Source organism: Gordonia sp. DT219 (assembly GCF_049847065.1).
In the GTDB taxonomy this organism is placed as follows: Bacteria; Actinomycetota; Actinomycetes; order Mycobacteriales; family Mycobacteriaceae; genus Gordonia.
Genome location: NZ_JBNCNR010000001.1, coordinates 517,654 through 632,996 on the forward strand (window position 1 = coordinate 517,654; position 115,343 = coordinate 632,996).

The 115,343-nt window shown below is 67.7% G+C and carries 101 protein-coding genes, 1 tRNA gene and 1 pseudogene (2 of these 103 only partly in view); 70 read left to right on the forward strand and 33 right to left on the reverse strand.

Annotated features, from left to right (window positions below):
• Together ACPXB3_RS02515 and ACPXB3_RS02520 are read right to left on the reverse strand one after the other, a co-directional pair.
• Positions 1-962, reverse strand: the 5' portion of a protein-coding gene (locus ACPXB3_RS02515) for a lycopene cyclase family protein (RefSeq protein ID WP_425726228.1). The gene continues 148 nt to the left of window position 1, outside the view; the window shows 962 of its 1,110 coding nt (coding positions 1-962); it begins with the start codon at positions 960-962; its stop codon lies beyond the left edge, outside the window.
• Complete coding sequence (locus ACPXB3_RS02520) at positions 959-1,747, reverse strand: SDR family oxidoreductase (RefSeq protein ID WP_425726230.1); 789 nt, start codon at positions 1,745-1,747, stop codon at positions 959-961. Before ACPXB3_RS02520 ends, ACPXB3_RS02515 begins: the two co-directional genes overlap by 4 nt.
• 81 nt (positions 1,748-1,828) lie before the next feature.
• Here ACPXB3_RS02520 and ACPXB3_RS02525 point away from each other — a divergent pair, with 81 nt between their 5' ends.
• The gene (locus ACPXB3_RS02525; protein ID WP_425702773.1) at positions 1,829-3,457 is read left to right on the forward strand and encodes an ABC-F family ATP-binding cassette domain-containing protein; all 1,629 of its coding nucleotides are present in this window, start codon (positions 1,829-1,831) and stop codon (positions 3,455-3,457) included.
• Between the two features lie 10 nt (positions 3,458-3,467).
• On the opposite strand, the gene ACPXB3_RS02530 is transcribed toward ACPXB3_RS02525, so the two are convergent.
• Both ACPXB3_RS02530 and ACPXB3_RS02535 read right to left on the reverse strand, forming a co-directional pair.
• Positions 3,468-4,097 carry a class F sortase gene (locus ACPXB3_RS02530; protein WP_425702771.1) on the reverse strand — a complete coding sequence of 210 codons (630 nt, stop codon included), beginning with the start codon at positions 4,095-4,097 and terminating at the stop codon, positions 3,468-3,470.
• Complete coding sequence (locus ACPXB3_RS02535; RefSeq protein ID WP_425702769.1) at positions 4,094-4,393, reverse strand: hypothetical protein; 300 nt, start codon at positions 4,391-4,393, stop codon at positions 4,094-4,096. The genes ACPXB3_RS02530 and ACPXB3_RS02535 overlap by 4 nt, the downstream gene beginning before the upstream one ends.
• Positions 4,394-4,400: 7 nt before the next feature.
• Between ACPXB3_RS02535 and ACPXB3_RS02540 the strand changes: the two genes are divergently transcribed.
• On the forward strand, positions 4,401-4,742 hold the full coding sequence (locus ACPXB3_RS02540) for a hypothetical protein (RefSeq protein WP_425726232.1): 342 nt from the start codon (positions 4,401-4,403) through the stop codon (positions 4,740-4,742).
• A 204-nt stretch (positions 4,743-4,946) separates the two neighbouring features.
• Here ACPXB3_RS02540 and ACPXB3_RS02545 read toward each other — a convergent pair whose 3' ends face one another.
• The 4 genes from ACPXB3_RS02545 to ACPXB3_RS02560 form a co-directional block, all read right to left on the reverse strand.
• Complete coding sequence (locus ACPXB3_RS02545; RefSeq protein ID WP_425726234.1) at positions 4,947-5,846, reverse strand: MSCRAMM family protein; 900 nt, start codon at positions 5,844-5,846, stop codon at positions 4,947-4,949.
• A 153-nt stretch (positions 5,847-5,999) separates the two neighbouring features.
• On the reverse strand, positions 6,000-7,547 hold the full coding sequence (locus ACPXB3_RS02550) for an acyl-CoA synthetase (protein WP_425702764.1): 1,548 nt from the start codon (positions 7,545-7,547) through the stop codon (positions 6,000-6,002).
• Positions 7,548-7,643: 96 nt separating this feature from the next.
• Complete coding sequence (locus ACPXB3_RS02555; RefSeq protein ID WP_425702762.1) at positions 7,644-8,210, reverse strand: TetR/AcrR family transcriptional regulator; 567 nt, start codon at positions 8,208-8,210, stop codon at positions 7,644-7,646.
• Positions 8,211-8,241: 31 nt separating this feature from the next.
• Positions 8,242-11,052 (reverse strand): aconitate hydratase, encoded by a 2,811-nt coding sequence (locus ACPXB3_RS02560; protein ID WP_425702760.1) that lies wholly within the window; start codon positions 11,050-11,052, stop codon positions 8,242-8,244.
• Between the two features lie 388 nt (positions 11,053-11,440).
• On the opposite strand from ACPXB3_RS02560, the gene ACPXB3_RS02565 reads away from it, so the two are divergent.
• The 8 genes from ACPXB3_RS02565 (at position 11,441) to ACPXB3_RS02600 (ending at position 20,106) form a co-directional block, all read left to right on the forward strand.
• Positions 11,441-12,106, forward strand: a complete 666-nt coding sequence (locus tag ACPXB3_RS02565) for a DUF6676 family protein (RefSeq protein ID WP_425702759.1) — start codon at positions 11,441-11,443, stop codon at positions 12,104-12,106.
• Between the two features lie 375 nt (positions 12,107-12,481).
• Entirely contained in the window at positions 12,482-14,011 is a 1,530-nt protein-coding gene (locus ACPXB3_RS02570; RefSeq protein WP_425702757.1) for an NlpC/P60 family protein, read from the forward strand.
• 150 nt (positions 14,012-14,161) lie between these two features.
• Positions 14,162-15,364, forward strand: a complete 1,203-nt coding sequence (locus ACPXB3_RS02575; RefSeq protein ID WP_425726236.1) for an AAA family ATPase — start codon at positions 14,162-14,164, stop codon at positions 15,362-15,364.
• Entirely contained in the window at positions 15,351-16,289 is a 939-nt protein-coding gene (locus ACPXB3_RS02580; RefSeq protein ID WP_425702754.1) for a DUF58 domain-containing protein, read from the forward strand. The genes ACPXB3_RS02575 and ACPXB3_RS02580 overlap by 14 nt, the downstream gene beginning before the upstream one ends.
• Before the next feature lie 4 nt (positions 16,290-16,293).
• On the forward strand, positions 16,294-17,271 hold the full coding sequence (locus ACPXB3_RS02585; protein WP_425702752.1) for a VWA domain-containing protein: 978 nt from the start codon (positions 16,294-16,296) through the stop codon (positions 17,269-17,271).
• 103 nt (positions 17,272-17,374) lie between these two features.
• Complete coding sequence (gene fabG1, locus ACPXB3_RS02590) at positions 17,375-18,118, forward strand: 3-oxoacyl-ACP reductase FabG1 (protein ID WP_425702751.1); 744 nt, start codon at positions 17,375-17,377, stop codon at positions 18,116-18,118.
• A gap of 64 nt (positions 18,119-18,182) precedes the next feature.
• Complete coding sequence (gene inhA / locus ACPXB3_RS02595; RefSeq protein ID WP_425702749.1) at positions 18,183-19,016, forward strand: NADH-dependent enoyl-ACP reductase InhA; 834 nt, start codon at positions 18,183-18,185, stop codon at positions 19,014-19,016.
• 4 nt (positions 19,017-19,020) lie between these two features.
• A complete protein-coding gene (locus ACPXB3_RS02600) occupies positions 19,021-20,106 on the forward strand; it encodes a ferrochelatase (protein ID WP_425726238.1) in 1,086 nt (361 codons plus the stop codon).
• 6 nt (positions 20,107-20,112) lie between these two features.
• On the opposite strand, the gene ACPXB3_RS02605 is transcribed toward ACPXB3_RS02600, so the two are convergent.
• Positions 20,113-20,904, reverse strand: coding sequence for a hypothetical protein (locus tag ACPXB3_RS02605; protein ID WP_425726240.1), 792 nt, complete (start codon positions 20,902-20,904; stop codon positions 20,113-20,115).
• A gap of 77 nt (positions 20,905-20,981) precedes the next feature.
• On the opposite strand from ACPXB3_RS02605, the gene ACPXB3_RS02610 reads away from it, so the two are divergent.
• The 3 genes from ACPXB3_RS02610 (at position 20,982) to ACPXB3_RS02620 (ending at position 23,622) form a co-directional block, all read left to right on the forward strand.
• Entirely contained in the window at positions 20,982-21,821 is an 840-nt protein-coding gene (locus tag ACPXB3_RS02610) for a DUF3097 domain-containing protein (RefSeq protein ID WP_425702744.1), read from the forward strand.
• 98 nt (positions 21,822-21,919) lie between these two features.
• Positions 21,920-22,348: an NfeD family protein gene (locus tag ACPXB3_RS02615; protein ID WP_425702743.1), complete on the forward strand. Its 429-nt coding sequence runs from the start codon at positions 21,920-21,922 to the stop codon at positions 22,346-22,348.
• Entirely contained in the window at positions 22,336-23,622 is a 1,287-nt protein-coding gene (locus tag ACPXB3_RS02620) for an SPFH domain-containing protein (RefSeq protein WP_425702741.1), read from the forward strand. Before ACPXB3_RS02615 ends, ACPXB3_RS02620 begins: the two co-directional genes overlap by 13 nt.
• Here the strand turns inward: ACPXB3_RS02620 and ACPXB3_RS02625 are convergent.
• Positions 23,610-24,368 carry a TVP38/TMEM64 family protein gene (locus ACPXB3_RS02625; protein ID WP_425702740.1) on the reverse strand — a complete coding sequence of 253 codons (759 nt, stop codon included), beginning with the start codon at positions 24,366-24,368 and terminating at the stop codon, positions 23,610-23,612. The two genes, ACPXB3_RS02620 and ACPXB3_RS02625, sit on opposite strands and share 13 nt — an antisense overlap.
• 192 nt (positions 24,369-24,560) lie before the next feature.
• Between ACPXB3_RS02625 and ACPXB3_RS02630 the strand changes: the two genes are divergently transcribed.
• Genes ACPXB3_RS02630 through meaB form a run of 3 tightly spaced genes read left to right on the forward strand, consistent with a single transcriptional unit; the run spans position 24,561 to position 29,811 of the window.
• Positions 24,561-26,528, forward strand: coding sequence for a methylmalonyl-CoA mutase family protein (locus ACPXB3_RS02630; protein WP_425726242.1), 1,968 nt, complete (start codon positions 24,561-24,563; stop codon positions 26,526-26,528).
• Entirely contained in the window at positions 26,525-28,798 is a 2,274-nt protein-coding gene (gene scpA, locus ACPXB3_RS02635; RefSeq protein WP_425726244.1) for a methylmalonyl-CoA mutase, read from the forward strand. The genes ACPXB3_RS02630 and scpA overlap by 4 nt, the downstream gene beginning before the upstream one ends.
• On the forward strand, positions 28,795-29,811 hold the full coding sequence (meaB, locus tag ACPXB3_RS02640) for a methylmalonyl Co-A mutase-associated GTPase MeaB (protein ID WP_425702735.1): 1,017 nt from the start codon (positions 28,795-28,797) through the stop codon (positions 29,809-29,811). The genes scpA and meaB overlap by 4 nt, the downstream gene beginning before the upstream one ends.
• A 59-nt stretch (positions 29,812-29,870) precedes the next feature.
• Here meaB and ACPXB3_RS02645 read toward each other — a convergent pair whose 3' ends face one another.
• Together ACPXB3_RS02645 and ACPXB3_RS02650 are read right to left on the reverse strand one after the other, a co-directional pair.
• Entirely contained in the window at positions 29,871-30,830 is a 960-nt protein-coding gene (locus ACPXB3_RS02645; RefSeq protein ID WP_425702733.1) for an LLM class F420-dependent oxidoreductase, read from the reverse strand.
• Positions 30,831-30,839: 9 nt separating this feature from the next.
• Positions 30,840-31,883 (reverse strand): nucleoside hydrolase, encoded by a 1,044-nt coding sequence (locus ACPXB3_RS02650; RefSeq protein ID WP_425702731.1) that lies wholly within the window; start codon positions 31,881-31,883, stop codon positions 30,840-30,842.
• Between the two features lie 96 nt (positions 31,884-31,979).
• Between ACPXB3_RS02650 and ACPXB3_RS02655 the strand changes: the two genes are divergently transcribed.
• Positions 31,980-32,975 (forward strand): mechanosensitive ion channel family protein, encoded by a 996-nt coding sequence (locus ACPXB3_RS02655; protein ID WP_425702730.1) that lies wholly within the window; start codon positions 31,980-31,982, stop codon positions 32,973-32,975.
• 109 nt (positions 32,976-33,084) lie between these two features.
• On the opposite strand, the pseudogene ACPXB3_RS02660 reads toward ACPXB3_RS02655, so the two are convergent.
• The 3 genes and pseudogenes from ACPXB3_RS02660 to ACPXB3_RS02670 form a co-directional block, all read right to left on the reverse strand.
• Positions 33,085-33,228 (reverse strand): annotated as a pseudogene (locus tag ACPXB3_RS02660) (3-hydroxyacyl-CoA dehydrogenase NAD-binding domain-containing protein); the annotation flags it as partial.
• Positions 33,229-33,395: 167 nt separating this feature from the next.
• A complete protein-coding gene (locus ACPXB3_RS02665; RefSeq protein WP_425702728.1) occupies positions 33,396-34,292 on the reverse strand; it encodes a hypothetical protein in 897 nt (298 codons plus the stop codon).
• Between the two features lie 384 nt (positions 34,293-34,676).
• Positions 34,677-34,765 (reverse strand) — tRNA-Leu (locus ACPXB3_RS02670).
• Between the two features lie 95 nt (positions 34,766-34,860).
• On the opposite strand from ACPXB3_RS02670, the gene ACPXB3_RS02675 reads away from it, so the two are divergent.
• Together ACPXB3_RS02675 and ACPXB3_RS02680 are read left to right on the forward strand one after the other, a co-directional pair.
• Positions 34,861-36,207, forward strand: a complete 1,347-nt coding sequence (locus ACPXB3_RS02675) for a M20/M25/M40 family metallo-hydrolase (RefSeq protein ID WP_425726246.1) — start codon at positions 34,861-34,863, stop codon at positions 36,205-36,207.
• A gap of 94 nt (positions 36,208-36,301) precedes the next feature.
• Positions 36,302-36,847 (forward strand): YbhB/YbcL family Raf kinase inhibitor-like protein, encoded by a 546-nt coding sequence (locus ACPXB3_RS02680; protein ID WP_425702725.1) that lies wholly within the window; start codon positions 36,302-36,304, stop codon positions 36,845-36,847.
• Positions 36,848-36,893: 46 nt separating this feature from the next.
• Here ACPXB3_RS02680 and ACPXB3_RS02685 read toward each other — a convergent pair whose 3' ends face one another.
• The 3 genes from ACPXB3_RS02685 to ACPXB3_RS02695 are packed head-to-tail and all read right to left on the reverse strand — an operon-like array spanning position 36,894 to position 39,465.
• Positions 36,894-37,997 carry a quinone-dependent dihydroorotate dehydrogenase gene (locus ACPXB3_RS02685; RefSeq protein ID WP_425702723.1) on the reverse strand — a complete coding sequence of 368 codons (1,104 nt, stop codon included), beginning with the start codon at positions 37,995-37,997 and terminating at the stop codon, positions 36,894-36,896.
• Positions 37,991-38,338 carry a DUF5703 family protein gene (locus ACPXB3_RS02690; protein WP_425702722.1) on the reverse strand — a complete coding sequence of 116 codons (348 nt, stop codon included), beginning with the start codon at positions 38,336-38,338 and terminating at the stop codon, positions 37,991-37,993. The genes ACPXB3_RS02685 and ACPXB3_RS02690 overlap by 7 nt, the downstream gene beginning before the upstream one ends.
• Complete coding sequence (locus tag ACPXB3_RS02695; RefSeq protein ID WP_425726247.1) at positions 38,335-39,465, reverse strand: hypothetical protein; 1,131 nt, start codon at positions 39,463-39,465, stop codon at positions 38,335-38,337. The genes ACPXB3_RS02690 and ACPXB3_RS02695 overlap by 4 nt, the downstream gene beginning before the upstream one ends.
• Before the next feature lie 102 nt (positions 39,466-39,567).
• Here ACPXB3_RS02695 and ACPXB3_RS02700 point away from each other — a divergent pair, with 102 nt between their 5' ends.
• The 6 genes from ACPXB3_RS02700 to ACPXB3_RS02725 all read left to right on the forward strand — a co-directional run bounded on the left by ACPXB3_RS02700 (position 39,568) and on the right by ACPXB3_RS02725 (position 44,653).
• Complete coding sequence (locus ACPXB3_RS02700; protein ID WP_425702720.1) at positions 39,568-40,410, forward strand: undecaprenyl-diphosphate phosphatase; 843 nt, start codon at positions 39,568-39,570, stop codon at positions 40,408-40,410.
• A 95-nt stretch (positions 40,411-40,505) separates the two neighbouring features.
• Complete coding sequence (locus tag ACPXB3_RS02705) at positions 40,506-41,288, forward strand: MSMEG_4193 family putative phosphomutase (RefSeq protein WP_425726249.1); 783 nt, start codon at positions 40,506-40,508, stop codon at positions 41,286-41,288.
• Positions 41,289-41,315: 27 nt separating this feature from the next.
• Positions 41,316-42,038: a DUF3090 domain-containing protein gene (locus tag ACPXB3_RS02710; RefSeq protein ID WP_425702716.1), complete on the forward strand. Its 723-nt coding sequence runs from the start codon at positions 41,316-41,318 to the stop codon at positions 42,036-42,038.
• A 31-nt stretch (positions 42,039-42,069) separates the two neighbouring features.
• Positions 42,070-42,936: an SCO1664 family protein gene (locus ACPXB3_RS02715; protein ID WP_425702938.1), complete on the forward strand. Its 867-nt coding sequence runs from the start codon at positions 42,070-42,072 to the stop codon at positions 42,934-42,936.
• A 92-nt stretch (positions 42,937-43,028) separates the two neighbouring features.
• Complete coding sequence (gene mshC / locus ACPXB3_RS02720) at positions 43,029-44,273, forward strand: cysteine--1-D-myo-inosityl 2-amino-2-deoxy-alpha-D-glucopyranoside ligase (protein WP_425726251.1); 1,245 nt, start codon at positions 43,029-43,031, stop codon at positions 44,271-44,273.
• Positions 44,274-44,344: 71 nt separating this feature from the next.
• Entirely contained in the window at positions 44,345-44,653 is a 309-nt protein-coding gene (locus ACPXB3_RS02725) for a hypothetical protein (protein WP_425702712.1), read from the forward strand.
• 3 nt (positions 44,654-44,656) lie between these two features.
• Here ACPXB3_RS02725 and ACPXB3_RS02730 read toward each other — a convergent pair whose 3' ends face one another.
• Positions 44,657-45,538: a PAC2 family protein gene (locus ACPXB3_RS02730; RefSeq protein WP_425702711.1), complete on the reverse strand. Its 882-nt coding sequence runs from the start codon at positions 45,536-45,538 to the stop codon at positions 44,657-44,659.
• A gap of 51 nt (positions 45,539-45,589) precedes the next feature.
• Here ACPXB3_RS02730 and metH point away from each other — a divergent pair, with 51 nt between their 5' ends.
• The 4 genes from metH (at position 45,590) to hisG (ending at position 51,129) form a co-directional block, all read left to right on the forward strand.
• Positions 45,590-49,174 carry a methionine synthase gene (gene metH / locus ACPXB3_RS02735; protein ID WP_425726253.1) on the forward strand — a complete coding sequence of 1,195 codons (3,585 nt, stop codon included), beginning with the start codon at positions 45,590-45,592 and terminating at the stop codon, positions 49,172-49,174.
• A gap of 83 nt (positions 49,175-49,257) precedes the next feature.
• Entirely contained in the window at positions 49,258-49,941 is a 684-nt protein-coding gene (locus ACPXB3_RS02740) for an HAD family hydrolase (RefSeq protein WP_425702709.1), read from the forward strand.
• A 6-nt stretch (positions 49,942-49,947) separates the two neighbouring features.
• A complete protein-coding gene (locus ACPXB3_RS02745; protein WP_425726255.1) occupies positions 49,948-50,211 on the forward strand; it encodes a phosphoribosyl-ATP diphosphatase in 264 nt (87 codons plus the stop codon).
• A gap of 69 nt (positions 50,212-50,280) precedes the next feature.
• On the forward strand, positions 50,281-51,129 hold the full coding sequence (gene hisG / locus ACPXB3_RS02750) for an ATP phosphoribosyltransferase (protein ID WP_425726256.1): 849 nt from the start codon (positions 50,281-50,283) through the stop codon (positions 51,127-51,129).
• Between the two features lie 33 nt (positions 51,130-51,162).
• On the opposite strand, the gene ACPXB3_RS02755 is transcribed toward hisG, so the two are convergent.
• Positions 51,163-52,014, reverse strand: a complete 852-nt coding sequence (locus ACPXB3_RS02755; RefSeq protein WP_425702703.1) for a thioesterase family protein — start codon at positions 52,012-52,014, stop codon at positions 51,163-51,165.
• Positions 52,015-52,272: 258 nt separating this feature from the next.
• Here ACPXB3_RS02755 and ACPXB3_RS02760 point away from each other — a divergent pair, with 258 nt between their 5' ends.
• On the forward strand, positions 52,273-53,763 hold the full coding sequence (locus tag ACPXB3_RS02760; RefSeq protein ID WP_425726257.1) for a PE-PPE domain-containing protein: 1,491 nt from the start codon (positions 52,273-52,275) through the stop codon (positions 53,761-53,763).
• 27 nt (positions 53,764-53,790) lie between these two features.
• Here the strand turns inward: ACPXB3_RS02760 and ACPXB3_RS02765 are convergent, their stop codons facing one another.
• Positions 53,791-54,690 (reverse strand): RecB family exonuclease, encoded by a 900-nt coding sequence (locus tag ACPXB3_RS02765; RefSeq protein WP_425726259.1) that lies wholly within the window; start codon positions 54,688-54,690, stop codon positions 53,791-53,793.
• A gap of 145 nt (positions 54,691-54,835) precedes the next feature.
• Here ACPXB3_RS02765 and ACPXB3_RS02770 point away from each other — a divergent pair, with 145 nt between their 5' ends.
• From ACPXB3_RS02770 to ACPXB3_RS02780, 3 genes are all read left to right on the forward strand, one after another.
• Complete coding sequence (locus ACPXB3_RS02770; RefSeq protein WP_425702699.1) at positions 54,836-55,681, forward strand: tRNA (adenine-N1)-methyltransferase; 846 nt, start codon at positions 54,836-54,838, stop codon at positions 55,679-55,681.
• A 161-nt stretch (positions 55,682-55,842) separates the two neighbouring features.
• A complete protein-coding gene (arc, locus tag ACPXB3_RS02775) occupies positions 55,843-57,657 on the forward strand; it encodes a proteasome ATPase (RefSeq protein ID WP_425726260.1) in 1,815 nt (604 codons plus the stop codon).
• A 151-nt stretch (positions 57,658-57,808) separates the two neighbouring features.
• Positions 57,809-60,424, forward strand: coding sequence for an FHA domain-containing protein (locus tag ACPXB3_RS02780; RefSeq protein ID WP_425726420.1), 2,616 nt, complete (start codon positions 57,809-57,811; stop codon positions 60,422-60,424).
• A 12-nt stretch (positions 60,425-60,436) separates the two neighbouring features.
• On the opposite strand, the gene ACPXB3_RS02785 is transcribed toward ACPXB3_RS02780, so the two are convergent.
• On the reverse strand, positions 60,437-61,075 hold the full coding sequence (locus ACPXB3_RS02785) for a TetR/AcrR family transcriptional regulator (protein WP_425726261.1): 639 nt from the start codon (positions 61,073-61,075) through the stop codon (positions 60,437-60,439).
• 121 nt (positions 61,076-61,196) lie between these two features.
• Here ACPXB3_RS02785 and ACPXB3_RS02790 point away from each other — a divergent pair, with 121 nt between their 5' ends.
• The 3 genes from ACPXB3_RS02790 to ACPXB3_RS02800 all read left to right on the forward strand — a co-directional run bounded on the left by ACPXB3_RS02790 (position 61,197) and on the right by ACPXB3_RS02800 (position 64,340).
• The gene (locus tag ACPXB3_RS02790) at positions 61,197-62,222 is read left to right on the forward strand and encodes a PhnD/SsuA/transferrin family substrate-binding protein (protein WP_425726262.1); all 1,026 of its coding nucleotides are present in this window, start codon (positions 61,197-61,199) and stop codon (positions 62,220-62,222) included.
• Positions 62,219-63,220: a 4,5-dihydroxyphthalate decarboxylase gene (locus ACPXB3_RS02795; RefSeq protein WP_425726264.1), complete on the forward strand. Its 1,002-nt coding sequence runs from the start codon at positions 62,219-62,221 to the stop codon at positions 63,218-63,220. Before ACPXB3_RS02790 ends, ACPXB3_RS02795 begins: the two co-directional genes overlap by 4 nt.
• Before the next feature lie 118 nt (positions 63,221-63,338).
• Positions 63,339-64,340, forward strand: a complete 1,002-nt coding sequence (locus tag ACPXB3_RS02800; protein ID WP_425726265.1) for an amidohydrolase family protein — start codon at positions 63,339-63,341, stop codon at positions 64,338-64,340.
• 43 nt (positions 64,341-64,383) lie between these two features.
• Here ACPXB3_RS02800 and glgP read toward each other — a convergent pair whose 3' ends face one another.
• A complete protein-coding gene (glgP, locus tag ACPXB3_RS02805; protein WP_425726267.1) occupies positions 64,384-66,942 on the reverse strand; it encodes an alpha-glucan family phosphorylase in 2,559 nt (852 codons plus the stop codon).
• A gap of 156 nt (positions 66,943-67,098) precedes the next feature.
• On the opposite strand from glgP, the gene dop reads away from it, so the two are divergent.
• The 11 genes from dop to ACPXB3_RS02860 all read left to right on the forward strand — a co-directional run bounded on the left by dop (position 67,099) and on the right by ACPXB3_RS02860 (position 79,908).
• A complete protein-coding gene (gene dop / locus ACPXB3_RS02810; RefSeq protein ID WP_425702687.1) occupies positions 67,099-68,598 on the forward strand; it encodes a depupylase/deamidase Dop in 1,500 nt (499 codons plus the stop codon).
• A 197-nt stretch (positions 68,599-68,795) separates the two neighbouring features.
• Entirely contained in the window at positions 68,796-68,987 is a 192-nt protein-coding gene (locus ACPXB3_RS02815; protein WP_425702686.1) for a ubiquitin-like protein Pup, read from the forward strand.
• The gene (gene prcB, locus ACPXB3_RS02820) at positions 68,984-69,862 is read left to right on the forward strand and encodes a proteasome subunit beta (RefSeq protein ID WP_425726268.1); all 879 of its coding nucleotides are present in this window, start codon (positions 68,984-68,986) and stop codon (positions 69,860-69,862) included. Before ACPXB3_RS02815 ends, prcB begins: the two co-directional genes overlap by 4 nt.
• Positions 69,859-70,683 carry a proteasome subunit alpha gene (gene prcA, locus ACPXB3_RS02825; protein WP_425726270.1) on the forward strand — a complete coding sequence of 275 codons (825 nt, stop codon included), beginning with the start codon at positions 69,859-69,861 and terminating at the stop codon, positions 70,681-70,683. The genes prcB and prcA overlap by 4 nt, the downstream gene beginning before the upstream one ends.
• Positions 70,684-70,769: 86 nt before the next feature.
• Entirely contained in the window at positions 70,770-72,128 is a 1,359-nt protein-coding gene (gene pafA, locus ACPXB3_RS02830; protein WP_425702681.1) for a Pup--protein ligase, read from the forward strand.
• A gap of 16 nt (positions 72,129-72,144) precedes the next feature.
• Complete coding sequence (locus tag ACPXB3_RS02835; RefSeq protein WP_425726272.1) at positions 72,145-73,176, forward strand: helix-turn-helix transcriptional regulator; 1,032 nt, start codon at positions 72,145-72,147, stop codon at positions 73,174-73,176.
• Positions 73,176-74,180 carry a helix-turn-helix transcriptional regulator gene (locus tag ACPXB3_RS02840; protein WP_425702677.1) on the forward strand — a complete coding sequence of 335 codons (1,005 nt, stop codon included), beginning with the start codon at positions 73,176-73,178 and terminating at the stop codon, positions 74,178-74,180. Before ACPXB3_RS02835 ends, ACPXB3_RS02840 begins: the two co-directional genes overlap by 1 nt.
• A gap of 20 nt (positions 74,181-74,200) precedes the next feature.
• A complete protein-coding gene (tatA, locus tag ACPXB3_RS02845; protein WP_425702675.1) occupies positions 74,201-74,461 on the forward strand; it encodes a Sec-independent protein translocase subunit TatA in 261 nt (86 codons plus the stop codon).
• Between the two features lie 11 nt (positions 74,462-74,472).
• The gene (tatC, locus tag ACPXB3_RS02850; RefSeq protein ID WP_425702674.1) at positions 74,473-75,459 is read left to right on the forward strand and encodes a twin-arginine translocase subunit TatC; all 987 of its coding nucleotides are present in this window, start codon (positions 74,473-74,475) and stop codon (positions 75,457-75,459) included.
• 69 nt (positions 75,460-75,528) lie between these two features.
• Complete coding sequence (locus ACPXB3_RS02855; RefSeq protein ID WP_425726274.1) at positions 75,529-78,411, forward strand: DEAD/DEAH box helicase; 2,883 nt, start codon at positions 75,529-75,531, stop codon at positions 78,409-78,411.
• Positions 78,412-78,660: 249 nt separating this feature from the next.
• Positions 78,661-79,908 (forward strand): DUF4333 domain-containing protein, encoded by a 1,248-nt coding sequence (locus ACPXB3_RS02860; RefSeq protein WP_425726276.1) that lies wholly within the window; start codon positions 78,661-78,663, stop codon positions 79,906-79,908.
• Positions 79,909-79,911: 3 nt separating this feature from the next.
• Here ACPXB3_RS02860 and ACPXB3_RS02865 read toward each other — a convergent pair whose 3' ends face one another.
• Positions 79,912-80,877, reverse strand: coding sequence for a 5'-3' exonuclease (locus tag ACPXB3_RS02865; RefSeq protein ID WP_425702932.1), 966 nt, complete (start codon positions 80,875-80,877; stop codon positions 79,912-79,914).
• A 158-nt stretch (positions 80,878-81,035) separates the two neighbouring features.
• On the opposite strand from ACPXB3_RS02865, the gene ACPXB3_RS02870 reads away from it, so the two are divergent.
• On the forward strand, positions 81,036-82,154 hold the full coding sequence (locus ACPXB3_RS02870) for a M24 family metallopeptidase (RefSeq protein ID WP_425726278.1): 1,119 nt from the start codon (positions 81,036-81,038) through the stop codon (positions 82,152-82,154).
• A 21-nt stretch (positions 82,155-82,175) separates the two neighbouring features.
• On the opposite strand, the gene ACPXB3_RS02875 is transcribed toward ACPXB3_RS02870, so the two are convergent.
• On the reverse strand, positions 82,176-82,577 hold the full coding sequence (locus ACPXB3_RS02875) for a PPOX class F420-dependent oxidoreductase (protein ID WP_425702667.1): 402 nt from the start codon (positions 82,575-82,577) through the stop codon (positions 82,176-82,178).
• A gap of 102 nt (positions 82,578-82,679) precedes the next feature.
• On the opposite strand from ACPXB3_RS02875, the gene ACPXB3_RS02880 reads away from it, so the two are divergent.
• From ACPXB3_RS02880 to ACPXB3_RS02895, 4 genes are read left to right on the forward strand one after another with little or no spacing between them, the layout of a single operon-like run.
• A complete protein-coding gene (locus ACPXB3_RS02880) occupies positions 82,680-83,468 on the forward strand; it encodes an SDR family NAD(P)-dependent oxidoreductase (protein ID WP_425702931.1) in 789 nt (262 codons plus the stop codon).
• Complete coding sequence (gene cbiE / locus ACPXB3_RS02885; RefSeq protein ID WP_425726280.1) at positions 83,465-84,736, forward strand: precorrin-6y C5,15-methyltransferase (decarboxylating) subunit CbiE; 1,272 nt, start codon at positions 83,465-83,467, stop codon at positions 84,734-84,736. The genes ACPXB3_RS02880 and cbiE overlap by 4 nt, the downstream gene beginning before the upstream one ends.
• Positions 84,733-85,545 carry a cobalt-precorrin-4/precorrin-4 C(11)-methyltransferase gene (locus ACPXB3_RS02890; RefSeq protein ID WP_425726282.1) on the forward strand — a complete coding sequence of 271 codons (813 nt, stop codon included), beginning with the start codon at positions 84,733-84,735 and terminating at the stop codon, positions 85,543-85,545. Before cbiE ends, ACPXB3_RS02890 begins: the two co-directional genes overlap by 4 nt.
• Positions 85,542-86,306, forward strand: coding sequence for a cobalt-precorrin-6A reductase (locus tag ACPXB3_RS02895; RefSeq protein ID WP_425702664.1), 765 nt, complete (start codon positions 85,542-85,544; stop codon positions 86,304-86,306). The genes ACPXB3_RS02890 and ACPXB3_RS02895 overlap by 4 nt, the downstream gene beginning before the upstream one ends.
• Positions 86,307-86,328: 22 nt before the next feature.
• On the opposite strand, the gene cobJ is transcribed toward ACPXB3_RS02895, so the two are convergent.
• The 3 genes from cobJ to ACPXB3_RS02910 all read right to left on the reverse strand — a co-directional run bounded on the left by cobJ (position 86,329) and on the right by ACPXB3_RS02910 (position 89,794).
• Positions 86,329-87,861, reverse strand: coding sequence for a precorrin-3B C(17)-methyltransferase (cobJ, locus tag ACPXB3_RS02900; protein ID WP_425726284.1), 1,533 nt, complete (start codon positions 87,859-87,861; stop codon positions 86,329-86,331).
• A 10-nt stretch (positions 87,862-87,871) separates the two neighbouring features.
• On the reverse strand, positions 87,872-88,495 hold the full coding sequence (locus ACPXB3_RS02905) for a precorrin-8X methylmutase (protein ID WP_425726286.1): 624 nt from the start codon (positions 88,493-88,495) through the stop codon (positions 87,872-87,874).
• 99 nt (positions 88,496-88,594) lie between these two features.
• Complete coding sequence (locus ACPXB3_RS02910; RefSeq protein ID WP_425726288.1) at positions 88,595-89,794, reverse strand: precorrin-3B synthase; 1,200 nt, start codon at positions 89,792-89,794, stop codon at positions 88,595-88,597.
• Positions 89,795-90,032: 238 nt separating this feature from the next.
• Here ACPXB3_RS02910 and cobN point away from each other — a divergent pair, with 238 nt between their 5' ends.
• The 5 genes from cobN (at position 90,033) to ACPXB3_RS02935 (ending at position 98,612) form a co-directional block, all read left to right on the forward strand.
• Positions 90,033-93,659, forward strand: a complete 3,627-nt coding sequence (gene cobN / locus ACPXB3_RS02915) for a cobaltochelatase subunit CobN (protein WP_425726290.1) — start codon at positions 90,033-90,035, stop codon at positions 93,657-93,659.
• A 144-nt stretch (positions 93,660-93,803) separates the two neighbouring features.
• On the forward strand, positions 93,804-94,337 hold the full coding sequence (locus ACPXB3_RS02920; RefSeq protein WP_425702656.1) for an FxsA family protein: 534 nt from the start codon (positions 93,804-93,806) through the stop codon (positions 94,335-94,337).
• A 69-nt stretch (positions 94,338-94,406) separates the two neighbouring features.
• A complete protein-coding gene (locus tag ACPXB3_RS02925) occupies positions 94,407-96,032 on the forward strand; it encodes an amidohydrolase (protein WP_425726292.1) in 1,626 nt (541 codons plus the stop codon).
• Positions 96,033-96,244: 212 nt separating this feature from the next.
• Entirely contained in the window at positions 96,245-97,825 is a 1,581-nt protein-coding gene (gene lnt, locus ACPXB3_RS02930) for an apolipoprotein N-acyltransferase (protein ID WP_425702929.1), read from the forward strand.
• Positions 97,812-98,612: a polyprenol monophosphomannose synthase gene (locus ACPXB3_RS02935; protein WP_425702652.1), complete on the forward strand. Its 801-nt coding sequence runs from the start codon at positions 97,812-97,814 to the stop codon at positions 98,610-98,612. The genes lnt and ACPXB3_RS02935 overlap by 14 nt, the downstream gene beginning before the upstream one ends.
• Positions 98,613-98,744: 132 nt before the next feature.
• Here ACPXB3_RS02935 and ACPXB3_RS02940 read toward each other — a convergent pair whose 3' ends face one another.
• The gene (locus ACPXB3_RS02940; protein ID WP_005173696.1) at positions 98,745-99,089 is read right to left on the reverse strand and encodes an RNA polymerase-binding protein RbpA; all 345 of its coding nucleotides are present in this window, start codon (positions 99,087-99,089) and stop codon (positions 98,745-98,747) included.
• Positions 99,090-99,208: 119 nt separating this feature from the next.
• On the opposite strand from ACPXB3_RS02940, the gene ACPXB3_RS02945 reads away from it, so the two are divergent.
• From ACPXB3_RS02945 to ACPXB3_RS02965, 5 genes are all read left to right on the forward strand, one after another.
• Entirely contained in the window at positions 99,209-99,577 is a 369-nt protein-coding gene (locus tag ACPXB3_RS02945) for a hypothetical protein (RefSeq protein ID WP_425726294.1), read from the forward strand.
• Positions 99,574-100,440, forward strand: a complete 867-nt coding sequence (locus tag ACPXB3_RS02950; protein WP_425702649.1) for an adenylate/guanylate cyclase domain-containing protein — start codon at positions 99,574-99,576, stop codon at positions 100,438-100,440. The genes ACPXB3_RS02945 and ACPXB3_RS02950 overlap by 4 nt, the downstream gene beginning before the upstream one ends.
• A gap of 207 nt (positions 100,441-100,647) precedes the next feature.
• Positions 100,648-100,869: a DUF3263 domain-containing protein gene (locus tag ACPXB3_RS02955; protein ID WP_425702927.1), complete on the forward strand. Its 222-nt coding sequence runs from the start codon at positions 100,648-100,650 to the stop codon at positions 100,867-100,869.
• Between the two features lie 406 nt (positions 100,870-101,275).
• Positions 101,276-102,085 carry a VOC family protein gene (locus ACPXB3_RS02960; protein ID WP_425726296.1) on the forward strand — a complete coding sequence of 270 codons (810 nt, stop codon included), beginning with the start codon at positions 101,276-101,278 and terminating at the stop codon, positions 102,083-102,085.
• Complete coding sequence (locus tag ACPXB3_RS02965) at positions 102,082-102,444, forward strand: hypothetical protein (RefSeq protein WP_425702646.1); 363 nt, start codon at positions 102,082-102,084, stop codon at positions 102,442-102,444. The genes ACPXB3_RS02960 and ACPXB3_RS02965 overlap by 4 nt, the downstream gene beginning before the upstream one ends.
• Here ACPXB3_RS02965 and ACPXB3_RS02970 read toward each other — a convergent pair.
• Positions 102,418-103,665: an esterase/lipase family protein gene (locus ACPXB3_RS02970; RefSeq protein ID WP_425702645.1), complete on the reverse strand. Its 1,248-nt coding sequence runs from the start codon at positions 103,663-103,665 to the stop codon at positions 102,418-102,420. The genes ACPXB3_RS02965 and ACPXB3_RS02970 overlap by 27 nt on opposite strands.
• 108 nt (positions 103,666-103,773) lie before the next feature.
• Here ACPXB3_RS02970 and ACPXB3_RS02975 point away from each other — a divergent pair, with 108 nt between their 5' ends.
• The 5 genes from ACPXB3_RS02975 (at position 103,774) to ACPXB3_RS02995 (ending at position 108,087) form a co-directional block, all read left to right on the forward strand.
• On the forward strand, positions 103,774-104,100 hold the full coding sequence (locus ACPXB3_RS02975; RefSeq protein ID WP_425702926.1) for a hypothetical protein: 327 nt from the start codon (positions 103,774-103,776) through the stop codon (positions 104,098-104,100).
• Between the two features lie 198 nt (positions 104,101-104,298).
• A complete protein-coding gene (locus ACPXB3_RS02980; RefSeq protein ID WP_425726298.1) occupies positions 104,299-104,775 on the forward strand; it encodes a MaoC/PaaZ C-terminal domain-containing protein in 477 nt (158 codons plus the stop codon).
• Positions 104,772-105,215 (forward strand): helix-turn-helix transcriptional regulator, encoded by a 444-nt coding sequence (locus ACPXB3_RS02985; RefSeq protein ID WP_425702643.1) that lies wholly within the window; start codon positions 104,772-104,774, stop codon positions 105,213-105,215. Before ACPXB3_RS02980 ends, ACPXB3_RS02985 begins: the two co-directional genes overlap by 4 nt.
• 10 nt (positions 105,216-105,225) lie before the next feature.
• On the forward strand, positions 105,226-105,639 hold the full coding sequence (locus ACPXB3_RS02990; RefSeq protein ID WP_425702642.1) for a VOC family protein: 414 nt from the start codon (positions 105,226-105,228) through the stop codon (positions 105,637-105,639).
• Positions 105,640-105,690: 51 nt separating this feature from the next.
• Positions 105,691-108,087, forward strand: a complete 2,397-nt coding sequence (locus ACPXB3_RS02995; RefSeq protein WP_425726300.1) for an ATP-binding cassette domain-containing protein — start codon at positions 105,691-105,693, stop codon at positions 108,085-108,087.
• On the opposite strand, the gene ACPXB3_RS03000 is transcribed toward ACPXB3_RS02995, so the two are convergent.
• From ACPXB3_RS03000 to ACPXB3_RS03010, 3 genes are all read right to left on the reverse strand, one after another.
• Complete coding sequence (locus ACPXB3_RS03000; protein ID WP_425702639.1) at positions 108,084-108,602, reverse strand: FKBP-type peptidyl-prolyl cis-trans isomerase; 519 nt, start codon at positions 108,600-108,602, stop codon at positions 108,084-108,086. The two genes, ACPXB3_RS02995 and ACPXB3_RS03000, sit on opposite strands and share 4 nt — an antisense overlap.
• A gap of 65 nt (positions 108,603-108,667) precedes the next feature.
• The gene (locus tag ACPXB3_RS03005) at positions 108,668-109,708 is read right to left on the reverse strand and encodes an LLM class F420-dependent oxidoreductase (RefSeq protein WP_425702638.1); all 1,041 of its coding nucleotides are present in this window, start codon (positions 109,706-109,708) and stop codon (positions 108,668-108,670) included.
• A gap of 156 nt (positions 109,709-109,864) precedes the next feature.
• Entirely contained in the window at positions 109,865-110,857 is a 993-nt protein-coding gene (locus ACPXB3_RS03010) for an isopenicillin N synthase family dioxygenase (RefSeq protein WP_425702636.1), read from the reverse strand.
• A 206-nt stretch (positions 110,858-111,063) separates the two neighbouring features.
• Between ACPXB3_RS03010 and ACPXB3_RS03015 the strand changes: the two genes are divergently transcribed.
• The 3 genes in view from ACPXB3_RS03015 to ACPXB3_RS03025 are tightly spaced (each overlapping or abutting the next) and all read left to right on the forward strand, a layout consistent with a single transcriptional unit that may run on beyond the window.
• Positions 111,064-112,554, forward strand: coding sequence for a DUF3375 domain-containing protein (locus tag ACPXB3_RS03015; RefSeq protein ID WP_425702634.1), 1,491 nt, complete (start codon positions 111,064-111,066; stop codon positions 112,552-112,554).
• Positions 112,551-113,387 carry a DUF4194 domain-containing protein gene (locus tag ACPXB3_RS03020; RefSeq protein ID WP_425702633.1) on the forward strand — a complete coding sequence of 279 codons (837 nt, stop codon included), beginning with the start codon at positions 112,551-112,553 and terminating at the stop codon, positions 113,385-113,387. The genes ACPXB3_RS03015 and ACPXB3_RS03020 overlap by 4 nt, the downstream gene beginning before the upstream one ends.
• A protein-coding gene (locus ACPXB3_RS03025) for an ATP-binding protein (RefSeq protein WP_425702631.1) crosses the window boundary here: on the forward strand, positions 113,384-115,343 show its 5' portion. The gene runs 1,385 nt beyond the window's last position; the window shows 1,960 of its 3,345 coding nt (coding positions 1-1,960); it begins with the start codon at positions 113,384-113,386; its stop codon lies off the right edge, out of view. Before ACPXB3_RS03020 ends, ACPXB3_RS03025 begins: the two co-directional genes overlap by 4 nt.

Genomic DNA, 115,343 nt, shown 5'->3' on the forward strand with positions numbered 1-115,343 from the left:
AAGAAGTCGGCGATCTCGGCGGTATCCATCTCGAGTAGCGCCCGCAGTCCGACCGACCGCAGCCGGGCGATCGCGCGCGCCGGACGCGGCCACAGCGCCGCAGCCGGCTGCCGCCCGGAGCTGACTGCGGCGGCCACGTCGTCGGCGGCCGCCAACGACGCGGCCACGCTGTAGCCGGTGGCCGGGTGCATCAGCCCGGCACGCGCGCCGTAGAGCAGCGGCCGGTGCCGCCACGGCCGGGCGTCGATGCCGGTGAGCCCGAATGACACCCGTTCGCTCGCGAGCACGTCGTCGGGATCGATGGCGGCACAGGCAAGTCGACGTGTCAGGCGATCACGCAGCGCGGACGGGGACAATGCCGGTGCGCCGGCCAGGCAGGTCTCCTCGAGCAACACCCGCTCGGCATCGAGCGGCACGGCATAGAGGAAAGATGGCGACCCGGTGAGTTCCGGTGCGGCCGGCCGCCAATCCATCAGTATCGCGTCGGCGCCATCGAGGATCGGCGCGGCGACCGGTCGCGGCACGACGATGCCCCAGGCGGTCTGACGAGGGCCGTGTCCGGCGGTCCCGCGTGCATCGATCACGGTGCCGGCACGGAGCACTGTTCCATCGTCGACCCGAATTGCGTTGTCGCCGAGGACAACCGCCCGCCCGGCGACGATCTCGACCTGCGGATCGGTGAGCGCCTGCCGGAGGGCGGCCGTGTCGAGCACCGCGTAGCTGCGCGGGATGTCGCGCGGATGGGGGCAGCAGATTCGTACAGCGTCCAGCTGTTGGGCGACCACGTCGGATGGTACCCACGCAGGCAGTTCGTCGGTCCAGCATGCGTAGGTGGCCCGCCACATGCGTTGAGGATGCGAATCAACAAGTGTCACTGCCACATTGCGTTGTGCGAGTCGATGAGTCAGCGCGCGCCCCGCCGGCCCGGCACCCACCACGATGGCCGAAGGGGCCGGTGTCACATCGAGCCGGTGGCCAACAGGCCGCCGTCGACCCGCAGGGTCTCGCCGGTGATCCAGGAGGACTCGTCGCCGACCAGGAAGGCGGCCGCCCGCGCGATGTCCTCCGGTTCACCGAGTCGGCCGAGCGGATAGCCGGCCAACGCCTTGGCCTCGTTGTCGCCGGCGATGAGGGCCGCGGCGAATCGGGTACGCACGATCGCCGGCGCGATGGCGTTCACCCGGATGCCGACGGGGCCGAGCTCCCAGGCCAGTTCCTCGGTGAGCCGGATCAGGGCGGCCTTGGACGCCCCGTAGGCGGCGATGGCCCCCGTGGAGCGCAGGCCGGCCACCGACGCGATGTTGACCACCGCGCCGCCGGTCTCGGCCATGCCCGCGCGATACGCCTCCTGTACGAAGCCCAGGGCGGCGACCACATTGGTGTCGAAGGTCTTGCGAACCGCCCCGAGGTCGGCATCCATCAGCGGTCCCGCGGCCGGCGCGATGCCGGTGTTGTTCACCAGGATGTGTACGCCGCCCTGCGCGGCGGCGGCCGCGACCGCAGCCGCCCGATGCTCGACGTCGCCGGTGTTGCCGGGTGCCGCAGTGACATGGGCACCGGGGACGGCGGCGCGGATCGACTCGGCCGCGCCGTCCAGTGGTTCGGGTTTGCGTCCGGTGATGACGACGGCTGCGCCGCGTCGGGCGAGTTCGGTGGCGATCTCGAGTCCGATACCGCGGCTGGAGCCGGTGACGAGGGCCGAGCGGCCACGGAGATCGGGGACGGGAAACGCGGTGGTGTCGGTCACAGCGCCAGCCTAGCGGACCCTCGACCTGCGCCCTTTTGCGCGATGCGGCCATATCGCCGGTGGCGATTAGACTGGATCGTCGTGATCACCGCGACCGACCTGGAAGTTCGAGCGGGTGCCCGGACCCTGTTGTCGGCACCCGGCCCTGCACTGCGCATCCAAGCCGGTGACCGCATCGGATTGGTCGGCCGGAACGGCGCCGGGAAGACGACCACCTTGCGCATCCTCGCCGGCGAAACCGAGCCGTATGCGGGAACGGTGGTCCGCAGCGGGGAGATCGGCTACCTGCCGCAAGACCCCAAGGAGGGCGACCTCGAGGTGTTGGCGCGTGATCGGGTGCTCTCGGCACGCGGCCTCGACGCGATCATGCGGCAGATGGAAAAGCAGCAGGCACTGATGGCCGAGGCGGCCGACGACCGGGTGCGCGACAAGGCCGTCGCCAAGTACGGGCAACTCGAGGAGCGTTTCTCCGCCCTCGGCGGTTACGTCGCCGAGTCCGACGCGGCCCGGATCTGTAACAGTCTCGGCCTGCCCGACCGCGTACTGGCCCAGCCGCTGCGGACCCTGTCCGGCGGGCAGCGGCGTCGGATCGAATTGGCACGCATCCTGTTCGCCGCTTCCGACGGATCCGGGAAATCCGATACGACCCTGCTGCTCGACGAGCCGACCAACCACCTCGACGCCGACTCGATCACCTGGTTGCGCAGTTTCCTGCAGAACCACGAGGGCGGCCTGGTGGTGATCAGCCACGACGTCGATCTGCTCGCCGATGTGGTCAACCGGGTGTGGTTCCTCGATGCCGTGCGCGGCGAGGCCGACGTCTACAACATGGGGTGGAAGCGCTACCTCGACGCTCGCGCCACCGACGAGCAGCGGCGCAAACGTGAGCGCGCCAACGCGGAGAAGAAGGCGTCGGCGCTGCGCGTGCAGGCGGCCAAGCTCGGTGCGAAGGCGACCAAGGCCACCGCGGCACAGAACATGCTCAAGCGCGCCGACCGCATGCTCGACTCCCTCGAAGACGAGCGGGTCGCCGATCGCACCGCGAAGATCCGCTTCCCCGAGCCGGCGGCGTGCGGCAAGACCCCGCTGATGGCGTCGGGACTGACCAAAACCTACGGGTCCCTGGAGATCTTCACCGGCGTGGACCTCGCCGTCGACAAGGGCAGCCGGGTCGTGGTGCTCGGCCTCAACGGTGCGGGCAAGACCACGCTGCTCAAGCTGCTCGCCGGCGTCGAGGCACCCGACCTCGGTTCGATCGAACCCGGCTACGGCCTCAAGATCGGATACTTCGCCCAGGAACATGACACTCTCGACGACGCTGCCACGGTGTGGGAGAACATCCGCCACGCCGCCCCGGACGCGGGTGAACAGGACCTGCGCAGCCTGCTCGGTGCCTTCATGTTCACCGGGCCGCAGCTCGACCAACCCACCGGGACGCTGTCCGGTGGTGAGAAGACCCGGCTCTCGCTGGCCGGTCTGGTCTCCTCGGCGGCGAATGTGTTGCTTCTCGACGAGCCGACCAACAACCTCGACCCCATCTCACGCGAGCAGGTCCTCGATGCATTGCGCAGTTACACCGGGGCCGTGGTGTTGGTGACCCACGACCCCGGCGCCGCTGCTGCACTCGACCCGCAACGCGTGATCCTGCTGCCCGACGGCACCGAGGATCACTGGAGCGATGAGTATCAGGAGCTCATCGAACTCGCTTGAGTCGCAAGGGTTACCCCCGTGACGCCCAGGCGATGATGTTGTCGGCATAGCCGAGGGGAGGGCCGATGAACGGTCCTCCACAGGTGACCAGTGCCAGCGTCTCCGGGCCGTCGAGTCGATTGAGTTCGGTTGCGGGGAAGCCATTGTGCTTGTCGGCAGTCTGCACCCGGGTCACCCGATAGGCGACCTGCTCGCGGTTGGCGGTGGTGACCTGCACCTCGGCACCCGGTGCGAGATCGGCGAACCGCGCGGCAAAACCCTTGCCCTGTCCGGCCTCGTCGATGTGCCCGGTGATCACCACCGTGCCCTTACCCGACCCCGGCAGAGCCGAATCGACCCACCAGCCGAGGCGTGTGACGTCCTGCGGCGGGAGCAGTGCGCCCGCGGTGTCGGTGGCCACCGCATCAACCTGTGCGGTGCCGCCGCCGGTGGCCACCGAGACCGGGGCGCCGGGATCATCGGTGTGTGCCTTGACAGGCACGGGCAGGTCCTGCTGTGCCGCAGACGGATTGGCGGATTTGACTGATCCGGTACTGCCGCAGCCGCCGACGAGCAACCCGATCAGCAACACGGTGAGAGTCACGGCAACGGCCACGGCGGCGTGCCGGACGCTGCGATGCGCGCTCGGGGTGGTCGTCATGGTTGGTTCACCGGTCCGGACGGAATCGACGACAGTGGGGTGCGCCCGCCCGGATCACGGGCCACAGGACCGGCCCCGTTGCCCGCGGTTACGCGTTCGAGGATGAACTGCAGGTGATTGCCGTTGTCGGTGAGGTCGACCGTATCGTCCTCGCCGGAGACGAGTCGGTAGCCGGCCGGAACACCGACCACATGCGCCCGGTACATCCCCGCGGGTACGGACAGGTGCGCCGGGGTCGTGGCGTCGATCCCGGCGCCCGACCCGGTCTCGGTGAGGTGGACTCGGACGCCGCCCACCGGATCGATGCCACCGGCCTTGGGGACGAACGAGACGAGATACAGCGAGCGCGTTGCCGGTGTCGTCGTGGTTGTCGAGGCCGGCGTGGTTGCCGGTGTCGTGGTGGTTGTCGTGGTGGTTGTCGTGGTGGTTGTCGAGGCCGGTGTCGAAGGCGTGCTCGGTGTGGTTTGCGGGGTCGTCGTGGCCGGATCCGTCGGAGTGGTCGCGGTCGGCTGGCTGGTGACGGCGGTCGTGGTGGCCTGGTCGCCGGCCGGTGAATCGTCGGCGACTGCGACACCCACACCGGAGGCCATGGCGGTGGTGACGGCGATTGCAAAGCCAAGCCGCAGGGCTGTCGTCCGTAGGTGAAAGCGCTTGTGGTGCATGATCTTCTCGTGGTCTCCCCGACCCGAGTCCGATGTGTGTGTCCCCGTCACTGGGTGATCCGCACCGTGCGTCGGGTCGTTACCAGTTCACCGAAACCGTTATCGCGGGGTTACCGATACGGACACTGTCGGCTTCGTTGACATTCCTGGCTCCTGTTGTGCCGCAGGGGAGCTGACAGCGCGGCCGTCACCGCTGGTTCACCGGTCCGGAGGGAATCGACGACAGCGGGGTACGTCCGCCCGGATCACGTTGGCTGACATGCCCTGCCGGGGTGTTGTATACGACCTGGGTGGCAGTCTGTCCGGCGGTCACCTGGAACGTGTAGGTGTATCCGTCGTTGACATAGCCTGCGGGGGCGGCGTACTCGTGTGCGGTGTAGCAGCCGGGGTGGACCTTGCGGGTCAGCGCACCGGTCACCCCGGTGACCTCGATGCCGAGTGGTTCGCCGCCGCACGTGGCGAGGACGAAACGGGCATTTCCCAGGCTGTGTCCATCGATCCGGTCACGTTTGATGATCTGTAGGAACCCGTCGCCATCGTTGCCCCCGGTGCGCTTGAAGACGAACACGTGGCCCACCGTCTGCCCCACGGCGAGGTGCACGGTGATCCCGCCGGAGCCGATCAGCCGATAGCCGGCCGGAACGGTGGTGACGGTGACGTGGTAGTCGCCGGGATAGTCGTTCAGCGAGGCGGGCAGCGGAATCGGTTGCCCGCTCGACGGTCCGGCGAAGTCGACGACGACACCGGGCAGTGGAGCGCCAGACGTGTCGGTGGCGGACAGATTGATGGTGCCCTCGCCTTCGGGTGGGGCGGGCGTCGTCGTGGTGGGCGTCGTCGTGGTGGGCGTCGTCGTGGTGGTCGATGCCGGCGTCGAAGGCGTGCTCTGCGTGGTCTGCGGAGTGGTGGTGTCAGGAGACGTCGTCGTCTCCGTCGACGTGGTCGTGGGTGGCTCGTCGGTGGTCGTGGTCGTCGAATCGCTCGTGGGTGGCTCGTCGGCCAGAGCGATGCCGCCCCCGGAGGTCAGGGCCGCGCTGACGGCGACGGCACAGGCAAGCCGCAGGGCGGTCGTCCGCGGGCGAAAATTCATGTGATGCATGGGGTTCTCGTGGTCTCCCCGACCCGAGTCCGATGTGTCCCCCGACAATGACTAATCCGCATCGGGCGGTCGGATCGTTAGCAAACCACAGAAACTGTTATCGCCGCGTTACCGGGTCGTCCCCGAAATCAAGGACCTGCAGAATCATACCGGCGACGGCCAATACGCCTTGCGCAGAACGCCCTTCACAAGCTTTCCGGTGGGTGTGCGGGGCAGGTCGTCGACGAAGTCCACGGAACGGGGCACCTTGTATGCGGCGATCTTCGATCGCGCAGAATCCAGCAGTTCGGCGGCAAGCTCCGCCGAGGGCGTGTGTCCGGGCGCGAGTTGGACGCACGCCTTGGCGACCTCACCGAGGTCCGGGTCGGGCACCCCGATGACGCCGACATCGAAGACCGCCGGATGGGTGACCAGAACGTTCTCCGCCTCTTGCGGGTAGATGTTGACCCCGCCGGAGATGATCATGAACGCCTTGCGATCGGTGAGGTAGAGATACCCGTCGTCGTCGACGTATCCGACGTCGCCCGTGGTCGACCAGTTGTCGTGGCCCGGGTGGCGCGCGGCAGCGGTTTTGGCAGGATCGTTGTGGTATTCGAAGGCCGCCCCGTCCCGTTCGAAGTACACCGATCCGACGTCCCCGGTGGGTGATTCGACGCCGTCCTCGTCGCAGATGTGGACGATACCCAGTAGTGGCCGGCCGACCGAGCCGGGATGAGCGAGAGCTTCCTGCGGGCCGATGAATGTCGCTCCCGCAGCCTCGGTGGAGGCGTAGTACTCGTGAATGACCGGACCCCACCACTCGATCATGGCCCGCTTGACGTCCACCGGGCAGGGGGCTGCTGCGTGGATGGCGACTTTCATGCTGGAGACGTCGTAACGCGCACGCACCGCATCGGGCAGTTTGAGCATGCGGATGAACATCGTCGGCACCCACTGGCTGTGGGTGACGTGGTAGGTCTCGATCAGTCGTAGGGCCTCCTCCGGCTCGAAGTGATCCATCATCACCACGGTTCCGCCGACGGAGTGGGTGGTTCCGCAATAGCGCAGTGGCGCAGCGTGATACAGCGGGGCAGGGGAGAGGTACACCGAGTTCTCGTCGAATCCGTACATGGGCCCGAAGACCGCGGTGTAGGCGTCGGGGATGGCGTCGACCTGCCCTTGCGGCAACGGGGTCCGGATCCCCTTGGGGCGCCCGGTGGTACCCGACGAGTACAGCATGTCGGTGCCGCGCGGCTGGTCGGTGCGCGGCCGCGCCGAAGCCTGCGCGAGCACCTTCTCATAGGCGTCGAAGCCGGGAATGTCTCCGCCCCAGGCGATTCGGCGGCCCGGCGCCGCAAGTGCGGGCAGCGAGGCGGCGTGGGCGAGAGCGTGCGCCACCGATGCCCCGGCGAGCACGACCTGGGCGTCGGAGTCGGCGAGGATGTAGTCGGTCTCCTCGGCGGTCAGGTGGTGGTTGATGACGGTGATGTACATGCCACTGCGCAGCGCGGCCCAGTAGGCCTCGAAGATGCGGAGGTCGTTCTCGGAGACGACGGCGATGCAGTGGCCCGGCCGCAGGCCGAGCGAATGGAGATGATCGGCCAGCCGGGTGGAGTTCTCGTCGAGTTGCCGGTAGGTCAGCTGTTCCCCGGTCGCCGGCCGGAGGACGGCGGGCTTGTCGGGGGTACGAGCGGCGAAAACTCCTGGGAACACGCTGTCTCCTCACAGCCGATGACACTGGGAACCCAGGCTATAGCGAGCGTTCGCTCGGCACGGTGGAATCGGCAAAGGCCGACTTCGATGTGGGGATCAGCGCGAGACGCGCACCGACTCCTCCACGAGGTCGAGGACATCGTGCAGGTCGTCGGTCGGCTGCCCGGTCGCCAGCCGCGTGATGAGGCCGTCGAGGACGAGGTCGAGATACTTCACGAGCACCTCGGGCGCCACGTCGTCGCGCAGCCGGCCCGATGCGCGGCCGCGCTCCAGCCGGGCCAGGGTCGCCTTCTCGACATCGGCCGAATGTGACATCCAGGCATCGCGAAAGCTCTTGTCCGTACGCAGTTTTCGAGCGATCTCCAGTCGGGTGCCGAGCCAGTTGAAGTCCTGCGGACGTGCCAGGACGTCGCGCATGACCTGGACGAGGCCCTGCTCGGCGGCCACGTCGGCCATCCGTTCGGCATCCTCCTGCGCGAGCGCCAGGAACAACGCTTCCTTGTCCCGGAAGTGGTGGAAGATCGCACCACGGGACAGACCGGTCGATTCCTCGATCCGTTTGACGGTGGCCCCGTCATATCCGTACTCCGCGAAACAATGCCGCGCGCCGTCGAGAATCTCCCGGCGGCGCGCGGCAAGGCGGTCATCACTGACCTTGGGCACGTAATTGCTCCTCGTTGTCGAGCGGTGCGCCTCAGCTGTTGATCATGTTCCGCAGCACGTACTGCAGAATGCCTCCGTTGCGGTAGTAATCGGCTTCACCGGGGGTATCGATGCGCACCTTCGCGTCGAACTCGACGGTGGAGCCGTCCTCCTTGGTCGCCGTCACATGGACCGTCTCCGGCGTGCCGCCGGAGTTGAGTGCCTCGATGCCGGTGATGTCGAAGACCTCGGTGCCGTCGAGGCCCAGCGTCTTGTGTGACTCGCCCTCGGGGAACTGCAGCGGGATCACGCCCATACCGATCAGGTTCGACCGGTGGATGCGCTCAAAGCTCTCGGTGATGACGGCCTTCACGCCCAGCAGGCTGGTGCCCTTGGCGGCCCAGTCACGCGAGCTGCCGGTGCCGTACTCCTTGCCGCCGAGAACGACCAACGGGGTGTTCTGCGCGGCGTAGTTCTGCGCGGCGTCGTAGATGAACGACTGCGGGGCGCCGTCCTGGGTGAAGTCGCGGGTGTAGCCACCGGTGACGTCGACGAGCTGGTTGGCCAGCCGGATGTTGCCGAACGTCGAGCGGATCATCACCTCGTGGTTGCCGCGGCGGGCGCCCAGCGAGTTGTAATCCTTGCGGGCCACGCCATGTGCGTCGAGGTACTGCGCCGCCGGGGTGCCCGGCTTGATGGTCGACGCGGGGGAGATGTGGTCGGTGGTGACCGAATCGCCCAGCTTGGCCAGCACGCGCGCGCCCACGATGTCGGCAACCGGCTCCGGCTCGGGGGTCATGCCCTCGAAGTACGGAGGTTTGCGGACGTAGGTCGACTCGTCATCCCACTCGAAGGTCTTGCCGTCCGGGGTGGGCAGACTCTGCCAACGCTCATCGCCCTTGAACACATCGGCGTAGTCCTGGGCATACTGCTCGGGCGAGATCGACGAGGCGATCGTCTGCTGGATCTCCTCGTTCGACGGCCAGATGTCCTTCAGGAAGACGTCGTTGCCCTCGGTGTCCTGCCCCAGCGGGTCGGACTCGAAGTCGAAGTCCATCGTGCCGGCGAGTGCGTAGGCGATGACCAGCGGCGGCGAGGCCAGGTAGTTCATCTTCACGTCGGGGTTGATGCGCCCTTCGAAGTTGCGGTTGCCCGAGAGCACCGCGGTCGCGGCGAGGTCGTTGTCGTTGATCGCCTTGGAGATGTCCTCGGGCAGCGGTCCCGAGTTGCCGATGCAGGTGGTGCAGCCGTAGCCGACCAGGAAGAAGCCCAGCTTCTCCAGGTAGGGCCACAGGCCCGCCTTCTCGTAGTAGCCGGTGACGACCTGCGATCCCGGCGCCATCGAGGTCTTGACCCACGGCTTGGACGTCAGGCCCTTGTCGACGGCCTTCTTCGCGAGCAGACCCGCACCGAGCATGACCGACGGGTTAGAGGTGTTGGTGCAGCTGGTGATCGAGGCGATGGTGACGATGCCGTGGTCGAGGATCATCGTGCCGCGCTCGGCCGACTCCACCGTGACCGGCTTCGACGGGCGGCCCTCGGCGTTCTTCGACGCATTGTGGGCGGGCTCGTCGGAGAACGAGAGTTTCGCGGCGCCGGGCGAGGTAGAGGGGGCGTCGGAGGCCGGGAAGCTCTCCTCGTTGGCCTCGTCGACACCGTTGAGTGCCGGGGTGTTGCCCTCTTCGACGTAGTTGTGGATGTCCTTGCGGAAGGCGTTCTTGGCGTCCCACAGTTCGATCCGGTCCTGCGGGCGCTTCGGGCCGGCGATGGACGGGACCACGGTGGACAGGTCGAGCTCCAGGTACTCGGAGTACTGGGCCTCGGGGGCATCCTTGTCCAGCCACATGCCCTGTTCCTTGGCGTACGCCTCGACCAGGTCGAGTGTCTCGGCGCTACGCCCGGTGAGCTTGAGGTAGTTGATGGTCTCCGCGTCGATCGGGAAGATCGCGCAGGTCGAACCGAATTCCGGGCTCATGTTGCCGATGGTGGCGCGGTTGGCCAGCGGTACCTCGGCGACACCGTTGCCGTAGAACTCGACGAACTTGCCGACCACGCCGTGCTTGCGCAGGAGTTCGGTGATGGTGAGCACCACGTCGGTCGCGGTGACGCCGGGCTTGGCCGAGCCGGTCAGCTTGAAGCCGACGACGCGCGGGATGAGCATCGACACGGGCTGGCCCAGCATGGCCGCCTCGGCCTCGATACCGCCGACGCCCCAGCCGAGCACGCCCAGACCGTTCTCCATGGTGGTGTGCGAGTCGGTGCCGATGCAGGTGTCGGGATAGGCGACGCCGTCGCGCACCATGACCGAGCGGGCGAGATGCTCGATGTTGACCTGGTGGACGATACCGGTGCCCGGCGGCACGACGCGGAAGTCGTCGAAGGCGCCCTGGCCCCAACGCAGGAACTTGTAGCGCTCCTCGTTGCGCTGATATTCGATCTCGACGTTGCGCTCGAATGCCTGGGCGTTGCCGAAGGCCTCGATGATGACCGAGTGGTCGATGACCATCTCGGCCGGCGCGAGCGGATTGACCTTGTCGGGGTCGCCGCCGAGCTCCTTGACGGCGTCGCGCATGGTGGTCAGGTCGACGATGCATGGCACACCGGTGAAGTCCTGCATGATCACGCGGGCCGGGGTGAACTGGATCTCGATGCTCGGCTGGGCCGAGGGATCCCAGTTGGCGAGCGCGCTGATGTGTTCTTTGGTGATATTCGCGCCGTCTTCGGTCCGCAGCAGGTTCTCCGCGAGCACCTTGAGCGCATAGGGAAGTTTTTCGGTGCCCTCGACCGCGCCGAGGCGGTAGATCTCGTAGGAGTTGTCGCCCACCTCCAGGGTGCCGCGTGCGCCATACGAATTGATACTCACGTGTAATCCACTCTCCTCTGGCCGGCGGGCTGCGCCGGCATGCTGTGCGGCCGGGGCGACGATCCCCGGACCATCGTGCTCGTCGATGAAACACCGGCTCGTCGACTCTGACCATCACCCGACGGGCTGCGCCGGGATCGTGCTCTACATATTCCCTCCGACGACCATGCGGTCGCCGGAGCACCCGGTCAGTCTAACAGTACGGGCGTACTGCTAACAAGAACGACACGCGCGGTCTGGCCTGCGTGCCCCCGGATGCTCACCGCACGCGCATTCTGTCGTACCGTTCTGACCGGGACCGGCGGACACTCTTCGGTCCGGCGGACATTTGCTGATCGTAAACGTGGGCATCGAGCACGGCGCCCACCTGTCCCGAGGGAGCGGAACAATGAATCCTGGTCCGGTCACCGACGGCACAAACGACGGTGCAAGCGTCTGGGCCGCGCCCGCCACGGCGGCGCCGGCGACCGCAACCGAGGGGGTCACGGCCACCACCGCCCCCGGTGGCGTCGACCTCACCGCGATCGCTGCCGACCTGCGCGACGACCACGTCTACAGCCAGGATCCCGCGCAGGTGCCGGCACTCAAGCAGGTGGTCGCCCACGCGCAGGCGCAGGGCCATGACATCAACATCGTGGTGCTCTCGCAGCAGTTGCCGAAGTTCACGATGTACCGGGACGTGGCCACCGAACTCCAACAGCAGGTGCATGGGACCGTCCTGGTGTTCGGTCCGAACTCCGTCGGCAGCGCTTCGCCGGAGTTCAGCCGTGCCACGCTCGAGGACGCGACCGACAATCTCACGCTGTCCAATCCGCCACAGGCGGCCCAGCAGATGGTCGACGCCATCGCCAGACCCGGACTGGACTGGACGCTGATCACGATCGTGCTGATCGCGGTGGTCGCCATCGGTGCGGTGCTCGGGCGTGTGCGCGCCGTACGACGCCGATCGTCGAGCGCCCCGCCTGTGGTCGAACCGGAGTCGGCACCATCGCCGGACCGCGGTGACGACACGCCTGCCGAGGACGACTCGGCGCCGTCGCGCCCCCACTCCTGAGGCCGTCCATCCGCTGGTACGCGCGGCTCGTCGGCGGCTTTTCGCCTTCGCTTCCGGCCGATGCCGGTGTCGCCTGAAGAGCCGACACCGAAGTTACGGCCACTGTTGCCAATTCGATACCAACCCACCCCTGTTGGTCTTTTGGCAGTTCACAGCATCGCCGCAGGTAATCACGTCTTTGTAATTCGTTCCAGATGTTTTCGCCTGTGGCAAATGTGACGTACGGTTCCCATGTCACCTGTGGTGTAGATGTCGATTAACGCGCCGCAAGTGATGCGTGTTGCATCGTCGGCGTCTGTGCGTCGGACGGGGGTTGCAAGCGCTGTTCGTGCCACGGATGAGCACATCTGGTGACAGACGGCGAGGGAGTACTCAGTGAGGCGAGGGACCACAGGTGTGGGCCGAAAGGCGACGCGACGTTGGGCGTCTCTGGCGACGTCACTCGTCGCCGTGACCGCAGGCGTCGTCGCCATGATGGGATCTGCGGCCGCGGCGCCGACCACCTCGAGCGCACCGCGATCCCCGGTGTCGGCCCTGATCAATCAGATCGCCACGGTGAATCAGAACCTGAGTGACCTCGACGCCGCGGTGGCCGCCCGGCAAGAGGCTGCCAACCATGCGGTCGCCGACTACCAGAACGCGCTCGCCGCCAAACGTATCGCCGCCGTCGCCGCCGACGGTGCCGCCCAGTCACTGACCCGCGCGACCCGTGCCACCCAGGACGCGCAGCGTTCCTTCGACAAGTTCGTCCGCTCGGTCTACCGCACGGGTGGCAACGAGGGCACGCTCACCGAGTATTTGTCGTCGTCGAATCCCCAGGCCGTCCTCGACCGGGTGTCGGTGATCAATCAGCTCGGGCGCGACCAGCAGCAGACCATCCGGCGCCTGCAGGTGGCCCGAAATCAGCAGGCGAATCAGGTGGCGGCGCTGCAGGCCACCAAACGTCAGACCGCCTACGCGGCCCAAAGCGCACAGACCCGTCGCGACGGCGCGGTGTCGGCGGTGTCGGAGGCGCGCAGCGCGATGGTCGATCAGCGACGCAAACGCGTCGCCCTGGTCCAGCAGCGCGACTCGGTGCAAACCCGGCTCGACGCGTTGCGCGGCACGGTGCGGCCGCGGCAGGTCGCCGATCCGGCACCGGCGGATCTGCTCACCGGTTTGTTCCGGAACGTGCCCGGTCAGCCGGCGCCCGGGCCCGCCACGATCAGTCCGACGCAGGCCGCGGGCGACAACGACACGATGCAGGTGGCGGCCGAGGCCGCGGCGCGGCTGGCCCTCGACGTCACCCAGAAGATGTTGTCGGGCCTCGTCGGCCAGCAGCAGGTGCCGCATTCGGAACTGCTCGACGAACTCGGTTTGGGTGGCGCAGGCCTGGGCAGCGACGGCCCGGACACCCTCGGTTCCCGGTTGGGGTCGGGCAGCCTCGGCAGCCTCTTCGGCAGTTCCGGCGGCGGCGGGGGCGTGGCCCGGTCCGGTCTGCGCGGACCGCAGGCGGTCGAGGTCGTCGTCAACCGGGCGCTGTCGCAGCTGAATGTTCCGTACGCCTGGGGCGGTGGGGATGCGAACGGTCCGACGCAGGGCATCCGCGACGGCGGCGTCGCCGACAGCTATGGCGACTACAACAAGATCGGTTTCGACTGCTCGGGCCTGATGGTCTACGCCTTCGCCGGCGTGGGTATCTCGTTGCCGCACTACACGGGTTACCAGTACACGTCAGGACCACAATTTCCACTCAGCGAGATGCAGCGCGGCGACATGATCTTCTACGGGGCCAACGCCAGCGAGCACGTCGCGATGTACCTCGGCGACGGCAAGATGGTCGAGGCGCCGGAGTCCGGCTCGGTGGTCAAGGTGTCGCCGGTGCGTACGGCCGGCGCGATGCCCAACGTGGTCCGTCTGCTCTGAGCGGTATGGCCGATCACCGCCCGTCCCGGTGCGGGCATTCACGCCCGCGCATGTGACCTTCGTGGCATGTTCTCAGTCGGCGCCGCTAGGCTGGCATCGACGAGAGCGGGGGCATGTCTGTCGCCCGATCAGCAACGACAGGAGCAAGGGTTGACCTCACATCCCACAGTCGAGCCGTCGGCGCAGGGGGACGGCGCGGCGGCTATCGAATTGAGTGACGCCGACGTCAAGCTCGTGGAACGCGCGATTTACGAGGTCAAGCGAGTCATCGTCGGACAGGATCAGCTCGTCGAGCGCATCCTCGTCGGGCTGCTGGCCCACGGACACATCCTGCTCGAGGGCGTCCCAGGGGTGGCCAAGACCTTGGCCGTCGAGACCTTTGCCAAGGTGGTCGGCGGCAGCTTCTCGCGCGTGCAGTTCACCCCGGACCTCGTGCCCACCGACCTCATCGGTACGCGCATCTACCGGCAGGGCCGCGAGGAATTCGATACCGAGCTCGGTCCGGTCGTCGCCAACTTCCTGCTCGCCGACGAGATCAATCGCGCGCCCGCAAAGGTCCAGTCGGCCCTGCTCGAGGTGATGGCCGAACGTCACGTCTCGATCGGCGGCACCACCTACCCGATGCCCGATCCATTCCTGGTGATGGCGACCCAGAACCCGATCGAGAACGAGGGTGTCTACCCACTGCCCGAGGCGCAGCGCGACCGGTTCCTGTTCAAGGTGCTCGTGGACTACCCCACGGTCGAGGAGGAACGCGAGATCGTCTACCGCATGGGCAATGTCGCGCCGGAGGCGTCGCAGATTCTCGACCCGGAATCAACAGTCCGGCTGCAACGCGCTGCCGCGAACGTCTTCGTCCACCACGCTCTCGTCGACTATGTGGTGCGGGTCATCAACGCGACGCGCCGCCCGGCCGAGCTCGGTCTGACCGATGCCGCGAGCTGGTTGTCCTACGGTGCCTCTCCGCGTGCCACCCTGGGCATCGTCGCGGCGGCGCGGGCACTTGCACTGGTCCGGGGCCGGGACTACGTGGTCCCACAGGACATCGTGGAGATCATTCCCGACGTCCTGCGTCATCGTCTGGTGCTCAGTTATGACGCGCTCGCCGACGAGGTCACCGCCGACACCGTCATCACCCGGATCCTGCAGACGGTCGGACTGCCGCAGGTCGGCGCGCAGCCGGTGGCCGCACCGTTCCAGGGGCCCGGCCGACAGCAGCCCGTCGCCGAGTACCCGAACCACCCGACGGCGCCGCCGGGCGCGAACCAGCAGTCGGTGAATTCGCAGGCGCCCGCCCAGCAGGCGGTCCAGCCCGCACCGAACCAGACGACCGCGCAATATGGCGGCCAATAGCGATCTGCCGTCGCTCGGAACGGGATTGCTCGAGGAGCCCGCGCTGACGGCGGCGCTGAAGATGCTCGAGCTCACCGTGCGGCGCAAGCTCGAGGGTGTCCTGCAGGGCGAACATCTCGGCCTCATCCCCGGTCCGGGATCCGAGCCGGGGGAGGCCCGGCCCTACCAGCCCGGCGACGACATCCGGCGGATGGAATGGTCGGTGACCGCCCGTACCACCCAGCCGCACGTACGGCAGATGATCGCCGACCGTGAGCTCGAGACGTGGCTGGTCGTCGACGCGTCGGCCAGCCTGGATTTCGGCACCGTCAACTGCACCAAACGAGATCTCGCCGTCGCCGCGGCGGCCGCGATCGTGCATCTGACCGCCGGCGGCGGCAACCGGCACGGTGCGATCGTGGTGACCGGAGACCAGGTGGTCCGCATCCCGGCACGCGCCGGACGCGTACACGCACAGCACGTGCTCAAGACCATCGCGACCACCACACGCAGCGCACCGGGCGTGCGTGGTGACCTCGACGCCGGAATCGAGGCCTTGCGCCGACCACAGCGGCGTCGTGGGCTGGCTGTGGTGATCAGCGACTTCCTCGGTCCGATCAACTGGGAGCGGTCATTGCGGGCGATCGCCGCACATCACGAACTGCTTGCGGTCGAGGTGCTCGATCCCCGCGATGTCGAACTACCGCCCGTCGGGGAGGTCCGGTTGGCCGACGCCGAGTCCGGTGACGTGCGTGAGGTGACGATCACCGAAGGGCTGCGGCACGACTTCGCCGTCGCCGCGAACGCCCACGCGACCCAAGTGCGGCGGACGATCCGTAGTTGTGGTGGCCCGGTGCTGTCGCTGCGCACCGACCGGGACTGGCTCACCGACGTCGTGAAGTTCGTCGGGCAGCGTCGTCGAGGCCTTGTGGCCGGGGTCGGGTGAGCGGGTGTTCTCCAACCCGTGGTGGCTTCTGCTCGTCCTGCTCGTGGCGGTCCTGGCGGTCTGCTACGTCTACGTACTGCGCAACCGGCGCAAGCGCACCCTGCAATTCGCCAATCTCGAGGTTCTCGACCGGGTCATCCCCACCGAGGGCCGGCGGACCCGCTGGGTACGACACGCACCGATCGCCCTCCTCATCGTCGCCCTGTTGCTGCTGGTCGTCGCGGCGGCCGGGCCGCAGGCCGACCGCAAGGTGCCCCGCAACAAGGCCACGGTCATCCTGGTCATCGACGTGTCGCGCTCGATGGAGTCGACCGATGTCGCGCCCACCCGGCTCAAGGCGGCCCAGGCGGCCGCCAAGAAGTTCGCCGACGATCTCACCGATGGCATCAACCTCGGTCTGATCTCCTTTGCCGGCACCGCGTCGAATCTCGTCACACCGACTCCCGACCACAACGCCACCAAGACCGCCGTCGACAAACTCCAGCTCGCCGACAAGACCGCAACGGGCGAGGGAATCTTTGCGGCCATCCAGCAGATCCAGACGCTCAATGCCGTACTCGGTGGTGCCGCGGGCGCCCCGCCGTCGCGTATCGTGCTGCTCTCCGACGGCAAACAGACGGTGCCAGACGATCCCGAGGATCCACGCGGCAGTTTCACCGCGGCGCGCAAGGCCAAGGAGGAGAACATCCCGGTCTCCACCATTTCGTTCGGTACCGCGACCGGCACGGTCGACCTCGACGGAGATCGTGTGCCGGTGCCCGTCGACGACGACTCGCTACATCAGATCGCCAACCTGTCGGGCGGTACGTTCTTCACCGCCTCCAGTCTCGACGAACTGAACAAGGTATACGCGACGCTGCAGAAGGAAATCGGTTACGAGACTCGCCGGGGTGATGCCTCGCGGCCGTGGATCATCACCGGAACCGTGCTGGCGATCGCCGCGGTGATCGGTTCGCTGGTGATCAATCAGCGCCTCCCATAGTGAATACGTTCATCTGAGGTCCATCTGAGGGTGAACACGCCCACCCGGGCTTCACGTCCACCTGACATCGAGCGTCATCGAGCGAACGGATAGGTTATGGCCCATGGCTGATAGCAACGAAACGTCCGACGCGGCTCGCGTCTCACGATCGGTACTGGTCACCGGCGGCAATCGGGGGATCGGTCTGGCCGTCGCCCGGCGATTGCTCGCCGACGGACACAAGGTCGCGGTGACCCATCGCGGCTCCGGGATGCCCGAGGGGCTGTTCGGGGTGGTGTGCGACGTGACCGATACCGAGTCGGTCGAGCGGGCCTTCGCCGAGGTCGCCGAACATCAGGGTCCGGTGGAGGTGGTCGTCTCCAACGCCGGCACCAACGACGACACCCTCATCATGCGGATGAGCGTGGAGAGCTTCGAGAACGTCATCGACGCCAATCTCACCGGCGCTTTCCGCGTGACCAAGGCGGCCACTCGCGGCATGTTGCGCAAGCGTTGGGGACGATTCATCTACCTGGGCTCGGTCGTCGGCCTGATGGGCACGCCCGGCCAGGCCAACTACGCATCTTCCAAGGCCGGCGTGATCGGTCTCGCGCGGTCGGTCACCCGCGAGCTCGGTGGCCGTAACATTACCGCCAACGTGGTGGCCCCCGGCCTCATCGACACCGACATGACGCGATCACTGCCCGAGGAGTACACCAAGACCGCCGTGGACCAAGCTATCCCGGCCAAACGGATGGGGCAGCCCGAGGAGGTCGCGGCGGTGGTGTCCTTCCTCGCCTCCGACGACTCGGCCTATGTCACCGGCAACGTCATCAACGTCGACGGTGGCCTGGGTATGGGGCACTGAACCGCGTACCCGATCATCACACCGAACCCATCACCATCCACCGGACCACAGAGGAGTTCTCGTCGTGAGCGGAATCCTGGACGGTAAAACCGTCCTCATCACCGGCATCATCACCGATGCCTCGATCGCCTTCCACACCGCCAAGGTTGCACAGGAGCAGGGCGCCAAGGTGGTCATCACCGGCATTCCGGAGCGGCTGCGGCTGATCGACCGCATCGCGAGGCGGCTGCCGCAGGAGGTGCCGCCTGCGATCGGGCTCGACGTGACCGACGAGGAGTCGCTCTCGGCGCTGGCCGGCAAGGTGCGCGAGCTCGCACCCGAGGGCATCGACGGAGTCGTACATTCGATCGCCTTCGCGCCGAAGACCCTGATGGGTCCCGACGCCGTGCCGTTCCTCGACGGGCTGGGCCCGGATGTGGCCAAGGCCTTCGAGATCTCGGCGTGGAGCTACGCCTCGCTGGCCCGCGCGGCGCTGCCTGCCATGAACGAGGGCGGTTCGATCGTCGGTATGGATTTCGATCCGCGCACCGCCATGCCCGAATACAACTGGATGGGCGTGGCCAAGGCGGCGCTGGAATCGGTCAACCGCTACGTAGCGCGCGAAGTCGGTTACGCCAAGGGCATCCGATCGAATCTCGTTGCGGCCGGTCCGATCAAAACCCTTGCCGCCAAGGCTATTTCGGGTACCGCAACCGATGATGCGAAGAAACTGAACATGCTCAACGAGTATTGGAACGGGGCGTCGCCGATCGGTTGGGACGTCAACGACCCGGGTGTCGTGGGCACCAGTGTGTGCACGCTGCTCTCCGACTATCTGCCCGGTACGACGGGCTCGATCGTCTATGTCGACGGCGGCGCCAGCCACAACACGTGGTTCCCGGAGGACTTCATCAAGTGAGGATGTGCCGGTGACGTCGTCGGGCGGTGACGGGGGATTCGACGCCGTCCTGTTCCTGTCCTTCGGCGGACCGGACGGACCCGACGACGTCCTGCCGTTCCTGCAGAACGTCACCCATGGACGTGGCGTGCCGGCCGACCGGCTCGCGGCGGTGGCCGAACATTACCTGCACTTCGGTGGTGTCTCACCGATCAACGGGCTCAACCGCGACATGATCGCGTCGTTGCGCACCGAGCTCGACGCGCGCGGCCATTGCGGGCTGCCGGTGTACTTCGGTAACCGCAACTGGCATCCGATGGTCACCGACGCCGTGACCGAGATGTACGACGCCGGTCACCGTCGCATCCTGGTCTTCCCGACCTCGGCGTGGGGCGGCTACTCGGGATGCCGGCAGTACCACGAGGACATCGAGGCCGCAGTCGCCGAGTTGGGCGGTCGGCGTCCCGCCGCGGCGTCGGATCCTGTTCTGCTGCGCAAACTGCCGCAGTATTGGGATCACCCGGCGATGGTGGCGGCCGGACGTGACGCGATCATGCGGGCGGCAGCGGCACTGCCCACCGCCGACGAACCGCCCCGCTTGGTCTGTACCGCACATTCGGTGCCGATGGCGGCCGATGTGAATTCTGGACCTGCCGCCGACGGCGGGCGCCTCTATTCGCGCCAGGTGGCGCGCGCCGCCGAGATGGTTGCGCACGCTGCCGGCTTCGCCTCCTACGACCAGGTGTGGCAGTCCCGGTCGGGTCCACCGCAGGTGCCGTGGCTCGAGCCCGACATCTGCGATCACCTGGAAAGCCTTGCAGGCCAAGGTATTGCGCAGGTCATCGTATATCCGGTCGGCTTCATTTCCGACCATCTCGAGGTGGTCTGGGATCTCGACAACGAGGCCGCCGAGACCGCGCGGCGGCTCGGAATGGACTACGTGCGCGCGGGGACCGTCGGCACCGACGAGCGCTTCATCGCGCTCATCGCCGACCTCGTCGACGACTACCTGCGGGGCGCAGGCGATCTCACGGCGATGGGATGCGGCGACAACGGGCGGATCTGCCGTGACCGCTGCTGCGTCCCGGCCGGGCGTCCGGCGCGCGACTGATCGTCATCACCAGGTGACGCCCAGGAATTCGCCGATCACGCGGTCGACGGCGGCGGCCCGCGCGGACCGGGCCAGCGTGACCAGCCGGCGTAACTCTGAGTCCCCGGCCGACCACTGATCGGCGGTCGTCCCGAAGCCGGCTCCGGCGCCGGCAGCCAGTGATGCGATCGATTCGACCTGTGCGGCCGTCTCGATCATCCGGGTCGCGCGTTGGTCGTCATGCGGCGGCAGATCGACGAGGTGCCGGTGGGTCTCGGCCCGCAGCGTTGCGCGCAGGTCGGCGGGGGCGGTGGCGGTCCGGCCCCCGATGCGCGTGATGAGATCGGCCGTCGTCGTAATCGCCTGGCGTAGTTCCAATTCGATCTGACCGGCGGCGGCTGTGGCGCTGCTGGGGACCGACGTTCCGTAGCGCAGGGCGCGCCAGCGAAGGCTGCCGTCGTGCTCGCCGGGGATCAATGCGAGCGGTGTCGGCGCACCGTCGTCGATCAGCAGGACCTCGCCGGCGGCGAACGCGGCGGTGGTTGCGTCATCGGGTGGAAGTCCGTGAGGTGCACCGGCCGACGGCAGTCGGACCGATAGTCGCCGAGCGCCGCGCAGCATGCCGAGCAGCCCGAGTACGCCGTGCGCAGACGATACGTCGGTACCGGAGCGGTCGTCGAGCACATGGAGATCGGCCGAGTCGGCGAGGGTGTCGGCAACGTCATCGGGGGAGCAGCGTCCGGCGATCCACGCGGCCGACCACGCCCCGAAGGCACAGGTCGGCCAGGCGCGGGTGAGGACATGATCGGTACTGGTCATAGGCACTCCACAATACCTGCGGTGTACCGGATGGCGTGCGGCGTGGCAGGCGTGCGGTGTGGCAGTAGTTCACTACAGTGGCCGGTGTGACACCCGATCGTTACGGACGAGATGTACTGGCCGCGCCGCGTCGCGTCGCGCCCCGCACCCCGGAGGTGGCCGCCGAGCGGGATCTGGTGGTCGAGGATGCGGCAAGTGGCTTCTGCGGCGCCGTCGTCGGGCTGGAGAAGAGCTACGCCGGCGATCTGGTGCGGCTGGAGGACCGGAACGGCCGCACGCGCGTCTTCGTGATGCACCCGGCGGCCTTCCTCATCGACGGTTCGCCGGTCACCCTGGTCCGGCCCCGTGCACGCGGGCCCCTCCCCGCCCAACGCACCGCCTCTGGTTCGCGGGTGGCACCGAAGACCCGGGCGCGCACCGCCCGCGCCAGCCGCATCTTTGTCGAAGGTGTCCATGACGCCACGCTGATCGAGCGAGTGTGGGGCGCCGACCTGCGGGCCGAGGGTGTGGTGGTCGTCGGCCTCGACGGCCTCGACAATCTCGAGGAGGTCCTCGCCGAGTTCGGGCCGGCGGCGCACCGGCGCGCCGGCGTCCTCGTCGATCACCTCGTGTCGGGATCCAAAGAAGAACGACTCACCGCGGGGCTGGGCGAGCACGTTTTGATCTGCGGGCACCCCTACATCGACGTCTGGGAGGCGGTCAAACCCGCGTCGGTGGGAATCCGGGCGTGGCCGAAGGTTCCGCGCGGTGAGGATTGGAAGACGGGAATGTGCGCCCGATTAGGTTGGGGCACACCGCAAGACGGCTGGCGCCGCGTGCTTGCCGGAGTGGGCGGATTCCGTGATCTCGAGGTCGATCTGCTGCGCTCGGTGGAACAACTCATCGACTTCGTCACCGCCGCCGGCGGCGACAACTGATCGGCCGGAGTCCGACTGCGCCGCCGGGAGATTGCCGCGGTTGCACACACCGATGACGATCCGGACGAATCCGGCCCGCCCTCTGGCAGACTGGACCCATGAGTGCGCTGATCTGGCTGGTGGCCGTGATCGTGCTGCTGATCGGCGAGATGGTCAGCGGCGATCTGGTGCTGCTCATGCTGGGTGGTGGCGCACTGGCCGCGGCGGGTGTGGACTTCTTTGTTTCGCCGCCGATCTGGGTGGACGGTGTGGTCTTCGCCGTGGCGGCGGTACTGCTGCTGGCCTTTGTCCGTCCGGTCGCCAAGCGGCACCTGCTGAGCCGACCGGCCCTGCTCACCAACACCGAGGCTCTCGAGGGCAAACACGCCGTCGTGACCGCACATGTCGATGAGCACGGAGGACGAGTGAAGATCGGCGGCGAGGAGTGGTCGGCCCGGGTGATGACGCCCGGCGATCGATTCGAGGCAGGCGAACAAGTGACCGTGATGCAGATCGACGGCGCGACCGCCGTCGTATGGAGAGGGTGAGAGTCGTGGAGTATGTCGGCCTGGTAGTGGCGGTGCTGCTGATCGTGTTGGTGGTGGTGGTCCTCGCGAAATCGGTGGCCCTGATCCCACAGGCGGAGGCCGCGGTGATCGAGCGGCTCGGGCGGTATACCCGCACCGTGTCCGGTCAGCTGACGCTGCTGGTCCCGTTCATCGACCGGATCCGCGCACGTGTCGACATCCGCGAACGCGTGGTCTCGTTCCCCCCGCAGCCGGTCATCACCGAGGACAACCTCACGCTCTCGATCGACACGGTCGTCTACTTCCAGGTCACCAACCCGCGGTCGGCGGTCTACGAGATCGACAACTACATCGCCGGTGTGGAGCAGTTGACGATCACCACCCTGCGCAACGTGGTCGGTGGCATGACCCTCGAGGAGACCCTGACCTCGCGTGACTCGATCAATGGGCAGTTGCGCGGTGTGCTCGACGAGGCCACCGGCCGATGGGGTCTGCGCGTCGCGCGGGTCGAACTGAAATCGATCATGCCGCCGCCGTCGATCCAGGAATCGATGGAAAAGCAGATGAAGGCCGACCGGGAGAAGCGCGCCACGATCCTCGCCGCGGAGGGACAGCGCGAATCGGCGATCAAGACCGCAGAAGGCGCCAAGCAGAGCCAGATCCTCTCGGCCGAGGGTGCCAAGCAGGCGGCGATCCTCGGCGCCGAGGCCGAACGGCAGTCCCGCATCCTGCGCGCACAGGGCGACCGGGCGGCCACCTACCTCAAGGCGCAGGGCGAGGCCAAGGCGATCCAGAAGACCTTCGCGGCGGTGAAGGCGAGCAAGCCAACCCCCGAGATCCTGGCTTACCAATACCTGCAGCAGATCCCGGAGATGGCCAAGGGCGAGGCCAGCAAGGTGTGGGTGCTGCCCACCGACTTCGGTTCGGCCCTACAGGGATTCGCGCGGTCGTTCGGGGCGCAGGGCGACGATGGCGTGTTCCGCTACGAGCCCGCCGATGACACGGTGCCCGACGTCGACGAGTCCGAGACCGAGGGCTGGTTCGACATGACCACCGACCCGCACGTTGCCCGCGCGGTCGCGGAGGCCGAGGCGGTGGCCCGGCAACCCGTGGCACCCGAGGCCCCCCTGCGGCCGAATGTCCGGACGAATACGGCTCCGGGCGTCGACGTCCCGAACGCGGTCGGTGCCGCGCCCGGCTTCCCTGATCCACAGGCCGTCGGAGCGGGCGACCCGCAGGCCGTGCCCAATTCCGGTTACGACCCGCGACATGCCGGGGGATCTCAGACTTCCTGAGCCCTGCGAACCGGTAGCCGCATGTCCAGGATCAAACCGATCACGCCGATCGCGAAGAAGCATCCGCTCATCACGAGCAGCCAAGGATTGGTCCGGCCGGTCAGTGCATCCCCGAGCAGCACCACGGCCACGGTGCCCGGTGCCATGCCCATGACGGTGGCCAGAAGGTAGGGGCCGGTGCGGACCGAGGAGAGTCCCGAGCAGTAGTTGAGGAGCCAGAACGGGCACACCGGGATCAGCCGCAGCGACCCCACCGCGAGCCACCCGCGTGCCCGCAGACGGTACTCGACCGCCCGGATCACCGGACGGGTGAGGAACGGTTGGATGCGCGTGCGGCCGACCCCGCGCGCCAGCCGGAACGCCACGTAGGCCGCCAGCGTCGCAGCGATCATCGCGCCCAACAGGCCGACGACCGGGCCGAAGAAGATACCGGCCATCACCGTGAAGATCGTGCGCGGAATCGGGAGCACCGTGAACGCCACATAGGCCACGAAGAACACCCAGACAAAGGTCGGGCCCAGGTTGTCACCCCACGCCCGCACGCTGGCCACCGACGGGACCGGGGCCAGATAGGAGGCGGCCAACAGCGCACATACCGCGACGAGCCCGATGATCGCGTTTCGGATGCTGCGCCGACGCTCACGGGCGGACTCGGCGGTCGGCTCACGCCTGACCCGGTCCGGCCTGGCCGGGTCCTGCCTGGTTGGGGCCGTCGACTCGCCCGGTCGGCTGCGGTCGTTCGGCACCGGTTCACTGTAGGCGATCGAGCACATAAGGCCCGCATGCGGCGGTTTCGACGAGGCGCGCGCCGGTCAGCCGATGAGGATGTGGCGTGGTCTACGTCACCGGTCCGCCCTATTGTGTCGTACCGAGCGAGCGATCGGCTAAGGTCAACTACGCTCTCGGTCCGAGCGCATGATGGAGGTGTGTTCAGCACGATGCCCGCGCAATCCGAACAGCCCGAACAATCCCGATCGGTGTCATCCCGGTCCGGACTGGACGAGGCATACGACACGTGGTCGCACGCGGCGGCGGCGGTACTGGCCAAGTCGCGGCGCGTCGAGGTCGATGAGCTGCCCGACACTCCCGAAGCGCTGCTGTCCACCCGGACGCGCGACGGGCTCGCCATTCGCCCGCTGTATACGCGCCGGGATGAGACCGCCGAGCCGGGCGTTCCCGGTCAGTTCCCCTACGTACGCGGCGCCGACCCGGCGCGTGACGTCCTCACCGGCTGGCGGGTCACCGAGCGGTTCGGCGACACCGCCCTTGGCGACGACCCAACTGCACCGGCCGACACCAACTCCGCCGTCCTCGACGCCATGACCAACGGCACCAGCGGGCTGTGGCTCACGCTCGGGGGAGCACTCACTGTCGACGACATCCCGACCGTGCTCTCGGGTGTCTATCTCGATCTGGTGCCGATCACCCTGGACGCCGGGGCCGCGGGGATCGAGGCCGCGCGGGCATTGCTCGGGGTCCGCGACGCGGCGACGCCCGCGACGAGCACCGCACCGCCGACCGCGGCCACCACGCTTTCGCTGGGCCTCTCGCCGCTCACCGCGGCCTACAGCGGCCGGGCCACCGTCGCGGCCGACGCGGCGACTGCGCTGGCCGTCGACGTCGCGGCCGAGTACGGCCGCGCGGTACGCACCTTCCGGGTCGACGGCACCGACTTCGCGACTGCCGGTGCCGACAACGGTCTCGAACTGGGGCTCTCGGTCGCCGCGGCGCTGGCGCATGTTCGTGATCTCGCCCAGGCGGGTCTCGCCCCGGCACAGGCCCTCGAGCAGATCTCCTTCGCCGTGTCGATCGACGACGATCAGTTCGCCGGCATCGCGAAACTGCGGGCCTTACGACGCATCTGGGCCCGAGTGGCCGATGTCGTCGGTGCGCCCGAGGTCGGTGCCGCGCTGACGCACGCGGTGACCGACCTGTCGATGTACAGCCAGCGCGATCCGTGGGTCAACATGCTGCGCAGCACGATCGCCGCATTCGGCGCCGGCGTCGGCGGCGCCGATCAGGTGACAGTTCTCGGCTTCGACGCCGCGCTCCCCGCCGATGCCCGTACCTCGGGTGCCCGCTTTTCGCGGCGCATGGCGCGCAACACCCAGCTGGTGCTGCTCGAGGAGTCCAACATCGGCCGCGTCCTCGACCCGGCCGGCGGCTCCTGGTTCGTCGAATCGCTGACCGACGATCTCGCAGCGAACGCGTGGGCGGTGTTCGGCGACCTCGAGCGGCGCGGTGGATATCACAGCGCCCTCGAATCGGGATGGATCGCCGATCGCGTCGCCGAATCGCTGGCCACCAGAGACATCGAAGTCGCCCATCGTCGACAGTCGGTGACCGGCGTCAACGAGTTCCCGAATCTCGACGAGAAGCCCATCGCCACACCCGCCGCATCGATGACGGGTCTGCCCGGCGCGAGTCCGCGTCTGGCGCGCGTCGGCCGTGCCTTCGAGTCGCTGCGCGACCGCTCCGACACCCACCTGGCAGCGACCGGCACGCGACCGCGAATCCTGTTGCTGCCCTTGGGTAGCGTGGCCGAGCACAATGGCCGCACCACCTTTGTCACCAATCTGCTCGCCGCCGGCGGCATCGAAGCGGTCAATCCGGGGCCGATGGATGCCACCGGGGTCGCCGACGCGGCCGCCGCTGCCGCCACGCCGATCGCCGTGCTGTGCGGGACCCGGCAGCGCTACGCCGACGAGGGGCCGACAGCGCTCGCCGCGGCCCGGGCCGCGGGCCTGACGCGTGTACTCCTCGCCGGACCGGCGAAGGAGTGGCCGGCCGGTGATGACGGTCCGGACGCCGAACTGCGTGTCGGAATCGATGCGGTCACCGCCCTGACCGACCTGTTCGATCGGCTCGTACCCACCGAGCCCGACACCTCGGGAGTCCAGGCATGACCAACACCGAACAGCACACCGCCATACCGAATTTCGCCGACGTCGAGCTCACTGCCGATGCGCCGGAGGTACCCGAGGCCCCGGCGCACGCGGGCGCCGACGTGATCGAGAATCTCTCGCGCGCACATGGTTACACCGCCGAGCAGGTCACCTGGACCACGCCCGAGCAGATCGACGTCAAACCGGTCTACACCCGCGCCGACCGGGACGCGGTCACCCGCGATGACGAACATCCTTATCCGCTGGACTCGCTGCCCGGCGCGGCGCCGTTCATCCGTGGCCCGTATCCGACGATGTATGTCAACCAGCCGTGGACGATTCGCCAATACGCCGGCTTCTCCACGGCCGCCGAATCCAACGCCTTCTACCGGCGCAATCTCGCAGCCGGGCAGAAGGGCCTGTCGGTGGCCTTCGACCTCGCGACCCACCGCGGCTACGATTCCGATCATCCGCGCGTCGCCGGCGACGTCGGCATGGCGGGGGTGGCGATCGACTCGATTCTCGACATGCGTCAACTCTTCGACGGCATCGATCTGGGCACCGTGTCCGTGTCGATGACGATGAACGGCGCCGTCTTGCCGATTCTGGCGTTGTATGTCGTTGCCGCCGAAGAACAAGGCGTACCACCGGAGAAGCTGGCGGGGACCATCCAGAACGACATCCTCAAAGAGTTCATGGTCCGCAACACCTACATCTATCCGCCCAAACCGTCGATGCGGATCATCTCGAACATCTTCGAATACGCCAGCCAGAAGATGCCGAAGTTCAACTCGATCTCCATTTCCGGCTACCACATCCAGGAAGCCGGGGCGACGGCCGATCTCGAGCTGGCCTATACGCTCGCCGATGGGGTCGAATACATCCGGGCCGGCCTCGATGCCGGGCTCGGTATCGACGCCTTCGCCCCGCGGCTCTCGTTCTTCTGGGGCATCGGGATGAACTTCTTCATGGAGGTCGCCAAGCTGCGTGCCGGTCGTCTGCTCTGGAGCGAACTGGTGGCACAATTCGATCCCAAGAACCCCAAATCGCGGTCGCTGCGCACACATTCGCAGACCTCGGGCTGGTCGCTGACCGCCCAGGACGTGTTCAACAACGTGGCGCGCACCTGCGTCGAGGCGATGGCCGCGACGCAGGGACACACCCAGTCACTGCACACCAACGCGCTCGATGAAGCGATCGCGCTGCCGACCGACTTCTCCGCGCGGATCGCTCGCAACACCCAGTTGCTGCTGGCGCAGGAGTCGGGGACCACTCGTCCGATCGATCCCTGGGCCGGGTCCAACTATGTCGAGTGGCTGACCCATCAGCTCGCGCAGAAGGCCCGCGCCCACATCGCCGAGGTGGAGGCGACGGGCGGGATGACGCAGGCCATCAACGAGGGTCTGCCGAAGTTGCGCATCGAGGAGGCCGCCGCACGCACGCAGGCCCGCATCGATTCCGGGCAGCAGCCACTGATCGGCGTCAACAAGTACCGGGTCACCGACGACGAGGAGATCGACGTCCTCAAGGTCGAGAACTCCAAGGTGCGCGCCGAGCAGTTGGAGAAGCTGGAAAGGCTTCGCACGGGCCGTGATCCGGTGGCCGTCGAGGCTGCGCTCGCCGATCTCACCCGGGCCGCCGCGACCACCGACGGCGGTATGGCGAACAACCTGCTGGCGCTGGCCATCGAGGCGGCGCGGCATCAGGCAACTGTCGGCGAGATCTCGACCGCACTCGAAAAGGTCTATGGTCGCCACCAGGCAGAGATCAAGACCATCAGCGGGGTGTATCGGCATGAGGTGGGCGAGGTGAGCTCGGTCGACGCGGCGACCGAGATCGTGGCGCAGTTTGCCGAGGCCGAGGGCCGTCGTCCGCGTGTGCTGGTCGCCAAGATGGGACAAGACGGGCATGACCGCGGCCAGAAGGTGATCGCGACCGCGTTTGCCGACCTCGGCTTCGACGTCGACGTGGGGCCGCTGTTCGCCACTCCGGAGGAGGTCGCCGGGCAGGCGGCCGACAACGACGTGCACGTCGTCGGGGTGTCGTCGTTGGCGGCCGGGCATCTCACCCTGGTGCCCGCGTTGCGTACGGCGCTCGCGGAGGTCGGGCGTCCCGACATCATGATCGTCGTGGGCGGTGTCATCCCGCCCGGCGATTTCGACGCGCTCTACGAGGCCGGGGCCGCGGCGATCTTCCCGCCCGGCACGGTGATCGCCGACTCGGCCGTCGAGCTGATCGGCAAACTCGCCGACCAACTCGGCCTCGAACTCGCCGGAGCCGCATCGGAGTGAGCGACGCGGGAGACACCGGCAGGGCGGTCGGCCGGCGCGTCGACATCGACGCCCTCGAAGCGGGCGTGCTCGGCGACCGGCGGGCCGATCTGGCTCGTGCGATCACTCTCGTCGAGTCCCGGCGAGCCGACCATCGGGTAGCGGCGCAGGAGTTGCTGCTGCGTCTGACGCCGCACGCGGGCAAGTCTTTTCGGGTCGGGATCACCGGTGTGCCCGGGGTCGGCAAGTCCACGACGATCGAGGCGCTCGGCCTGCGCCTGATCGAGCAGGGCCACAAGGTGGCGGTACTTGCTGTCGACCCGTCCTCGACGCGCACCGGCGGTTCGATTCTGGGCGACAAGACCCGGATGGGCGGGCTCTCCACGGACAACCGCGCCTATATCCGGCCGTCGCCGACGTCGGGCACCCTCGGTGGAGTCGCCAAGGCGACGCGCGAGTCGATCGTGCTCGTCGAGGCGGCCGGTTTCGACGTGGTCCTGGTGGAGACCGTTGGCGTCGGGCAATCGGAGGTGGCGGTCGCGAACATGGTCGACACGTTCACTTTCCTGACTCTGGCCCGCACCGGTGATTCGTTGCAGGGCATCAAGAAAGGCGTCCTCGAACTCGCCGACGTGATCATGGTCAACAAGGCCGACGGCTCACACCTCACCGAGGCCCGCGGAGCCGCCCGCGAACTCAAAAACGCCCTCAAACTGATCTATCCGCATGACGCACTGTGGGTTCCGCCGGTCCAGACGATGAGCGCACTGGAGAACGCCGGCGTCGACGACTACTGGGCCGCCGTCGAGCGGCACCACGAAACCCTCATCGCCGCAGGCGAATTCGAGGCCCGACGCAATCGACAGCAAATCGATTGGATGTGGGAGATGGCGCGCGAGACCGTGCTCTCCCGGCTGGCGGAGTCCGCGGCGGTCCGGGCCGAGCGCACCGCCGTCGAAGCGCAGGTCGCCGACGCCGAACTGACCCCGGCCCTCGGGGCACAGCGGATCATCGAGGCCTTCGACCGGCGCTGACGGCACACCCGGCCGTCAGCGGTTCGGTCGAGTGGGAAACCGCCTGTCGCACAGCCCGGTCAGCCGGCCACCTGAATCAGTGGCGCGACCGTCGAGCCCAGCAGCTCGACCCGGCCCGGGAGGTGGCCGTTGGCAGGCGCGTTGATCGTGAAGCCGTCGATTCCGGTGGCCAAGAGCTCGGTGAAACGGTCGGCGACCTCGGCCGGGGAACCGATGATGGCGCGGTCCCGCGTGCCCTGGGCGCGGGGATTGCGTGCCAGGTACTCCTCGAATTCGCGTACGGCCTGTTCATGCGTCGGTGCCACACAGGCCGTCGTCTGTATGGTCACGGTGATCTCGGAGCGATCGCGGCCGAGTCGTTCACAGTGCTCGGCGAGGGCGTCGAGCTTGCGGCCGATCTCGTCGACCCCGCAGATCAGATTCGACTCGTCGGCGTATTGGGCGACCATTCGCAGCGTCTTGCGTTCCCCGCCACCGCCGATCAGCACCGGGATGCGGCTCATCGGTGCGGGAGAGTTGACGGCTTCGGACACCTGATACCACTTGCCCTGCAACGACGGTCGTTCACCGCGCAACATGGGCAGGATGATCTGCAGCGCCTCTTCGAGCTTCTCGAACCGATCGGTGAAGGTGCCGAATTCGTAGCCCAGTGAGTCGTGTTCGAGTTCGAACCAGCCGGCCCCGATACCGAGTTGCGCGCGCCCCTGCGAGACGAGATCGAGCGCGGTGATCGTCTTGGCGAGCAGCGTCGGGTTGCGATAGGTGTTGCCGGTGACCAGCGCCGACAGACGTACCTTTGACGTGTGCTGGGCGAGTGCGGACAGCAGTGAGTAGCACTCGAGCATCGGATCCTCGGGCTCCCCGAGCATCGCGAGCTGATAGAAGTGGTCCATCACGAAGACCGTGTCGAAACCGGAGTTCTCGGCTTCCACTGCCTGGGCGGCGATAGTCGGAAACAACTGTGCCGGTGCGGTGTCGGGGTAGGTGAAGTTCGGGATCTGGTAGCCGAGGTGAGTCACCGCAACAGGTTACGCCCCTCGCATGCGGTCGCCCACCGAGCGTGCGAGACCGGCGATGGTGTCGATGAGATCGTCGAAGACGCGGTCGACATCGGTGGCGGTCGCGATCCGGACATTGGGTGCACCGCCCCACATCCCGCGTTCGTCGGCGACCGTCGTGCCGCGCGTGAGCGTCCCGGACAACTCGACCGCGACGCGTGCCGGCCGGGTCGACGCCCACGCCGGGTCGAGCGCCACCATCGCCGCGAACGGGTCGTGCAGGTGGGCGATGTATCCCTCGTCGTGGGCGTGGTGGAACTCGAGATAGAAGCGCAGTGCATCCATCACGTGCCTGATGACCACGTTCTGGGCCACCGAGCGGGCGCCCGGCGCGTCGGCCGGATCCGGGCATTCCAGCGGTGTACTGCCGGCCGCGGCGGCCAGCCGCACGGTGTGGTCGGGGGTCAGCGCGATGGATTCGGTGAGATCCAGCGGACACACGATGGGTTCGGGGGCGCCGTCGGTGCCGAAGGCGGCGAACACCTCGGCCGCGGCCTCCGGATCGACTGCGACATTCCATTCCGAGGTCGGTGTGGTGTTGCCGTGCACGTGGAAGGCCCCGCCCATGATCACCAGACGCCGCAGCCGGAACGGCAGGTCGGGGTCGCGTCGGATGGCCGTGGCCAGCGAGGTGAGAGGGCCGGTGACCAGTCCGACCAATTCCCCCGGGTATGCCCGGGTGGCCGCGACCCAGGCATCCGCCGCGTCGAGGTCGGCGGCCGAGTGCGTGGCCGTGGGCAATTCGGCGTAACCGACACCCAGCGGGCCGTGCGTGTCTTCGGTGGTCATCAGCTCGGCGACCAGCGGAGTCGGCGCCCCTTGATGGACGGGGATGTCTTCGCGGCCGCACAGTGCCAGCCATGCCAGGTTGTTCGCGGTGACCACATCGGCGGGCACATTGCCGGCCGTGCTGGCGATGCCGACGATGTCGGCGTCGCTGCGGGCGAGGAGATAGAGCAATGCGAGCGAGTCGTCGATCCCGGTATCGCAGTCGAAGAACAGTCGTTGGGTCACGAGCATCCATTGTGCCTCTTTCGCGGGGTTCATCGTCGCCTGTACGCCGCTGTCCAGCGCATTCGACGGATCGGCACAATTCCGTAACGTCGGGGCATGGACGTCTCGATTCTCGGCGCGGCCCACCCCGGTGTCGCCCACCTGGCCTTCGAATGGACCGATTCGAACCGGATGTGGTTGATGGAGCGGCCGATTCGCATCGTCTGCTATATCGTCGGCGCACTGATCGTGCGGTGGGTCGCGAACCGACTCATCGACCGAGCGACCCGCCCCCACCCCGACGGGGGTGGTCAGCGATCCGCCCCGGCCCTGATCCGGCACCTACGCGAACGCGCACCGACCGGCGCAAAGACCTCTGGAGCCGCCAAGACGGCTGTGGCACAGCGACGATCCCAGCGAGCGCGGACCATCGGCTCGGTGCTCAAGTCCACCGTGTCGATCATCGTGCTGGTGTGGGTGGTGCTCGCGATCCTGTCGGTCCTCGGGGTCAACATCGCACCGTTCATCGCCTCCGCCGGGGTGATCGGTCTCGCGATCGGCTTCGGTGCGCAGAATCTGGTCCGTGACTTCGTCACCGGCATCTTCATGCTCCTCGAGGACCAGTACGGCGTCGGCGACACCGTCGACCTCGGCGAGGCCGTGGGCACGGTGGAGAGCGTGGGACTGCGCATCACGACGTTGCGCGACGTCGACGGCACCCTCTGGTACGTGCGCAACGGCGAGATCGCCCGCGTGGGCAACATGAGCCAGGAGTATGCCGTCGCCCGGCTCGATCTGCCGGTTGCATTGAGTGCCGATCTGGACCGGGCACAGGAGGTCGCCCTCGACGCGGCGAAGGCTGAGGTGACCGACAAAGAACTCGCCGACAATGTACTCGGACCGCCGGAGATGCTCGGTGTTCAGGAGGTCGCACCGCACCGCGTGACATTACGCATGACGGTGAAGACGAAACCGAACGCGCAATGGTCGACCCAACGTCGTCTCCGTTCGGCGACTCTGATCGCGTTCGAGGAGCACGGCATCGAATTGCCTCACCCGCTCGGACAGCTCGTGGGTTCGACGAACGGCCAGGCCGATGGGGGAGCGGGGTGATGGGGATCCACCGCGTTGGCATCCGGCGGCATAAAAGTGCATGTTGTGAGAAGCGGGTCTTGTCGCGGATGTTCTCATCCATCAGTCGCGACGCGTACGAGGACGAGTTGGTCGCGTAGTTCGTGTCGGGCGGTGCGGCCGCGTCGATCTCGCCCCACAGTGGAATCTTGATGTCCAGCCGCTCGGGAACCGCCTCGACAGCGAGCCAGGTGTCGGTGAGCGCGTCGGCGACGGCCGCCTGCGCCTGTGTCACATCGGGATCGTAGATCCGGACCTCGCCCCACGCGTCGCGAACATCAACGCGATGCGTCGGCCAAGGATGCCGGCTCCGAAAACCGCGACCGGACGGGACTGGATGTCATCGAAAGTGTGCGCAAAGCCCGTGTGCCGTAAACCCTTTCGGTGGGGATGATTTCGGGGTCAGACCATCCCGGCGATGCCGGACAAGTGGGTGGCGAGGTTGGCCACCAGGCGTTTGCCGTGATCGGCGCTTCCCGTCAGCGGCACCGCGTAGACGCTTCCGCCGAGGTCGGAGACATAGACCGTGTCCGCTTCGGTGTCGACGACCAGACCGATGGCCTCCTCGAATCCGTCGGCGAGGATCTCCGGTGTCGCGCCCGGCTCACCGGGCGCCGGGATCGGAGCCCGGTTCAGCGTGTTGCCGTTCGGGGGAGCACCGCGGTCGGTCCAGTACAGCGTTCCGTCGGCGATCTCGAGATCGATGGGCTCGGGCAGGTGAGCCCACAGAACTTCGATATCGGTGCGGGTCTGCGGCGTCTCGCCGGCCGCGATCTGCACCGGCGCTCGCAGGATCTTGCCGACACCACCCTTGGCCGGCCCCTTCTGCGTCCAGTAGAGCTGTTCGCCCGCCGCATCGACGGCCACCCCGACACACTGGTTCTCGATGCCGGGCTCGTTGACCACGAGGTCCTGGCGATCGCTTCCGTCAATGCGTATCCGGCTGACCCGGTGTCCCTCGCGATCTCCCCAGTACAGCCGGTCGCCATGGCACACCAGCTGCTTGCCGGTGGTGATGTCGCCCGGTGCGGTCAGGTCGCGGCGACCGGTGCCGTCGACGTTGATGGCGTGGACGCCACCGTTGGGGGTGCTGTAGTCCAGCGCCGACTCGCCGTCGCCCTTGTCGGGGTGCTGGATGGGCGTGCCCATGGTCGTCCAATAGGCGACGCCGCCGGCGATCTGCAGTCCGTCCGGGGACGCGCCGGTATCGGCATAGACTTGATCGGCCTGGCCGGTCGTGGTGTCGATCGTGAAGATGCGATCGGTCGAGATACCCAGCGCAACCAGCTTGCGATACACATCGTCTCCTTCTCCGATGGCGACGAACCGTTGGATGTCGGTCCTGCCGGGAGCGTGTGACCCGCTCCGCGTGAACGGCCGCCGACGGTCATCACGGTACGCGATGACCGGGTGTTTCATCAGGGATCTGCGTCGACTCCTGGATCCGCTCCCGGGGAGACCGGAGCTCGGCGTTTGCGTCGATATCCCGCTGTGCCACAGGATCTTTCGATCCCGTGGTCCATGACGAGCACGACGTCGAGCTGCCCTGCCCGGCCGGCCGTCAACTGGTCACCGCCGATTCGGACGGCTGTACGGGCCCGGCCGCACTTTCGACCACGCTGATCGCAACCGGCGCGCCGGAAACGACAAAGTCCCCGAGTGGAACTCGGGGACTTCGTCGTGTGGTGTCCGAGGGGGGACTTGAACCCCCACGCCCGTTAATAGGGCACTAGCACCTCAAGCTAGCGCGTCTGCCATTCCGCCACTCGGACTCGATTGTGGTCTGTGTGGGAGGTGACCTCTCACACCGGCGGCGATAACACTAACCGAGGTTGCCCCGGTATCCCAAATCCCGTAGGAGTGAGGGGTGACCGAAGAGTCTGAGCTCCCGCGCGCCGTCGACGAGGTCGTCGACCTCGTCAGCACCCTGATCCGTTTCGACACCAGCAACACCGGCGAACTCGAGACCACCCGCGGCGAGGAGGAATGCGCCAAATGGGTGGCCCAGATGCTCGAAGAGGTGGGGTACACCACGCAATATGTGGAGTCGGGGCAGCCGGGCCGCGGCAACGTCTTCGCCCGGCTGGCGGGCCCGCCGGATTCCGACCGCGGCGCGCTGCTGATCCATGGCCACCTCGACGTGGTGCCCGCCGAGCCGGCCGACTGGAGCGTGCATCCCTTTGCCGGGACCGTCAAGGACGGCTACATCTGGGGCCGCGGCGCCATCGACATGAAGGACATGGTCGGTATGGCGCTGGCGTTGGCGCGTCAGTTCCAGCGCGAGGGCACGGTGCCGCCACGCGACATCGTCTTCGCCTTCCTCGCCGACGAGGAGGCTGGCGGGACGTGGGGATCGCACTGGCTCGTCGAACATCGACCGGACCTGTTCGAGGGCATCACCGAGGCGGTCGGGGAGGTGGGCGGCTACTCGCTGACGGTGGACCGGCCCGACGGCAGCGAACGCCGTCTCTATCTGGTGGAGACCGCCGAGAAGGGTCTGGGGTGGATGCGGTTGACTGCCGACGCCACCGCAGGCCATGGATCGTTCCTGCACTCCGACAACGCCGTCACCGAGATCGCCGAGGCGGTCGCGCGGATCGGCCGGCACACCTTTCCGCTGGTGATCAGCGAATCGGTGACGCAGTTCTTGTCGGCGGTGTCCGAGGAGACCGGACTCGACCTGAGCCCCGACGCACCGGACCTGGAGACCTCGCTGTTCAAATTGGGGAGCCTCGCGCGGATCATCGGGGCGACGCTGCGCGACACGGCCAATCCGACGATGCTGCGGGCGGGGTACAAGGCCAATGTGATCCCACAGAAGGCGGAGGCGGTGGTGGACTGCCGAGTTCTGCCGGGGCGTCAGAAGGAGTTCGAGGCCGAGATCGACCGGCTCATCGGTCCGCACGTGACACGGGAGTGGATCACCCACCTCGACTCTTACGAGACGAGTTTCGACGGTGACCTCGTCGACGCGATGAACGCTGCGATCCTCGCGCACGATCCGGGCGCCCGCACCGTGCCGTACATGATGTCGGGCGGCACCGACGCCAAGGCCTTCGCGAAACTGGGAATCCGGTGCTTCGGGTTCGCGCCGCTGCAGTTGCCGCGGGAACTGGATTTCGCGGCACTGTTCCATGGGGTCGATGAACGGGTGCCGGTCGACGCCGTCGTCTTCGGTACCAAGGTGCTCGAACACTTCCTGCTGCACAGCTGATCGTGCCGGGCGGCCCGGGACAGTGCCCCGGCGGGCCGGCGGTGGTCGCCTAGAGTGGGTTGAGAAGCGCGCCGACCACGAGAAAGGTGACCTGATGCCGAGTTTCGATCCGTACGAACCGTTGCCCGCCCTGCCGGGATTCGAGGTGACCTCCACCAGTGTCGACGACGGTGCGACGCTGGCGAGTCGACAGGCGAGTGGGTTGATGGGCGCCGGTGGCCAGGACGTGTCACCTCAGTTGAGCTGGTCCGGATTCCCCAGCGAGACCAAGAGTTTCACGGTCACCGTGTACGACCCCGACGCGCCGACGGCATCGGGCTTCTGGCACTGGGCGGTCGCCGACATCCCGGCCGCGGTGACAAGTCTCGACGAGGGCGCAGGCGACGACACCGGCTCCGGCCTGCCGGCCGGTGCGGTCACGCTCGCCAACGACGCGTCGCTGCGCCGATATGTCGGCGCCGCACCGCCTCCCGGACACGGCCCGCACCGCTACTTCATCGTCGTGCATGCCGTCGACGTCGAATCGCTGGGTCTGCCCGACGGTGCGACGCCCGCCTACCTGGGCTTCAACCTGTTCTCCCATGCCATCGCCCGGACCAGGATCGTCGGTCTCTACGAGCAGCCTTCGGAAGACACGTGAGTCGTCGCCGCGGTCGCTGAGCCGTGGCCCGTCGGTACCGAGCGCCTCAGCGGCGAGTCGCGGCGCCGACGGCCGCAGCCAGATCGGGGAAACCGCCGTCGCGTACGCGTTGCGCGATACCGGCGTTGACCTCCTTGAGCCAGACCGGCCCGCCGTAGATGAACTGCGTGTACACCTGCAGGAGATCTGCGCCGGCCAGGATTCGTTCCCACGCCTGCTCGACGGTGTCGATACCGCCGACACTGATCAGTGAGAGCCGGCCGCCGACACGGGCATACAGGCGCTGCAGCACCGCCAGCGAGCGGTCGTGCAGTGGTGCGCCGGACAATCCGCCGGCGCCCATTGCCGCCACCTCGGCAGCCGGGGTGCGTAACCCGGTCCGGCTGATGGTGGTGTTGGTCGCGACGATGCCGGCGAGCCCGAGTTCGACGGCGAGGTCGGCGACCGCGTCGACGTCGGTGTCGGCAAGGTCGGGCGCAATCTTCACCAGCACGGGCACCGAAACCTCGCCCTGTACGGCGACGAGGATCGGCCGTAGCGCATCGACGGCCTGCAGATCACGCAGGCCCGGCGTGTTGGGCGAACTGACATTGACGACGACGAAATCGGCGTGTGGGCCCAGAAGCCTTGCCGAGCACCGATAATCGTCGACGGCCTCGTCGACGGGCACCGTCTTGGTCTTGCCGATGTTGGCGCCGATGGGTACCCGGACCGGGCCGGGCCGTGCCGCCTGAAGGTGCTGGGCGGCGACCCGGGCACCGGGATTGTTGAAACCCATGCGATTGACCAGCGCGCGATCACGCGGCAGGCGGAACAGCCGGGGCAGCGGGTTGCCCGGTTGCGCCTGGCCGGTGATGGTACCGATCTCGGCGAAGCCGAAACCCAGCTGCCCCCAGGCGTTCACGGCCGACGCCGTCTTGTCGAAGCCCGCGGCCAGTCCCAGCGGGGCGGGGAACTCGACCCCGAAGACCTGTTGACGCAGCACCGGATCATGCGTCGCGAGCACCCGCGCAGACACCTGCCGCAGCGGTGCGATCAGCATCACGACTCGGATGGCCGCCGCGGTGACGCGGTGGATGCGTTCGGGTGAAACACAGAACATCAGCCGCAACAGCACCGGATAGGCGTACCGGTTGAGGGTGCTCAGCATGCCCGGGCGTCCTCATCGGGCAGAGAATCATTGGCTGTCATAGGGTTTCGATCGACTCCGGTCGGCTCGGCGCGTTGTCCGCGGGAGGGTTTGCGACGTTTGAGCAGCACCTTGCGGGTTCCGTCGGAATACAGCCGTACCCGCGACAGCTCCCACCCACCGAACTCCGCCTCCAGCGACAGGCGCATCGACGCCGTCACGCGCGTCACCTCCGGCGGCAAACGCACGAGGATGCACTCGAAATCGTCGGAGGTGACCTCCCAGCCACGAGGGTAACGAGCGCCGTGGCGCGCACCGGCACGCCCGGATGCGGCGGGTATGTTCCCTGGGCGCAACGTCATCCGGCGGCCCCGGTCGTCGTCGGCACTCCGCTGGTGGGTGTCACCGGGGTTCCGCCGCCCTGGTCGGCGGGCGCGACGACCTGGAGTCCGCCGTCTCGGGCGGAGAGTACGTACACCGTGCCGTCCGCGTCGGCCACCATCGAATCCGGTTGGGCCACCGAGGCGAAGCGGTGCTTCTCCGCGGGTTCGCCGTTGGCGAGGTCATAGGCCACCACCTCGTTGTTCGCTGTCGTCGACACCCATAGCAGGTTGCGGGTGTCGTCGTAGTCTACGGCGTAGGGCCCGTCGGCCACGGGATAGCGGAACCGCATCACCAGCGGCGATCCGAAGAATCCGACGATCTCGTCGTCACGGGTGTTGGCGACGAGCACCCGGCCATAGTGATCCACCGTGGCGGTGGTCGCGCCGTTGCCTGCGCGCAACGCCGGTCCCAGATTCCCGTTGCTCAGATCGACCGGAGTCACCGACGACTGTGCCCGGTCGAGAACGACAACCTGCTCGTCGGACAACTCGGCACCGGGCGGCGAGACGGTGATGTCGTCGACGCGCACGAACCCGGCGATGTCGCGTTGCTGCTGCAACCGGTCGGTGTGGACCAGCACGTGACCGTTCTCGGTGCCCACCAGGATACGTCCGTCGGCCGTCCGCGCGAGGGCGGTCGGCGCGTCGGTGCGCAGCGGTACCGCGGTGACGTTGCCGTCGGGCCCGATTCGCACGAGATGGCCCGGTCCGGCGCCCACGAACCCGCCGTCCCCGACGCCGAGGAGTCGGGTGATCACCGGGGCGGGGATCACCGGGGTCGGCGTCGGGGCGGTCCCGGCCGCGGTATCGAACCGCATCACCGAATTTCCGCCGGGACCGATCACCGCGAGGCGGGTTCCCGACTCGGCGAGGGCGGATGAGCCGGCCGGGGTGGGAATGGTCAGCCCCGCCGGCGTGACGGCCGGGCCGGGAGGTGCCGAACTCGCAGAGGCCGGTGTGACAGTGGCCACATCGGTGGGGGTCTGCGAGCCATCGGAGGAGTTGCAACCGGCGATCACCAGTACGGAGGCAGTGAGTGCGACGAGCGCGCCGGCGGTCCGTCGCGCGCTGGTACGGACCACTGAACCGGATCGACTGGCAGGCATCTCCCCATCTTGGCGCACCGCCGAACCGGCCCGGCGCCGCGGGGTCGGCACTCGTGTCGGGGGTGAACGTCTCGCGCGAGTTCCCGCGTAGCATCGACCGCCGTGACCGACACCATGACGTGGGCCCAGTCGATCGTCCTCGGCGCGATCCAGGGCCTCACCGAATTCTTGCCGATCTCCTCTTCGGCCCATCTGCGTATCGCCTCGGAACTGATGTTCGGACAGGACGCCGGTGCGTCGTTCACCGCGGTCACCCAACTCGGTACCGAGGCGGCTGTACTGGTGTTCTTCGCCCGTGACATCGCCCGGATCGTGGTCGCCTGGTTCCGGGGACTCTTTTCTCGCACCGAGCGCGGACTCGACTACCGGATCGGCTGGTATGTGATCTTCGCCACCATTCCGATCGGGGTGATCGGGTACCTCCTCAAGGACGAGATCCGGTCGGCGGCACGCAATCTCTGGCTGGTGGCGACGGTGTTGATCCTGTTCTCGGGAGTCTTCTGGCTCGCCGAGCGACTCGCGACCCAGCGGCGTTCGATGGAACGGCTCACACTGCGCGACGGCCTGGTCATGGGGTTGGCGCAGTGTCTGGCCCTGGTCCCCGGGGTGTCGCGTTCGGGCGCCACCGCCAGCGCCGGGCTGTTTCTGGGTCTCGAACGCGAGGCCGCGTTCCGGTTCTCGTTCCTGCTCGCCATCCCGGCGGTGCTCGCCTCGGGACTGTTCAGCATCCCCGACGCCGTTCACCCCACCGGCGACGGCATGGAGGCCACGGGAGCGCAGCTGATCATCGCGACGCTGGTCGCGTTCGTCTTGGGTTACGTCTCGATCGCCTGGTTGCTCCGTTTCGTCAGCCACCACTCGATGAATTGGTTCGGCGCCTACCGGGTTGCACTGGGACTGGTCGTGATCGGGCTGTTGGCCGGTGGCGTCATCAGCGCGACCTGATCGGGTATGTCCTGGCGTCGTCTCCCGTCGAGTACGGCGCGCACGCGGGTCGTGGCAGATGTGCCGGCGGTCGCACGGGTGCATAAGGTTGTGGGATGACCGTGATCCTCGTGCGCCACGGACGCTCCACGGCCAACACGTCGGGCGTGCTCGCCGGACGCAGCCCCGGAGTCGCCCTCGATGAGAAGGGGCAAGGTCAGGCCGCCGAGCTCGTCGAGCGCCTTACGCCATATCTGCCCGCCATCGGCGCCGTCGCCCGTTCGCCACTGCAACGTTGCGCAGAGACGATGAGCCCGCTGCTCGGAGCCCTGATCGGCGCCGGTCGCGAGGTCCCCGAAATCGTCGTCGACGACCTCGCCGAGGTCGACTACGGTGCATGGACGAACCGCACGATCGGTGAACTGCTGAAGGAACCGCTGTGGAAAACCGTGCAGCAGCATCCCTCGGCGGCGGTGTTCCCCGACGGTGAGGGGCTCGCCGCGGTGCAGGCTCGTGCGGTGGCGGCGATCCGCGCCCTCGACCGGATCCACGGCGGGCCCGACGGTGCCGGAGTGTGGGTGGTCTGCTCGCACGGCGACGTCATCAAGGCGATCCTCGCCGATGCCATGGGGATGCACCTCGACGCGTTCCAGCGCATCGTCGTCGAACCCGCCTCGGTCAGCGTCATCCGCTACAGCGACACCCGCCCGTATGTGCACACGGTCAACTCGACGAAAGCGCTTTCGGTGCCGCTGCGGCGGCCGGCGTCCGACGACGCGGTGGTCGGCGGCGACCAGGGCACCGACGAACCCGGCGGGGACAAGCCAGAATCCGACCGGGTGCCGGTGGGTGAGCCGGCCGGTCCGCCGGTGGCCGCGGGCACCGGCCGGGACGGATAATGAACAGACAGCGTAAGGAGGTGGGTGATGTCGCGAGCGATTCATGTGTTCCGCAGTCCTGATCGATTCGTCGCGGGGACCGTCGGACAGCCCGGTGACCGGACGTTCTACCTCCAGGCCGTGCACGAGACACGCATCGTCAGCGTCATGCTCGAGAAGCAGCAGGTTCAGATCCTCGCCGAGCGCATCGGGGCGCTGCTCGAGGAGATCCATCGACGCTTCGGGACGCCGATTCCGCCGGAAGCCGGACAGGTCAGCGACCTCAGTCCGCTGGCCATGCCGGTCGACGCCGAATTCCGGGTCGGCACAATGGGATTGGGCTGGGATGCCGAATCCGAGGCGGTCGTCGTCGAGCTGCTGGCGATCACCGAGGGTGAGTTCGACGAGAGTGTCGTCCTCGACGACACCGACGAGGGCCCCGATGCGGTCCGCGTCTTCCTGACGACGCGGGCGGCTCGCGAGTTCGCTGCACGGTCCACGCGGGTCATCTCGGCGGGGCGGCCACCATGCCCGCTGTGCGGTGAGCCCCTCAATACCGAGGGCCATCTCTGTGTGCGGACCAACGGCTACAAGCGTGACGCGGAGTTGAGCAAATCCCTCGACTTCATCGACCCCGAGGTCTTCCGTGGGCTCGGCGACGTGCCACCGCTGCTCGGCCCCGATCCCGATGAAGATCCCGACCACCCCACCGCCGAGGAATCCGATCCCGACGATCCAGACGCCGACGGCCCCGCGGGTGGCTCCCGGTGACCACGGCGATCGCGTGGTCCGCGGGCCGGCCATGAGCGTCGAGGACGCCACCGGCATGCCCGAGCGCGGCCCCCGCGAGGAGGCCGACCCCACCGGCGTGACCTTGCGTGATGGTGAACTGACGATCATCGGCGCGATCCCCACCGCCAGCAACGCGACGCTCGTGTGCGACGCGCTGCTCGGCGAGCAGGCGGTGCGCTGCGTGTACAAACCGGTCCGCGGCGAGGTGCCGCTGTGGGATTTCCCCGACGGCACCCTCGCCGGCCGGGAAGTCGCCTCGTATCTGGTGTCGCAGGCCCTGGGCTGGGGCACCATCCCGACGACCGTCCTGCGCGACGGCCCGATCGGGGTGGGCATGGTGCAGCGCTGGATCGACACCCCGGAGCCGGACGATCCGCAGTTATGCGCCACCAGATTCGATCTGGTCGATCTGTGCCCGCCCGAGGCCGTACCTCAGGGATATCGGTCGATCCTGCGGGCGCTCGACGGGCAGGGCGAACCCGTCGAACTCGTCCACGCCGACGACCCGCGTCTGCAGCGAATGGCCGTGCTCGACCTGATCCTCAACAACGCCGACCGCAAGGGCGGGCATGTCCTCGAGGGTCTCGACGGCGAGGTGTACGGCGTCGACCACGGCATCTGCCTGCACAACGAGGACAAGCTGCGCACGGTGCTGTGGGGCTGGGCGGGCGAGCCCGTCCCGGCCCACCTGCTGGCCGACGTGGCGCGGCTCGCCGACGCGCTCGAGACCGAATCGTCGACGTTGCGCGTGGAGCTTCGTACCCACCTCACCGCCGACGAGATCGAAGCGCTGACCCTGCGGACGCTGATCCTTGCCGAAGACGCGAGGATGCCCCGGCCGCCGATGCACCGCGCGATACCCTGGCCGCCCTTCTGATCGGAGATGCCCACCCGATAGCCGACGCTCGGCGTGCCCTTTCCGGTCGGCCCCCGTCCGGTTGCCCCGCGAGCCCGCCATACAGTGGACCCATGCAATCGTGGCCCGATCTCACGGTGCCTGCCGTTCCCGGCACCGGCCCCGCACTTCGACTCTTCGACACCGCAGGCTCCCAGGTCCGGCCGGTTGCCCCGGGTCCGACGGCCACGATGTACGTCTGCGGGATCACTCCCTATGACGCCACCCATCTCGGGCACGCCGCGACCTACCTGACCTTCGACATGGTGAACCGGGTGCTGCGTGATCAGGGCCATGACGTGCACTACGTGCAGAACATCACCGACGTCGACGATCCGCTGTTCGAACGGGCCGAACGTGATGGCGTGGATTGGCGTGAACTCGGCAGCGCGCAGATCCAGCTGTTCCGTGAGGACATGACGGCCCTGCGGGTGCTGCCGCCGCGCGACTACATCGGTGCGATGGAATCGGTGGCCGAGGTGGCGGAGATGATCGGCAAGCTGCTGGCCTCCGGCGCCGCGTACGTCGTCGACGACGCCCAGTACCCCGACGTCTACTTCCGGATCGACGCCACCGAGCAATTCGGCTACGAGTCGGGTTACGACCGCGACACGATGCTGCGGTTCTTCGCCGAGCGTGGCGGCGATCCGGACCGGCCCGGCAAGCGTGACCGTCTCGACGCGGTGCTCTGGCGAGCCGAACGGCCCGGCGAACCCGCCTGGGACGCCCCGTTCGGGCGCGGGCGCCCGGGGTGGCACATCGAGTGTTCGGCGATCGCACTGAACCGGCTCGGGATCGAGTTCGACATCCAGGGCGGCGGCAACGATCTGATCTTCCCGCACCACGAGTTCTCGGCTGCCCACGGCGAGGCCCTGACCGGATCGCCGCGATTCGCGCGGCACTACGTCCACACCGGCATGGTCGGGCTCGACGGCGAGAAGATGTCCAAGAGCCGCGGCAATCTGGTGTTCGTGTCGAAGTTGCGTGCGCAGGGCACCGATCCCGTGGCGATCCGGGTGGCGCTGCTCGCCGACCACTACCGCGCGGACCGGATGTGGACCGATGCCGTCCTCGACGCCGGAACCGCCCGGCTCGACCGCTGGCGGGCGGCCACCGCCGCCGGACGGGGACCCGCCGCGGCACCGGTGATCGAGCGACTCCGTCAGCACCTCGCCGACGACCTCGACACCCCCAAGGCACTCGATGCGGTCGATGGCTGGTGCCGCGACGTGGAGCAGGGGATCGGCCTCGACACCGAGGCGCCCGGGCAGATCGCTCGGGCCGTCGACGCACTCCTCGGGGTGGACCTGCGGCGCTGACGGCGGTGCGGCGGCCCGCCGCCGACGGACTCGGCTGGGTGCAGGCGCCGTCGAGTTAGTACAGTTTGCGCGTGACACGTGTGCAGGCGATCAATACGGAAACCGCGACCGGGGTGTGGACCGTGCAGACCCAGACCTCGACCTATCTCATCGACTTCGATGAGATGACTCTGTTGCGGGCACCCGGGGTCGGCAGCACCGACAGTGCGGACTGGGCGGTGAGTACGCTGCGTCGCGACTCCGAGGACATCCCGTTGCTGGGCGTGAAGTCGTGCCGCGTCGGGGAATCCGCGCAGTTCTGGGTGCGCGCCGCCGACGACCCCGACGTCCGCACCTGGCGGATCACCACACCCGTCGTGTCGATCGAACGGATCGGGTGAGGTTCACCCGCCGAATGCTCCTGGTCCGCCACGTCGTTTGAGGTAGCGCTCGAACTCGGCGGCCAACGCGTCGCCGTCGATCTTGGCCATGACCTCATCGGTGTCGATCTCGGCGTCTCCGCGTTCTTCGAGTCCCCGGACGTACTCGGCGATCTCCTCGTCGTCCTCGGTCATCTCCGTGACCGCCTGCTCCCACTCCTCGGCCTGCTCGGGCAGTGTGCCCAGCGGCACCTCGATGTCGAGGACCTCCTCGACACGGGTCAGTAGTGCAACCGTCGCCTTCGGGTTCGGGGGCGTCGAGACGTAGTGGGGGACGGCCGCCCAGAACGACACCGCGGGGACGCCGGCCTGCACCAACAGGTCCTGGAGCACCCCGGTGATGCCGGTCGGGCCCTCGTAGCGGCTCTCGGCGACGTTGTACCGCTGGGCGGCGTCGCTGCTGTAAGCGCTGCCGGTGACCGGCACCGGACGGGTGTGTGGAGTGTCGGCGAGCAGGGCGCCGAGCATGACGGTCGTCTCGACATCGAGGGCTTCGGCGTAGTCGACGATCTCGCCGCAGAAGGCCCGCCAGCGCATGTTGGGCTCGATACCACGTACGAGTAGGATGTCCCGGTCAGCCCCTTGCGGGCTGCAGTAGGAGATGGATGTGGTGGGCCATTCGATCCGCCGGGTCACTCCGTCGATCTGTTTGATCGTCGGGCGGTTCACCTGGAAGTCGTAGTAGTCGTCGGATCCGATCTCGGCCAGTGGACGTGCGTCCCACATGAGTGCGAGATGTTCCACGGCGGCGCTCGCGGCGTCGCCGGCGTCGTTCCATCCCTCGAAGGCGGCGAGCAGGAGAGGTCTGCGCAGGCGGGGAAGGTTCGACATCTGCTCAGCGTTCACTGATCCAGCCTACGACCGAAGCCCAAAAGAGAGCGAACTACGCTGACCATCATGTCCTCGCATACACCGGAGCCCACCAATTTCGACACGACCTTCTTGTCGGCGATGTCGCGTCGCGTACTGGTCGGGGACGGCGCGATGGGCACCATGCTGCAGGCGGCCGACCTGACGCTGGACGATTTCGCCCACCTCGAGGGCTGCAACGAGATCCTCAACGACACCCGGCCCGACGTGCTCGAAGGCATCCACCGGGCGTACTTCGAGGCCGGTGCCGACGCGGTGGAGACCAACACGTTCGGCTGCAACCTGTCCAATCTCGGCGACTACGACATCGCCGACCGAATCCGTGAGCTGTCCTACAAGGGCACCGCCATCGCCCGGGGTGTCGCCGACGAGATGGGTCCCGCTGCCGACGGAACCGCCCGGTTCGTGCTCGGATCCGTCGGCCCCGGCACCAAGTTGCCCAGCCTCGGCCACACCACCTTCGAGGTCATCCGGAACGCCTACTTCGAGTGTGTGGCGGGAATGCTCGACGGCGGCGCCGATGCCATCCTGATCGAGACCTCTCAGGACCTGCTCCAGGTGAAGGCGGCCGTCGTGGCCGCACGCTCGGCAATGGCCGAACTGGGTCGGCGCATCCCGATCATCTCGCACGTCACGGTCGAGACGACGGGCACGATGCTCCTCGGCTCGGAGATCGGCGCGGCACTGGCGTCGATCGAGCCGCTCGGCGTCGACATGATCGGCTTGAACTGCGCGACCGGACCCGCAGAGATGAGCGAACACCTGCGGTATCTGTCGCGAAATGCACGCATCCCGGTGTCGGTGATGCCCAATGCCGGGCTCCCGACACTGGGACCCGATGGCGCGGAGTATCCGCTGCAACCCGACGAGCTGGCGGGTGCACTCGGCGGCTTCATCGGCGAGTTCGGGCTGAGCTTTGTCGGCGGCTGCTGCGGTACCACCCCCGAACACATCCGGCAGGTGGCCGCGGCCGTCGCCGAGAGCACTCCGGCCATTCGCACGCCTGAGCACACCGCGGAGATCTCCTCGCTCTACAGCGCAGTTCCCTTCGATCAGGACGCCAGCTTCCTGGTGATCGGCGAACGCACGAATTCCAACGGCTCCAAGGCTTTCCGGGATGCGATGCTCGCCGAGGACTACCAGCGGTGCCTCGACATCGCCAAGGAACAGACTCGCGACGGCGCCCACATGCTCGATCTCAACATCGACTACGTCGGACGCGATGGCGCAGTGGACATGACCGCACTCGCCGGGCGGTTCGCGACGGCCTCGACGCTGCCGATCATGCTCGACTCCACCGAACCCGAGGTCATCCGGGCCGGACTCGAGGCGTTGGGCGGCCGGTGCGCGGTCAACTCGGTCAACTACGAGGACGGTGACGGCCCGGACTCGCGCTTCTCCCGGATCATGCGGCTGGTCGTCGAGCACGGCGCTGCTGTCGTCGCGCTGACCATCGACGAGGAAGGCCAGGCGCGCACCGCCGACTGGAAGGTCAGCGTCGCCGAGCGGCTCATCGCCGACATCACCGCCAATTGGGGGCTGGCCGAGGAGGACATCATCCTCGACACGCTCACCTTCCCGATCTCCACCGGTCAGGAGGAGGTCCGCCGGGACGGTGCCGAGACGATCGAGGCGATCCGCCGCCTGCACGAGACACACCCCGATGTGCACTTCACCCTCGGCATCTCCAACATCTCGTTCGGCTTGAATCCGGCTGCGCGGCAGGTACTCAACTCGGTGTTCCTGCACGAATGCGTGCAGGCCGGCCTGGACACGGCGATCGTGCACGCGTCGAAGATCCTGCCGATGAACAAGATCCCCGACGAACACCGCGAGGTCGCCCTGGACCTCGTGTACGACCGCCGGCGCGAGGGCTACGACCCGCTCCAGAAGCTGATGTCGCTGTTCGAGGGTGTGTCAGCGGCCTCGGCCCGGGAGTCCCGGGCACAGGAACTCGCGCGGCTGCCGCTGTTCGAGCGCCTCGAACGGCGCATCGTCGACGGCGAACGCAACGGACTCGAGGCCGACCTCGACGAGGCGATGACCGAGAAGCCACCGTTGGCGATCATCAACGAGACCCTGTTGTCCGGGATGAAGACAGTCGGCGAGCTGTTCGGCTCGGGTCAGATGCAGTTGCCGTTCGTGCTGCAGTCCGCCGAGGTGATGAAAACCGCGGTGGCACACCTCGAACCGCACATGGAAGCCACCGACGAGGACGGCAAGGGCCGGATTGTGCTCGCTACCGTCAAGGGCGACGTGCACGACATCGGCAAGAACCTCGTCGACATCATCCTGTCCAACAACGGCTACGAGGTCGTCAATCTCGGTATCAAGCAACCGATCTCGACGATTCTCGAGGCTGCCGAGGACAAGCGCGCCGACGTGATCGGCATGTCCGGACTGCTCGTCAAATCGACCGTGGTGATGAAGGAGAACCTCCAGGAAATCAATTCGCGCGGGCTCGCCGACAATTACCCGGTGCTTCTCGGCGGCGCCGCCCTCACCCGGACCTATGTGGAGAACGACCTCTCCGACACCTATGAGGGAGACGTTCACTACGCGCGAGATGCCTTCGAAGGTCTGCGCCTGATGGACGAGATCATGACGCTCAAGCGCGGTGGCGGGTCGGTGCCGGAGAGCGCCGATTCCATCGCGGCCGCGAAGAAGGCGGCCGACCGCAAGGCCCGCCACGAACGTTCCAAGCGGATCGCCGCCAAGCGTAAGGCGGCCGAGGTACCCGTCGAGGTCCCGGCGCGTTCGGATGTGGCCGCCGACAACGAGATCCCGACTCCGCCGTTCTGGGGCACCCGGATCGTCAAGGGCATCCCGGTCGCGGACTATCGTCAATTCCTCGACGAGCGGGCATTGTTCTTGGGCCAGTGGGGATTACGCGGCGTACGTGGCGGCGAGGGCCCATCGTATGAAGACCTGGTCGAGTCCGAGGGCCGGCCGCGACTGCGTGAATGGATCGACCGACTGTCGACAGAGGGTATCCTGGCGCACGCCGCCGTCGTGTACGGCTACTTCCCGGCGGTCAGCGAGGGCGACACGGTGCATGTACTCACCGAACCCGAACCCGATGCACCGGTACGGTTCTCGTTCACCTTCCCCCGGCAGCAGCGATCGCGTTTCCTGTGCATCGCCGACTTCGTGCGCTCGCGCGAGGCCGCGGTTGCCGACGGCCGCGTCGACGTGCTGCCGCTCCAGCTGGTGACAATGGGCCAGCCGATCGCCGACTTCGCCAACGCGTTGTTCGCCCGCGACGCCTACCGGGACTACCTGGAGGTGCACGGCATCAGCGTGCAGCTGACCGAGGCGCTCGCCGAGTACTGGCATCAGCGGGTACGCAGCGAAATGCGGTTCACCGACCGGAGCGTCGACGCCGAGGATCCGCAAGACGCACAGGGCTTCTTCGACCTCGAATACCGGGGTGCGCGTTTCTCGTTCGGTTACGGCGCCTGCCCGGACCTCGAGGACCGCGCCAAGATGATCGCGCTGCTCGAGCCCGAACGCATCGGCGTGGAGCTCTCCGAGGAGCTGCAGCTACACCCGGAGCAGTCGACGGATGCCTTCGTACTGCATCACCCGGAGGCGAAGTACTTCAACACCTGAAGTTCAACACATGGCGCGCGTCGGTACGGTGACCGGCGCCACCGGATTGGGTGCGCAGGCACGCAATCGGCGATGATTTCGTGGTGCCGCCCTCCGCTGATCGTCGATCGCCCGCCGCCGTCCTGTGGGACATGGACGGCACCCTGCTCGATTCGGAGCGGTTGTGGGACGTGGCGGTCGCCGAACTGTCGGCGCGGTACGGATATCCGATGACCACCGAGCTGCGTGAGTCCACGCTCGGGAACTCGATGCGCGACGCGCTCGACAAGGTCTACGATGCGGCCGCCCTCGCGCCGGGCGAACGTGACCATGCCGGTGACGAACGCCGCCTGCTCGATCGTGTCGCCGAACTGTTCGCCATCGACCTCCCGTGGCGGGCGGGTGCGCGCGAAACCCTCGAGCTCGTGGCATCGGCGGGGATCCCGATGGCGCTGGTGACCAACACGGTGCGTGAGCTCACCGAGCAGGCGCTCGACACCATCGGGCGGCACTACTTCGCCGCCACGGTCTGCGGGGACGAGGTGATCGCCGGCAAGCCTGCTCCCGACCCCTACCGGAAGGCGGCTGCGCTGCTCGGTGTCGATCCCGGCCGCTGCCGTGCGGTCGAGGATTCACCGACGGGCGCGGCGTCGGCGACCGCGGCCGGATGTCTCACCCTGGTGGTCCCGTCGACCTCCCCGGTACCGGCCGGGCCGTTGCGGGAGTTCCGGACGTCACTGGTCGGGGTCACCCTCGCCGAACTCGCCACTCCCGACATGCGAGGATAGGTACTCGTGAAAACCTTCGACGAGCTGTTCGCCGAGTTGACCGACAAGGCGCAGACCCGCCCGGCCGGCAGCGGAACGGTCGCCGCCCTCGATGCGGGCGTGCACACGCTCGGCAAGAAGATCATCGAGGAGGCCGGCGAGGTGTGGCTGGCCGCCGAACACGAGTCGGACGAGTCGCTGGGGGAGGAGATCTCCCAACTGCTCTACTGGTTGCAGGTGATGATGATCAACCGGGGTCTGTCACTGAGCGACGTGTACCGCCATCTGTAGGTCGCGTCCCCTCCGGGCGCGGCCCACCGATTGCCCCCACCCGCTCATCTCGCAAACCCTGGAGTGAACATGCTGCGAGTCGCCGTACCCAACAAGGGTTCCCTTTCCGAGTCCGCGGCCGCGGTGCTGGCCGAGGCCGGCTACCGCAAACGCACCGACGCAAAAGACCTCACGGTTCTCGACATCACCAACGACGTCGAATTCTTCTTCTTGCGTCCCAAGGACATCGCCATCTACGTCGGGGCGGGCACCCTCGACCTCGGCATCACCGGGCGCGACCTCGCCCTCGACTCCGGTGCCGCCGTCGACGAGGAGCTCGCGATGGGCTTCGGCAGCTCGAGTTTCCGCTACGCCGCGCCTGCCGGTCAGCAGTGGGACGTCGCCGACCTAGCGGACAAGCGGATCGCCACCTCGTACCCGAACCTCGTGCGCGGCGACCTGTCGGCCCGCGGGATCAGCGCTGCCGAGATCATCCGACTCGACGGTGCCGTCGAGATCTCCATTCAACTCGGTGTCGCCGACGCCATCGCCGACGTCGTCGGGTCGGGGCGGACGCTGCGCCAACACGGGCTGGTCGCGTTCGGTGAGTCGCTGTGCGACTCCGAAGGTGTGTTGATCAGTCGCGCCGGCGCCGACCTCGACAAGCGTGCCCGCCAGTTCGTCAAACGGGTGCAGGGCGTGGTGTTCGGCCAGCAGTACGTGATGATCGACTATGACTGCCCGCGCGCCATCTTCGACCAGGCCATCGCCCTGACGCCGGGGCTGGAGTCGCCGACGGTGGCGCCGATGGCCGACCCGGACTGGGTCGCGGTGCGGGCGATGGTGCCCCGCAAGACCCACCAGAATCTGATGGACGAGCTCTCCGAGCTGGGGGTGCGGGCGATCCTGGCCTCCGACATCCGCTCCTGCCGGTTCTGACCGGATGCGGCGGGCCTGCCCGCCGGGCCGGCGTCAGCGTTGGTCGAGCAGCACCGTCTGGGCCGAGCGCCCGATGAACCCGTCGACGTCGTAGAGGTCGGCGAAGGTCGCGCCGAAGCCGTCGGGCCCGGCGGCGAGGTCGGCGTCGATACCGAGCCACGGACCGGTCGGTACCGCCGTGAAGTGCACGGTGGTGTCGGTGTTCATCCAGGTCCATTGGTCGGGCCGCAGGCGGGTTCCGAGCCCGTTGGCGACGTCGACGACGGTCATGACCGACTCGAGGTCGGAGGTCTTCTCCCCGGCCACCAACTCGATCGCCGGCCGTAGCCAGACCGCCGGGGTGTCACCCGCACCGTCGCCGGCTACCGCGATCTCGGTCGTACCGATGAATCCCTCGGTGCCCCAGTCGACTCCGAGTGAGCTGTGGGAGGTGACCCCGAGTGTGCGATGGAGTTCGTCCGGTGTGGGCCGCAACCGGGGTCGCGCCTGCGCCACGGCCGACGTGTCGTGCGCGCGCATCTGCCACGCCACCGCCCGCGCGACGGTGCGGAAGGCACCGCCGGGCTGCTGCACGTCGAGCTCGGCAGTGACCACGCTGATCCGCCGCCCGGGGCGGAGCACCTGCGCACGCACCCGATTCACACCGAGACCGACCGCACCGAGAATCTCGGTGGTCACCCGGGTGAAGTGCATCGACGGATCCGGTGCGACCTGCCCGAGCGCCCGCATCAACAGCCCGGTCGGCGGCCCGCCGTGCTGGATGTCGGCCGACCAGGGGCTGGTGGTGGCCGCCGTCGGCCGGAAGTAGTCGACGCCGTCCGCGGAATCGGCGGCGCCGGTATCGATCTCAGACGCGGGGACCCGAACGTAGTAGCTGCTCTCCACGGTCCCGACTCTAGGTGAGTCGACGAATCCGCGGCCGCAGGGGCGGCGTTCGGAGTCTGTCGTGCGAACGGACTCAATCATTCGTCCGTTCGGGGGAATCTTTGTGTCCACGAAGGCGGTGCGGTGGATCAATCGTCCAAACTCTATTTTGTTCACCACAGGAGATTTTGGTATGCGAATAGCGCATGTCGCCGGATCGTCTGGTGGGCCCGCACCGATCCGGGCGGCGATCGAAGTAATCGAAGTAGAGGTGAGACGTTGCAGAAAGTCCGAAAGGCCGCCGCGGGTGCCGCAGTGAGTTGCGCGGTATGTCTCGGAGCCGTCCTGCCGATGACGGTGTCTTCGACGACGGCCGGCGCCGGCACCACCGACACCATCACGTGGCTCGAGAACCAGAACGTCGTACGAGCTGCGACGCCGGACGACTGCCCCGTCCCCACCGGTGGCGCCGATGACCAGAGCGGCCCCACGGATTCGACCCCACCCTGCCCGGACTGGCTCCACACCGGTGATCCGGGGGCGGACCGCAACACGATCCTGATCGTCACGCCGGGTACCGACGACGGCTCTTTGTATCCGCGCATCAAGGGCATGCGCGCGGGTCGCCAAACCCTCGTCGTCAACTATCCCGAGGCCATCGGCCCGATCATCTCAGGACAAGCCGAGGTGGCGCTACCGCTCTTTGCGCCGTCCTACGATAAATCGCGGGACATCGCGGTGGCCAACAACCTCACCGTGATGAAGGCCTTCGAGGCGCTGCACGGACCGCGCGTGGTCTATACCGGCTACTCGCAGGGCGCCGAGGCGCTCGGTAACGCCGCCGAGCAGGCGGTGGCCGACGGTTCGATCGACACCAGTAGATCGCACATCATCCTGATCTCTGATCCCCGATCACCGTGGGGCCTCAAGGCCTGGGTCGCCGGGCATCCGGCGATCGGCGCAGTGTTGAGCGTCTTCGGGGCCGAGTCGAGCGGCTCCCGCGATCCCGGCGCCACCGGACGAGACCTGGCCGTCACGTCGGTTATCGTCGTCGGTGACCCGGTGAGCAACTTCCAGTGGGTGTGGTATCGCCCCGTGAGCTCGTTGCTCGTCGACGCGGCCGGATTCATCACGATCCATTCCGGAGCGGGAGTCGACAACTACGGCAACCTCATCGACTACAGCCAGGAACCGACGCGGCTCCACAGTCGCGACGGCAACACCACCTACCTCGTCTACCAACCCGATCACCATCCGCTGACCATGCTCACCATGCTGATCGACGACAAACTCGGCATCACCTACGACGCCGACGACCTCGAGCGCTGGGACAAGGCGAACAACGCCTTCTATCCGCTGCAAGAACCCGGTGTCGGCAACGCGGCGGTGCCGGTCGTCGCGAGCGACGCCGGACCGACTGTCCGACAGACCAATTCGCCGACGGTGACGCAAACATCTGACTCAGTGGCGGCTGCGGCGGCTCCGTCGACGGTGGGGCGCCATCGGGCACCGGAGCCGGCGGTCGGCGACAACCCGGGCACGGCTCCTGCCGGGACCGGCGAAACGGGCACCGCGCCAACTCGGGAGGCACTTACCGCATCACAGTCTCAGCAGACCCCGGCGCCCCAGACTCAAACCGAGACTCGGCAATCCCAGAGGCCGACGGAGGCTGAACAGCCCGCGCTGGGCGGTGGCCGGCAATCGACCGACGAGGGCGGCGCCGCGACGACCGGCGGTGCTTCCGTGCCCGCGTCGTCGCCGGCCGCCTGACTCGCCCCGGTCACCGTCGCGGAATGGTCAGGCCGTGAAACCTGCAGGCGGTCCGGGGTATTCGGGAATCTCTCCCCCGAACTCCGGGCAGCGCCGCTGGTGTTCGCAATAGCGGCACATCCGTGAGGGGCGGGGCCGGAAATCGCCGGTGGCCACGGCCACCCGGATCGCCTGCCAGATCGCCGAGAGGGTCCGCCCGAACCGTTCGAGTTCGTCGCGGTCGGGAGTGTAGGTGAGAACCTGCCCGTCGGACAGGTACATCAGCTGCAGCCGGTGCGGTACGACGCCGCGGATCCGCAGGACCGCGAGCGCGTAGAACTTCATCTGGAACATCGCCTTGGCCTCGTAGGCCTCGCCGGGGGCTCGCCCGGTCTTGTAGTCCACCACGCGGATCTCGCCGGTGGGCGCGATGTCGATCCGGTCGATGAAGCCGCGCATCAGCACGTCATCGGCCTCGATCTCGACGTGCTCTTCGACGGCGGCGGCGTCAAAGGCCGTCGGGTTCTCCATGCGGTAGTAGTTCGCGATGAGCCCGTGGGCCTCGGCGAGGAAGGCCTCGTGATCGCCGGGCCCGATCAGCTCGGCCAGGCTCGGATCGGCCTCGCACATCGCCGCCCACGCGCCCTCGACGAGGTAGTCCGCGGACTCGCGGGTGCGCAGCGATGCGGGCATGTCGAAGAGGTTCTCCAGCGCAGCGTGGATCACCGTGCCCCGGGTCTGGGCCTTGGTCGGGGTCTCCGGGAACCTGTCGATCGCGCGGTACCGGTACAGCAGGGGACACTGCTTGAAGTCCGCCGCGCGTGACGGCGACAACGCCAACGGCCGGCCGAGGAGTCCGCGCCCCTCGTTCGGTGCGCCCCCGTCCGGTGCGCCTGCGGTGGTGGGGGTGTGCGCTTGGGCAGACCCGGGCAAGACTGTGGTCGTCACATTTGGCAGGGTAGGGCGCGGCTGCGACAATTCTGCGCACATCCGGGCCCCGGCGTCCGACCGCGGAAACCTCCTGTCACACTGGATAACACGAGTCACACTGGCCCCGGAAGGACCACCACATGCTGCGCGAGAGCACCGTCTGATGGCATCGAGCGGTGCATTCGCCGTCGGCGACCGGGTCCAGCTCTCCGACGCCAAGGGACGCAAGTTCACGGTGGTCCTCGAAGCGGGCAAACAATTCCACACGCATCGCGGGGCGATCGCCCACGACGATCTGATCGGTGCTCCCGAGGGCAGTATCGTCGCGGCGACGAGCGGAACCCAGTACCTGGCGCTGCGCCCGTTGCTGGTCGACTACGTCCTGTCGATGCCACGTGGGGCGCAGGTCATCTACCCCAAGGATGCCGCCCAGATCGTGACCGAGGGCGACATCTTCCCCGGCGCCCGTGTACTCGAGGCAGGCGCCGGTTCCGGCGCGCTGACCTGCTCGTTACTCCGTGCCGTCGGTGACCGTGGCGAGGTCGTCTCCTACGAGATCCGGGCCGATCACGCCGAATACGCCCAGCGCAACGTCGAGACCTTCTTTGCCGGCCCGCCGCCGAACTGGTCGCTGGTTGTCGACGACCTGGCGAACGTCGGCGACGCCGAGCGATTCGACCGCATCATCCTGGACATGCTCGCGCCGTGGGAGAACCTCGAGGTGGTGCGAACGATTTTGAAACCAGGCGGCGTCTTGACGGTGTACGTGGCGACGGTCACCCAGTTGTCCCGGGTCATCGAGTCCCTGCGTCAACAGGAATGCTGGACCGAACCGCGGGCGTGGGAATCGCTGGTACGCGACTGGAGCGCGGTCGGGCTCGCGGTCCGCCCCGAACACAGAATGCAAGGACACACCGCGTTTCTGATCACCGCGCGGCGACTCGCCGACGGCACGACGACGCTGCGGCCACAACGGCGTCCCACCCGTGGCGCGCTACCGCAAGCGTAACGATCTGCTGACCTCGCGATTACGTTGCGAAGACGCACATTTAACACATCCCCAACATTTGTCGTCGGTCAGTGGACGACCTTTTCGGCCTCATCCCGGTAGCGTGGTGCTACGGCGCAAAGCACTTCAGTGGGAGTGATTGCCGGGGAGAGGAGTCAGTAATGACCGAATCTGATCGCCATGAAGCCTCGGTGGAGAACACGGGCGGCAACGACCCCAACGAGTCCCGACAGGTGCGGGACACCGAATCGGGGGACACGTTCACGCCCGCCTACACCCCGCCACTGCCGACGCGGGCAGATCGTGAGCGCTCATCGTTCGCCCGGCCGGCCGATCCGCAGGATCTCCAGGATCGCGTAGACAGTCTCACCACCCGCAACGCGAAACTCCTCGAAACACTCAAGGAGGCACGGCAGCAACTCGTCGCGTTGCGGGAGGAGGTCGATCGTCTCGGTCAACCGCCGAGCGGATACGGGGTGTTGCTCGAGATCTATCCCGATCAGACCGTCGACGTGTTCACCTCCGGCCGCAAGATGCGGCTGACGTGCTCACCGAATATCGACACCGACCTTCTGCACAAGGGCCAGACGCTTCGGCTGAACGAAGCCCTGACCATCGTCGAGGCGTGCGAGTTCGACTCCGTCGGCGAGATCAGCAGTCTTCGAGAGGTTCTCGGGGACGGTCGACGGGCGCTGGTCGTCGGACATGCCGACGAAGAGCGGGTGGTGTGGTTGGCCGAGCCGTTGCTCGGCGACGTCGATGCCGAAGACGGCCGCCGACGCCCATTGCGCCCCGGCGACTCCCTGCTCATCGACACCAAGGCCGGCTTCGCATTCGAACGTGTACCGAAGGCCGAGGTCGAGGACCTCGTGCTCGAAGAGGTGCCCGACGTCGGATACGAGGACATCGGTGGTCTCGGACGTCAGATCGAGCAGATCCGCGACGCCGTCGAATTGCCGTTCCTGCACAAGGACCTGTTCCGCGACTATGCGCTGCGCCCGCCGAAGGGCGTCCTGCTCTACGGGCCGCCCGGGTGCGGTAAGACGCTGATCGCGAAGGCGGTGGCCAATTCCCTCGCCAAGAAGATCGCAGAGGTGCGGGGCGACGACGCCAAGGAGGCCAAGTCGTACTTCCTCAACATCAAGGGCCCCGAGCTGCTCAACAAGTTCGTCGGCGAGACCGAGCGGCATATCCGCCTGATCTTCCAGCGCGCCCGCGAGAAGGCGTCCGAGGGGACCCCCGTCATCGTGTTCTTCGACGAGATGGACTCGATCTTCCGCACCCGCGGATCGGGCGTCTCCTCCGACGTCGAGACCACCGTCGTGCCGCAGCTGCTCAGCGAGATCGATGGTGTCGAGGGCCTGGAGAACGTGATCGTGATCGGCGCCTCCAACCGCGAGGACATGATCGATCCGGCCATCCTGCGTCCCGGCAGGCTCGACGTGAAGATCAAGATCGAACGCCCCGATGCGGAGTCGGCGATCGACATCTTCTCCAAGTACCTCACCGAACAGCTGCCGGTGCATACCGATGATCTCGGTGAGTTCGGCGGCGACCGGACGGCTTGCGTGAACGCGATGATCGAGAAGGTCGTCGAGCGGATGTACGCCGAGAGCGATGAGAACCGCTTCCTCGAGGTGACCTACGCCAACGGCGACAAAGAGATCATGTACTTCAAGGACTTCAACTCCGGCGCGATGATCCAGAACGTTGTCGACCGAGCCAAGAAGTACGCGATCAAGTCCCAATTGGACACGGGCACACCGGGGCTGCGCGTGCAGCATCTGTTCGATTCCATCCTCGACGAGTTCGCGGAGAACGAGGATCTGCCCAACACGACCAATCCTGATGATTGGGCCCGCATCTCCGGCAAGAAGGGCGAGCGGATCGTCTACATCCGCACGTTGGTCACCGGGAAGAGCGCGGGTGCGAGCCGGGCGATCGACACCGAGACCAACACCGGACAGTATCTGTAGAACGTTCGCAAGCACGGCGGTCCGTCCCCGGCCGGGGGACGGACCGCCGTCATGTGTGGGCGGCTCCACGGTGCGCCGACACGTGACGTGTCCGTCGTCCACACGACGGAACGGGGACGCGGGCATGGTGACCCACTAGAGTCTGTCGGTGATGAACAGCAGCGTCTCGATGATTCCCGGCCGGTTGACCGTCGCCGGGACCACCCATAGCCTCGGTGGTTCACCACGCGTCCGCATCGGCCGCACCCCCGACAACGACATCGTGGTCAATCACCCACTGGTGTCGCGCCATCATCTGTCGATCGAGTGGCGGGGGACCGGTTGGTGGGCTGTCGATGCCGGCAGTACCAACGGCTTCTTCAACGGACCCCAGCGGGTGTCCGAACTGGCGTTGACCGGCGCGGTCACCTTCCGGCTCGGAGATGCGGCGACCGGCCCGACGGTCCAGGTCGCCCTGGATGCCGTGGCTCCCGCCGGACCGCAGTTGGGGGCGCAGGCGCGCCCGATGCCCGACGCGCCGCCGCCACGGGGATTCGCGCCGCCTGCGCCGGCCCGCTCCGGTCCCGGTCCGGCCGCACATCCGGCCCCCGACCCAGGACCCGGGCGGCCCGCCGCACCCGCTGGGGCCCCGGTGCCCGCCGCGCCGGCCGGATCGTCGGCCCGCATGCCGATGCGGGTACCCGCACCCGGTTCCTACCCGTCTGGTGCGGTGGCCCCGGTGTCGGCCCAACTGGCGGACGCGCCACACCTGCAGGCCCTCAAACAAAACGTGTCGGCGATCTATCAGTTGCCCGGACGCGACAAGCGGCCCGGACGCGAGACGATCTCGCTCGCCGGTGTGCAGTCCATCGGCCGCACGCCGGACAACGACATCGTCGTCAGTGACGTCCTCGCATCACGGCACCACGCCCGGGTCCTGACCCGCCCCGACGGTCTGTACATCGAAGACCTCAGAAGCGTCAACGGCACCTACGTCAACGGACAACGCGTCAGCCGGGTCCGGTTGACCGACGGCAACGTGGTGACCATCGGCAACAGCGACTTCGTCGTCTCCGGCGGCAGCCTGATGCGTGGGCAGGCCCAGGATGTGGTGGCCGGCGGCTTGCAGGTACACGGGATCAGTCTGGTGGTCGACGGCGGCAAGAAGTTGCTGCAGAACGTCGAATTCACCGCCGGGCCGGGGTCGCTGACCGCGATCATCGGTCCGTCGGGAGCGGGTAAGTCGACGGTCTCGCGGATCGTCGCCGGGCTGAACTCGCCGACGAGCGGACAGGTCACCTTCGAAAGCCGCAGTGTCCACGCCGAATACGACGCACTGCGTACACGTATCGGAATGGTGCCGCAGAAGGACGTGCTGCACCACAAGCTCACCTTGCGGCAGGCATTGCGATACGCCGCCGAGTTGCGGCTGCCACCCGACCTGTCCAAGGCCGACCGCGACAACGTCATCAACGGGGTGCTCGCCGAACTGCAGCTCACCGAGCACGTCGACACACGTGTGGAGAAGCTGTCCGGTGGCCAGCAGAAGCGCGCTTCGGTCGCGATGGAGTTGCTCACCGGCCCGTCACTGCTGATTCTCGACGAGCCGACGTCCGGGCTCGACCCGGCCCTCGACCGTCAGGTGATGTCGACCCTGCGGCGCCTCGCCGATGCCGGACGCGTCGTTCTCGTGGTCACGCACTCGCTGACCTACCTGTCGATGTGCGATCAGGTGCTGCTGCTCGCTCCCGGCGGCAAGACCGCCTTCTGTGGTCCGCCGGCCGAGGTCGGTGCCGCGATGGGTACCGCCGACTGGGCCGAGATCTTCGCGTTCGTCGCCGACGCGCCCGACACCGCGCACATGCGGTACCTGCAGGGTCGGCGCGCCCCCGCGCCGCCACCACCACCGCGACCACCCGGCCCGCCGATCCCGGTGCCGCAGACCAGTTTTGCGCGGCAGTCGAGCACGATCGGCCGGCGGCAGGTGCGTCTGATCTTCGCCGACGTCGGCTATCTGGCGTTTCTGGTGCTGCTGCCGGTGGTGCTGGGTCTGCTCACCCTCGTCATCCCGGGCAGCGACGGCTTCGGGCAGAAACTCAAATCCGATCCGAACCTGATCCCGCCGCGTCCAGCGGCCAACGATCCGGTGGAGGCCGTACAGATCCTGGTGGTGCTGGTGGTCGGCGCCGCGTTCATGGGGGCAGCGCTGACGGTGCGCGATCTCGTCGGCGAGCGCGACATCTTCGAGCGGGAACGGGCGGTGGGCCTACGGCCGGGGGCATACCTCTGGGCCAAGGTGGTGGTCTTCTTCGTCACCGCCATCCTGCAGAGCGCGGTGATGGTGGCCATCACCTTCGCCGGTCGCGGCCTGCCCACGCTGGGTGGTCCGCTGCTGCCGCCTGCGGTCGCACTGTTCGTCTCGATAGCCGCCCTGGCCTGCGTGTCGACCCTGGTGGGTCTGGCGATCTCGGCGGCGGTGAAATCCAACGAGCAGGTGATGCCGCCGCTGGTCATCGTGATCATGGTGCAGCTGGTGTTCTGCGGCGGCCTGTTCGCCCTGGACAAGCCCGGCTTGCAGCAGCTCTCGTGGATCTTCCCGTCGTACTGGGGGTATGCGGCCGCTGCGGGCGCGGTCGATCTTCCGTCGATCAACCCGGACGCCACTCAGAAGGTGAGCCTCTGGGAGACGTCGGGCGCCCACGCCGGGCTGGCCTTCGGGGTGCTGGTGGCGATCGCGGCCATCCTGTACATGTTCACCTACTCGCGACTTCGGCTCAAAAAGCGCTGAGTCCGGAGCTGATCAGCGATCACGGCGGGGCAGTGCGGCGCCGGCGAGTATGACCCTGACGTCGTCGGCAAAGCCGGCGGTGTCGATCGGCCCGAAGGCTGCGTGCTGCAGTACGAATCCGTGTAGCAAGGCCATCACCAACCGGGCTCCGCGATCGGGATCGAGTCCCGCCGGCACGTTTCCGGTTCGCTGCCCGTTGCGGAGTGCGTCTGCGATGCGTTCGCGAACGTGCTCGAAGCCCGCCGACGCCTGGCGCCGTAGCCCTTCGTTTCGCAGCAGTTCACCCCACGCCTGCACAACGCAGCGCAGGAGTTCGTCGACGGGCACCGATCGGCCTGCCGCGTCGGTGGCGGAGTCTCCGCTCACCGGATCGACCGCCGCCGCGACCAGATCGGCAATCGTGACGTCGGCATTGTCGGCGAGCCGCTCGACCGGGGCGAACATCACCCGGAACGCGTCACCGGCTATCTCGAGGATGATTTCCTCCTTGCCGGCGAAGTAGCGGTAAGGAGCCCCCACCGACAGACCCGCTTCGGCCGCGATGTCGGGCATCGACGTTTGGTGGAACCCATCACGGGAAAAGCAGCGACGAGCCGCCGCCACAATCTGAGCACGGTTCGCTTCGCGCTGTTCGGCAGTGATGCGTGGCACAGGTCACACGTCCTTTCGTAAAATGAATGAGCATTCGCCTTGACGGGGTCGAGTTGCTCTCGTCATCATAAAAGTGAAAGGCCGTTCACGGAAGCGGCCACCGACGAGGAGGAGGACCACCATGGCCGCTCGGAAGCTTGACCTGGGTGTGTACCGGTACGAACACACCGAGCCACTGTTCGACGGGCGAGTCGCGATCGATGGGGCGGAGGTCACCCTGCACACCTCGCCGCTGATCTCGGATGTCTTCCAGCGCATGGCCGGCGGCGAACTGGACATCGCCGAGTTCGGGATGACCTACTTCCTGCGCATGTTCGACCTGGACGATTCACCGTTCCTGGCGCTGCCGATCTTTCCGAACCGCAACTTCCGGCACTCGGCTTTGTTCGTCAACGCCGACAGTGGAATCGAGACACCGGCGGACCTCGTGGACAAAACGGTCGGTGAATTCGCGCTGTGGGGGAGTGACCCGGGTGTCTGGATGAAGGGCGTCCTCGCCGAGGAATACGGCGTCACACCCGACCAGATGCGCTGGGTGATCGGTGGTACCGACCACCCGATCCCGGCCTTCGACTGGATTCCCCAGCCCCCGCCGGCCGGCGTCGACGTCCGCCATGTCGAAGAGGGTCGGACCCTGGCCGCGATGCTCGAAACGGGTGAGATCGACGCGCTGCTGTCGGTCGATGTCCCGGCGGCCCTGATCGACGGATCCACGAAGAAGATCCGGCGGCTGTTCACCGACTACGAGTCCGTCGAGCGAGACTACTACCGCCGAACCGGCATCTTTCCGATGATGCATGTCGTCGCGATCCGCCGTGAACTGGCCGGTGAACGCGAGCTGCTGCAGTCGGTGTATCGCGCGTTCGTCGACGCGAAAGCCATGGTGCAGGAACAATATCGAGCGGGCGCCGCCAAGCAGCACATGGCGGTGATCACCCCATGGTTCAGTGAGCTCTTCGCGGAGAATCGGGCGTTGCTCGGCGAGGACTGGTGGCCGTACGGCCTCGATGCCAACCAGAAGGCCGTCAACACCTTCCTGCGCTACCACCATGAGCAGGGACTGTCGCGACAACTGCTCACCGCCGAGGACATCTTCGTGTCCGACATCGAATGGAATACGTTGCGCGAGAAGGGACTGTCCGAATGACAGAGCCGACACTGCACGTGGGCACGATGCCCTACGACACCACCCGGGCGCTACTCGACGGCAGCGTCACCTTCGACGGAAACCAGGCGACGATCGAGAGCGCGGACATCGTCTCCGATATCTTCCGCCGCATGGTGCACGACCGTGAGTTCGACGTGGCCGAACTCGGACTCACCGTCTACTTGCGCACGCTCGACTCGGACGATCCGCCGTTCGTCGCGATCCCCGCCTTTCCCGCACGGGTCTTCCGCCACTCGGCCATCTTCATCAACACCGCGAGCGGGATCTCCCGCCCCGAAGACCTCGCCGGAAAAGCGGTGGGGGAGTTCGGCATGTACGGCCAGGACTCGGGTGTCTGGGCCAAAGGGATATTGTCCGACGACTACGGTGTCACCCCGGACCGGTGCCGCTGGGTGATCGGCGGCCTGGACCGGCCGGCACCGCCCTTCGATTTCGTCCCCCAGCCGCACCCTGCAGACGTACAGGTCGAACAGGCGCCGCCCGGACGCTCACTGAGCGCGATGCTCGACAGCGGCGAGATCCATGCCCTCATCTCGGCGAACGTTCCGCAGTGCGTGATGGACGGATCCCCGCATGTGGCCCGGCTGTTCGCCGACCACGAAGCCGTCGAACGCGACTACTACCGGCGCACCGCGATCTTCCCGATCATGCACACCGTCGTACTGCCCCGGTCGCTGGCCGCGACACGCCCCGGACTCGCCCGAACCGTCTACGACGCATACCTGGCCGCCAAGAACGCGGCGATGGAACGATATCGCAACGGCCGCAAGGTGTACCAGATCCGCACGATGCTCCCGTGGACCAACGCACTGTTCGATCGCAACGCCGATATGTTCCCGGCGGACTGGTGGCCCTACGGACTCGAGAACAACCGCACGACGCTCGACACCTTCCTCAGATACCACTTCGAACAAGGATTGTCGGCTCGGCGCCTGACCTGTGACGAGCTGTTCACCCCGGAACTTCTCGCGACGTGATGAAGAGCGGCCGATGTGCCGCTGGCTCAATCCTCACCGGCCGAATCCTCACCGACCCAACCCTTACCGACCCAACCCATACCGACCGAACGCTCACCGACCACAAGGAGCCGAACTGATGCCGAGCCGATACCGTGTCATCGCTCTGGAGGAGCACATGGTCACCCCTGAGGTCGTGGCTGCTTGGCGCAACCTGCCGCCGCGCCTGCGCGATCTGGCCCTGACTCCGTCCACCCAGGGAGAAAGCGGCCGCCTGCTGAGCGAGATCGATGACGAACGCATCATGACAATGGATGCCGCCGGCATCGATATGCAGGTCCTGTCGCTGACCGCGCCGGGTCTGCAGAACCTCGAGCCGGCCGACGCCGTCGCCCTGCAGGGCGACGTCAACGATCGGCTCGCCGACGCCGTCCGCACCCGTCCGGATCGTTTCCAGGCATTCGCGACGCTGGCCACCCCGGCACCGGAAGCCGCTGCGGCAGAACTTGATCGTGCAGTGAACCAGCTCGGTCTGCACGGGGCCATGATCTTCGGCCGTACCCGGGAGCGGCACCTGGACGACCCGGAGTTCTCACCGTTGCTGGAGGCGGCCGCCGCGCTGGGCGCACCGCTGTATCTGCACCCTCAGTCGCCGCCGCGCACCGTGCGTAAGGCGTACTACGGTGGGCTCGGCGCGCCCCTCGACTCCGCCCTGGCCACCCACGGCGTCGGCTGGCACTACGACTGCGGCATCGAACTGCTACGCTTCATCGTGTCCGGAGTGTTCGACCGGTTGCCGAATCTACAAGTCATCGTGGGGCATTGGGGAGAGCTGATGTTGTTCTTCCTGGACCGCATCGACACCAACCTCACCGCCGTCGCCGGGCTGGAACGGCCGGTCTCGGACTACCTGCGTACCAACGTATTCGTCACCCCCAGCGGCATTCTCAGCGAGAAGTACCTGCGGTGGACGATCGAAACGATCGGCATCGAACGAATTCTGTTCGCTGCGGATTATCCGTTCGTGCCGCTGTCCGGTCCGGTGCGCACCTTCCTGCGGGCGGGTGCTCCCGAGCCGGCGGACCAAGCCGCGATCGGCTCCGCGAACTGGGAACGACTCCTCACCCGAATCGGCCGCTGACACAGCCCAACTCACCGGCAGTGGAGATGCGGATCGGTCGCCCTCAGCCGCCCGCCGGAGCCGGATAGCGCACCAGGCCGAGTTCGGCGTCGGCGGCGAGCAGCCGGTGCCTCGGTAGTACGCGCGCGGTGTAGCCGAGTGTGCCCGAACGGTGAGGGTGGACGTCGGCGGCGAAGCGGACCCGCCCCGACGCGTCCGGCCCGTCGACCGGTGTCATCTCGGTGGCAGCCGGGTCGGAGATGTCGCCGTTGTCGCCGACCGGGCCGAGTACGGCCTCGACCTTCACCTCGTCGGCGGCCATGCCACCGAGCGCGACCCGAGCGGTCAGGTGCAACGGCGCACCACCCGGCTCGCGGGACTCGTCGATCCCCGCGAGCGTCACCGACGGCCACGCCGCCTGCACGCGCCTGCGGTAGGCCGCCAGGTCGCGGGCGGCCGCGTAGTCGTCGGCGATCGCCGCGGCGAACTCGAGCGCGGCCGGAACGTAGCGCTCGGTGGTGTAGTCGCGGACCATCCGTGAGGCCAGCACCTTGGGGCCGAGCACCGACAGGGTGTGACGCACCATCTCCACCCAGCGTCCGGGCAGCCCGTCGCCGTCGCGTGCGTAGAAGAGCGGGATCACCGAATCCTCCAGCAGCGAGTAGAGGGCTTGCGCCTCCAGGTCGTCACGTCGGGGCTCATCGGTGACGCCCTGCGCCGACGGGATGGCCCAGCCGTTCTCGCCGTCGGCCATCTCGTCCCACCACCCGTCGAGGATCGACAGGTTCAGGCCGCCGTTGAGCGCAGACTTCATCCCCGACGTTCCACACGCCTCCATGGGGCGGACCGGGTTGTTGAGCCACACGTCGCATCCGGCGTAGATGTGGCGCGCCATCGAGATGTCGTAGTCCGGCAGGAACACGATGCGGTCGCGGACCGCCGGATCTTCGGTGAACCGGACCACCTGCTGGATGAGCGCCTTGCCGCCGTCGTCGGCCGGATGTGCCTTACCTGCGATCACCAGCTGGACCGGTCGTTGCGGGTCGGTGAGGATGCGCTTGAGACGATCCGGGTCGCGCAGCATCAGCGTCAACCGTTTGTAGGTCGCCGCGCGTCGCGCGAACCCGATCGTCAGGATGTCCGGATCGAAAAGTTCGGCGGTCCAACCCAATTCGAGCTCACTGAATGCGCGGTCGCGGCCGCTGGCCTGGGCGCGACGGCGGACCTCGGCGACCAGTCCGGCGCGCAGCGTCTGCCGTGTCCTCCACAGGTCACTCGCCGGCAGTGTGGAGTATCCCTTCGCGGCCGAGTCCTCGTCGTCGCCGATGAGATCGCGCCACGGCCGTGCCACCCAGGTGAATCCGTGCACACCGTTGGTGATCGCGCCGATCGGCACCTCGTCGGCGTCGAATCCCGGCCATAGACCGGCGAACATCTCACGACTGACCTCACCGTGCAGCCGCGACACTCCATTCGATCGCTGCCCGAGCCGAAAGCCCATGTGCGCCATGTTGAATACGCCGTGGTCATCTTCATTGCCTAGTTCGAGTACGGCGGCCGCGCGCAGTCCGGGCAGCAGCCGGGACACGCCGCCTGGATCGGGGTCGAGGTAGTGCGACACCAGGTCCCGGGGAAAGCGGTCGATGCCGGCCGGGACCGGAGTGTGTGTGGTGAATATGTTCGACGCCCGCACCACCGACTCGGCCGACCCGAAGTCCAGCCCCGACTCCACGAGCTCGCGGACCCGTTCGGCGCCGAGGAAGCCGGCGTGCCCTTCGTTCATGTGGAACACCGTCGGTTCCGGCCGCCCGGTGCGGGCGATGAATACGCGCAGGGCGCGCACCCCGCCGATGCCCAGCAGGATCTCCTGCCGGATTCGATGAGCCTGATCGCCGCCGTAGAGGCGGTCGGTGACCGATCGCAACTCGTCGTCGTTACCGGGGACGTCGGTATCCAAGAGCAACAACGGGATCCGGCCCACCGTCGCCACCCAGACCTGCGCGTGCAAGGTGCGGCCGCCGGGCATCGAGACAGTGATGTCGACCGGCCGGCCGGCGTCGTCGGTCAGCAATTCCAGCGGCAGCAGACCGGGATCGTTGACCGGGTAGCGTTCGATCTGCCAGCCATCGTGCGTCAGGCCCTGCCGGAAGTAGCCGGAGCGGTAGAACAGTCCGACGCCGATCAGCGGCAGCCCCAGATCCGACGCCGCCTTCAGATGGTCGCCGGCGAGGATGCCGAGCCCACCGGAATAGATCGGCAGAACCTCCGAGATGCCGAATTCCATCGAGAAATATGCGATACCCGCAGGCATATCCGCACCTGCCTGCTGCTGCGTGCCAAACCACTGCGGCGCCGCCTGGTAGGACTCGAGCTCTCCACGCACCTTCGTCAGTCGCGACCGGAAGTCGTCGTCGGCTGCCAGGGTGACCAAGCGCGCCGGATCGACCTCGTCGAGCAGTCGGAGCGGATCGGCACAGGCGTGCCACAACTCGGGGTCGATCGTGGCGAACAGATCCTGTGTCGCGCTGTGCCACACCCAGCGCAGGTTGCGGGCCAGGACATCGAGGTCGGCGAGCTCGGCGGGGAGCGGGATCCGGATGGTGAACCGACGAAAGGCTTTCACGGCGTGAACGGTACCGACGTCGGCGCGCGGGTGCACCGTGAGCGACGACGGTATCCGCTGCGTATGCCTGTGCGGGGCGGTGTCCGGAGGCACCCCGCGGTGAACCACCGGCGGGTGCGATCGGTGACATCGCATGCCGACATCTACCCTCAAGGGATGCAGCGAATCATCGGAACCGAGGTCGAGTACGGCATCTCGGCTCCCGGGGACCCGACCGCAAACCCGATCATGACCTCCACCCAGGCGGTACTCGCCTATGCGGCGGCCGCGGGAGTGCCCCGCGCCAAGCGCACACGCTGGGATTACGAGGTGGAGTCGCCGCTGCGCGACGCCCGCGGTTTCGACCTCGGGCGGGGGTCGGGTCCGGCGCCGATCATCGATGCCGACGAGATCGGTGCGGCGAACATGATCCTCACCAACGGTGCCCGCCTCTACGTCGACCACGCCCACCCCGAGTACTCCGCACCCGAGGTCACCGACCCGATGGACGCGGTGATCTGGGACAAGGCGGGGGAGCGGGTGATGGAGGCCGCGGCCCGCCATGTCGCGAGCGTTCCGGGTGCACCGCGGTTGCAGCTGTACAAGAACAACATCGACGGCAAGGGCGCCTCCTACGGCACCCACGAGAACTACCTGATGAGCCGCGACACCCCGTTCACCGCGATCATCGCCGGACTCACCACGTTCTTCGCCTCTCGGCAGGTGATCTGCGGCGCCGGGCGTGTGGGCATCGGACAGTCCGGCGACGAGGCGGGCTATCAACTCTCGCAGCGTGCGGACTACATCGAGGTCGAGGTCGGCCTGGAGACGACCCTCAAGCGTGGGATCATCAACACCCGGGACGAGCCGCATGCCGATCCGGAGCGTTACCGGCGGCTGCACGTCATCGTCGGCGACGCCAATCTCGCCGAGACGGCCACCTATCTGAAGGTGGGCACGACCTCGCTGGTTCTCGATCTGATCGAGGCCGGTGTCGACTTTTCCGACCTCGAACTGGCACGTCCGGTGCAGGCCGTACACACCATCAGCCATGACCCGGGCCTGGCCGCCACGGTCGCGCTGACCGATGGCCGCGAACTCACCGGCTTGGCATTACAGCGAGAATATCTCGAGCGGTGCATGACCTTTCACCAGCGAGAACACTCCGACGACGAGCGCGCCATGCACGTGTTGGCCACGTGGGCCGAGGTCCTCGACCGCCTCGAACGTGACCCGCTGGAATGCGCCGACATCCTCGACTGGCCCGCGAAACTGAGGATCCTCGAGGGTTTCCGGCAGCGGGAGGGGCTGGGCTGGTCGGCGCCGCGTCTGCATCTGATCGACCTGCAGTATTCCGATGTGCGGCTGGAAAAGGGCCTCTACAACCGACTGGTCGCGCGCGGCTCGATGAAGCGGCTCGTCGACGAGGCGCAGGTGACCCGCGCCATCACCGAACCGCCGGCCAACACCCGGGCGTACTTCCGCGGCGAGTGCCTGCGTCGTTTCGGGGCCGATGTGGCGGCGGCGAGCTGGGACTCGGTGATCTTCGACCTCGGCGGCGACTCCCTCGTGCGCATCCCGACGCTGGAACCGTTGCGCGGCAGTCGCGCCCACGTCGGCAAGCTTCTCGATTCGGTGGACTCCGCCGCCGAACTCGTCGAGCAGCTCACCAACTGACGGACTCCGACATTCGCCTCGCGTTACGGCCGCCGCGATCGGGTCCTCGCCGGTAGTGTGGTCCTACACCGCCGGCCCCGACACGCATGAACTCATGGGCAACGGTCGACGGAACGGCATGGCACGGGCGTGTTCACGGTGCATCAGGGCGTGAACACACGCGAAGCCGGAGGCTTCGCCGATACTAAGGAGTGCAGATGGCGCAGGAACAGACCAAGCGCGGTGGTGGCGGAGACGACGACGATCTCGGTTCGGATGGCGGTGCGGGTCAGGAACGACGCGAGAAGCTCGCCGAGGACACCGATGACCTGCTCGACGAGATCGACGATGTGCTCGAGGAGAACGCCGAGGACTTCGTGCGGGCCTACGTGCAGAAGGGCGGCCAGTGAGCGACAGGTTCGATTCACTGCTCCCCGATCCCACCCGACGACCGGCATTTTCCCTTGGCGCGGACATCTCCTCGTTCAGTGATTTTCTCCGGGTCCATGCACCAGAGCAGTTGCCCTCCACTCGCGCCCAGCAGATGAGTACCTTCAGCGGTTCCCCGGACACCTCCGACATTCCTCACGGCACCACCATCGTGGCCGTCAGCTACCCGGGCGGTGTCGTGCTCGCCGGTGATCGGCGCGCGACGATGGGAAATCTGATCGCCACGCGTGATGTGCAGAAGGTCTACATCACCGACGAGTATTCGGCGGCCGGTATCGCCGGTACCGCGGGTATCGCGATCGAGATGGTCCGGTTGTTCACCGTCGAGCTCGAACACTACGAGAAGATCGAGGGTGTGCCGCTGACGCTCGACGGCAAGGTCAGCCGGCTCGCGTCGATGGTGCGCGGCAATCTCGGTGCGGCACTTCAAGGTTTGGCGGCGGTCCCGCTGCTCGTCGGCTACGACATCGACCACGACGATCCGACCGAACGCGGCCGGATCTTCTCCTTCGACGTCGCCGGTGACCGGCACGAAGAGTCCGCCGGTTACACCTCGATCGGCTCGGGTTCGGTTTTCGCGAAGTCGTCGTTGAAGAAGCTCTACCGTCGTGATCTCGATGCCGAGGGCGCACTTGCGGTTGCGATCGAAGCGCTCTACGACGCCGCCGACGACGACACCGCCACCGGCGGCCCGGACCTCGTCCGCAAGATCTTCCCGCTGGCGGTCATCGTCGGCGCGGACGGCGCACATGATGTGGAGTCGGCCGCCATCGAGGCGGCTGCGCGGGTGATCATCGAACGCCGGTCCGCCGAGCACGAAGGAGAAGTGCGGTGACGTTCCCGTATTACGCCAGTGCCGAGCAGATCATGCGCGACCGCTCGGAGCTCGCGCGCAAGGGCATCGCCCGTGGCCGCAGCGTGGTCGTCCTGACCTATGCCGACGGTGTGCTGTTCGTCGCGGAGAATCCGTCGAACACGCTGCGCAAGACCAGCGAGATCTATGACCGCATCGGCTTCGCCGCAGTCGGCAAGTACAACGAGTTCGAGAGTCTGCGCAAGGCCGGCATCCAGCTCGCCGACATGCGTGGATACAGCTACGACCGCAACGACGTGTCGGCGTTGAGCCTGGCCAACACCTACGCCAACGCGCTGGGCTCGGTGTTCACCGAGCAGGCCAAGCCTTACGAGGTCGAGCTGTGCGTCGCCGAGGTGGCGCGCGCGGGCAAGCCCAAGCCGTCCCAGCTGTATCGCATCGGCTATGACGGTTCGATCGCCGATGAGACCCGCTTTCTTGTCATGGGCGGTGCCACCGAATCGATCGCGGCCGCACTGAAGGAGGCCTACGCGCCCGATCTCGAGCTGGCGCAGGCACTCTCGATGGCCGTCGAGGCGTTGTCCACCCCCGCCGATGCGGGCAACGGTGCCGCCGGCACGCCACGGGAACTGAGTCCGGGCGATCTCGAGGTCGCGATCCTCGACCGCACTCGCCCGCGTCGCGCGTTCAAGCGGCTCACCACCGCCCGGGTCGCCGAGCTCCTCGCGAGCGTCGAGGGCGGCCACGACGCCGACGGCACCGACAACGGGGCCGCCTCCCCGCACTCGCCGGGCGGATCGGGGGCAGGCGATGGTTCGGATTCCGGTGACGGCGACTCATAGGGGCCGCCGCCGGCCGGTTGCATCGCCGACCGCCTGGGCGCGCGTCCGGCGGGTCGGCGGACGTCGCCGCGGGTAGGGTTGATGACGTGCAGCGTCGAATCATGGGCATCGAGACGGAATTCGGTGTCACATGCACCTTTCACGGTCATCGTCGACTCAGTCCGGACGAGGTGGCCCGGTACCTCTTCCGGCGGGTGGTCTCGTGGGGCCGGTCGTCGAATGTCTTTCTGCAGAACGGGGCGCGTCTCTACCTCGACGTGGGTTCGCATCCCGAGTACGCCACCGCCGAGTGTGACGGGCTGGTGCAGCTCATCACTCACGACCGCGCCGGCGAACTCGTCCTCGAGGATCTGCTGATCGATGCCGAACAGCGACTCGCCGACGAGGGCATCGGTGGTGACATCTACCTGTTCAAGAACAACACCGACTCGGCGGGCAACTCCTACGGTTGCCACGAGAACTATCTCGTGGTGCGTGCCGGTGAGTTCTCCCGCATCTCCGACGTGCTGCTGCCATTCCTGGTGACACGCCAGCTGATCTGCGGCGCAGGTAAGGTCCTCGCGACCCCGAAGGCCGCCACCTTCTGCCTGTCACAACGTGCCGAACACATCTGGGAGGGCGTGTCGTCGGCGACCACCCGTTCGCGGCCGATCATCAACACCCGTGACGAGCCGCACGCCGATGCCGAGAAGTACCGGCGCCTGCATGTCATCGTCGGTGACTCCAACATGGCGGAGATGACCACCATGCTGAAGGTGGGATCGGCCGCCCTGGTGCTGGAGATGATCGAGGCGGGCGTGGTGTTCCGGGATTTCGCGCTGGACAACCCGATTCGGGCCATCCGAGAGGTGAGCCACGACCCGACCGGGCGCCGGCCGGTGCGGTTGGCCGGCGGCCGCCAGGCCACCGCCTTGGACATCCAGCGCGAGTATCACGCGCGGGCCGTCGAGCATCTGGTCAATCGCCGGCCGGATCCGGAGATGGACATGGTCGTCGATTTGTGGGGCCGCATGCTCGACGCCGTGGAAGCCGACGACTTCTCCGCGGTCGACACCGAGATCGACTGGGTGATCAAGCGCAAACTTTTCCAGCGTTACGAGGATAAATACTCGATGGATCTGTCGGATCCGAAGATCGCTCAGCTCGACCTCGCCTATCACGACATCAAACGTGGCCGTGGTGTCTTCGACGTCCTCGCCCGCAAGGGTCTGGTCCGGCGGATCACCACCGACGAGGCGATCAAGACCGCGGTCAACGAGCCACCGCAGACCACCCGGGCCAAGTTGCGGGGTGACTTCATCTCGGCCGCCCAGAAGGCCGGCCGCGATTTCACCGTCGACTGGGTCCACCTCAAGCTGAACGATCAGGCACAACGGACGGTGCTGTGCAAAGACCCGTTCCGGTCCGTCGACGAGCGCGTCGAACGCCTGATCGCGTCCATGTGAGTCGTAGGCTCGACCGGTGGCACCATCCAAGACGTCGTCCTCTGAGTCGGCGGTACGCAAGACCTCGAAAGTGGAGCGGCTGCTCAACCTGGTCATCTGTCTGCTGGCCACCCGCCAGTTCGTGACCGCGGACTACATCCGCCGCAGCGTCGTCGGATACAACGACGAGGGACAGTCGGTCGAGGCGTTCAACCGAATGTTCGAGCGCGACAAGACCGAGCTGCGCGAACTCGGTATCCCGCTGGTCACCGGTCCATCGGTGGTGGGCCAGGGACATGACGGGTACCGCATCAATCGGGACAGCTATGCATTGCCCGAACTTTCCTTCGACCGCGACGAGGCCGCAGCGATCGCCATGGCCGCAACCCTTTGGGATACGCCCGAGATCTCGGCCATCAGCCAGACCGCCGTCCTGAAGTTGCGTGCCGCCGGGTTCGACGTGCGCGCCGATGACGAGATCGGCGTCTCCGCAGGAGATTCGCCCCGTTCGATGGGGAGTGAGGCGACGCTGGGTGCGCTGCTGACCGCGATCGAGGCCCAGCGTCCGGTCACTTTCACCTACCGGGCCGGCTCGGGTTCGGCAGGGGTGACCCGCACCCTCGAACCGTGGGGTGTGGTGACTCACCGTGGCCGCTGGTATGTGGTGGGCCATGACCGTGGTCGTGACGACACCCGAACCTTTCGTCTCAGCCGGGTCACCGAGGTCGTTGCCATCGATGCCCCGGGTTCGGTGGTGGTGCCCGCGGACACCGATCTGCAGCAGATCGTTGCCGCCGCCGTCGATTCGGCCGCCGGATCAGACGGTCGCACCGCACGCGTATGGGTGGCCGCAGATCATGCCGCCGGACTGCGGCGTCTGGCGCAGCGCAGTGAACCGATGGAGTACGCCGACGCGTCCGGCGATGTCCTCGACATCGAGATCAGTTCGGTGACGACGCTGGCGCGGATGGTTCTCGGCGCCGGGGCCGACGCGGTGGTGCTGTCACCGCCGGAGCTACGTGACCTCGTCATCGGCGCGCTCGACACGATGGCGCGGGTGCGTGCGTAATGGCCTCCGCTGCGCCATCCCGGCTGAGCCGGCTACTCGCGCTCGTACCGTATTTCCTTGCCCACGACGGGATTCCGATCGATCAGGCCGCGGCCGATCTCGGTGTCACGGTGCGGCAGCTGACCAAGGACCTCGAGCAGTTGTTCGTCTGCGGGCTGCCGGGCTACTACCCGGACGACCTGATCGAGCTCGAGTTCAGTGAAGGGCACGTCCACGTCGGCTTCGCCGCCGGCATGGATCGCCCGCTGCGGCTGACCCCGACCGAGGCCAGCATCATGTTGGTCGCGTTGCGCGCGCTCGTCGACACCCCGGGCATCGTGGACCGGGAGGCCGCCGGGCGGGCCATCGCGAAGATCGAGCAGGCCGTCGGCACGCCCGCCCCGGACGCCCAGGGCGGGCACGGCAGGACTTCGGTCGCCTCGGCCTCCGGCGCCGAACTGACCGAGTCCCCCCGCTATCGCACCGTCCGCGAGGCCGTCCGCGCCGATCGCGCGCTGTCGCTGAACTACTATTCGGCCACCCGCGATGTCGTGACCCGCCGGATCGTCGACCCGATCTCGTTGCAGGCCGTCGACAACCACACCTACCTGCAGGCCTGGTGCCGGGAGAGTGAGGGTGTGCGGCTGTTCCGCTTCGACCGCATCGACGACGCCGAGATGCTCGACGAGCCCGCGGCGCCGCCCGAGCAGGCCCGCCACAGCCCGCAGTCGCCGATACTCGCCGGAAATCCCGATCTGCCCACGGCGCTCATCGACATCGACCCATCCGAACTGTGGATTCTGGACTACTACACCGTCGAACCCCTCGAACCGATCGAGTCGCGCCCCGATCCCACGCTGCCGGTGCGGGCCCGCATCGTCTACGGTTCGCCGCGTTGGCTCACCCGCTTTCTGCTCGGTTTCGGCGGTCGGATCCGCGTCGTCGACGACGCCGACCTTGCGGCCGCAATCGGTGAGGACGCCGCGCGGGCCCTCGCGCGGTACGATGACCACCGGGCCGACTGAAGACGGGGAAAGGTTTTCCAATGGGTGCAATGTCATGGTGGCACTGGGTCATCGTGCTGGTGGTTCTGGTTCTGCTGTTCGGATCGAAGAAGCTTCCCGATGCGGCGCGTGGCCTCGGCCAGTCGCTGCGGATCTTCAAGAGTGAGGTCCAGGAGATGCAGAAGGATGGTGAGCCCGAGCCGACGAAGACCGCCGAGCCGGAGCCGCCACGCGAATTGTCGGCGTCGGCGGAGCGGCCAACGCACGATGCCGCGGCCGACAACACGAAGAAGTCTGCTTAGGCGCGTACGGAGTGCGGATCCCTCTCGACCCGCGTAAGCGACAACGCAAGCTCAACCCCGACGGCACGATGCCGTTGACCGAGCATCTGCAGGAGCTTCGATACCGGCTGCTCATAGCGTTGAGCGCGATCGTGATCACCACGATTGTCGGCTTTATCTGGTACTCACATGGCGCCCTCGGCATCTCGTCGCTGGGCGATCTCCTGCGCGAACCATACTGCTCGTTGCCTGCCTCGACGCGCGCGACGCTCACACCCGACGGCGCCTGCCGGCTGCTGGCGACCGGACCCTTTGATCAGTTCATGTTGCGCCTCAAGGTCGGGCTCACCGCCGGTCTCGTTCTCGCGTGCCCGGTCTGGCTGTTCCAGATCTGGCAATTCGTCACTCCCGGTATGCATGCGAACGAGCGCAAGTACGCGATGGGGTTCGTGTCGGCGGCAGCGGTGCTGTTCGTCGGCGGTGCCGTACTCGCGTACATGGTGGTCGCCAAGGCGTTCCACTTCCTGCTGACCGTCGGCAACGATGTGCAGGTGACGGCCCTCGCCGGCGACCAGTACTTCGGGTTCATGATCCACCTGTTGATCATCTTCGGCGTCAGCTTCGAGTTGCCGTTGCTGATCGTGGCGCTCAACCTCGTCGGCGCCGTCAGCTATCAGAAGCTGAAGGCGTGGCGCCGCGGACTGGTCTTCACCATGTTCGTTTTCGCCGCCGTCGTCACACCCGGCCAGGACCCGTTCACGATGCTCTCGCTCTCGGTCGCGTTGACGGTGCTCCTGGAGCTGGCGATCCAGATCGCGCGTATCAACGATCGCCGCAAGGCTCGGCGCGCCGCGGAGTGGGAGGCTCTGTCGGACGATGAGGCCAGCTCGATCCCGGCGCCGTCACCGCGGCCGGCGGCCTCACCGCTGCCCGCCACCACCGGTACGACGACGCCGACCACCGGCTATGCGTCGTCGTCCCGGACGAATGCCGCGCAGTCCTTCGACGATGTTCTCTGACCTGCCGAAGCGTTCGGTGACCGGCGCGGTGGTGGGCCACTGTCGGCTCACAGTGACATGCTGGAGTCGATGAATCCCTCCGAACCTCTGGAGTCGACGACTCCCGCCGGTCCCGTCGTCACGAATCCGGTCACCGCCGGCCGACCGCAGAACCGGTCCGCCGGTTCGGCCTTCGATGCCTTTTCCGCCCGCCTCGACTTCGGTCTCGACGACTTCCAGGTCCGCGCGTGTCACGCTCTCGAGGGCGGACACGGCGTCCTCGTTTGTGCCCCGACCGGCGCCGGTAAGACGATCGTCGGCGAGTTCGCGGTGCACTTGGCGCTGGCGGCCGGCACCAAATGCTTCTACACGACGCCGATCAAGGCGTTGAGCAACCAGAAGTATGCCGATCTGGTCGCCGTGTACGGGGCCGCATCGGTGGGTCTGCTCACCGGCGACACGTCGATCAACTCCGATGCGCCGGTCGTCGTGATGACCACCGAGGTCGTGCGCAACATGATCTACGCGAACTCCCCGGCGCTGGTCGGGCTGTCACATGTGGTGATGGACGAGGTGCATTTCCTCGCCGACCGATTCCGCGGTGCGGTCTGGGAAGAGGTCATCCTGCATCTGGAATCATCGGTGCGGGTCGTCAGCCTGTCGGCCACGGTCAGCAACGCCGAAGAATTCGGCGAATGGATCCAGACTGTGCGCGGCGACACCACGGTGATCGTCGACGACCATCGCCCCGTGCCACTGACACAGCACATGCTGGTCGGCAGCCGGCTGTTCGACCTATTTGACACGCGCACCGCCTCGGGCCCGGGCCGGCCCAAGGTCAATCCCGAACTCAAGCGTTTCATCCGTAACCGCGTGCTAATGGCCGATGACGACGATCGAGGCGGCCGGGGAGATCGGGGCCCTCGGTCGCGCCCGCGTCGTAACGCCGGCCCGCCGCGACCGCAGGTGGTTTCCCGTCTCGAACGCGAGGGCCTGCTGCCGGCGATCGGATTCATCTTCTCGCGGGCGGGGTGTGACGGCGCGTTGGCGCAGTGTCTGCGGTCAGGCCTGAACCTGCTTGCGCCCGACCAGGCCGCCGCGGTCGACGAAGTGGTGGATCGGCACCTGACGGAGTTGTCACCGGCCGACGCCGAGGTTCTCGGGGTCGCCGAATGGCGTGCGGGATTGCGTCGCGGTTTCGCCGCGCATCACGCGGGTCTCCTGCCGACCTTCCGCCATACCGTCGAAGAACTGTTCGTCCGTGGTCTGGTGCGTATGGTCTTCGCCACCGAGACGCTCGCGCTGGGCATCAACATGCCCGCACGGTCGGTGGTGCTCGAGCGACTGGTGAAGTTCAACGGCGAGGCGCATGTCGATCTCAGTCCCGGCGAGTTCACGCAGCTCACCGGGCGGGCCGGACGCCGCGGTATCGACGTCGAGGGACACGCGATCATCGTGTGGTCGCCCGAGTTGGTGCCCGAACAGGTCGCCGGGCTCGCCGGCGCCCGGACTTTTCCGCTGCGTAGTTCCTTTGCCCCCGAATACAACATGGCCGTGAACTTGATCGGACGACTGGGGATCGAGGGCTCGCGCGACCTCCTGAACCGGTCGTTCGCGCAATTCCAGGCCGATCGGTCGGTGGTCGGCCAGGCCCGCAAGGTCGATGAGATGACCCGGCAGCTGCGTCGCCTCGACGTCGAACTGGCCGGCGCCGCGCAGCATCACGGAATCGACCCGGGCCCCATCGGACCGGAGGGACCCGACGAGGTGTCCGGGTCGGCCCCTGATGACCTCTACGCCGGGTTCCTCGGCTACATCACGTTGCGCGAGGACATCCGCCACCGCGAACGCGAGCTCAGGTTCCGGCGCCGCATCGACACGCGCGACGGCATCGCCGACGAACTCACCGCACTCAAACGGGGTGCGGTGATCGGCGTGCCCACCGGACGCCATCGGGGTCTGGCGGTTGTCCTGGAGACCGCCGGGCAACCCGTCGACCCCAAGCCGCTCGTATTGACCGAGGACGCCTGGTGCGGCCGGATCGGGGTCGGCGACTTCATCAACCCGCCCGAGGTGCTCGGGGGGATGCGGTTGCCACGTAACCCCGATCGGCGTACCGGGCGGGGACGCCGCGACCTGGCATCGGCCCTGCGCTCGACGGGCATCGACATGCCGCGTGGCCGGGGGAACAAGAAGCGTGCCGATGCCGCCGACGATGCCGAGCTACGGCGTCTCCGGCAACGGCTGAAGGCGCATCCGGCCCACCACGTCGAGGCCTCGGACGAGCTCTTCCGCCTGGCCGAACGCCGAAACCGGCTATTGCGCGACATCGTCGACGCCGAGCAACGCATCGGGGCGCGTACCTCGACGCTCGGCGTCACCTTCGATCACATCGTCGGGGTGCTGGGTGAACTGAACTATCTCGAGTACACCGGCGACACCGTCCGGGTCACCCCGACCGGGGAAGTACTCGGTCGGATCTACAGCGAGAGTGATCTGCTGGTCACCGAATGCATTCGGGCAGGTATCTGGGATCGGTTGTCGCCGTCGGATCTCGCCGCGATGGTCGCGTCGTTGGTGTTCGAATCACGCCGGGAGAGCTATGCCGGGGCCGACGCATTGCCGGGAAACACCGCGCTGCGGACCGCCATGGCCGAGACGATCGGCATCTGGCGGACGGTGACCGAAGTGGAGTCGCGTCATCATGTGCCGCCGACCCGGGAACCCGACACGGGCTTCTCGGTGGCCATCTCGTTGTGGGTGGCGGGCCGGTCGCTCACCGAGTCGCTCGCCGCCGCCGGAGAACGTGGTCATCTGCTCTCCCCGGGCGATTTCGTGCGATGGAATCGTCAGGTCGTCGATCTGCTGGAACAGATCCGCCTGTGTGTCGGTCCGGACTCACCGCTGGCACGGCCGGCGCGGTCGGCAGTCGATGCGATCCGGCGGGGCGTCGTCGCCGCCGAGCTCGGGTGATAGACGCCCATCGGCCATCCGACCGACGCGGAGGCCGGGCCAGGGTTTCGGTGAGTGATTGTGGGACGTGGCTGGGGTAATGTTCGTTGCGCATCGGGGCCGGTGCCCGACCTTTCTCGCTGACCTCAGCGCGGAGGCCGTGCACTCGGCGGGGGGACTCACCGGCCTTGAGATCAGACGTTCAGCGATCGGGTGCGCGCAGGCCAGATACGGTTGGCCGGGCGGCACAGCGAAGGCGGGAGACCACACATGAGCAACCCCTACGATCCCAACAATCCCGCGTCTCCGTATCCGGGCAATCCCGCCCCGAACACCCCAGAGCCGACCAACCCGGACCCGAACAACTCAAATCCGGGCGATGCGGGCACTGACGGAAAGACCGAGGTTGTGGGAATCCCGGGACAAGGTCCCCAGCCGCCGCAGGCGCCGCCGACGACCGCGGCGCCGACGCCCGGATTCGGTTATCCGCCTGCCCCGGGTCAAACCCCATCTCCGGGTCAGACCCCGGCGCCGTCGTACGGGACTCCGGCCACGCCGCCCGGCGCCGGTTCGAATCCGCAGTACAACCCCACCCAGATGGCCCAGACGAGTCAGCCCCAGCCCGGTCAATCCCAGCCCGGTCAATCCCAGCCCGGTCAATCCCAGCCCGGTCAATCCCAGCCCGGTCAATCCCAGCCCGGTCAGCCCCAGCCCGGTCAGCCCCAGCCCGGTCAGCCCCAGCCCGGTCAGCCCCAGCCGGGTTACGGCACCGATCCGTCGGCCGGCCAGTATGGTCAGCCGGCGGGCACACCGTATGCGGGTTCGCCCGCGCAACCAGGTCAGTACGGCCAGCCCGGGCAGGGCAGCAGTCCCTACGGTCAGCCGAGTGCGCAGCCGGGCGCTCCCTACGGTCAGCAACCATCGGCCGGAGCATACGGTCAGCAGCCTCCTGGCGCATACGGCCAGCCGGGGACGGCACCCCTGGGCGCCCAGAGCCAGCCTGGTGGTGGTGGCCAGTACGGTCAACCCGGCCAGTACGGTCAGCAACCCGGCCAGTACGGTCAGCAACCAGGCCAATACGGGCAGCCGGGCCAATACGGGCAACAACCGGGCCAATACGGGCAGGCGGCCCAGTCAGGTCCATATGGTCCCTACGGTGCACCGGGGGATCAGTTCGCCGGGATGGCACAGCCACCCCAGAAAAAGGGACTGTGGAAGGCGTTGATCGCCGGCGGAGCCGTGCTCATCATCGCTGCGGTTGTCATCGTCGTCACCGGCTGGCTGTGGTGGTGGCCGCACGAACTCGATCAGACCGCCGCCCAGAACGGCGTGAAGCAGGTCCTTACCGAGCAGTACCAGGCCAGTGACGTCTCCAAGGTGAGCTGTCCCTCAGGTCAGAAGGTGAAGAAGGGCAATTCCTTCACATGCACCGCGACGGTCGGCGGGCAGCAACAGAAGGTCAAGGTCACCTTCCTCGACGACGACGGCAAATATCAGGTCGCCAGGCCGACGAGCTGACCATCAGCTCGGTCCGCTTGCCGCGACGCTCATGGCGTCCCAGCCCAGCGCCTTGGCCAGCCTGCCCACCGACGCGCCGATTCCGAGTTCGGTGACGAGTTCGGCCAACCGCGCCTGGTCAGCGGGTGCATCGGGTAGGCGGCCATCGTCGGAGCTGTCGATGGTCTCGGCGTCGGTCCGCACAAAGACCACCGTTCGCGCCGCACGCAGATAATCGACAGAGTCGTTGAGCGCCTTGCGATTTCGTTTGGTCAATGCCGAGGATGCGTCGGCGGCCGCCACCTCGAGTCCGTCGAGGTCACCGTATTCGTTCATGAGTTTCGCGGCGGTCTTCTCGCCGATCCCACTGACACCGGGCAGCCCGTCGGACGGATCGCCGCGCAGGATCGACATCTCCGCATAGGCGGCGCCGGCCCGTTGGGGTGGTAGCGCGTACTTCGCGGCGACTTCGGCAGGCCCCATCATCTCGGCTTTCGCCAGACCCCGTCCGACGTAGAGGACGCGGACCCGCACCGGATCATCGGCGACCACCTGCAGCAGGTCGCGGTCCCCGCTGACCACGATGACGTCGTCGGCGGACTCGGCGAAGGCAAGAGTGCCGATGACATCGTCGGCCTCGCAACCGGGGGCACCGGAGGTCGCCAGCCCGGCAGCGGCGAGCACCGCGAGGATCATGTCGACCTGCGGCGTCAGCGTGTCGGGAACCTCCTCGACGTCCACTGCGCCCGGATCGGCGGTTTGCGCCACCCGGTGCGCCTTGTAGGACGGGATGAGCTCGGTACGGAAGGCCGGTCGCCAGTCGAGGTCCAGACACACGACCAGGCGTGTCGGCCGGTGCGCCGTCACCAGATTGGCGATGGTGTCGAGGAATCCGCGAACGGCGTTGACCGGTCGTCCGTCGGGCGCGGTCATCTTCTCCGGAAGGGCGAAGAACGAGCGGAACCAGAGGCTCGCGCCGTCGAGCAGCATCAGCGATCCGGTCGGCCGATCCCCGGCGTGTATGTCGGTCACGGACTCAACTCTGTCATCTGCGCGGGTCTCGATGCCATCACCCCGGCCGCGCCGGGCGGCCGCCGCCCGACGAATGCGGCGCCGCCCGGCCCATCGACTCCGCGTAGGCTGCCCGCATGACCAGCGCTTCGCGATTCGACTCGGATGTCTACCGCGCGAGAGTGTCCCGCGCGGCCCAACTGACCCGCGCCGCCGGCCTCGACGCCCTCATCGTCTCGCCCGGGCCCGACCTGCGCTATCTGGTCGGTTCGCGCGCCGAGACCTTCGAGCGTCTGACGGCATTGGTGATTCCGGCCGCCGGCGTACCGAAGCTGGTGGTGGCCCGGCTGGAGACGGCGTCGTTGCGGGAGTCGGCCGTTGCGGACCTCGACATCGACGTCGCCGACTGGGTCGACGGTCAGGACGCGCATGCACTCGCACTGGCCGGCCTTCCCGCACACCCCCACATCGCGGTCTCCGACGCGATGCCCGCGCTGCACGTGGTGCCCATCGCCGAACGCGTCGGCGCCACTCCGAGGTTGGCGACCGACGTGCTGCGCGAGCTACGAATGATCAAGGACGGCGCCGAAATCGACGCCTTACGTCGTGCCGGTGCGGCCATCGACCGGGTGCATGCCCGGATGGGCGAGTGGCTCCGGCCCGGCCGAACCGAGAAGGACATCGCCGCCGACATCGCCGCCGCGATCGTCGCCGAGGGACACACCGGTGCGGAGTTCGTGATCGTCGGTTCCGGTCCGAACGGGGCCGATCCCCATCACGAGTTCTCCGACCGGGTCGTCGCACCCAGCGACATCGTCGTCATCGACATCGGTGGCCCGGTGGAGCCGGGATACAACTCCGACTCCACCCGCACCTACTGCTTCGCGCCGCCGCCCCCCGAGATCGCCGGGGCCTACGCGGCCCTGCAGGAGGCGCAGGCGCGCGCGGTGGGTGCGGTCCGGCCCGGCATGAGGGCCGAGTCGATCGATGCAGAAGCCCGGGACCTCCTGCGCGACAAGGGATTCGGTGACAACTTCATCCACCGCACCGGCCATGGGATCGGCTTGTCGGTGCACGAGGAGCCCTACATCGTCGGCGGCAACGACCTCACCCTGCGACCGGGGATGGCCTTCAGCATCGAACCGGGTGTGTACTTCCCGGGTCAATGGGGTGCCCGCATCGAGGACATCGTGCTCGTCACCGACGACGGGTGCGAGCCGCTGAACTCCCGCCCGCACGACCTCGTCGTGCTCTAGACGCCACACGTCGATGAGAGTTCAGCCGAGCAGGGTGGTCGACCCCATCACCCGGCTGACCTCGACCTCGATCACCACGCGTCGCGGGTTCGGCTTGGGTCGGCGGTAGCGGGCGGCATAGCGATTTTCCGCGTCGGCGACCCGTTCGGGTTCCCGGCGCACCCGCGCCGGGCCTTCCACGGTCAGCCATCGGGGGCCGTCGACATGGGTGAGCGACGCGTAGCCACCACGTTCGACGTTACGGACCTTCTGATTGCCGTCGGAGGTGATCACCCGCGCGATGCTGTTCTCCAGGTCGTAGGTGAAGCCGACCGCCGCGACGTGGGGGGTGCCATCGGCGCGCAGGGTGGCGATGCTGGCAAGGTGGCGCTCGGCCAGAAAGGTCAGGGCAGCGGAGCCCAGGTCGACAGCGGTACGTGGCATGGGTTCACGGTAGCGAGCCCGTTTCCGTATCCGTATCCGGCCACCCGCACCGTGCGCCGGGACACCAGGCTCCCGCCGGGGGCATCTGCGCCCGGTGGAATACTGCATGACGTGGCAGATCAGCAGCGAGCACAGTCCGATCCCGGGTCGGTGGTCGTCTTCGGCGGTCGCAGCGAGATCGGGGTGGCGCTGGCCGAGAGACTCTGCACTGGTCGTGCCGTGGTCTTGGCCGCGCGCCGACCCGACGACCTCGACGCCCAACGGCAATCGTTGCTGGCCGCCGGGGCGAGCAGCGTCACCGCGGTGGCCTTCGACGCCGACGACACCGATTCCCACCCGGGCCTCATCCAGCAGATCGTGGACGAACACGGGCCGGTCGGGATAGCGATCGTCGCCTTCGGAATTCTCGGCGATCAGGTCCGCGCCGAATCCGATGTGAGCCATGCCCTGCAGATCGCACACACCGACTATCTCGCGCAGATCAGCGTCCTCACGCCACTGGCGTCGGCACTGCGCGAGCAACGCAGCGGCACGATCATCGTGTTCTCCTCGGTGGCCGGTATCCGCGTCCGGCGCGCCAACTATGTGTACGGGTCCACCAAGGCCGGTCTCGACGGATTCGCCGGCGGGCTCGCGGATGCATTGCACGGCAGTGGTGTTCGGCTTCTGCTGGCCCGACCGGGCTTTGTGGTCGGGAATATGACCGCCGATCTGATGGCCGCGGGCACCAAACCGGCACCGTTGTCGGTGACCGCCGACGAGGTGGCCGATGCGGTCGCCCGGGCCTATCGCAAGGGGCGCGGCGAGGTGTGGGTCCCGGCCGCGTTGCGTCCGCTGTTCGTCGGGATGCGGATGATTCCGCGGGCGATCTGGCGACGGCTGCCACGATGAGTGCCGCAACACCAGGCTTCGTCGTGGTCGGTATCGGCGCCGACGGCTGGGACGGTTTGTCGCCGCGGGTCCGGGCCGAATTGCGCTCGGCGGCAGTGATCCTCGGGTCGCAGCGGCAACTGGATCTGCTGCCGGCGCTACCGGCCACCACGATCGCCTGGCGGTCACCGATGTCAGCGCATCTCGACGCAGTGCTCACCGGCGCTCCGGGTGCGGTGCCGGCCTCCCCGCGGGTTCATCTGCTCGCCAGCGGCGACCCGATGTTCCACGGTCTCGGTGCCACGGTTGTGCGGGCCGTCGGAGCCGAGCGAGTCGAGGTGTTCCCCGCGGTCTCGAGTGCCTCGCTCGCGTGTGCGCATCTCGGCTGGGATCTCGCCGAGGTGGCCGTCGTCAGTGCCGTGACCGCCGATCCCGAGATCATCCTCACCGAGGTCACCGACGGCCGCCGCGTGCTCGTCTTGAGCCGGGACGCGTCGACACCGGCTCGCGTCGCGGAACTGCTTGCGGCACACGGATTCGGCGATTCGACGTTCACGGTTCTCGCGCAACTCGGTGGTCCGCGCCAACAGGTCACCGCGTCCCGCGTGGGCAGCTGGGATCCCGGCGCGCGCGTCGATCCGCTGAATGTGATCGCCGTCGACTGTATCGGGCCACGCCGGTCGGCCCTGCCCGGTCGCGGCGAGGACGGATTCGACCATGACGGCCAGATCACCAAATCGACGATCCGCGCGCTGACCGTGTGTGCGTTGGCCCCGGCGGGCCGACAGACCCTGTGGGACATCGGATCCGGATCCGGCGCTGTCGCGATCGAGTGGTTGCGCGCCGATCCCGGCGGCCGGGCGGTCGCCTTCGAGCAGGACCAGACCCGGTCCGCACGGATCGTCGCCAACGCCCGGCGCCATGGCGTGTCGAGCCGGATCGGCCTCCGCGGCGCCGCACCCGCCGCGTTTTCCGATTCCGCCACCGAGACCGATACTCCGGATGCAGTGTTCGTCGGCGGCGGACTCGACGCGGCGCTGTTGGCTGCCGCGTGGGCGGCACTGCGTCCCGGTGGGCGTCTCGTCGCCAACGCCGTCACCATCGAGAGCCAGAGCCTGCTCGCCGACTGGCACCGCACTCATGCCGGAACCTTGCGTCGGGTGGCCGTTGACACCGCCGCCCCCCTTGGCCGTTACCTGGCCTGGCGGCCGGCCCTGCCGATCGTGACGTGGGCGGGCACCAAACCATCGGACACCGAATCGGGGTCCATCCCATCGGGGGCATCATGACGCTGTACCTGATCGGTGCCGGTCCCGGCGCCGCTGACCTCATCACCGTGCGCGGTGCGCGAATCCTGGGCCGGTGCCAGACGTGTCTGGTGGCCGGTTCGCTGGTGCCCGACGAGATCCTGGAATTGTGCCCGGCCGACACCGAGATCATCGACACGGCACGGATGCCGTTGGGGCAGATCATCTCCCACATCGTCGACGCCGACCGGGCCGGTCACGATGTGGCGCGTCTGCACTCGGGCGATCTGTCGTTGTATTCGGCGGTCACCGAGCAGGTCACTGCGGTGCGTGCAGCCGGGATCGACGTGCAGTGGGTACCGGGGGTCCCGGCGTTCGCCGCCGCCGCCTCGGCGTTGGAAAACGAATTGACCGTGCCCGGAATCGGTCAGAGCCTGCTCGTCACCCGGGTGTCGACGCTGTCGACGGATATGCCGGCGGGGGAGGAGCTCGACGCCCTGGCCGCCACCGGCGTGACCCTGGCCCTGCATCTTGCCGCGCATCGGACCGAGCAGATCGCCGCGACTCTTGTCCCGCACTACGGAGCCGACTGCCCGACCGCCACAGTAGCTTTCGCCTCGCGCTCCGATCAGCAGATCGTTCGTTGCCGCCTGGCCGACCTGCCGACGGCACTCACCGACGCCGGGATCCGGCGCACCGCGGTGATCTTCGTGGGCCGTGTTCTCGCCGCCGCCGACCATCCCGCCCGCCTCGACAGCTACCTGTACTCGCAGGCCCGGATGACCAAGTTGCGCACCGATTCCCGGCACGCCCACACAGACGGTCCGGGAGACGGGTCCCGGTCCCGGTGAACGCTCCACCGCCGCCGGTCGACGGATCCGTGTTGATCCTCGGTGGTACCGGCGAGGCCCGCGACCTCGCGTCGGCGCTACGGACCGCCGACGTGCCGGTCATCAGTTCGCTCGCCGGGCGCGTCGCGCGCCCCCGGTTGCCGGAGGGGCCGGTACGCATCGGGGGTTTCGGCGGGGTCGCCGGACTCGCCTCGTGGTTGGCGGACAACACGATCCGCGCCGTCGTCGACGCCACCCACCCGTTCGCGGCCACCATCACCGCGCACGCGGTCGCGGCGTGCGCGGCCACCGGGGTGCCCTTGGTGCGGCTGCGTCGCCCGGCATGGAGCCCGCGCCCGGACGACGACTGGCTCCCCGTGCGCGACATCGCAGGCGCGGCCACCGCGGTCGCCGGGCACCGTGGACGCGTCCTGCTCACCACCGGCCGCCAGGACGTGGACGCGTTCGTCGGCAACTCCTCGGCCTGGTTCCTGATCCGCGTCGTCGACCCACCGACCGGGGACCTGCCTGCGCGTCACGAGATCCTGCGATCCCGCGGGCCTTATGATCTCGTGGCCGAACACCGACTGCTGCAGGCCAATCGGATCGATACACTCGTCACCAAAAATAGCGGGGGAGTGCTGACCCGGCCCAAGCTCGACGCGGCCCGCGAACTGGGAATCCGGGTGATCATCGTCGAGCGGCCGACCGAACCGGTCGGCCTCATCGCGGTAGACGATGTCGGTGCCGCCGCCGCGTGGGTCGGTGAGCGGGTCCGCTGACCCCGCGCCGTCGGCACCCGCCTCAGCGGGCGGGGTGGCTACGCGGGGTGTAGACCAGGTCGCCGCCGGGACGGGTGACGACGCGGGTGGCCGACGACCCGATGACCAGCAGAGTTCGCATGTCGACGACCGCCGGATCGAACTCGGCGACAGTGGTGACGGTCAGCGATTGCTCGGGCCCACCGACATCTCGTCCCAGAATCAGGACCCGGTCAGGCGAGACCGCCTCGGCCAGAATGTCTTTGAGGGCACTGACCTGCCAACTGCGACTTTGCGAGCCGGGGTTGTAAACCGCGATCACCAGGTCCGCGGACAGCGCCCGACGGATCCGGTCGGTGATCACGTCCCACGGTTTTAGCCGATCCGACAGCGAGATCACCGCGAAGTCGTGCCCCAGCGGCGCACCCACTGCGGCCGCGACAGCGTTCGCCGCCGTCATGCCCGGCACCACCCGCACCGGAACGTGGGCCCATCGGTCTTCGGCGGCCACCTCGGCCACCGCGGACGCCATCGCGAAGACGCCGGGATCGCCGGAGGACACCACCGCGACGTGCGCTCCGCGCGCCGCCAGGTCGAGAGCGAATTCGGCGCGCACGGACTCCACGCGGTTGTCACTGGCATGGACGCGCTGACCGGGTCGTGCGGCGACCCGGGCCAGATAGGTCTTGTACCCGACGAGATCGGTGGCGGCTGCCAGCTCACGGCTCACCTGCGGCGTCGTCCAGTCGTCGGCGCCCGGACCGAGCCCGACGACGACCACCTCGCCGCGGGTCGCCGGTGCCGGTGCCGAGCGGGGATTGTTGGTGCGCCCGGGTACGACGATCATCGAGAAGTAGGGCACCTCCGCCGGATCGACGTCGCCGACCGGTGCGACCTTCTGCACCGACGTCGACGCCCGTTCGACGTACCAGGCCTCCTCGAGGCGTCCGGCCTGCTCGAGCGCCTCGCGCACTCGCGAGAAGGTGCGGCCGAGTTTGAGTACGGCCACCGCGTCGGCGTGCGAGAACAGTTCGCGCATCCGGGGAACGGGCAAGGTGCCCGGCACCACCGTGAGGGTTTCTTCGCCCTCGACCAGGGGGATCTCGATCGCCGACGACGCCGCGCTCACCGAGGTCACGCCGGGGATGATCTCGGTGGGGAACTCGTCGGCCAGCCGCTTGTGCATGTGCATGTAGGAGCTGAAGAACAGCGGATCACCCTCGGCCAGAAGTGCTACGTCGCGGCCGGCGCGAAGATGACCGGCGAGAACCTCGGCACTTCGGGCGTAGAAGTCCTCGAGTGCACCGCGATATCCGCCCGGGTGATCGGTGGACTCGGTCGTCACCGGGTACATGAGCTGTTCTTCGACCTGCCCGGCACGCAGGTACGGCTGCGCCACCGACCGCGCGATGCTGCGGCCGTGCCGCGCACAGTGATAGGCGATCACGTCGGCCGAGCCGATCACGCGCGCGGCCTTGACCGTCACCAGTTCGCTGTCTCCGGGACCGAGTCCGACGCCCCACAACGTGCCCGGCCGGTGCTCGGTGACCGTCGCCTTCGGGTCTTCTCCGCTCATCTGCGCAGCCTCATTCCTCGGGCGTGGCCAGGGCGTTGACGGCGGCCGCGGTGATGGCCGATCCACCACGGCGCCCGGTCACCGTCACGAATTCGAGGTCGGCGCGGGCGGCGAGTTCTGCACAGGATTCGGCGGCACCGACGAAACCCACGGGTGCGCCGACGACCGCCGCCGGCCGTGGTGCGCCGGCGTCGATCATCTCCAACAAGGCGAACAGCGCGGTCGGCGCATTGCCGATCGCGACCACCGCGCCCTCGAGCATGGGCCGCCAGAGTTCAAGCGCCGCAGCGGTTCTGGTGGTGTTCATTCGCTTGGCCAGATCGGTCACGCGCAGGTCGGCGAGCCGGCAGATGACCTGGTTGTCGGCAGGCAGCCGCCGGCGGGTGATGCCACTGGCGACCATGGTGGCATCGCAGAGGATGGGTGCGCCGCTCTCGAGCGCGCCGCGCGCCGCGCGCACCACGCCTGCGGTGGCGACAACATCGGTCGTCAGGTCGGTCTGCCCGCATGCGTGGATCATGCGTACGACCACGCCGGCAACATCGGGTGCGAACGCCGACAGGTCGGCCTCGTCGCGGATCATCGCGAACGACCGGCGGTAGATCGCGGCGCCATCGCGCAGGTATTCGGTCATGGTGCGTACTCCGTCATGGTGCGACAAGACTATCGGTGAGCACTCCCGGCGCCGCGGTCGGTGATGCCGGGCGGTGGTGGGCGCGTGACTCTTCGCTTCTCAGCCGATGCGCTGACGGCGGTAACCGCCGGGTCCGGCCTCGACACGCATATGGCTCTGCGCAGGGGAGCCGCAGCCGCGCGCACACCCCACCCAGTGCTCGCGTTCGGTGACCGCCACATCGGAGTCGATGCGCTGCGCCACATCGGCCCGTACCGGGGCATGGGACTTCCCGCACCCGGGCGCACCCGCACAGCTGCTGACCTTCACCCAGGGCGAGTCGGCATCGAAGATCACTCCCATCGGGGCGAGCACCCGGACCACCGTTTCGGCGGCGCCCTCGGTGAGGTCGCAGATCAGGATCTCCCGGTCCGGGGTGACGATGATGGGTGCGCCGATCGCGGCGAGGAACTCGGCCGGCCGCGCAGGCAGCCGACCCAGTTCGACGACGGCGCCCAGCAGTACGAGGCCGTCGTCCTGCTCGAACCATCCGACAACGGGCGCACTCGGCGCCCGAACCGTCTCGGCGGCATCGGGAGCCGCGGCAGATGTCGCCAGCCGGGCGCGCGCCGAGCCGATCAGATCGTTGCGCCCGCCGGCATCGAGATCGCGGACCCGCCACGGGCGTCGCGAACCGGATTCGGCGGCGGCAGCGATGCGCACCATGTCGCGCGCCACGTCGATCATCGCCGACGGCGCGTCGGACCGATCGGCCACCGATCCGGCCGGAGTGCCGTCGATCAGGATGTCGGCCGGCGACAGCGTGCCGAGGTGTGCGCCCGGACGCACGACGGCGCACACGTCGGGCCGCCGGGCCACCACGTCGCCGCGTCCGTCGTCCACCCCGAACAGGAATCGGCCCGACAAACCGGTAAGGCCGTGGTCGGTGCGCAGCGCCGCGTCCAGCGCCTCGGCGAGGTCGCGGACGTCGATGTGACCGCTGATGCGGCCGGTCAGCGAACTCACGTCGATGTTGCGGATCTTCTCGCGGTCGCCACCGGGCAGGAGTCCGGCTGCGGTGAGGCGCTCGGCCACCGCGTCGACGTCGGCGATACCGCGGACCTGAATGTTGGCGCGCGCGGTCAGTTCCAGGAATCCGTCTCCGAACTCGGCGCTCACCTGCGCCAACGTCTGCATCTGCGTCGGGGTGAGCGCACCCCCGAGCAACCGGATCCGGGCCAGTGCGCCGTCGGCGGCCGGATGCGGGTCGACGACACCGGGACACCGGTCCCGTGTTGGTCGCTGCACCGGCTCGTTCACGGCTCCAGCGTAGCCGCGCAGGCGGGGCGGGCTCGCGGCTCGGGTCGGCCCCGGAATCTGCTGCACCGGCGGTGACAACTAGGCTCCACACACACCCCACTGCGCAGAAGCCGGTGCGAATCCGGCGCGGTCGCGCCACTGTATGGGACAGCGCCCCGCGGCGGCGTCCCGGAGCCAGACCTGCCACCGGGTACCCGACCACCACGACCGGGCGCGTCACCCCGGTGAGGAGTGCACCATGATCTTGCTGCTGTCGACCTCCGACACCGACCTCATCACCGCGCATGCGGGGTCCGGCGACTACACCATCGCCAATCCCGCGCGTCTGCTCATCGACGAGGTCCCCGAACTCGTGCGGGCCGCCGACATCGTCGTTGTGCGCATTCTGGGCGGCCGACGCGCGTGGGAGGACGGACTCGAGGCCGTACTCGCCGCCGGGCGTCCGGTGGTGGTGCTCTCCGGCGAACAACAACCCGACCCCGACCTGATGGCATGTTCGACGGTGCCCGCCGGTGTCGCGCAGCAGGCGCACAACTATCTCGCCGCCGGCGGCGTGGTGAATCTGGAGAACCTGCACAACTTCCTCTCCGACACCCTGCTCTTGACCGGTCTCGGATTCGAACCGCCGACTCAGACGCCGGCCTGGGGCGTTCTCGACCGTCCCCATGCCACCGCCGGGACGGGACCGACCATCGCGGTGCTCTACTACCGGGCCCAACATCTGGCAGGCAACACCGCCTACGTCGACGCGCTGTGCCATGCGATCGAGGACGCCGGCGCGCGTGCCGTGGCGGTCTTCTGCGCATCGCTGCGGACCGCCCCGGACGACCTGATCGAGCTCCTCGGCACCGCCGATGCCCTCGTGGTCACCGTGCTCGCCGCGGGCGGCGCCACCCCGGCCACCGCGTCGGCCGGCGGTGATGACGACGCGTGGAACATCGAACGCCTTGCCGCCCTGGACATTCCGATACTGCAAGGATTGTGCCTGACGTCCGCTCGGACGGACTGGGCGGCCAACGACGACGGACTCTCGCCGCTCGACGTGGCCACCCAGGTAGCCGTTCCGGAATTCGACGGCCGCATCATCACGGTCCCGTTCTCCTTCAAGGAATTCGACGAGAACGGTCTGCCCACCTATCGGCCCGACGCGGAACGGTGCGCGCGCGTGGCCGGCATCGCCGTCGCCCACGCGCGGCTGCGGCACACCGCCGCCACCGACCGGCGGATCGTGCTGATGCTCTCGGCGTATCCCACCAAACACGCGCGGATCGGCAACGCCGTCGGACTCGATACCCCACGCAGCCTGCTGCGGCTGCTGCACGCCCTGCGTGATGCCGGATACGACATCGGCCCCGAGTCCGGGCCACAGGCCATTCCCGGCCTGGCCGAGGATGATTCGGATGCACTGATCCACGCCATCATCGCCGCCGGGGGCCAGGATGCGGACTGGCTGACCGAGGAAGCGTTGGCGGCCAACCCCATCCGCGTGTCTGCCGCCGACTACACCCACTGGTTCGCCACCCTGCCCGCAACGCTGCGGGAGTCGGTCACCGCGCACTGGGGTCCGCCGCCCGGCGAGTTGTTCGTCGACCGATCATCGAACCCCGATGGCGATATCGTCGTCGCCGCATTGGTTTTCGGAAATATTGCGATCATGGTGCAGCCGCCGCGCGGGTTCGGAGAGAATCCGGTCGCGATCTATCACGACCCCGACCTACCGCCGTCTCATCACTATCTGGCCTCCTATCGTTGGGTCGCCGGGCGTTCCGGCCGCGCCGCTGACGTGCCCGGTTTCGGCGCCGACGCGGTGGTCCACATCGGCAAGCACGGAAATCTGGAATGGTTGCCGGGCAAGACACTTGGCATGTCCGCCGACTGCGGCACCGACGCCGCGCTGGGCGATCTGCCGCTGGTGTACCCGTTCCTGGTCAACGATCCAGGCGAGGGAACACAGGCCAAACGACGCGCACACGCGGTCCTCGTCGATCACCTCATCCCGCCGATGGCCCGGGCCGAATCCTATGGCGACATCGCCCGGCTCGAGCAGCTCCTCGACGAGCACGCCAACATCTCCACCCTGGATCCGGCCAAACTCCCGGCGATCCGTCAGCAGATCTGGACGCTGCTCACCGCGGCGAAGATGGATCACGATCTCGGACTGACCGAGCGGCCCGACGAAGAGATCTTCGACGACATGCTGCTGCACGTCGACGGCTGGCTGTGCGAGATCAAGGATGCACAGATCCGCGACGGTCTGCACGTGCTGGGTGAGTCGCCCGCCGACGAGCACGAGGTCGACCTCGTCCTTGCGATGCTGCGCGCACGCCAGTTGTGGGGCGGCAGCGCGGCTCTGCCGGGTCTGCGTGAAGCTCTCGGCCTGACCGAGGGCAGCGGGGAAGCGGCCCGTACCGAGGTGGACGAGATCGAACAGGTGGCGCGTGGACTCGTCCAGGCGTGCGCCGAGGATGACTGGTCGGAGCACGCGGCGAGTGCCGCTGCCGCAGGGCACCCCGCCGCGGTCGGCGACATTCTGCGTTTCGCCGCCGCCGAGGTGGTCCCGCGGCTGCGGCAGACCACGCGTGAGATCCCCCGGGTGCTGCATGCCCTCGATGGCGGGTTCATCCCGGCCGGACCGAGCGGATCGCCGCTGCGCGGACTGATCAACGTGCTGCCGACCGGACGAAACTTCTACTCGGTGGACCCCAAGGCCGTCCCGTCGCGACTCGCATGGGAGACCGGCCGTGCGATGGCCGACTCGCTGCTGGACCGCTACCGCGCCGACCACGGCGAGTATCCGGCGTCGGTCGGATTGTCGGTGTGGGGCACCAGCGCCATGCGCACCTCCGGTGACGACATCGCCGAGGTGCTCGCATTGCTGGGGGTCACCCCGGTCTGGGACGAGGCCTCCCGACGCGTGAGCTCCCTGGAGCTGATCGGGCTCACCGAGCTCGGCCGGCCCCGAATCGACGTCACCGTCCGCATCTCCGGCTTCTTCCGCGACGCCTTCCCCCATGTGGTGACCATGCTCGACGACGCCGTCGCCCTCGCCGCGGGCGCCGACGAACCCGACGAGCAGAACTTCGTGGCCGCGCACGCCCGCGCCGCACTTGCCGAACACGGCGACCACCGCCGCGCCACCACCCGGATCTTCGGCTCCAAGCCGGGGACCTATGGTGCCGGACTGCTGCAACTGATCGACTCCCGGGATTGGCGCACCGACGAGGATCTCGCTCGCGTCTACACCGAGTGGGGCGGCTACGCCTACGGGCGTGACCTCTCCGGGGTCGCCGCCGTCGACGACATGCGCAGCGCCTACCGTCGTATCGCGGTCGCCGCGAAGAATACCGACACCCGAGAACACGACATCGCCGACTCCGACGACTACTTCCAATATCACGGCGGCATGGTCGCGACCGTGCGGGCGCTGACCGGCACGTCACCGGAGGCCTACATCGGCGACTCCACCCGTCCCGACGCGGTCCGGACACGAACCCTCTCGGAGGAAACCAGCCGTGTGTTCCGCGCGCGAGTGGTGAACCCGCGCTGGATTTCGGCGATGCAGCGCCACGGGTACAAGGGCGCCTTCGAGATGGCCGCCACCGTGGACTACCTGTTCGGCTATGACGCCACCACCGACGTCGTGGCCGACTGGATGTACGAGAAACTCACCGAGTCCTATGTGCTCGACGAGCACAACCAGAAATTCATGGCCGAGTCGAACCCGTGGGCGTTGCACGGGATCGCCGAGCGGCTGCTCGAGGCCGTCGAACGTGACATGTGGCACGAACCGCCTGCACAACTGCTCGACGACCTGCGGGCGGTGTACCTGCAGACCGAGGGCGACATCGAAGGTCGCGACGAGTAGTCACGTACTGCAGCGCGTTCGTGCGTGCGGAGCAAAATCGGTGTCCCGTTCGTTGGACCGTGCAGACACCATCGGTTTCCGGCTCTCGGCCGCGACGACGTGACCCGCGTACGGCGACCGGTGACAGCAACGAAAGGTCGAAACATGCGACTCGCGTATGTGCTCCTGTACCTCGCCGTCGAGATCGGCGTGTTCGTGGCGATGACGATGACCCTCGGATTCGGGTGGGCGGTGTTGATCACGATCGCCGCCGCCGTCGTCGGCTTCCTCTTGCTGCGCTGGCAGGGCGCCAAGGTCTTCGGCGAGCTGCGCCGCGCCTCCCGCAACGAAGTGGATGCCCGCGCACCGCTCGCCGACACCGCGATCATGGCCGGTTCCACGATGCTGCTCGTCGTGCCCGGAGTGGTCTCCACGCTGCTGGGGATCGTGCTCCTCGCCCCGCCGACCCGCCGGCTCGTCCGTCCGGCGGTGACCGCCTTCGGCGCCCGGCGGATGGTCGTCGCGATGGACCAGATGGGAATGCGTGCGACGGGCCGGTTTCCCAACTCCGGGTTCGGGCGCGGCACCGTCATCGACGGAACCGTCGTGGACGGGGACATTCATCATGACGGCGACGTCGCCGGCAGTTCACCGTCGATGAGCGGGCGGCAGTTGCCGCGGGGCCCGCGAACCCCCTGACATCCCAGCATCCTGGCCTCCCAGACCCTCTGACACCACCGAACCCGACTCAGGGCACACTGAACGACCGTGGCTACCGAACTCCTGCTGGGTGGATTCGTCTACTCGTCGAGCGTTCCGGATGCGACCGCGCTGGCCGTCACCGACGGCGTCGTGACGTGGGTCGGCTCCGACGCGGTCGGTCGGGCCCTGCATCCCGACGCCCAGATCATCGACCTCGCCGACCGGTTCGTGGCTCCTGCGTTCGTCGATTCGCACGTCCATCTGACCTCGACCGGTCTCGCCCTCGACGGTCTCACCCTCCATGCGGCGACGAGCCGGTCGGACTGTCTGGCCCGTCTGGCCGCTGCCGTGCGCCACACCGGCGACGGCGAGCCGATCTGGGGTCTCGGCTGGGATGACTCGACGTGGGGCGGCGTCGACTCCGAGGACCGCCGTTTCCCGACCACCGCCGAGATCGACGAGGTGGTGGGCCATCGTCCGGTGTATCTCGCCCGCGCCGACGAGCATTCGGCGGTCGCCTCCACCGCGCTGCGCCGGCTGGTTCCCGATCTCGATGCCGCCGACGGATTCGATCAGCACGCACCGCTGGTCGCGCAGGCCCATCACCTGGTCCGAGCCGCCGCACGCAGCCTGATCAGCGCCGATACCCGGTTCCGTCTGCAGCGCCGCGCCCTCGATGCCGCCGCGGCCGCGGGGGTCGTCGCGGTACACGAGAACAGTGGTCCCGAGATCGCCGGCCTCGACGACTTCCTGTCGTTGGCCGACCTCGATCACCCGGTGGCCGTCCGGCGCTACTGGGGACAGGCCGCCGACAGCGCCGAGCACGCCGCCGAGCTGCTCTCGATCACGCGCGCCGACGGCCTCGCGGGAGACCTCTTCGTCGACGGCGCCCTCGGTTCGCACACCGCGTGGTTGCGTGACCCGTACGCCGACGACCCGCACACCACCGGCATCGTCCATCTCGATCCGGGCACCATCGGCGCCCACATCCGCGCCTGCACGCTCGCCGGGATACAGGCCGGCTTCCACGTGATCGGTGATGCCGCCACCAAAACCGCCGTGGCCGCCTTCGCCGCCGTCGCCGAAGAACTCGGTACCCCGGCGGTGGCGCGGTGCGCCCATCGACTCGAACATCTGGAGATGGCCGACGCCGACGATGCGGCAGTCCTCGCGCGCTGCGGGGTGATCGCGAGCATGCAACCACTGTTCGACGCGGAATGGGGAGGGGCGGGGCAGTTGTATGCCCAGCGGCTCGGCGACGTCCGCGCCGCCGACCTCAACGATTTCGCAATGATCGCCAAAGCCGGTGTGGCTCTGTCATTTTCGTCCGACTCGCCGGTGACGGCGATCGACCCGTGGGCGACCATCCGGGCTGCAGTGCATCCACACCGGACGGAGTCGGGGATCTCCGCACGCGCCGCATTCGGCGCGTGCACGCGCGGGGCCTGGCGGGCCGGCGGCATCCGAGACGGGCTCGCAGGCACCCTCGAACCGGGAGCCGACGCCGATTACGCGGTGTGGGAGGTCGACGAGCTCGTCGTCGCCGGCTCCCACGCGGGAGTGCAACGCTGGTCCACCGATCCGCGGTCGCGGGTACCCGCGCTGCCCGATGTGTCGGCGAGTGCGCGCCTGCCGCGGTGCGTGCGGACCGTGCGTGCGGGAACCGCCATCTATACCGGAGACGCCTGGTGACGCCCCCGCCCGAGCAGATCGCGCGCGATCAGCCGCCGCCCGAAGGGCACGAGTCGGCCGCGCCGCGACCCTCGGCCGACCCACATGCGGTGTTCGCACGTGCCGGCGCGTCCGGGCGCGCGGTACGGCGGTGGGCGCAGGGATCACCGGTCGCGCGGCGACGGATCGACTGGGCCGTTCGCACGGTCCTCGCCGCGCTCGCCGGGCTCGCGATGGATTCGGCGTTCCCGCCACACAATTGGTGGTTCATGGCCGTCCTCGCGCTTGCCGTGCTGTATGCGCTGTTGAGTGCAGGGCAGCTCCGGGCCCGCACCGGCGCCTGGATCGGCTTCGTTTTCGGTCTCGGCTTCTTCATCCCGCTGCTGCCGTGGATCGGGGTCTACGTCGGGCCCCTGCCATGGCTGGCGCTGGCCGCCGTACTCGCGGTGTATCTGGCGTTGTTCGGTCTCTGCGCGACCCTGACGATGCGGCTACCGATACCGCCGGTCTGGTTCGCACTGTCATGGGTCCTTGTCGAGGGTGTGCGTTCGGCCTTCCCGTTCGGCGGGTTCCCTTGGGGCCGAGTGGCATTCAGTCAGGTCGAGGGCCCTCTGCTGCCGCTGGCGTCCGCACTGGGCGCGCCGGGTGTCTCCGGCGCGGTCGCCTTGTCCGCTGCCGCGGTGGTCTGGCTGATACAGCTCGTCATCCGTCGCGATCACGTGTCGGATCACCGATCACGGGTACTCGTCCGGCACGCGGCACTTGCGATCGTGCTCGCTCTGCTCGCCCCCGTCTCGGCCATCGCATTGATGCCCGACACCATCGACCGCAACGTGGCGACCTCCTCGACCCGGGTCGCCGCGATCCAGGGCAACGTGCCGCGGCTGGGCCTCGAGTTCAACGCACAGCGGCGCGCCGTCCTCGACAACCATGTTCGTGAGACGATGCGGCTCGCCGAGGAGATCCGGGCCGGGCGGGCCGAGCAGCCGGCGTTCGTCGCGTGGCCGGAGAACGCCTCCGATATCGACCCGTTGGCCAATCCCGATGCCGCCGAGGAGATCACCGCGGCCTCGGTAGCAGTCGGTGCGCCGATTCTCGTCGGCACACTGGTGTTCGGAGCCGACGGCCGGCCCACCAACACCGTTCTCGTCTGGGACGGGCGCAAGGGCCCGATCGGCCGCTACGACAAGCACATCATCCAGCCGTTCGGCGAGTACCTGCCGTGGCGGCCGTTCTTTCGCATGTTCTCCTCTTATGCCGACATGGCCGGCGATCTACAGCCCGGGCAGGGCCCCTCGGTGCTCACCGTGCCCGGCCGGTCGGGCGATGTCGTCGTCGGCGTCGCAACCTGCTGGGAGATCGCATTCGACCGGGCGGCGCGCGCCGCAGTCGACCAGGGCGCGCAGATCCTCTATGTGCCCACCAACAACGCCACCTTCGGACGCACCTCCATGACCTACCAGCAGTTGGCGATGTCACAGTTCCGTGCCGTCGAATTCGGCCGGGCCGTCATCGTCGCCGCCACGAGCGGCGTCAGCGCGCTGATCGAACCCGACGGCTCGATGTCGGCGGAATCGGACATCTTCACCCCGGCGATCCTCGCCGATCGCCTTCCGCTCAGTTCCCACATCACGATCGCGGCCCGTCTGGGAGCATGGCCCGAGCGTGTCGCCATGGTCCTCGCACTGGTGGCGCTTTTGTTCGCAGTGGCCATGCGTACTAGGTTCACTCAGAGATTCACGGCGGTGCGGCCCCATCAGGAGGGCGGCGCCGCCCCGGACAAGTCGGAGGAGTTCACCGGTGACGAACAGTGACCGATCGCCCGCCGGTGGTGTCGACAGAACCGCCGTCGTCGGGCCCGACGGCGAGAACGCGTTGGTCGTCATCCCCACCTACAACGAGCGGGAGAACCTGCCGACGATCGTCGGACGCCTGCAGTCGACGCTGAGTGGCATTCACGTGCTCGTCGTCGACGACTCCAGCCCCGACGGCACCGGTGAGGTCGCCGACGACCTCGCCGCCGCCGACGACGCGAATCGGATCCACGTGCTGCACCGGGTGGAGAAGGACGGCCTGGGCAAGGCATACCTTGCCGGATTCGCGTGGGGGCTGGCCCGCGACTACGAGGTCATCATCGAGATGGATGCCGACGGCAGCCACGCTCCCGAGCAACTGCCCACGCTCCTCCGCGCGATCAACGACGGCGCCGACCTCGTCATCGGATCGCGTTACGTGCGGGGCGGCAAACTGGTGAATTGGCCGCGACGACGCGAGATCCTGTCTCGTGGCGCCAACACCTACGCCCGACTGGCCCTGGGCGCCGGAATCAACGACATCACCGCCGGATACCGCGCGTACCGGCGCGCGGTCCTGGAGAAGATCAGCCTCGACACCGTCGAATCGGCGGGTTACTGCTTCCAGATCGATCTCGCCTGGCGTTCGGTACAGGCCGGATTCGACGTCCGCGAAGTTCCGATCACCTTCACCGAACGTGAGATCGGGCAGTCGAAGATGAGCGGCGGGGTGATGTCGGAGGCGTTCGTCAAGGTGCTCCGCTGGGGTGTACAGAGCCGGCTCACCCAGCTCGGCCTGCGGCGCTGAGCACACCGCCGACGGCGCCCGCTCCATCGCCGAGCGCGCCCGACGAATGGGGATACGACAGAAGGGCCGGTGGAGCACTGCGCTCCACCGGCCCTTCTGTTGCCCTCGTTCAAGGAATCGATCGGTATCCGATCAGTTCGTCACGCCACGCCGACGCTGCTTGAGGAGGTCGAGGCGCTCGTTGAGCAGGACCTCGAGTTCCTCCTCACTACGCCGCTCGAGAAGCATGTCCCAGTGGGTGCGCGGCGGCTTGACCTTCTTCTCCTCGGGCTCGGCGCCCTCGAGGATTGTGCCCTCCATGCCGTTTTTGCACGGCCACTTCGACGGCACCTCGGCGTCGTCGGCGAAGGGGACATCGAAGATCTCACCGTTGTCGGTGCGGTATTGGACGATGCGCCGCGGCGCGAGATCGTGATCACGATCGGTTTCGTAGCTCACCGCACCGAGGCGGCTACCCCGAAGTACTCGATCTGCCATTTGCTACTGCTTTCCTCTCGGCTTGCATCGCTGACCAAACCAGCTGCTGAACAGAACCACTCTACTCTCTCCACCCGGGCTTCCCGCTCGGTCCGGCCGGCCCGGTGCGTTGCGTCCGGATGGCCGCCGCACGCGGTACGGTCTGTGCCGTGGATGCGACCCGGCCCCGGCGGCGAACCTATGCCTGCGCATGGTGCGGATCTGCGATGGCCGACTCCGAGATGGGCCGCCGCCGGAAGTACTGCAAGCGTTCCTGCCGACAACGTGCGTACGAACAGAGAGCGCTCGTGGCGGGGGCATCTATTCCCGACGACGCGGTGATCCTGTCCGCCGGTGACGTCGCCGACTTCGGCGATCGGATGTTCGCGCTGCGCTGCGCCGCGGAAGACCTCGAGACCGCGGTCGGCGAGGATGCCGATCGCATCACCCTCGCCGGCCTCGTCGACGACCTGCTGTCGCTGGCGCGGGATGCGGAGCGGCTGCGATGAACGACGGCGATGCCGCCCGGCCGGATTCCTCCCCTGATCCGAGGCCGACCCCGCCCGCGGCACCCGAGCCGACCCCACCGGCCCCGACCCCACCGGCCCCGACCCCACCGGCACGGCGCGCAGCCGAACTACTCGCCCGCGCCGATTCCAGCACCACCGGGATCCGCGCCATCCGCGCGGTCCGGAGTCTACTGCCGGATGCGCCGGCGGCCATCTCCCACTCTCGACCGTCGGATCGGCTGGCCCGGCTGATCGCCGACGCCGGCCCGGGGAAGCCGAGCGCCACCCGCGAGCTGGGCCTGGCGGGGGTGCAAGCGTGGCAGTCGGTGATCCGCCGTAGGCAGCGCACCGGCACGCCGGTCGCGGTCACCATCGTGTTCACCGATCTCGTCGGGTTTTCCACCTGGGCCCTCGCTGCCGGTGATGATCAGGTGCTGCGTCTGCTGCGCGAGGTCAACGCGGCCACCGAGCAGGTGGTCCGGCGCCGTGGTGGCCGGGTCGTCAAGAATCTCGGCGACGGCGTGATGGCGACCTTTATCGATCCGGATGAGGCGATCGTGGCGGCGTACGAGGCGATCGGCGCGGTCAGTGCGCTCACGATCGACGGCTATCGACCCCAGTTGCGGGCCGGCCTGCACACCGGGACGCCGCGTGCGGTCGGTGATGACTTCCTCGGCGTGGACGTCAACATCGCCGCGCGGGTCGCAGGCGCCGCGGGCGCGGGGGAGTTACTGATCAGCGACGCAACCCTCGACGCTGTCGATCCGGAGCGATACGCCCGCCGCCGACGCCGCCGGTTCAAGGCCAAGGGAGTTCCGCGCGAACTGACGGTGTACGCGGTGATCCCCCGATACGACGCCTGAGATACCCGGCGCAACAGCAGGTTTCGGCCACAATGTGTGCCGCGTTCCGACATTAACCTCACCGCTGCCGAAATGACTGCCATCGGCCACCATCGCGGTGTACAAAGGACGACAACAGCGCATCTGCTTCGCACCCGGCCAAGCCACGACCGAGTGGGCTACGTGCGCACTGGGACACCTTTATGTTGGGGCACAACCATGACACTGATCAACAACAAGCAGCAACAGATGATCGATTTCGAGTCGAGCTGGTACTCGCTCGGCGGCGGTTCGTCGCGGGAGATCAACGAGCAGTTCGGGTTGTCCGACCGCGACTTCTTCGCCGAGCTCAACCAGATCGTCAGCGCGGCACCGCCGAGGGGCATGACCAATGCCGAGCTGCGCAGGATGCGCGAGGTCATTCGTCGTCGGTTGTGGATGGCCCGCTGAGAGCTGGCATCTGATCGACACGCGGCCACCGCCGACAATCCAGAATCCGTCGCCGGTTGGAGCAGTGCAACAGATCCCCGACACCTGATGGCCCCATTCTCCGATGACGACCTCGAGGAGTTCTACCGGCGGATCGAGGCGCGCACCGATCTGACTCCGCGGCAACGCCACCGGCGCGTGCCTCCTCCGCGTGGCTGCCCGACGCCGTACAAGGATGCGTTCGCTTCGCAAGCTGCGGCCGGGGCAGGGATCGGACGCATTCGGCAGGCCGGGCGGCGGTCGCCGACGCTACGGTGTTACAGATGCGAATGCGGATGGTGGCACATCACCAGCAGTCCGCCGCGTGACGAACCGCCCCGGCCGAACGGCCGGCGCCCTCGACACAAGCGATGAGGAGTAGCACCTGATGACGAGCGACCCGACCGAGGCCGAACAGCCCAGCACGGCGCCCGCGGCAGCCCATCACCTGGTCGCGGTGCTCGATCTGGTCACCGCCGACGTCGAGGACTCGGCGAAGGCCTACGCCCGGTTGCTGGGGCGCAGCGAGCCGAGCGCCGACGTCGACGTGTTCGCGACGCGAATCCGGCTGCAGCCCCAGCAGTCCGGTGGTCACCGCGTACTCTTCGGGGTCACCGACATCGAAGAGCACACCCGGGTGCTGCGCCGGCGCGGACTCGATCTGTCGAGTCCGGCGACCTCAGCCGACCCGGATGCCGAGTCGCACGTCGAGGATCTTCCATTCGGCGTGCTGTCGGCCACCCGGGTCCCGAGCGGCTCCGCGGCCGCGACCGGTGTCGCCCCCGACATCTCCGGGGTGGACCATCTGGTGTTCCAGAGCCCGGATCGCGATCGGGCAGTGGCCCTGTTCGGGGCCACCCTGGGACTCGACTTCCGTCTCGATCGTCGGGTGGTCGACGGGCTGCGTCAGTTGTTCTTCCGGCGTGGCGATCTCGTCATCGAGGTCGTCGTCCCCGACCATGCTCCCGACGACGCGCCGATCGCTCTCTGGGGAATAGCCTGGCGCAGCAACGACATCGACACCACCCACCGCCGCCTGCGGGAGGGTGGCGTGCAGGTCTCCGACATCCGGACCGGCCGCAAACCGGGAACCCGGGTCGCCACCGTCGATGACGATGCGCTGGCCACCCGAACCATCATCATCGCCACGAGTACACCCCGCATCGATCACCACAGAACGGATGGATCCCGAGAATGAGTCTTTTCGCCCAGATCGCCGGCGCCGCCAACAAGGCCGTGCTTCCGCTGTTGACAGTTCCGGTGATCGGTCCGGCTCTCGGCCGCTCGATGACGGTGGTGACCTATACCGGACGCCGCTCGGGTTCGACCTTCCGCCTGCCGGTGGGTTATCGCCGTGAAGCCGGGAGTGAGACCGTCGTCATCGGGGTTGCGTTGCCCGACGAGAAGAAGTGGTGGCGCAATTTCACCGGAGATGGTGGGCCGTTGTCGCTGACACTCGGCGGAGCAACTCAGCAGGGTCATGCCATCGCACACCGCGACGAGAAGGGCCGAGTCACGGTCCGCGTCGATCTAGGCGCCGGCGGTGAGCGCCCGTAACGGTCGCAAACCGTGACGTAGCCAGTGGTAGAGGTTCTCGTTGTTGAGGAGCGTGAAATGGTGGGCGCGCCCCAGATGCACGCCATCCTCCTCGTGGAATCCGATGCGCCGCGATCGGTGGAACCCGCGGCCACTGGGCGTCAGGACCAGCCCGTCGCCGATCAGTCGTCCCACGGGGTGGCGCGGATCCTCGAAGATCGACGCGGTCGCGAACAGGTGCCGGGCGCCCCGCAGCAACGGGACGTCGGCCCCGGGAGCGCGCCACCACCCGTCAGGGTCGTCGTCCGGTCCATCATCGGCGAGGATGTTGCCGTGAAACAGATCGCGCACGCCGGCGCTGCGCCTGCGCAGTAGATCGCCAAACGGTCGGGTGACCGTGAGTGCCCGGAGTGCCGACGTCGCGGCATGCACTCCGCGGGCCAGCGGTGCGCCGAAATGGGGGCACCCGAGACTGACTGTCTCGGTCACCAGCGGAACCCACGGTTCGTGATCGGTTGCACCGCGGTGACACGCGGCCCGGACGACCAGCCCGCCCATCGAGTGGCCGACCAGCGAGATCCGCGTTACCGGCACCGGCCACAGCAGGACGAGTCCGCGCAGCAGGTGGGTCAGGGCGTCCCCGTTCTCGGCGATGTGACGACCGCTGTTGTACCGGATCTGCACCTCGGTCGCACCGATGTCCTCGCCGAGCCGCGTCCCGTAGGTTGGGCGCCCACCGAGGCGCCATGCGTTTTCGGTCTCCATCAGTCCGTGGAGAAAGACGACGAGATGCCCGGTGGCGGAAGGAAAGCCGGCGGCCAGTCCCGCAGTGGTCACCGGGATCGGTGTCCCGTCGACCCGCACCGCCATATCCGGTGCCAGCGGCGAATCCTCGGCAGCGAGCGCATCGCCTATCAGCCCGTCCAGAACACCGATCAACCTCGCGCCGCGAACGGTGGTGGTCGGTGGACGCCGGCTCTCAGGCAATGCGTCGGCGACGATCGATGCCGACTCGAGTATCCCGGTGATCGAGGTGTAAACGGCATCGCTGACCGTGTCGTGCACGGCGCGTACCGGGGTGACCGGCCGGCCGAGCGTCGCCTGCAGCGGTCCGAATACCGCCACTGATGTCGTCCGGTGCACCCGCGCGATGCCGACCGTCGCCTTGGCCAGCTCGCGCAAACCCAGCCGGGCAAGCGCGCGCACCTCACCGGCCTCACCCGCTGAACGGATCTCTCCCATGGCAGTCAGTGTACGTATGTGCACTGGGCGTTTCCCGATTTCCGGCCCGGTGGCCGATCATCCGGGTTGGGCAAATCCCGGGATCGAACATATGATCGGGCCGTGGGTATGGCGCAGATCGGCGGCGACAGCGGACGACCACACCGGCCGGCCTTCGTTCGGGTCGGGCACCGCGCGGTGCGCATCGACCTGAATGCCCTGTATCCGCAGACTCCGCACCACAACGGCACGTATCACCCCGATGGGCTGCAGGTCCGGAAGGTGGCCACCGGAGTACTCACCGAGTGGGGGCTATCGGAGTGGGGCGAGTGGTACGGCAAGGTGACCTACACACTCAGCGCGCGCGATCGGCAGGAGTCGGTGACCCATTGGGTACCGGCGTGGGCGCTGCGGCCGGTGGACGAGCCCGGTCGGATCAGGGGACGCCGCCGCTGATGTTCGCCGATACCGATTTTCGCCGACACTCGAGTGCCCACGAGAAACTCCGACCGAGGGTGCCGGGTCGGGGGTCTGGCACTCTCGGTCGGAGTCATGGATGAGATCGTCGAAGAGTTCGGCGCCGTTACACCGTCTCGCCACGAGTTCCGGCGCACGCGCGCCACATCCGTGAGCCGACCCGAGGAGCAATACGAGATGACCGATCCGACCGTCTACGCCGAGGACCTTCATGCCGGGCAGCGCTACGATCTCGGCGACCATACGGTGTCGGAGGCCGAACTCCTCGACTTCGCCTCGCAGTGGGATCCGCAGTCGTTCCACGTCGATCGGGAGGCGGCCGAAGCGGGGGCCTTCGGTGGTCTGATCGCCAGCGGTATCCACAGTCTGGCGATCGCACAGCAACTCTCGGTCACCTCGCTTCTGCACTCGTGGAGCGTCATTGCCGGCCGGCGGCTGCGCGAGGTGGAGTTCCGCGCACCGGTCCGGTCCGACGACACCCTGGCCGGGACGTTGCACATCGACGCCGTCGTACTCGGCATGCGAGACCGCGGGCTGGTGACGTACACGACCGAACTCGTGAACCAGGCGGATGCGATGGTGCTACGTTTCGACGTCGACGTCTATCTGAGAACGCGATCGGTACCCACAGATGTGCGAGGATCCAACCCGTGACCGCGACGACAGACCGCGAACGCCGGCGGACCGATCTACGGCGGCTCCGGCAGGTACGCGACCGCATCGACCGGGATCACGCGCAACCTCTCGATGTGGAGGCGCTCGCTCGCGGCGCATCGATGTCGGCCGGTCACCTCAGCCGCGAATTCAAGCGCGCCTATGGCGAATCGCCCTACTCGTATCTGATGACGCGGCGGATCGAACGCGCGATGACCTTGCTGCGTCGAGGCGACATGTCGGTCACCGACGTGTGTTTCGCGGTGGGCTGCTCGTCGCTGGGGACCTTCAGCACCCGCTTCACCGAACTCGTCGGGATGTCACCGTCGCAGTACCGCACGCGGTCCGCCGACGAGACCGCGGGCATCCCGGCCTGCATCGCCAAGCAGGTCACCAAACCGGTCAGGAATCGAGAAGTGATCAGGGCCGGGCGTGGATAGCCTGAGTGCCATGAACATCACCATTCATTACACTTTCCTTCCACAGACCGATCCTGACGCCACGCTCGGGTTCTACCGTGACACCCTGGGATTCGAGGTTCGCAACGACGTCGGCTACTCGGGCATGCGCTGGATCACGGTGGGACCACCCGATCAGCCGCAGACCTCCATCGTCCTGCACCCGCCGGCGGCCGACCCGGGCATCACCGACGAGGAGCGCGAGACCATTCTCGACCTGATCGCCAAGGGCACGTACGGCGCAGCGCTGACCCTGGCGACCGACGATCTCCAGGGGCTGTTCGACAAACTGCAGGCCGCCGGTGCGGAGGTCGTCCAGGAGCCGATGGATCAGCCATATGGGGTGCGCGACTGCGCCTTCCGCGATCCAACCGGAAATCTGTTGCGTATCAATCAAGTGTCCTGACCGACGCCCGCGACCCCGCCCCATGTCCCGCCGACGACAACGGAGAATCCCTTGAGCGCGACGCCGACCCGATCGACGCCCCACCCCGCCGACACCCACGATCTCATCCGCGTGCACGGCGCCCGCGAGAACAACCTCAAGAACGTCGAGGTCGAGATACCCAAACGGCGGCTCACCGTATTCACCGGGGTCTCCGGGTCGGGAAAGAGCTCGTTGGTGTTCGCGACCATCGCAGCCGAATCGCAGCGGATGATCAACGAGACCTACAGCGCCTTCGTGCAGGGATTCATGCCCGCGCTGGGCCGCCCCGACGTCGACGTTCTCGAGGGACTGACCACGGCGATCATCGTCGATCAGGAACGGATGGGTTCCAATCCGCGCTCCACCGTCGGTACTGCCACCGACGCCAACGCCATGTTGCGCATCCTCTTCAGTCGCCTCGGTGATCCGAATATCGGTTCGCCGCAAGCATTCTCGTTCAACGTGGCGTCCGTATCAGGTGCGGGCGCAATCGAGGTCGAGCGCGGCGGACGACAGGTGAAGGAGCGCCGGGAGTTCAGCGTCACCGGCGGCATGTGCCCGAGGTGTGAGGGACGCGGCACCGTCTCCGACTTCGACCTGAGCGCCCTCTACGACGACACCAAATCGCTCAACGAGGGCGCGTTGACGATCCCGGGCTACTCGATGGACGGCTGGTACGGTCGCATCTACCGCGGGTGCGGATTCTTCGACGCGGACAAGCCCATCGGCAAGTTCACCAAACGCCAGCTCGACATCCTGCTGTACTCCGAGCCGAAGCGGATCAAGGTCGAGGGCATCAACGTCACCTTCGAGGGATTGATCCCGAAGATCGGAAAGTCGATGCTGGCCAAGGACCGTGAGGCCATGCAGCCCCATATCCGCGCGTTCGTCGACCGTGCGATCACCTTCACCGTCTGCCCCGACTGCGCGGGGACGCGGCTCAGTGAGCTCGCGCGCTCGTCGAAGATCGACGGCCGCAGTATCGCCGACGTCTGCGCGATGCAGATCACCGACCTCGCCGGGTGGGTCCGTGGCCTTCATGGGGCACACCGTTCGGTCGCGCCCGTGCTGGCGTCGTTGTCGGAGCTGCTGGACTCGTTCGTCGGCATCGGGTTGGGTTATCTGTCCCTCGACCGACCGGCCGGCACGCTCTCGGGCGGAGAAGCGCAGCGCACCAAACTGATCCGGCATCTGGGCTCGTCGCTGACCGATGTCACCTATGTCTTCGATGAACCCACGATCGGGTTGCACCCGCACGACATCGAGCGGATGAATGATCTGCTGCGGCAGTTGCGCGACAAGGGCAACACGGTGCTCGTGGTCGAGCACAAGCCGGAGGCGATCGTGATCGCCGATCACGTCATCGACATCGGGCCGGGCGCGGGCACCGACGGCGGTGAGATCGTCTTCGAGGGGACCGTCGAAGGGCTGCGCGGCGCCGATACCCTGACCGGACGACACCTCGATGACCGCGCCCAACTCAAACCCGAGGTGCGTGCGACCACCGGAGCCCTCGCGGTCCGCGGCGCGAACACCCACAATCTGCACGACGTCGATGTCGACATCCCGCTCGGGGTATTGGTGGTGCTGACCGGCGTCGCCGGCTCGGGCAAGAGTTCACTGATCAGCGGTTCGGTCGAGGGCCGCGACTCGGTGGTGAGCATCGACCAGCGCGCCATCAAGGGCTCGCGGCGCAGCAACCCGGCCACCTACACCGGGATGCTCGAGCCGATCCGCAAGGCCTTCGCGAAGGCCAACGGCGTCAAACCTGCTCTGTTCAGCGCGAATTCAGAAGGCGCATGCCCGAATTGCAAGGGCGCCGGCGTGATCTACTCCGACCTCGCCATGATGGGCGGGGTGTCGACGGTGTGTGAGGTGTGCGAGGGCAGGCGTTTTCAGGCGCAGGTGCTCGACTACACCTTCGGTGGCCGCAACATCGACGACGTACTGGGAATGTCGGTCGCACAGGCCGAGGCGTTCTTCGGCGATGGTGATGCGAAACTCCCGGCGGCCCACAAGATCCTGGCTCGGCTCGCCGATGTGGGCCTGGGGTATCTGCGGATCGGCCAGCCGTTGACCACCTTGTCGGGTGGCGAACGCCAGCGACTGAAGCTCGCAGTGCAGATGGGGGAGAAGGGCGATGTCTACGTCCTCGACGAGCCGACGACCGGACTGCACCTGGCCGACGTCGAACAACTACTGGGTCTGCTCGACCGGCTGGTCGATACCGGCAAATCGGTGATCGTCATCGAACACCATCAGGCGGTGATGGCCCACGCCGACTGGATCATCGACCTCGGCCCGGGAGCCGGGCACGACGGCGGGCACGTGGTGTTCACCGGAACCCCCGCCGAGCTGGTCGCCGATCGCAGCACCCTGACCGGGCGGCATCTCGCCGAATACGTCGGTGCTACCGGTTCCCGCTAGCCTCCTGCGCTGACGATCGTCAACGCGAACACCAGGGTGTCACCGGCCTCGATGCCTGCCGCAGGCATCCCGGAGGTGTAGCCGTCGGCGGGCGCGATGGCCGCGGCCACCGTGGAGCCGACGTGTTGGCCGACGATCGCCTTGGAGAATCCCGGGATCACCTGGGCGAGTGAGAAATCGGCGGGAGCTCCCCTGGTGTAGCTGCTGTCGAACCGGTCGCCGGTGCGGCCGTTGACGCCGACGTAGCTGACGGAGACGTTCGCGCCCGGCGCCACGGTGGCACCGGTGCCTGTGCGCAACACATGGACCAGGGTCTGATCGACGCCGAACGGCGTGGTGACGTGGACGGTGGGAGCGGTCGCGGGGTCACCGGGGGATGTGACGGTGACGCTGCCGGTGGTGCCCTGCTGCGTCCAGTTGACCGGCGCCGCGGGCTTGTCGGACGACCCGCACGCAGACAGGACGAGTGCGGCGACAAGTGCCAGTACCGCGAGAACTCCACGAAGAATACGCATGGCCACAGACGCTACCGGCCGGGCCGGCCACCACCTCGACTAGCTCCCGCGCGACGGCCGGACGGTCATTCGGTGTCGACCAGCGCGGCAAGCTGCCGCACCTCGTCGACGCTACCCGGCGAGACCAGCATCGTGGTGACCCCGGAACGCTCCCACACCCTGATCTGCTCACGGACATGATCGGCGTCGCCGACGATCGCGGAGTCGTCGACCACCTCGTCCGGGATGACCGCCGCCGCATCGTCCTTCCTGCCGGACCGGAACAGCGCGGTCACCTCGTCGACTATCTCGCCGTACCCCATCCGCCGGTAGACCTCGGCGTGAAAGTTGGTGTCCTCGCTGCCCATTCCGCCCATGTAGAGGGCGAGGAACGGCTTGATCGCCGCATAGGTGGCGGCCCGGTCGTCGGTGATGACGATCTGGGCGGTGGCGCAGATCTCGAAGTCCGCGCGGCCGCGGCGGGCACCGGGCCGCGCGAAACCCTCGTCGAGCCATGCGTTGTAGGTGTCGGCCATCCGTGGTGTGTAGAACAGCGGCAGCCAACCGTCGGCGATCTCGGCGGCCAACGCGATGTTCTTTGGACCTTCGGCCCCGAGCATCACCGGGATGTCGGCGCGCAACGGATGCACGATCGGCTTGAGGGTCTTGCCGAGACCGGTCGAGCCGGGTCCGTCATAGGGGAGCGGATAGTGCGGTCCACTGCTCGCGACCGGGGCCGTCCGTGCCCACACCTGACGCATGATGTCGATGTATTCGCGCGTACGGGCCAGCGGTTTCGCGAATTTCTGGCCGTACCAACCCTCTACGACCTGCGGTCCGGAAACTCCGAGTCCCACGATATGGCGACCTCCGGAGAGGTGATCGAGGGTCAACGCAGCCATCGCACATGCGGTGGGTGTCCGTGCGGAGAGTTGCAGCACCGAGGTACCCAGCCGCAACCGCTGCGTCGACGAACCCCACCAAGCGAGCGGGGTGTACGCGTCCGAGCCCCAGGCTTCGGCGGTGAAGACGGCGTCGAAGCCCGCCTCTTCGGCCGCCACGACGAGTTCACGATGGTTCGGCGACGGCTGCGCACCCCAATACCCCAGTTGCAGTCCGAGTTTCATCGCTCTCCTTCGCACGGGCAAATGTGTCGTCGCCGTATCTGCGCCGACGATCTGGCGCGACCGCGGCCGCCCGCTCGAACATACAACGGGTCACCGTCTGCGGTCACCGTCTGCGGTAACCGTCTGCGGCCGCCGCGAACGGCCGCGGCGGAACGTTCAGTAGTTCGTGCCCGGGCCTGCGGGCACGATCCCATGATGGCGCTGCGCCACATCCGGGTGGGCGCGGGTGCGCGACTTCCACGCGTTCTCGCCGTAGGTGTGGAATATCGGGTTGCGCGGGTCCGCTTCGACGCCGCGTGACAGTGCCGCCAGCTCCGGCGGCAGGGTGATGATCGGAATCGTGGCGTCGAGGCCCGGGTTCAGGAAGAACGGGATCGACACCCGGTCGGTGCCCGGGCCGGGGGCGCGGACGCGGTGGCGGGTGGCGCGCAGGTATCCGCCGGTGGCCACCTCGAGCAGTTCCCCGATGTTGACGATGAACGCGCCGGGAACCGGCGGCACGTCGATCCACTCACCCGAGAGCGTCTCGACCTGTAGTCCGGCCGAGTCGGGTTCCACGAGCAGCAGCGTGAGCACGCCGGAGTCCTTGTGCGCACCGACGCCCTGGTCACGGTCGGCGCTGCCGGGATAGTGCACCACCTTCAGCAGGGTGGCCGGTCGGTCGGCGAACGTCGCGTCGAAGCGGTCCGCGGGTGCGCCCAGCGACACCGCCCACCGCTGGAGCAGTCGCAAGCCGACGGCCGACAGCGCCGAGATCCATGACGTGAACGCCTCCCGGAAGGCAGCGGGCCGCTCCGGCCACAGGTTGGGGCCCTGCAGGTTCCAATAGCCCTGTGCGTCGTCGATGGCCGGCCGATCCGGCCCGATGTCGATCTGCTCACGCCAGTCGACCTGGCCATTCGTCAGCTCACCGCCGAGCCGTGAGTATCCGCGGAAGTGCGGGCTCTCCAGCGCCGAGATGCGCGCCTTCTCCTCGGCGGACAACGCGAAGAAGTCGCGGGCCAGTCGCAGGACCTCCGTGATCCTTGCATCGGGGATACCGTGGCCGACGAGATAGAAGAAGCCGTGGGCGTGGGCGGCCTCACGCAGTGCGGTCGCGAACCCGGCGGGGTCGGTGTCGGCGTCGGTCAGATCCAGAGTTGGCAGCATGAGTCCATGGTGGCACCGCTGCCCCGGCGGCGGCCGTGGGCGGCGTCACCCCGATCGTTGTCCACCGGTTCCGACGCCCTGCGGGTGCCGATCGGTGAACGTGGGAGACTACCTGGCGGCACGATGGCCGCCGAGATGACACAGAACCCCGGATATGACACAACCCCGGATATGACACAACCCCGGATATGACACAACGAGGAGCGATGGAGAGCGCGAACCAACCCACGTTGTTGCAGGCGTGGGACTCCAACCGGTCGATTCAGCGGTCGGCGGCCGTTCGACTGTTCGCCGCGACGAACTCCGCCCTCTACGTCACGCTGATGGAACGGCATCTCGACTTCGGCGCCCGCCGGACGGAGACCGACCTGGCCATCCGCCTCGAGCGCGACATGACCGACCTCGGAGTCGGCGACCAGCCCAACGGCATGGAGCTGCTGAAGCTATGGGCCAAGAACGGCTGGCTGCACCGCATGGCCGATCCGGTCGTGGCCACCCAGAACCTGTGCTACCTCACGCCCGAGGCTCGATCGGTCCTGGACTACATGCGGCGATTGCGCCGCGAGGATTCGGTTGCCACCGGCGGCTCGATCAACGGCATCGCAGCCGGCCTGCGCCGGGTGGCGGGGCAGGTGAGTGCCGACCCGCGATACATACGCGAGGACCTCACCCAGCAGATCGAGGAACTCGACGCCGAGCTCGCCGATCTCGACGCCGGCCGGCGCCGCCCACCGGACCTGAGGGCAGCCGAGGACGAGGCACGCGCCATCGCCTATCAGATGGAACAGATCATCTCCGACATCGGCCAGTACGGCAGCATGCTGGATCGCATCACCACCGTCCTGCTCGACGACCCGAACGATTCCGACCTGGCCTACCGAGACCGGCAGCGTCAGCTGTTCGACGACTACGAGGCGTTGCTGGAGTCGTCGCAAAGCGCCTCCTACCATGCGTTCACCCACATGATCGGTGATCCCACCCAACGTGCACGCTTGGCCGCCGACATCGAAACCCTGACCGCGAACCTGCCGGCCATCGACCACGGGTTGCGCTCGGTGATGGAGAACTTCTTCGTCCTCGTCACCCAGCAGATCGACGAGGTCGGCCGCATCCGCCGCCGATGTGCCCGGCGCATCCGGCGATTCGTCGCCTCCGGCACTCTCGAGCAGAGCCGCGGGATCGCGCGCCAGCTCAACGACGCACTGGCCACCGCCAACGAACTGTTGACGATCTCCCTCGCCGATCGCCGACTCGGCCACGAATTGCCGCTGGCGACACCGGCACTCGCCTCCAATGGGCGCCTTGCCTTCGAGATCCGCACCCCCGAACCGCCGCAGCCGGCGCTACCGGCAACCGGTGACGCCGACCTCGACTCCTTCGTTTCACTCGCCGGACAGGTCGACACCGTCGAACTCACCGAAGTCGTCAACGATGCCGTCGCCCGCGGCCCGGTGTCACTGCCCGAGGTCATCGATGCGCTCGCTGCGCCGTATCTGGCCCACGTGATCGTGTTGTGGTCGTGGGCATTACGCCAGCCGTCGGGAACCGACACCGATATCGGCATCGACGTCGATCCCGGTGGGCCGCAGACCTCGGAGATACGATTCCGTTCCCTCGACGGCCAGGACCGCCGCATCGAGGTACCCGTCCTACGATTCACCGAACCCATTCCCACCGCGGAGGTCGACAACCTGTGACCAGCCAGTCCGAGAAGCCCGCGACCGGCAACTCCGAGGCAACCACGTTCCGGGCCGAGGAGTTCACCGGCTACGACGACCTGCCCGCGGTCAGTCGCGCTGCCGTCGCCGACGAGGGCACCAAGGTCCCGCGGTTCGACGGTGACGTCAGCGCCATGCCCGACCGTGCGTGCTGGGCCTTGCAGAATCTGCTGACCCGCCGCTACATCAGCGGCGACCGCACCCCGCAGCTGTGGTCATGGATCGTCGAATATCAGGACCTCCTGCGCGTGCGCCTCTCCGAGCTCGACCTGCGACTGCGTCTGGTCGGCGAACTGGAGGTGGCCTTCGCCGAGCAGGTTGGCTACGACTCCCGTTGGGGCAGACGGCTTCTCAAGCGCGAGACGATCCAGGCCTACGATGCGATCCTGGCCCTGCACCTGGCCAAGCACATGCGTGCCGCGCGTGAGGACCAGGTACTGATCACCCACGAGGAGATCCACGAACTGTTCGCCGGTGTCTCCAACACCATCGACCGCGACCTTGCGCTGTTCGACAAACGCATCGACAAGGCCATCGACAAGCTCGAGGAACTCGAGTTGTTGCGCCGCCACCGCGACGACCCGGACACCTTCACGGTCAGCCCGGCGATCAGCGCGATCATGACCGCCTCGGTGATCACCGAATTGCAGCATCAGTTCGAGCAGTTCATCGGGTCGGGCGAGGAGGCCGGGGCCGGCGAGGACGACGAATCCCACAGCCGCGAGAACCCGGCGGGGGAGTATCGGCCCGGTGACCGCGACGCCGAGGACACCGATTACGGCGACGACACCGACGAAGGAGATGACTGGTGAGCGATCGCGTCGATCAGTTCCATCTGTCCCGGCTGCAACTGATCAACTGGGGCGTCTTCGACGGTTACCACTCGATCCCGTTCAGTGCCAACGGTTCTCTCGTGACAGGTGCGTCCGGCAGCGGCAAGTCCTCGTTGCTCGACGCCATCTCCCTGGCCTTTCTGCCCGATCACCGGCGCAACTTCAACGCCTCCGGCGATGCCACCGCGGCCGGCTCGGCGAGCGGACGGCGCACCGTCGGCAAATACGTGCGTGGGGCGTGGGGTGAGCGTCGGGACGGTGTGAACTCCACCCGCGAGATCATGTATCTGCGTGGGACCGGCCCCGCGTGGGCGGCCATCTCGGTGACCTACACCTCCGCGTCGGGCACTGCCATCACCGGATTGGTCCTGAAGTGGCTGGCGGCGGGCAAGATGACCGACGCCCACAGTGCCTACTTCATCACCGAGGGCGACGCCGACATCGTCGAGGTCTGCAACGAGTGGGCTGCGAACGGGCACAACGCCGCGCGGCTGCGCGAGCGCGGCTGGCGCGGCGGGCCGGGCGAGGGCAAGTATCTCGCATCCCTGTACTCGCTCATCGGCATTCGCGGCTCCGAGGCCGCACAGCAGCTGCTGGGCAAGGCAAAGTCGCTCAAGAGCGTCGGCGGCCTGGCCCAGTTCGTGCGGGAGTTCATGCTCGACGAGCCCACGAGCATCGCCGGAATCAAGGACGCCCTCGAGCAGATCGATCCGCTGGTCGAGGCACGTGAGCTCCTCGACGTCGCGCGGCGCAAGCGCACGATCCTCGGAAACATCGAGACCGTGCAGGAACGGTATGCGACCGAATCGGCCAAGTTCTCGGTGCTCGACACCATCGATTCCGCCACGATCCGTGCATATGTGACCAACCTGCGCATCCGCAACGCGGAACCGGAGATCGCCGATCTCGACGACCAGATCGCCCGGCTGGACGGGGATCTGGCCGCGCTGACCACCCAGCACGACCAGCTACGCCAGGACCATAGCCATTTGTTGTCCCGGATATCCTCCAGCACAACTGATCTCGCTCCGCTGCAGGAGCAGCTCGCGGCCGCACAGAAGGCGGCCAACGAGGTGTCGATGCGGCGGGCCTCCTTCGAGTCGAAGATGTCGGGACTCGATGTGGAGATCCCCGAGTCCGCCGAGGACTTCTGGGCCACCCGCGAATCGCTGATCGAGGATGCGAACCGGCTCGACGGGCAGCTCGCGGCAGGCAAGGGGCACTACGCCGAGCTGCTCGCGTCCGAGGTGTCCACACGTACCCGCCGCGATGGGGCCGCCGAGGAGCTCGCCCGGGTGCGAAAGGCCGGTTCGGCCCTCCCGCGCGCCGAACACGAGATGCGCCGGGTGCTCACCGATGCTCTACAAGTCGACGAGACCGCCCTGCGCTACGTCGCCGAGCTCGTCGAACTCGATCCCGAACACGAACGGTGGCGCCCGGCAGTGGAGAAGGTCCTGCGTAACGCCGGACTCCGACTCCTGGTGCCCGACCGGCATTTCGCGTCGGCATTGCGATTCGTCAACACCCACGACATGCGCGGTCGGATTCAGCTACACCACGTCGAGCGCCGGACGTCGGCGCCGCCCGAGCCGGGCACGCTGGCGGCCACGTTGCGCGCGGTCGATCCCGAGCACCCGAGTTCGACCGAGGCACTGGCGATCCTGGGGCGGCTCGGCAATTACGTGTGCGTGGACGATCCCGCCGAGTTCGCCGACCACCCGAAGGCCGTGACCGACCGCGGCCTGCGCAAGGATTCGGCGAAGCTGGCGATCAAGGATGACCGTCAGCAGCTGCGACCGTCGCAGTACCTCTTCGTCGGGAACGTCGACGCCAAGCTCGCCGCACTGCAGGAAGAACTCGATCACGAGGAGAGCGTGTACCGGGCGGCGCGGGAAGCGACCGCGGTCCTCGAGCGCGAGCGTGCCGACAAGCAAC

Bases quoted from the DNA above. Each gene is read 5' to 3' on its own strand.
- ACPXB3_RS02530 (WP_425702771.1), bottom strand. From the start codon at position 4,097: ATGACGACCACCCCGAGCGCGCATCGCAGCGTCCGGCACGCCGCCGTG.
- ACPXB3_RS02540 (WP_425726232.1), top strand. From the start codon at position 4,401: ATGCCACCGGCCTTGGGGACGAACGAGACGAGATACAGCGAGCGCGTT.
- ACPXB3_RS02545 (WP_425726234.1), bottom strand. From the start codon at position 5,846: ATGAATTTTCGCCCGCGGACGACCGCCCTGCGGCTTGCCTGTGCCGTC.
- ACPXB3_RS02565 (WP_425702759.1), top strand. From the start codon at position 11,441: ATGAATCCTGGTCCGGTCACCGACGGCACAAACGACGGTGCAAGCGTC.
- ACPXB3_RS02580 (WP_425702754.1), top strand. From the start codon at position 15,351: ATGGCGGCCAATAGCGATCTGCCGTCGCTCGGAACGGGATTGCTCGAG.
- fabG1 (WP_425702751.1), top strand. From the start codon at position 17,375: ATGGCTGATAGCAACGAAACGTCCGACGCGGCTCGCGTCTCACGATCG.
- ACPXB3_RS02605 (WP_425726240.1), bottom strand. From the start codon at position 20,904: ATGACCAGTACCGATCATGTCCTCACCCGCGCCTGGCCGACCTGTGCC.
- ACPXB3_RS02615 (WP_425702743.1), top strand. From the start codon at position 21,920: ATGAGTGCGCTGATCTGGCTGGTGGCCGTGATCGTGCTGCTGATCGGC.
- ACPXB3_RS02620 (WP_425702741.1), top strand. From the start codon at position 22,336: ATGGAGAGGGTGAGAGTCGTGGAGTATGTCGGCCTGGTAGTGGCGGTG.
- ACPXB3_RS02630 (WP_425726242.1), top strand. From the start codon at position 24,561: ATGCCCGCGCAATCCGAACAGCCCGAACAATCCCGATCGGTGTCATCC.
- scpA (WP_425726244.1), top strand. From the start codon at position 26,525: ATGACCAACACCGAACAGCACACCGCCATACCGAATTTCGCCGACGTC.
- ACPXB3_RS02655 (WP_425702730.1), top strand. From the start codon at position 31,980: ATGGACGTCTCGATTCTCGGCGCGGCCCACCCCGGTGTCGCCCACCTG.
- ACPXB3_RS02680 (WP_425702725.1), top strand. From the start codon at position 36,302: ATGCCGAGTTTCGATCCGTACGAACCGTTGCCCGCCCTGCCGGGATTC.
- ACPXB3_RS02685 (WP_425702723.1), bottom strand. From the start codon at position 37,997: ATGCTGAGCACCCTCAACCGGTACGCCTATCCGGTGCTGTTGCGGCTG.
- ACPXB3_RS02690 (WP_425702722.1), bottom strand. From the start codon at position 38,338: ATGACGTTGCGCCCAGGGAACATACCCGCCGCATCCGGGCGTGCCGGT.
- ACPXB3_RS02695 (WP_425726247.1), bottom strand. From the start codon at position 39,465: ATGCCTGCCAGTCGATCCGGTTCAGTGGTCCGTACCAGCGCGCGACGG.
- ACPXB3_RS02705 (WP_425726249.1), top strand. From the start codon at position 40,506: ATGACCGTGATCCTCGTGCGCCACGGACGCTCCACGGCCAACACGTCG.
- ACPXB3_RS02710 (WP_425702716.1), top strand. From the start codon at position 41,316: ATGTCGCGAGCGATTCATGTGTTCCGCAGTCCTGATCGATTCGTCGCG.
- ACPXB3_RS02715 (WP_425702938.1), top strand. From the start codon at position 42,070: ATGAGCGTCGAGGACGCCACCGGCATGCCCGAGCGCGGCCCCCGCGAG.
- mshC (WP_425726251.1), top strand. From the start codon at position 43,029: ATGCAATCGTGGCCCGATCTCACGGTGCCTGCCGTTCCCGGCACCGGC.
- metH (WP_425726253.1), top strand. From the start codon at position 45,590: ATGTCCTCGCATACACCGGAGCCCACCAATTTCGACACGACCTTCTTG.
- hisG (WP_425726256.1), top strand. From the start codon at position 50,281: ATGCTGCGAGTCGCCGTACCCAACAAGGGTTCCCTTTCCGAGTCCGCG.
- ACPXB3_RS02770 (WP_425702699.1), top strand. From the start codon at position 54,836: ATGGCATCGAGCGGTGCATTCGCCGTCGGCGACCGGGTCCAGCTCTCC.
- arc (WP_425726260.1), top strand. From the start codon at position 55,843: ATGACCGAATCTGATCGCCATGAAGCCTCGGTGGAGAACACGGGCGGC.
- ACPXB3_RS02780 (WP_425726420.1), top strand. From the start codon at position 57,809: ATGAACAGCAGCGTCTCGATGATTCCCGGCCGGTTGACCGTCGCCGGG.
- ACPXB3_RS02790 (WP_425726262.1), top strand. From the start codon at position 61,197: ATGGCCGCTCGGAAGCTTGACCTGGGTGTGTACCGGTACGAACACACC.
- ACPXB3_RS02795 (WP_425726264.1), top strand. From the start codon at position 62,219: ATGACAGAGCCGACACTGCACGTGGGCACGATGCCCTACGACACCACC.
- ACPXB3_RS02800 (WP_425726265.1), top strand. From the start codon at position 63,339: ATGCCGAGCCGATACCGTGTCATCGCTCTGGAGGAGCACATGGTCACC.
- dop (WP_425702687.1), top strand. From the start codon at position 67,099: ATGCAGCGAATCATCGGAACCGAGGTCGAGTACGGCATCTCGGCTCCC.
- ACPXB3_RS02815 (WP_425702686.1), top strand. From the start codon at position 68,796: ATGGCGCAGGAACAGACCAAGCGCGGTGGTGGCGGAGACGACGACGAT.
- ACPXB3_RS02840 (WP_425702677.1), top strand. From the start codon at position 73,176: ATGGCCTCCGCTGCGCCATCCCGGCTGAGCCGGCTACTCGCGCTCGTA.
- tatA (WP_425702675.1), top strand. From the start codon at position 74,201: ATGGGTGCAATGTCATGGTGGCACTGGGTCATCGTGCTGGTGGTTCTG.
- ACPXB3_RS02855 (WP_425726274.1), top strand. From the start codon at position 75,529: ATGAATCCCTCCGAACCTCTGGAGTCGACGACTCCCGCCGGTCCCGTC.
- ACPXB3_RS02860 (WP_425726276.1), top strand. From the start codon at position 78,661: ATGAGCAACCCCTACGATCCCAACAATCCCGCGTCTCCGTATCCGGGC.
- ACPXB3_RS02865 (WP_425702932.1), bottom strand. From the start codon at position 80,877: ATGCTGCTCGACGGCGCGAGCCTCTGGTTCCGCTCGTTCTTCGCCCTT.
- ACPXB3_RS02870 (WP_425726278.1), top strand. From the start codon at position 81,036: ATGACCAGCGCTTCGCGATTCGACTCGGATGTCTACCGCGCGAGAGTG.
- ACPXB3_RS02875 (WP_425702667.1), bottom strand. From the start codon at position 82,577: ATGCCACGTACCGCTGTCGACCTGGGCTCCGCTGCCCTGACCTTTCTG.
- cbiE (WP_425726280.1), top strand. From the start codon at position 83,465: ATGAGTGCCGCAACACCAGGCTTCGTCGTGGTCGGTATCGGCGCCGAC.
- ACPXB3_RS02890 (WP_425726282.1), top strand. From the start codon at position 84,733: ATGACGCTGTACCTGATCGGTGCCGGTCCCGGCGCCGCTGACCTCATC.
- cobJ (WP_425726284.1), bottom strand. From the start codon at position 87,861: ATGAGCGGAGAAGACCCGAAGGCGACGGTCACCGAGCACCGGCCGGGC.
- ACPXB3_RS02905 (WP_425726286.1), bottom strand. From the start codon at position 88,495: ATGACCGAATACCTGCGCGATGGCGCCGCGATCTACCGCCGGTCGTTC.
- cobN (WP_425726290.1), top strand. From the start codon at position 90,033: ATGATCTTGCTGCTGTCGACCTCCGACACCGACCTCATCACCGCGCAT.
- ACPXB3_RS02920 (WP_425702656.1), top strand. From the start codon at position 93,804: ATGCGACTCGCGTATGTGCTCCTGTACCTCGCCGTCGAGATCGGCGTG.
- lnt (WP_425702929.1), top strand. From the start codon at position 96,245: ATGGATTCGGCGTTCCCGCCACACAATTGGTGGTTCATGGCCGTCCTC.
- ACPXB3_RS02940 (WP_005173696.1), bottom strand. From the start codon at position 99,089: ATGGCAGATCGAGTACTTCGGGGTAGCCGCCTCGGTGCGGTGAGCTAC.
- ACPXB3_RS02945 (WP_425726294.1), top strand. From the start codon at position 99,209: ATGGCCGCCGCACGCGGTACGGTCTGTGCCGTGGATGCGACCCGGCCC.
- ACPXB3_RS02950 (WP_425702649.1), top strand. From the start codon at position 99,574: ATGAACGACGGCGATGCCGCCCGGCCGGATTCCTCCCCTGATCCGAGG.
- ACPXB3_RS02960 (WP_425726296.1), top strand. From the start codon at position 101,276: ATGACGAGCGACCCGACCGAGGCCGAACAGCCCAGCACGGCGCCCGCG.
- ACPXB3_RS02965 (WP_425702646.1), top strand. From the start codon at position 102,082: ATGAGTCTTTTCGCCCAGATCGCCGGCGCCGCCAACAAGGCCGTGCTT.
- ACPXB3_RS02970 (WP_425702645.1), bottom strand. From the start codon at position 103,665: ATGGGAGAGATCCGTTCAGCGGGTGAGGCCGGTGAGGTGCGCGCGCTT.
- ACPXB3_RS02975 (WP_425702926.1), top strand. From the start codon at position 103,774: ATGGCGCAGATCGGCGGCGACAGCGGACGACCACACCGGCCGGCCTTC.
- ACPXB3_RS02980 (WP_425726298.1), top strand. From the start codon at position 104,299: ATGACCGATCCGACCGTCTACGCCGAGGACCTTCATGCCGGGCAGCGC.
- ACPXB3_RS02990 (WP_425702642.1), top strand. From the start codon at position 105,226: ATGAACATCACCATTCATTACACTTTCCTTCCACAGACCGATCCTGAC.
- ACPXB3_RS03000 (WP_425702639.1), bottom strand. From the start codon at position 108,602: ATGCGTATTCTTCGTGGAGTTCTCGCGGTACTGGCACTTGTCGCCGCA.
- ACPXB3_RS03005 (WP_425702638.1), bottom strand. From the start codon at position 109,708: ATGAAACTCGGACTGCAACTGGGGTATTGGGGTGCGCAGCCGTCGCCG.
- ACPXB3_RS03010 (WP_425702636.1), bottom strand. From the start codon at position 110,857: ATGCTGCCAACTCTGGATCTGACCGACGCCGACACCGACCCCGCCGGG.
- ACPXB3_RS03015 (WP_425702634.1), top strand. From the start codon at position 111,064: ATGGAGAGCGCGAACCAACCCACGTTGTTGCAGGCGTGGGACTCCAAC.